General features: G+C 72.2%; 106 protein-coding genes and 1 tRNA gene (2 of these 107 only partly in view). 71 read left to right on the forward strand and 36 right to left on the reverse strand.

All coding sequences use genetic code 11. From position 1 onward, the window contains the following. The 7 genes from FB467_RS09290 to FB467_RS09320 form a co-directional block, all read left to right on the forward strand. Window positions 1–156: the final stretch of a ribonuclease HII gene (locus FB467_RS09290; protein WP_228393369.1), read on the forward strand. Its footprint begins 573 nt before the window's first position; only the last 156 of its 729 coding nucleotides appear in the window; its start codon lies beyond the left edge, outside the window; the stop codon is at window positions 154–156. Then, a complete protein-coding gene (locus tag FB467_RS09295) occupies window positions 153–476 on the forward strand; it encodes a DUF2469 domain-containing protein (RefSeq protein WP_141784847.1) in 324 nt (107 codons plus the stop codon). Before FB467_RS09290 ends, FB467_RS09295 begins: the two co-directional genes overlap by 4 nt. Before the next feature lie 126 nt (window positions 477–602). Then, entirely contained in the window at window positions 603–995 is a 393-nt protein-coding gene (locus FB467_RS09300) for a YraN family protein (RefSeq protein ID WP_425325831.1), read from the forward strand. Beyond that, window positions 995–2,530: a YifB family Mg chelatase-like AAA ATPase gene (locus tag FB467_RS09305; protein ID WP_141784848.1), complete on the forward strand. Its 1,536-nt coding sequence runs from the start codon at window positions 995–997 to the stop codon at window positions 2,528–2,530. Before FB467_RS09300 ends, FB467_RS09305 begins: the two co-directional genes overlap by 1 nt. Further along, on the forward strand, window positions 2,527–3,651 hold the full coding sequence (dprA, locus tag FB467_RS09310) for a DNA-processing protein DprA (protein ID WP_141784849.1): 1,125 nt from the start codon (window positions 2,527–2,529) through the stop codon (window positions 3,649–3,651). Before FB467_RS09305 ends, dprA begins: the two co-directional genes overlap by 4 nt. Continuing rightward, on the forward strand, window positions 3,648–4,283 hold the full coding sequence (locus FB467_RS09315) for a M23 family metallopeptidase (protein ID WP_170230644.1): 636 nt from the start codon (window positions 3,648–3,650) through the stop codon (window positions 4,281–4,283). Before dprA ends, FB467_RS09315 begins: the two co-directional genes overlap by 4 nt. A 111-nt stretch (window positions 4,284–4,394) precedes the next feature. Beyond that, entirely contained in the window at window positions 4,395–5,300 is a 906-nt protein-coding gene (locus tag FB467_RS09320; RefSeq protein WP_141786577.1) for a tyrosine recombinase XerC, read from the forward strand. Window positions 5,301–5,339: 39 nt separating this feature from the next. Here the strand turns inward: FB467_RS09320 and FB467_RS09325 are convergent, their stop codons facing one another. Next, window positions 5,340–8,312, reverse strand: a complete 2,973-nt coding sequence (locus tag FB467_RS09325; RefSeq protein WP_170230646.1) for an ATP-binding protein — start codon at window positions 8,310–8,312, stop codon at window positions 5,340–5,342. A gap of 86 nt (window positions 8,313–8,398) precedes the next feature. Here FB467_RS09325 and FB467_RS09330 point away from each other — a divergent pair, with 86 nt between their 5' ends. Then, window positions 8,399–9,472, forward strand: a complete 1,074-nt coding sequence (locus FB467_RS09330; protein ID WP_211350582.1) for an SAM-dependent methyltransferase — start codon at window positions 8,399–8,401, stop codon at window positions 9,470–9,472. Between the two features lie 25 nt (window positions 9,473–9,497). Here the strand turns inward: FB467_RS09330 and FB467_RS09335 are convergent, their stop codons facing one another. Continuing rightward, entirely contained in the window at window positions 9,498–10,610 is a 1,113-nt protein-coding gene (locus FB467_RS09335; RefSeq protein ID WP_425325849.1) for a pyridoxal phosphate-dependent aminotransferase, read from the reverse strand. Window positions 10,611–10,936: 326 nt separating this feature from the next. Between FB467_RS09335 and rpsB the strand changes: the two genes are divergently transcribed. Next, entirely contained in the window at window positions 10,937–11,884 is a 948-nt protein-coding gene (rpsB, locus tag FB467_RS09340; protein ID WP_141784853.1) for a 30S ribosomal protein S2, read from the forward strand. Window positions 11,885–11,937: 53 nt separating this feature from the next. Continuing rightward, window positions 11,938–12,765, forward strand: a complete 828-nt coding sequence (tsf, locus tag FB467_RS09345; RefSeq protein ID WP_141784854.1) for a translation elongation factor Ts — start codon at window positions 11,938–11,940, stop codon at window positions 12,763–12,765. 80 nt (window positions 12,766–12,845) lie between these two features. Here the strand turns inward: tsf and nadC are convergent, their stop codons facing one another. The 4 genes from nadC to FB467_RS09365 form a co-directional block, all read right to left on the reverse strand. After that, window positions 12,846–13,700 carry a carboxylating nicotinate-nucleotide diphosphorylase gene (gene nadC, locus FB467_RS09350; protein ID WP_141784855.1) on the reverse strand — a complete coding sequence of 285 codons (855 nt, stop codon included), beginning with the start codon at window positions 13,698–13,700 and terminating at the stop codon, window positions 12,846–12,848. Further along, complete coding sequence (locus tag FB467_RS09355) at window positions 13,700–15,274, reverse strand: L-aspartate oxidase (RefSeq protein ID WP_141784856.1); 1,575 nt, start codon at window positions 15,272–15,274, stop codon at window positions 13,700–13,702. Before FB467_RS09355 ends, nadC begins: the two co-directional genes overlap by 1 nt. Continuing rightward, window positions 15,271–16,281 (reverse strand): quinolinate synthase NadA, encoded by a 1,011-nt coding sequence (nadA, locus tag FB467_RS09360; protein WP_228393460.1) that lies wholly within the window; start codon window positions 16,279–16,281, stop codon window positions 15,271–15,273. Before nadA ends, FB467_RS09355 begins: the two co-directional genes overlap by 4 nt. Window positions 16,282–16,402: 121 nt before the next feature. Then, on the reverse strand, window positions 16,403–17,317 hold the full coding sequence (locus FB467_RS09365; RefSeq protein WP_141784857.1) for an NUDIX hydrolase: 915 nt from the start codon (window positions 17,315–17,317) through the stop codon (window positions 16,403–16,405). Between the two features lie 117 nt (window positions 17,318–17,434). On the opposite strand from FB467_RS09365, the gene pyrH reads away from it, so the two are divergent. The 6 genes from pyrH to rlmN all read left to right on the forward strand — a co-directional run bounded on the left by pyrH (window position 17,435) and on the right by rlmN (window position 23,367). Further along, complete coding sequence (gene pyrH / locus FB467_RS09370; RefSeq protein ID WP_228393461.1) at window positions 17,435–18,229, forward strand: UMP kinase; 795 nt, start codon at window positions 17,435–17,437, stop codon at window positions 18,227–18,229. 86 nt (window positions 18,230–18,315) lie between these two features. Beyond that, window positions 18,316–18,882, forward strand: a complete 567-nt coding sequence (gene frr, locus FB467_RS09375; RefSeq protein ID WP_141784858.1) for a ribosome recycling factor — start codon at window positions 18,316–18,318, stop codon at window positions 18,880–18,882. Between the two features lie 26 nt (window positions 18,883–18,908). Next, window positions 18,909–19,805 (forward strand): phosphatidate cytidylyltransferase, encoded by an 897-nt coding sequence (locus FB467_RS09380; RefSeq protein ID WP_141784859.1) that lies wholly within the window; start codon window positions 18,909–18,911, stop codon window positions 19,803–19,805. After that, window positions 19,802–20,752, forward strand: coding sequence for an N-acetyl-1-D-myo-inositol-2-amino-2-deoxy-alpha-D-glucopyranoside deacetylase (gene mshB / locus FB467_RS09385; RefSeq protein ID WP_211350583.1), 951 nt, complete (start codon window positions 19,802–19,804; stop codon window positions 20,750–20,752). The genes FB467_RS09380 and mshB overlap by 4 nt, the downstream gene beginning before the upstream one ends. Window positions 20,753–20,806: 54 nt before the next feature. Beyond that, window positions 20,807–22,180 (forward strand): MFS transporter, encoded by a 1,374-nt coding sequence (locus FB467_RS09390; RefSeq protein ID WP_141784860.1) that lies wholly within the window; start codon window positions 20,807–20,809, stop codon window positions 22,178–22,180. A gap of 14 nt (window positions 22,181–22,194) precedes the next feature. Continuing rightward, on the forward strand, window positions 22,195–23,367 hold the full coding sequence (gene rlmN, locus FB467_RS09395; RefSeq protein ID WP_141784861.1) for a dual-specificity RNA methyltransferase RlmN: 1,173 nt from the start codon (window positions 22,195–22,197) through the stop codon (window positions 23,365–23,367). A 138-nt stretch (window positions 23,368–23,505) separates the two neighbouring features. On the opposite strand, the gene FB467_RS09400 is transcribed toward rlmN, so the two are convergent. Continuing rightward, on the reverse strand, window positions 23,506–24,693 hold the full coding sequence (locus tag FB467_RS09400; RefSeq protein WP_141784862.1) for an LOG family protein: 1,188 nt from the start codon (window positions 24,691–24,693) through the stop codon (window positions 23,506–23,508). Window positions 24,694–24,766: 73 nt separating this feature from the next. Between FB467_RS09400 and FB467_RS09405 the strand changes: the two genes are divergently transcribed. The 8 genes from FB467_RS09405 to FB467_RS09440 all read left to right on the forward strand — a co-directional run bounded on the left by FB467_RS09405 (window position 24,767) and on the right by FB467_RS09440 (window position 33,802). Then, window positions 24,767–26,680: a propionyl-CoA synthetase gene (locus tag FB467_RS09405; RefSeq protein ID WP_141786582.1), complete on the forward strand. Its 1,914-nt coding sequence runs from the start codon at window positions 24,767–24,769 to the stop codon at window positions 26,678–26,680. Between the two features lie 118 nt (window positions 26,681–26,798). Continuing rightward, complete coding sequence (locus FB467_RS09410) at window positions 26,799–27,110, forward strand: hypothetical protein (RefSeq protein ID WP_141784863.1); 312 nt, start codon at window positions 26,799–26,801, stop codon at window positions 27,108–27,110. Next, complete coding sequence (locus tag FB467_RS09415) at window positions 27,107–28,465, forward strand: hypothetical protein (RefSeq protein WP_141784864.1); 1,359 nt, start codon at window positions 27,107–27,109, stop codon at window positions 28,463–28,465. The genes FB467_RS09410 and FB467_RS09415 overlap by 4 nt, the downstream gene beginning before the upstream one ends. A 7-nt stretch (window positions 28,466–28,472) precedes the next feature. Continuing rightward, a complete protein-coding gene (locus FB467_RS09420; RefSeq protein ID WP_141784865.1) occupies window positions 28,473–29,300 on the forward strand; it encodes a hypothetical protein in 828 nt (275 codons plus the stop codon). 10 nt (window positions 29,301–29,310) lie between these two features. Beyond that, complete coding sequence (dxr, locus tag FB467_RS09425; protein ID WP_141784866.1) at window positions 29,311–30,525, forward strand: 1-deoxy-D-xylulose-5-phosphate reductoisomerase; 1,215 nt, start codon at window positions 29,311–29,313, stop codon at window positions 30,523–30,525. Then, window positions 30,522–31,847 carry a M50 family metallopeptidase gene (locus tag FB467_RS09430; protein WP_141784867.1) on the forward strand — a complete coding sequence of 442 codons (1,326 nt, stop codon included), beginning with the start codon at window positions 30,522–30,524 and terminating at the stop codon, window positions 31,845–31,847. The genes dxr and FB467_RS09430 overlap by 4 nt, the downstream gene beginning before the upstream one ends. A 52-nt stretch (window positions 31,848–31,899) precedes the next feature. Then, window positions 31,900–33,072 carry a flavodoxin-dependent (E)-4-hydroxy-3-methylbut-2-enyl-diphosphate synthase gene (ispG, locus tag FB467_RS09435; protein ID WP_141784868.1) on the forward strand — a complete coding sequence of 391 codons (1,173 nt, stop codon included), beginning with the start codon at window positions 31,900–31,902 and terminating at the stop codon, window positions 33,070–33,072. Window positions 33,073–33,103: 31 nt separating this feature from the next. Next, window positions 33,104–33,802, forward strand: a complete 699-nt coding sequence (locus FB467_RS09440) for a nucleoside/nucleotide kinase family protein (RefSeq protein ID WP_141784869.1) — start codon at window positions 33,104–33,106, stop codon at window positions 33,800–33,802. A gap of 43 nt (window positions 33,803–33,845) precedes the next feature. Here the strand turns inward: FB467_RS09440 and glpK are convergent, their stop codons facing one another. From glpK to FB467_RS09455, 3 genes are all read right to left on the reverse strand, one after another. Continuing rightward, window positions 33,846–35,384: a glycerol kinase GlpK gene (gene glpK, locus FB467_RS09445; protein WP_141784870.1), complete on the reverse strand. Its 1,539-nt coding sequence runs from the start codon at window positions 35,382–35,384 to the stop codon at window positions 33,846–33,848. Between the two features lie 39 nt (window positions 35,385–35,423). Beyond that, window positions 35,424–36,152, reverse strand: a complete 729-nt coding sequence (locus FB467_RS09450; RefSeq protein WP_141784871.1) for an MIP/aquaporin family protein — start codon at window positions 36,150–36,152, stop codon at window positions 35,424–35,426. A gap of 76 nt (window positions 36,153–36,228) precedes the next feature. Then, window positions 36,229–37,998 carry a glycerol-3-phosphate dehydrogenase/oxidase gene (locus FB467_RS09455; RefSeq protein WP_141784872.1) on the reverse strand — a complete coding sequence of 590 codons (1,770 nt, stop codon included), beginning with the start codon at window positions 37,996–37,998 and terminating at the stop codon, window positions 36,229–36,231. A gap of 188 nt (window positions 37,999–38,186) precedes the next feature. On the opposite strand from FB467_RS09455, the gene FB467_RS09460 reads away from it, so the two are divergent. Next, the gene (locus tag FB467_RS09460) at window positions 38,187–39,029 is read left to right on the forward strand and encodes a GNAT family N-acetyltransferase (protein WP_141784873.1); all 843 of its coding nucleotides are present in this window, start codon (window positions 38,187–38,189) and stop codon (window positions 39,027–39,029) included. Between the two features lie 13 nt (window positions 39,030–39,042). After that, the gene (locus FB467_RS09465) at window positions 39,043–40,236 is read left to right on the forward strand and encodes an NYN domain-containing protein (RefSeq protein ID WP_141784874.1); all 1,194 of its coding nucleotides are present in this window, start codon (window positions 39,043–39,045) and stop codon (window positions 40,234–40,236) included. Here the strand turns inward: FB467_RS09465 and FB467_RS09470 are convergent. Then, window positions 40,206–42,311 (reverse strand): prolyl oligopeptidase family serine peptidase, encoded by a 2,106-nt coding sequence (locus FB467_RS09470; protein WP_141784875.1) that lies wholly within the window; start codon window positions 42,309–42,311, stop codon window positions 40,206–40,208. The two genes, FB467_RS09465 and FB467_RS09470, sit on opposite strands and share 31 nt — an antisense overlap. A 204-nt stretch (window positions 42,312–42,515) precedes the next feature. On the opposite strand from FB467_RS09470, the gene FB467_RS09475 reads away from it, so the two are divergent. From FB467_RS09475 to FB467_RS09515, 9 genes are read left to right on the forward strand one after another with little or no spacing between them, the layout of a single operon-like run. Then, entirely contained in the window at window positions 42,516–43,730 is a 1,215-nt protein-coding gene (locus FB467_RS09475) for an alpha-hydroxy acid oxidase (protein WP_342354709.1), read from the forward strand. A 24-nt stretch (window positions 43,731–43,754) separates the two neighbouring features. Beyond that, on the forward strand, window positions 43,755–44,954 hold the full coding sequence (locus FB467_RS09480) for an ABC transporter substrate-binding protein (protein ID WP_141784877.1): 1,200 nt from the start codon (window positions 43,755–43,757) through the stop codon (window positions 44,952–44,954). Window positions 44,955–44,962: 8 nt separating this feature from the next. Next, window positions 44,963–45,838, forward strand: a complete 876-nt coding sequence (locus FB467_RS09485; protein ID WP_141784878.1) for a branched-chain amino acid ABC transporter permease — start codon at window positions 44,963–44,965, stop codon at window positions 45,836–45,838. After that, window positions 45,838–47,529, forward strand: a complete 1,692-nt coding sequence (locus tag FB467_RS09490; RefSeq protein WP_141784879.1) for a branched-chain amino acid ABC transporter ATP-binding protein/permease — start codon at window positions 45,838–45,840, stop codon at window positions 47,527–47,529. Before FB467_RS09485 ends, FB467_RS09490 begins: the two co-directional genes overlap by 1 nt. After that, on the forward strand, window positions 47,526–48,233 hold the full coding sequence (locus FB467_RS09495) for an ABC transporter ATP-binding protein (RefSeq protein WP_141784880.1): 708 nt from the start codon (window positions 47,526–47,528) through the stop codon (window positions 48,231–48,233). The genes FB467_RS09490 and FB467_RS09495 overlap by 4 nt, the downstream gene beginning before the upstream one ends. A 46-nt stretch (window positions 48,234–48,279) precedes the next feature. Next, complete coding sequence (locus FB467_RS09500) at window positions 48,280–49,293, forward strand: tellurite resistance/C4-dicarboxylate transporter family protein (RefSeq protein WP_280525455.1); 1,014 nt, start codon at window positions 48,280–48,282, stop codon at window positions 49,291–49,293. Window positions 49,294–49,338: 45 nt separating this feature from the next. Beyond that, window positions 49,339–51,117 (forward strand): proline--tRNA ligase, encoded by a 1,779-nt coding sequence (locus FB467_RS09505; protein WP_141784882.1) that lies wholly within the window; start codon window positions 49,339–49,341, stop codon window positions 51,115–51,117. Further along, window positions 51,114–51,875, forward strand: a complete 762-nt coding sequence (locus tag FB467_RS09510) for an HAD family hydrolase (RefSeq protein WP_141784883.1) — start codon at window positions 51,114–51,116, stop codon at window positions 51,873–51,875. The genes FB467_RS09505 and FB467_RS09510 overlap by 4 nt, the downstream gene beginning before the upstream one ends. A gap of 32 nt (window positions 51,876–51,907) precedes the next feature. After that, window positions 51,908–52,663 carry a TSUP family transporter gene (locus tag FB467_RS09515; protein ID WP_141786583.1) on the forward strand — a complete coding sequence of 252 codons (756 nt, stop codon included), beginning with the start codon at window positions 51,908–51,910 and terminating at the stop codon, window positions 52,661–52,663. Here FB467_RS09515 and FB467_RS09520 read toward each other — a convergent pair. From FB467_RS09520 to FB467_RS09530, 3 genes are all read right to left on the reverse strand, one after another. Beyond that, window positions 52,653–53,294, reverse strand: coding sequence for an RraA family protein (locus FB467_RS09520; RefSeq protein WP_211350584.1), 642 nt, complete (start codon window positions 53,292–53,294; stop codon window positions 52,653–52,655). The two genes, FB467_RS09515 and FB467_RS09520, sit on opposite strands and share 11 nt — an antisense overlap. Window positions 53,295–53,353: 59 nt before the next feature. Then, window positions 53,354–54,634: a CapA family protein gene (locus FB467_RS09525; RefSeq protein ID WP_141784884.1), complete on the reverse strand. Its 1,281-nt coding sequence runs from the start codon at window positions 54,632–54,634 to the stop codon at window positions 53,354–53,356. 98 nt (window positions 54,635–54,732) lie between these two features. Continuing rightward, window positions 54,733–56,733, reverse strand: a complete 2,001-nt coding sequence (locus tag FB467_RS09530) for a thioredoxin domain-containing protein (protein ID WP_141784885.1) — start codon at window positions 56,731–56,733, stop codon at window positions 54,733–54,735. A gap of 255 nt (window positions 56,734–56,988) precedes the next feature. Between FB467_RS09530 and FB467_RS09535 the strand changes: the two genes are divergently transcribed. Beyond that, window positions 56,989–57,399, forward strand: a complete 411-nt coding sequence (locus tag FB467_RS09535) for a helix-turn-helix domain-containing transcriptional regulator (protein ID WP_141784886.1) — start codon at window positions 56,989–56,991, stop codon at window positions 57,397–57,399. Window positions 57,400–57,401: 2 nt separating this feature from the next. Here FB467_RS09535 and FB467_RS09540 read toward each other — a convergent pair whose 3' ends face one another. From FB467_RS09540 to FB467_RS09550, 3 genes are all read right to left on the reverse strand, one after another. After that, window positions 57,402–57,881, reverse strand: coding sequence for a hypothetical protein (locus FB467_RS09540; RefSeq protein WP_211350585.1), 480 nt, complete (start codon window positions 57,879–57,881; stop codon window positions 57,402–57,404). Between the two features lie 265 nt (window positions 57,882–58,146). Beyond that, window positions 58,147–58,305 carry a HepT-like ribonuclease domain-containing protein gene (locus FB467_RS19535; RefSeq protein ID WP_141786586.1) on the reverse strand — a complete coding sequence of 53 codons (159 nt, stop codon included), beginning with the start codon at window positions 58,303–58,305 and terminating at the stop codon, window positions 58,147–58,149. Window positions 58,306–58,341: 36 nt separating this feature from the next. Continuing rightward, window positions 58,342–58,638, reverse strand: a complete 297-nt coding sequence (locus tag FB467_RS09550; RefSeq protein ID WP_141784887.1) for a nucleotidyltransferase family protein — start codon at window positions 58,636–58,638, stop codon at window positions 58,342–58,344. A gap of 164 nt (window positions 58,639–58,802) precedes the next feature. Between FB467_RS09550 and FB467_RS09555 the strand changes: the two genes are divergently transcribed. After that, on the forward strand, window positions 58,803–60,851 hold the full coding sequence (locus FB467_RS09555) for an acyltransferase family protein (RefSeq protein WP_228393363.1): 2,049 nt from the start codon (window positions 58,803–58,805) through the stop codon (window positions 60,849–60,851). A 26-nt stretch (window positions 60,852–60,877) separates the two neighbouring features. Here the strand turns inward: FB467_RS09555 and FB467_RS09560 are convergent, their stop codons facing one another. Then, window positions 60,878–62,008, reverse strand: coding sequence for a hypothetical protein (locus FB467_RS09560; protein WP_141784889.1), 1,131 nt, complete (start codon window positions 62,006–62,008; stop codon window positions 60,878–60,880). 111 nt (window positions 62,009–62,119) lie between these two features. On the opposite strand from FB467_RS09560, the gene FB467_RS09565 reads away from it, so the two are divergent. The 10 genes from FB467_RS09565 to FB467_RS09610 all read left to right on the forward strand — a co-directional run bounded on the left by FB467_RS09565 (window position 62,120) and on the right by FB467_RS09610 (window position 74,643). Further along, the gene (locus FB467_RS09565; protein ID WP_141784890.1) at window positions 62,120–62,632 is read left to right on the forward strand and encodes a ribosome maturation factor RimP; all 513 of its coding nucleotides are present in this window, start codon (window positions 62,120–62,122) and stop codon (window positions 62,630–62,632) included. Window positions 62,633–62,635: 3 nt separating this feature from the next. Next, window positions 62,636–63,691, forward strand: a complete 1,056-nt coding sequence (gene nusA / locus FB467_RS09570) for a transcription termination factor NusA (protein ID WP_141784891.1) — start codon at window positions 62,636–62,638, stop codon at window positions 63,689–63,691. A 63-nt stretch (window positions 63,692–63,754) separates the two neighbouring features. Further along, window positions 63,755–64,021 (forward strand): YlxR family protein, encoded by a 267-nt coding sequence (locus FB467_RS09575; protein WP_211350586.1) that lies wholly within the window; start codon window positions 63,755–63,757, stop codon window positions 64,019–64,021. A 247-nt stretch (window positions 64,022–64,268) separates the two neighbouring features. Continuing rightward, window positions 64,269–67,145 carry a translation initiation factor IF-2 gene (gene infB, locus FB467_RS09580; protein WP_141784893.1) on the forward strand — a complete coding sequence of 959 codons (2,877 nt, stop codon included), beginning with the start codon at window positions 64,269–64,271 and terminating at the stop codon, window positions 67,143–67,145. Between the two features lie 87 nt (window positions 67,146–67,232). Continuing rightward, window positions 67,233–67,691, forward strand: a complete 459-nt coding sequence (gene rbfA, locus FB467_RS09585) for a 30S ribosome-binding factor RbfA (protein ID WP_141784894.1) — start codon at window positions 67,233–67,235, stop codon at window positions 67,689–67,691. Then, entirely contained in the window at window positions 67,675–68,628 is a 954-nt protein-coding gene (gene truB, locus FB467_RS09590) for a tRNA pseudouridine(55) synthase TruB (protein WP_141784895.1), read from the forward strand. The genes rbfA and truB overlap by 17 nt, the downstream gene beginning before the upstream one ends. A 10-nt stretch (window positions 68,629–68,638) precedes the next feature. Continuing rightward, window positions 68,639–69,604, forward strand: a complete 966-nt coding sequence (locus FB467_RS09595; RefSeq protein ID WP_141784896.1) for a bifunctional riboflavin kinase/FAD synthetase — start codon at window positions 68,639–68,641, stop codon at window positions 69,602–69,604. Window position 69,605: 1 nt separating this feature from the next. Continuing rightward, window positions 69,606–70,700 carry a rod shape-determining protein RodA gene (rodA, locus tag FB467_RS09600; RefSeq protein WP_141784897.1) on the forward strand — a complete coding sequence of 365 codons (1,095 nt, stop codon included), beginning with the start codon at window positions 69,606–69,608 and terminating at the stop codon, window positions 70,698–70,700. Between the two features lie 90 nt (window positions 70,701–70,790). Continuing rightward, entirely contained in the window at window positions 70,791–72,635 is a 1,845-nt protein-coding gene (locus tag FB467_RS09605; protein WP_141784898.1) for an AMP-dependent synthetase/ligase, read from the forward strand. A gap of 28 nt (window positions 72,636–72,663) precedes the next feature. Continuing rightward, on the forward strand, window positions 72,664–74,643 hold the full coding sequence (locus tag FB467_RS09610; protein WP_141784899.1) for a TIGR03960 family B12-binding radical SAM protein: 1,980 nt from the start codon (window positions 72,664–72,666) through the stop codon (window positions 74,641–74,643). A 10-nt stretch (window positions 74,644–74,653) separates the two neighbouring features. Here FB467_RS09610 and FB467_RS09615 read toward each other — a convergent pair whose 3' ends face one another. The 3 genes from FB467_RS09615 to serC form a co-directional block, all read right to left on the reverse strand. Next, on the reverse strand, window positions 74,654–74,986 hold the full coding sequence (locus tag FB467_RS09615) for a hypothetical protein (protein ID WP_141784900.1): 333 nt from the start codon (window positions 74,984–74,986) through the stop codon (window positions 74,654–74,656). Window positions 74,987–75,052: 66 nt separating this feature from the next. Next, window positions 75,053–76,231: a phosphoglycerate dehydrogenase gene (locus tag FB467_RS09620; RefSeq protein ID WP_141784901.1), complete on the reverse strand. Its 1,179-nt coding sequence runs from the start codon at window positions 76,229–76,231 to the stop codon at window positions 75,053–75,055. A gap of 20 nt (window positions 76,232–76,251) precedes the next feature. Continuing rightward, window positions 76,252–77,376, reverse strand: coding sequence for a 3-phosphoserine/phosphohydroxythreonine transaminase (serC, locus tag FB467_RS09625; protein WP_342354710.1), 1,125 nt, complete (start codon window positions 77,374–77,376; stop codon window positions 76,252–76,254). 151 nt (window positions 77,377–77,527) lie between these two features. Here serC and FB467_RS09630 point away from each other — a divergent pair, with 151 nt between their 5' ends. The 10 genes from FB467_RS09630 to FB467_RS09675 all read left to right on the forward strand — a co-directional run bounded on the left by FB467_RS09630 (window position 77,528) and on the right by FB467_RS09675 (window position 89,933). Further along, window positions 77,528–78,796: a DUF1015 family protein gene (locus FB467_RS09630; RefSeq protein ID WP_141784903.1), complete on the forward strand. Its 1,269-nt coding sequence runs from the start codon at window positions 77,528–77,530 to the stop codon at window positions 78,794–78,796. Continuing rightward, window positions 78,777–79,493 carry a TIGR03936 family radical SAM-associated protein gene (locus tag FB467_RS09635; RefSeq protein WP_141784904.1) on the forward strand — a complete coding sequence of 239 codons (717 nt, stop codon included), beginning with the start codon at window positions 78,777–78,779 and terminating at the stop codon, window positions 79,491–79,493. Before FB467_RS09630 ends, FB467_RS09635 begins: the two co-directional genes overlap by 20 nt. A gap of 322 nt (window positions 79,494–79,815) precedes the next feature. After that, on the forward strand, window positions 79,816–82,701 hold the full coding sequence (locus FB467_RS09640; RefSeq protein WP_141784905.1) for an Rne/Rng family ribonuclease: 2,886 nt from the start codon (window positions 79,816–79,818) through the stop codon (window positions 82,699–82,701). A gap of 125 nt (window positions 82,702–82,826) precedes the next feature. After that, on the forward strand, window positions 82,827–83,135 hold the full coding sequence (gene rplU / locus FB467_RS09645) for a 50S ribosomal protein L21 (RefSeq protein ID WP_141784906.1): 309 nt from the start codon (window positions 82,827–82,829) through the stop codon (window positions 83,133–83,135). 36 nt (window positions 83,136–83,171) lie between these two features. Next, entirely contained in the window at window positions 83,172–83,429 is a 258-nt protein-coding gene (gene rpmA, locus FB467_RS09650) for a 50S ribosomal protein L27 (RefSeq protein ID WP_141784907.1), read from the forward strand. Between the two features lie 88 nt (window positions 83,430–83,517). Next, complete coding sequence (gene obgE, locus FB467_RS09655) at window positions 83,518–85,023, forward strand: GTPase ObgE (RefSeq protein ID WP_141784908.1); 1,506 nt, start codon at window positions 83,518–83,520, stop codon at window positions 85,021–85,023. A 58-nt stretch (window positions 85,024–85,081) separates the two neighbouring features. Further along, window positions 85,082–86,206 (forward strand): glutamate 5-kinase, encoded by a 1,125-nt coding sequence (gene proB, locus FB467_RS09660; protein ID WP_141784909.1) that lies wholly within the window; start codon window positions 85,082–85,084, stop codon window positions 86,204–86,206. 13 nt (window positions 86,207–86,219) lie between these two features. Next, on the forward strand, window positions 86,220–87,587 hold the full coding sequence (locus tag FB467_RS09665) for a glutamate-5-semialdehyde dehydrogenase (protein ID WP_141784910.1): 1,368 nt from the start codon (window positions 86,220–86,222) through the stop codon (window positions 87,585–87,587). 99 nt (window positions 87,588–87,686) lie between these two features. Next, window positions 87,687–88,775 (forward strand): SGNH/GDSL hydrolase family protein, encoded by a 1,089-nt coding sequence (locus tag FB467_RS09670; protein WP_170230652.1) that lies wholly within the window; start codon window positions 87,687–87,689, stop codon window positions 88,773–88,775. A 96-nt stretch (window positions 88,776–88,871) separates the two neighbouring features. Continuing rightward, the gene (locus FB467_RS09675; RefSeq protein WP_211350588.1) at window positions 88,872–89,933 is read left to right on the forward strand and encodes an SGNH/GDSL hydrolase family protein; all 1,062 of its coding nucleotides are present in this window, start codon (window positions 88,872–88,874) and stop codon (window positions 89,931–89,933) included. Here FB467_RS09675 and FB467_RS09680 read toward each other — a convergent pair. After that, complete coding sequence (locus tag FB467_RS09680) at window positions 89,921–90,748, reverse strand: hypothetical protein (protein WP_141784912.1); 828 nt, start codon at window positions 90,746–90,748, stop codon at window positions 89,921–89,923. The two genes, FB467_RS09675 and FB467_RS09680, sit on opposite strands and share 13 nt — an antisense overlap. A gap of 19 nt (window positions 90,749–90,767) precedes the next feature. Here FB467_RS09680 and FB467_RS09685 point away from each other — a divergent pair, with 19 nt between their 5' ends. Then, window positions 90,768–91,475: a class I SAM-dependent methyltransferase gene (locus tag FB467_RS09685; RefSeq protein ID WP_141784913.1), complete on the forward strand. Its 708-nt coding sequence runs from the start codon at window positions 90,768–90,770 to the stop codon at window positions 91,473–91,475. Here the strand turns inward: FB467_RS09685 and FB467_RS09690 are convergent. Next, on the reverse strand, window positions 91,363–92,406 hold the full coding sequence (locus FB467_RS09690) for a glycosyltransferase family 2 protein (protein WP_141784914.1): 1,044 nt from the start codon (window positions 92,404–92,406) through the stop codon (window positions 91,363–91,365). The genes FB467_RS09685 and FB467_RS09690 overlap by 113 nt on opposite strands. 74 nt (window positions 92,407–92,480) lie before the next feature. Here FB467_RS09690 and FB467_RS09695 point away from each other — a divergent pair, with 74 nt between their 5' ends. From FB467_RS09695 to FB467_RS09720, 6 genes are all read left to right on the forward strand, one after another. Further along, the gene (locus FB467_RS09695) at window positions 92,481–92,690 is read left to right on the forward strand and encodes a hypothetical protein (protein ID WP_141784915.1); all 210 of its coding nucleotides are present in this window, start codon (window positions 92,481–92,483) and stop codon (window positions 92,688–92,690) included. Then, the gene (gene nadD / locus FB467_RS09700) at window positions 92,690–93,307 is read left to right on the forward strand and encodes a nicotinate-nucleotide adenylyltransferase (protein ID WP_141784916.1); all 618 of its coding nucleotides are present in this window, start codon (window positions 92,690–92,692) and stop codon (window positions 93,305–93,307) included. The genes FB467_RS09695 and nadD overlap by 1 nt, the downstream gene beginning before the upstream one ends. Beyond that, on the forward strand, window positions 93,308–93,685 hold the full coding sequence (gene rsfS, locus FB467_RS09705) for a ribosome silencing factor (RefSeq protein ID WP_141784917.1): 378 nt from the start codon (window positions 93,308–93,310) through the stop codon (window positions 93,683–93,685). It abuts the gene before it with no gap. After that, window positions 93,682–94,326: a histidine phosphatase family protein gene (locus FB467_RS09710; RefSeq protein WP_141784918.1), complete on the forward strand. Its 645-nt coding sequence runs from the start codon at window positions 93,682–93,684 to the stop codon at window positions 94,324–94,326. The genes rsfS and FB467_RS09710 overlap by 4 nt, the downstream gene beginning before the upstream one ends. A 9-nt stretch (window positions 94,327–94,335) precedes the next feature. Then, window positions 94,336–95,232, forward strand: a complete 897-nt coding sequence (gene lgt / locus FB467_RS09715) for a prolipoprotein diacylglyceryl transferase (RefSeq protein WP_141784919.1) — start codon at window positions 94,336–94,338, stop codon at window positions 95,230–95,232. 107 nt (window positions 95,233–95,339) lie between these two features. Beyond that, a tRNA-Ala gene (locus FB467_RS09720) sits at window positions 95,340–95,412 on the forward strand. Here FB467_RS09720 and FB467_RS09725 read toward each other — a convergent pair. The 6 genes from FB467_RS09725 to FB467_RS09750 form a co-directional block, all read right to left on the reverse strand. After that, entirely contained in the window at window positions 95,404–96,462 is a 1,059-nt protein-coding gene (locus tag FB467_RS09725; RefSeq protein ID WP_228393231.1) for a nucleotidyl transferase AbiEii/AbiGii toxin family protein, read from the reverse strand. The genes FB467_RS09720 and FB467_RS09725 overlap by 9 nt on opposite strands. Then, complete coding sequence (locus FB467_RS09730) at window positions 96,459–97,016, reverse strand: type IV toxin-antitoxin system AbiEi family antitoxin domain-containing protein (protein WP_141786587.1); 558 nt, start codon at window positions 97,014–97,016, stop codon at window positions 96,459–96,461. Before FB467_RS09730 ends, FB467_RS09725 begins: the two co-directional genes overlap by 4 nt. 124 nt (window positions 97,017–97,140) lie before the next feature. Then, window positions 97,141–97,755, reverse strand: a complete 615-nt coding sequence (locus tag FB467_RS09735; RefSeq protein WP_141784920.1) for a DNA-3-methyladenine glycosylase I — start codon at window positions 97,753–97,755, stop codon at window positions 97,141–97,143. Window positions 97,756–97,780: 25 nt separating this feature from the next. Continuing rightward, entirely contained in the window at window positions 97,781–98,365 is a 585-nt protein-coding gene (locus FB467_RS09740) for a methylated-DNA--[protein]-cysteine S-methyltransferase (RefSeq protein WP_228393244.1), read from the reverse strand. Between the two features lie 74 nt (window positions 98,366–98,439). Beyond that, complete coding sequence (locus FB467_RS09745) at window positions 98,440–98,928, reverse strand: RNA polymerase sigma factor (RefSeq protein ID WP_141786588.1); 489 nt, start codon at window positions 98,926–98,928, stop codon at window positions 98,440–98,442. A gap of 73 nt (window positions 98,929–99,001) precedes the next feature. Then, entirely contained in the window at window positions 99,002–99,214 is a 213-nt protein-coding gene (locus tag FB467_RS09750) for a hypothetical protein (protein ID WP_141784922.1), read from the reverse strand. A gap of 37 nt (window positions 99,215–99,251) precedes the next feature. Between FB467_RS09750 and FB467_RS09755 the strand changes: the two genes are divergently transcribed. Then, window positions 99,252–100,157 (forward strand): hypothetical protein, encoded by a 906-nt coding sequence (locus tag FB467_RS09755; protein WP_141784923.1) that lies wholly within the window; start codon window positions 99,252–99,254, stop codon window positions 100,155–100,157. On the opposite strand, the gene FB467_RS09760 is transcribed toward FB467_RS09755, so the two are convergent. Continuing rightward, window positions 100,154–100,699, reverse strand: coding sequence for a type II toxin-antitoxin system PemK/MazF family toxin (locus FB467_RS09760; protein ID WP_141784924.1), 546 nt, complete (start codon window positions 100,697–100,699; stop codon window positions 100,154–100,156). The genes FB467_RS09755 and FB467_RS09760 overlap by 4 nt on opposite strands. A gap of 12 nt (window positions 100,700–100,711) precedes the next feature. After that, window positions 100,712–101,470 carry an IclR family transcriptional regulator gene (locus FB467_RS09765; protein ID WP_170230655.1) on the reverse strand — a complete coding sequence of 253 codons (759 nt, stop codon included), beginning with the start codon at window positions 101,468–101,470 and terminating at the stop codon, window positions 100,712–100,714. Window positions 101,471–101,603: 133 nt separating this feature from the next. Between FB467_RS09765 and FB467_RS09770 the strand changes: the two genes are divergently transcribed. Beyond that, window positions 101,604–103,400, forward strand: coding sequence for an L-lactate permease (locus FB467_RS09770; RefSeq protein WP_141784926.1), 1,797 nt, complete (start codon window positions 101,604–101,606; stop codon window positions 103,398–103,400). Between the two features lie 27 nt (window positions 103,401–103,427). Then, window positions 103,428–104,003 (forward strand): DUF402 domain-containing protein, encoded by a 576-nt coding sequence (locus tag FB467_RS09775; protein WP_141784927.1) that lies wholly within the window; start codon window positions 103,428–103,430, stop codon window positions 104,001–104,003. Window positions 104,004–104,046: 43 nt separating this feature from the next. Here the strand turns inward: FB467_RS09775 and FB467_RS09780 are convergent, their stop codons facing one another. Genes FB467_RS09780 through FB467_RS09800 form a run of 5 tightly spaced genes read right to left on the reverse strand, consistent with a single transcriptional unit; the run spans window position 104,047 to window position 109,299 of the window. Beyond that, the gene (locus FB467_RS09780; protein WP_170230657.1) at window positions 104,047–104,838 is read right to left on the reverse strand and encodes an alpha/beta fold hydrolase; all 792 of its coding nucleotides are present in this window, start codon (window positions 104,836–104,838) and stop codon (window positions 104,047–104,049) included. 5 nt (window positions 104,839–104,843) lie between these two features. Further along, window positions 104,844–105,251 carry a YjbQ family protein gene (locus FB467_RS09785; protein ID WP_141784928.1) on the reverse strand — a complete coding sequence of 136 codons (408 nt, stop codon included), beginning with the start codon at window positions 105,249–105,251 and terminating at the stop codon, window positions 104,844–104,846. A 3-nt stretch (window positions 105,252–105,254) separates the two neighbouring features. Beyond that, complete coding sequence (locus FB467_RS09790; RefSeq protein ID WP_141784929.1) at window positions 105,255–106,592, reverse strand: (Fe-S)-binding protein; 1,338 nt, start codon at window positions 106,590–106,592, stop codon at window positions 105,255–105,257. Further along, window positions 106,592–107,815, reverse strand: a complete 1,224-nt coding sequence (locus tag FB467_RS09795; protein ID WP_141784930.1) for an FAD-binding oxidoreductase — start codon at window positions 107,813–107,815, stop codon at window positions 106,592–106,594. Before FB467_RS09795 ends, FB467_RS09790 begins: the two co-directional genes overlap by 1 nt. Further along, a complete protein-coding gene (locus tag FB467_RS09800) occupies window positions 107,815–109,299 on the reverse strand; it encodes an FAD-linked oxidase C-terminal domain-containing protein (protein ID WP_141784931.1) in 1,485 nt (494 codons plus the stop codon). The genes FB467_RS09795 and FB467_RS09800 overlap by 1 nt, the downstream gene beginning before the upstream one ends. A gap of 227 nt (window positions 109,300–109,526) precedes the next feature. Between FB467_RS09800 and lepA the strand changes: the two genes are divergently transcribed. The 4 genes from lepA to FB467_RS19315 all read left to right on the forward strand — a co-directional run. Next, a complete protein-coding gene (gene lepA, locus FB467_RS09805; RefSeq protein ID WP_228393232.1) occupies window positions 109,527–111,377 on the forward strand; it encodes a translation elongation factor 4 in 1,851 nt (616 codons plus the stop codon). Then, complete coding sequence (gene trmB / locus FB467_RS09810; RefSeq protein WP_228393233.1) at window positions 111,377–112,087, forward strand: tRNA (guanosine(46)-N7)-methyltransferase TrmB; 711 nt, start codon at window positions 111,377–111,379, stop codon at window positions 112,085–112,087. The genes lepA and trmB overlap by 1 nt, the downstream gene beginning before the upstream one ends. A gap of 166 nt (window positions 112,088–112,253) precedes the next feature. Next, window positions 112,254–112,415 (forward strand): hypothetical protein, encoded by a 162-nt coding sequence (locus FB467_RS18475; protein WP_153390231.1) that lies wholly within the window; start codon window positions 112,254–112,256, stop codon window positions 112,413–112,415. 92 nt (window positions 112,416–112,507) lie between these two features. Then, on the forward strand, window positions 112,508–114,407 hold the 5' portion of the coding sequence (locus tag FB467_RS19315; RefSeq protein WP_170230659.1) for a helix-turn-helix transcriptional regulator. Its footprint extends 1,103 nt past the window's final position; the window shows 1,900 of its 3,003 coding nt (coding positions 1–1,900); the start codon lies at window positions 112,508–112,510; its stop codon lies off the right edge, out of view.

Raw genomic sequence — 114,407 nt, forward strand, 5'->3', positions numbered from 1 at the left:
CCGGAGCATCCGGCATACCGTTGGGAGCTGAACAAGGGGTATGCGGCCCCCGAGCACCAGGAGGCGCTGCGCACCCTGGGGCCGAGCCCGTACCACCGCCGCAGCTGGAACATCACCGGCAACGTCGTCGACCCGAGGGAGCTGAGTCAGGCATGAGTGCCGAGGACCTGGAGAAGTACGAGACCGACATGGAACTCGCGCTCTACCGCGAGTACCGCGACGTGGTGGGCCTGTTCACCCACGTGGTGGAGACCGAGCGCCGGTTCTACCTGGCCAACGAGGTCGACGTGCAGGTGCGGACCGGCAGCGGGGAGACCTGGTTCGAGGTCACCATGAGCGACGCCTGGGTGTGGGACGTCTACCGGCCGGCCCGGTTCGTCAAGAACGTGCGGGTGATCACCTTCAAGGACGTCAACGTGGAGGAACTGGCCAAGAGCGACCTCGAGATCCCCAAGGGCGGCGGTTTCCCCTCCTGATCCGCCTCCCGCGGCGCCGCTGAGGGCGCCGGCCCGGTCGTCCACAACGCCGGGCGTGGGCTCGCACCGTCCACAGGGACCCCGCCGCCGCTTCTCCTCTGCGTGCGCCGGAGGGCAGCCTCGGCGGTGGAGGTGGTCGAGGTGGCCGACGGGGGTATGCCGTACCGCGTGGCGCGGTCGGTGGGTGACTACGGCGAGCAGGTGGCGTGCCGCTACCTGGAGGACCGCGGCTACGTCGTCGTGGACCGCAACTGGCGGTGTGACCAGGGGGAGCTGGACATCGTCGCGCTGCACCGCGACACGCTGGTCTTCTGTGAGGTGAAGACGCGGCGGTCCAACCGCTACGGGTCGCCGGTTGAGGCGGTCGTCCCGGCCAAGGCGGCCCGGTTGCGCCGGCTCGCGCTGCAATGGTTGCGCGAGCACGACCTGCACCGGCGGGAGGTCCGGATCGACGTGCTGGGGGTGCTGGTCCAGCGCTCCGGTGCGGCCGAGGTCGAGCACCTCAGGGGCGTGGCCTGATGGGCCTCGGGGTCACCCGCGCGGTGGCGCTGACCGGGGTGGAGGGACACCCGGTGCGGGTCGAGGCGAACCTGGCCGACGGGCTGCCCACCTTCGTCGTCGGTGGCCTGCCCGACACCGCGTGCGCCCAGGCGCCGGACCGGGTCAAGGCCGCCGCCGGCAACTCGGGCCACCGGATCCCGGCGAGGCGCTGGACGGTGAACCTGTCCCCGGCCTCGCTGCCCAAGCACGGCTCCGGCTTCGACGTCGCCATCGCCACCGCCGTGCTGGCGGCCATGGACGTGCTGCCCACCGACCTCGTCGGCCAGGTCACCCACATCGGGGAGCTGGGGTTGGACGGGTCGGTCCGTCCGGTCCCCGGGGTGCTGCCGATGGTGATCGCCGCCGCCGCGGCCGGGGCCCGCGAGTTCGTCGTGGCGCGGGACAACGCCCGGGAGGCCGCCCTCGTGCCGGGGATCACGGTCCGGCCGGTGGCCACCCTGGGCGAACTGATCGGTCTCTACGGGGCGCTGGCCAGCGGGGCGGAGCCGGGCCTGCGGGCCGTGTCGCCCGAGGCGGAGGCACCGACGGACCTCCCGGACATGCGGGACGTGGTGGGGCAGGCCGAGGCGCGCGCCGCGCTGGAGGTCGCCGCGGCCGGACGCCACCACATGCTCCTGGTCGGCCCTCCGGGCGCGGGCAAGACGATGCTCGCCGAGCGGCTGCCGGGGCTGCTCCCCGCCCTGGACCGGCAGGAGGCGCTCGAGGTCACCTCGGTGCACTCCGTGCTGGGTGAACTGCCCGGGGCCGGTTCCCTGGTCGGCCGGGCCCCCTTCGTCGCGCCGCACCACGGTGCGTCCATGGCGTCCGTGATCGGCGGCGGCAGCGGCCGGGTGCGGCCCGGCGCGGTGTCCCGGGCCCACCGGGGTGTCCTGTTCCTGGACGAGACCCCGGAGTTCCGGCGGGACGTGCTCGACGGGATGCGCCAGCCGTTGGAGTCCGGTGAGGTGGTGATCGCGCGGGCGGACCGGCACGTGCGGCTCCCGGCGCGCTTCCAGCTGATCGCGGCCGCCAACCCCTGCCCCTGTGGCCTGGGCTACGGCAAGGGGCTGGCCTGCACCTGCACGCCCCAGGCCCGGCGCAGCTACTTCGGCAAGCTCTCCGGACCGCTGCTGGACCGGATCGACGTGCGGGTGGGCATGCTGCCGGTGTCCCGCGCCTCGCTGTCCGGGAGCGGGGGCGAGGCCAGCGCCGCGGTCGCGGCCAGGGTGCTCGGAGCCCGGGAGCGGCAGCGCCGCCGGTGGGAGGGCACCCCTTGGTCGGTGAACGCCGAGGTGCCGGGCACCTTCCTGCGCTCGGGCCGGTGGCGGTTGCCCGCCGCCGACACCCGCGACATCGACAGCGCGGTCGACCACGGGCGGCTGACCCTGCGCGGCTACGACCGGTGCCTGCGGATCGCCTGGACCGTGGCCGACCTCGCCGGTGCCGACCGGCCCCACCGGGAGCAGATCGCGCATGCCCTGGCGCTGCGCAACAGCGCGGGGGTGGCGGGATGAGCACCCGTGGGGGCACACCCTCGCCGGCTGCCGCTGAGGCGCTGGACGAGCGGATCGCGCGGGTGGCCTGGTCGCGGTTGGCCGAACCCGGGGACACCACGGCCAGGGATCTCGTGGTCCGCTACGGGATCGTCGACGGCCTGGCCGTGGCGCTGCGGGCCGGGTCGGCGAAGACCGCCAAGTACGCGCCCCGGGCCCGGGAGCTGGATCCCGTGCGGGACCTGGAGATCGCCGCCCGGTGTGACGCCCGGGTGATCACCCCGTCGGACGAGGAGTGGCCGGTCGGTCTGGACGACCTGGAGCTGCCCCCGTTCTGCCTCTATGCGCGCGGGCCGCTCGACGTGGGGGTCGCGACGACCGGAGTCGCGGTGGTCGGGTCGAGGGCGAGCACCGCTTACGGGGAGTACCTGGCCACCGAGCTGGCCGCGGGGCTGTCCGGGGCGGGGTTCGGCATCGTCTCCGGAGCGGCCTTCGGCATCGACGGGGCGGCCCACCGGGCCACCCTGGCAGTCGACGGGTCGACCATCGCGGTGCTGGCCGGTGGGGTCGACCGGCCCTACCCCGCGGCGCACGAACGGCTCCTGGCGCAGATCGCCGAGGTGGGGGCGGTGGTCAGCGAGGTCCCCCCGGGGGCGGCCCCCACCAGGGTCCGGTTCCTGCAGCGCAACCGGCTCATCGCGGCGATGACGGCCGGCACGCTGGTGGTGGAGGCAGGCCTGCGGTCGGGGGCGCGCAGCACCGCCCGGCACGCGCTGCGGCTCGGCCGTCCGCTGGGAGCGGTGCCGGGGCCGGTCACCTCGATGGCATCGGCCGGGTGCCACCAGATGGTGCGGGACGCCGAGGCGGTGCTGGTGACCGACGCGGAGGAGGCTGCCGAGCTGTTCGGCCGGATCGGGGAGCACCTGGCCACGCCGAAGCGCGGCCCGTCGCGTCCCGGCGACGACCTGGACGGCGGGGCCCAGAAGGTCCGTGCGGTGCTGCCGCAGTACCGCTCGGCCACCGTCGAGAAGCTGGCCGGGTTGGCGGGGCTGTCCGCCGCGGAGGTGCTGGCCGGACTGGGACAGCTGGAGGCTGCCGGGCTGGTGGAACGACGCCTGGACGGGTGGGGGAGGGTCCGGTGAGGACCCGCCGGATCCTGGGGACGGCGCTGCTCGTCGCCCTCGTGGTGGGGTCGCAGGGTGCCGCCGCGCCCGCACCGGCCACGGTCGGGGACGGGGCCGAGCCGGTGACCGAACCGGTGGCCGAGCCGTCGCAGAGTGGTGCGCTCATCCTCGGGTGGCTGGTGGGCGACCCCGTCCGTTTCCCGGGCGAGGTCACCGGGTTGCGGGCTCCGGACGCCGCGGTCCGCTGGTCACCCCCGCTGCCCGGACCGGTCGTCGTGGTGGACCCGTTCCGGCCTCCGGCCAAGAAGTGGCTGCCCGGGCACCGCGGGGTCGACCTGCTCGGCGCGGTCGGCAGCCCGGTGACCGCCGTGGATGACGGGGTGGTCTCCTACAGCGGGGTCATCAACGGTGTCGGGATCGTCGCGGTGCGCCACGGGCCGGACCTGCGCAGCACCTACCAGCCGGTGGAGGACCGGGTGGGGACGGGCACGGTCGTCGCCGCCGGCGACCGGGTGGGAGTCCTCGGCAGTGGCGGGCACTGTGTGCTGGTGACGTGCCTGCACCTGGGTGCCATCCGGGGGAAGGAGACGTATGTCGACCCGATGCTCTTCCTGAACGGCTGGGAGCTGTCCCTGTTGCCGACCGGCTGACTCCGGCGTGCCGGGGCGCTCTGGGCGCGCCCGCCGTGTCACGGTGGGTGCGTGAGCACCGCCTCCCGCGAGACCGCGGACGACGCGCCGGCAGGGTCAGTCGGCGAGGGAATCGTGCCGTCCGCCGTCCTGGCGGAGTACGAGCGACACCTGCGGGCCGAGAAGAACCGGTCGGAGCACACGATCCGGGCCTACCTGGGGGATGTGCGCTCGATGTCGGGGGCGTTGGCCGTGGCCGGCGTCGAGGACCTGCCGGATGTGACCCTGTCCGACCTGAGGAGCTGGCTGGGCACACTCGCCGCGTCAGGCGTCGCTGCCTCCACCATCGCCCGGCGCTCCGCGGCCGCCAAGACCTTCCTGCGCTGGGCCCACCGCACCGGACGGGTCCCCAGCGACCCGTCCGTCCGCCTCGGGACCCCGCGCCAGGCGCGTCACCTGCCGGGGGTGCTGAAGGAGTCCGAGGCCGCGGGGCTGCTCGACCTGGCGGAGGTGTCCGCGGACGACGACGACCCCGTCCACCTCAGGGACCGGGCCGCGCTCGAACTGCTCTACGCCAGCGGGATCCGGGTGGGCGAGCTGGTCGGGCTCGACCTGGAAGACCTGGACCTCACCGGGCGGGTGGCCAGGGTCCTCGGCAAGGGCAACAAGGAGCGCACGGTGCCCTTCGGCGTCCCCGCCGGACGGGCGCTCGGCGACTGGTTGAGCCGCGGCCGACCGCTGCTGGTCACGGCGGAGTCCGGACCCGCGCTGTTCCTCGGGCGCCGGGGACGACGGGTCGACCAACGCCAGATCCGCAGTGCCGTCCACGACCTGCTCGCGCACCTGCCGGACGCGCCGGACCTGGGACCCCACGGGTTGCGGCACTCCGCAGCGACCCACCTGCTCGAGGGCGGCGCCGACCTGAGGACGGTCCAGGAGATGCTGGGCCACGCCAGCCTGGCCACCACCCAGATCTACACGCACGTGTCCGTCGAGCGGCTGCGATCGGCATACCGGCAGGCGCACCCTAGGGCTTGAGGTCCCCGGCCAGGGGACGACGGGTCCTGGCGCATCCGTTCACCGGGCGTCGGAGGCAGGAGGTTCCGACCGTCCCGCGCGGTGCCAGCGGGCGAGCAGGTCCTCGGCGCGGCTGAGAACACGGTGGCGCGGGGTGGCCGCGGCGAGGTCCTCTATCCGGCATCGGAATCCGGCCTCGAGATGTGTGGCGAGCAGAGCCTCCAGCTGCGCATAACGTTCGACATCGTCGCCCATCGGTGGCGGCGCCCCGCCAGCGGCAGCCGCGCCCCACAGAAAGGCCGCATCGGACCACCGGCCGTTGGCCGCGAGTAGCTCCGCGAGCAGCCGCAGCAGAGTCCAGATTTGGTTCCACGCTGACAGCCGTCGAAGGTCAGTGATCAGGATCAGTCCGAGGGGGACGGCCTCGTCACTGGCGCCGTCCCGCACCAGTCGGGCAAACAGCGCGATCCGGGCCACCCGGGCGACCTGTTCCGCACTGACCCGCTCGGCCTCCGCGATCGCCTGACGCAGGAGCGACATCCCCGCGTCCGGGTCGGTGCGTGCCCGCACCTCTCCCGCCGCGTATTGGGCGAACGCCAGCGCGTGGTCGCTCCCGGCGGAGCAGGCGGTGAGCGCGATGGCGGCGTGTTCGCGTGCCGCAGTCAGGTCGTCGGCGTAGCAGGCGGTGAGCGCCAACGAGGCGTGGGCTTCTCCGGCCGTCTCGGGATTCCTCGCGACCTCGGTGAAGTGGCGTTGGGCTCCCCGGAGGTCTGCCGCGTACATCGCTGCCACAGCGAGGGCCAGGTATGCGGTCGTGTGGACCTCACCGGCGTCGCTCACGACCAGCGCCTCCTTGGCCAGTTCGGCGGCACGCGCGACCTCGCCGTGTTCAGCGGCGATGAAGGCGCCGGCTGCGAGGCCCGGCGCGGTCGTCGGCCCCGGGTATCGGGTGGCCGTCTCCGCCACCGCGGCCATCAGGTCGCGCACCGGCGGGCTGGGAGTCCAGTGCCAACACCGCACCAAGGTGTGGGAGAGGCCTGCAGCCAGCTCACAATCATCGGCGTCCAGGGCCCACCGCAGGGCCGACCCGATCTCCGGCGCGTGCGCCGTCAGACGGGCGCTCAGCCGGGCGCCGTCCTCGCGCGACCAGTCTTGCTGGACGCCCTCGAGCACCGTGCGCACCCAGTGGGCGTGCGCACGGTGGACGTCCGCTGCCCGCCCCGAATCAGCCAGGCGCTCAGCGGCGTAGGCCCGCACCATCGCCAACAGTCGGTACCGCACCGTTGCCGGACCCGTCGTGCCGCCCTCGACGTCGACACGGACCACGAGTGAGGACTCCACGAGCTCGCCGAGGGCACCGGAGAGGTCCTGCCCGTCCTCCCCGAGGTGCTCGATCAGACCGAGGATCGAGGGTCCATCGAGATCGCCGGCGCAGACGGACAGGCACTGCAACACCAGGCGTTCCGGTGCCCCCAACAGGCGGTAGGACCAGTCCACGACCGCATGGAGGTCGCTCCTTGTCAGGTCCCCGGGCAGGAACTCCACCACGTCGGCCACGCTGGTGGACGCCACCCGGGAGGCGGTGATCTCCAGCGCCAACGGCACACCGTCACACCACCGACACAGGTCCACGACCTGAGCCCTGTTGTCGGGGGTCAGGGTGAAGGTCGGGCGCAGGCGTCGCACGCGGTCGATGAACAGCCGCATCGACGACGTCGCCTCCTGGCGTCCGGCGCTCGTGGCGGGGTCGGGCAGTCGCAGCGGGGTCAGCGGGAGGACGCGTTCGGTCGGGACCCCGAGGCGGTGGCGGCTCGTGGCGAGGACCCTCGTGCCGGGGCACCGACGAGCGATGGTCGAGGCCAGGGTGGCGATCTCGGGGAGGACGTGCTCGCAGTTGTCCAGCACCAGGAGGTGGGGCACCGCCTCCAGGTATGCGACGAGCTCGCCCACCACTGCGGCCGAGGTCAGGTCCGGTCTTGTGCTGTCACAATCGGCAGCCGGGCGGCCGGGGTGGTCACGGTCGTGCTCACTCGTCGAACGGAGCCCAATCCGGTCCGCGACGGCGGCGATGGCCTGGTGTGCCCCCACCTGTGCCAGCTCGACCACAGTTGTCGGCAGTCCGAGCTCTCTGTGTATCCGCGGCAGTGCTTCGGCAGCGAGTCGGGACTTGCCCACGCCACCGGGGCCGGTGATCATGCTCAGCCGGTTGGCCACGACGGAGGCAGCCACGTCCGACAACTCGTCTTCGCGTCCCACGAACGCAGTCGATGTGTCCAGCCAGGCCGGCGGCGCCTCAACCGCGCGGGGCGATTTCATGGTGTGGCCGAGGATGGCCGCCTCCAGGTCCGCCAGGCCGGGTGCAGGGTCGAGCCCGAGCTCGGCGGCCAGTGTCTTCCGGTGGTTCCGGAGCAGGTCCAACGCGTCGGTCTGACGGCCGGCGTGGTACAGCGCGGTGGCCAGCACCTCCAGGGCGTGCTCCCTGAAGGGTTGGTCGACGAGCAGTTCCTGGAGCGCGGTGATGGCCGCCGCCGGGTGACCGAGCTGCAGCAGGGCGTCGGCGCGGGCCTCCACCGCCTCCATCCGCAATTGCTCCAGGGACTGGGCGACGGCGGTCGCGTAGGGGGCGTCGGCATACTCGCCGTAGGCCGGCCCGCGCCACAGGGCTAGGCCACGCTCGAGCAGGTCCGACGCCTCCAGCGGATCCGTCGACCTGGCCCGTCGGACGAGGTCGACGAACTCGTCGCCATCGACCGTCGCGAAACTGAGTCGATATCCGGCCGGCGTGAACTCGATCGACTGAGGTCCCAGCACGGTGCGGAGCCGCGACAGGACGGTGCGCAGCGCCTTGGGCGGGTTGTGCGGAACGTCGTCGCGCCACGCTGCCTCGATGAGGGCATCACGCGACACCGGCTGACCGGCATGTGCGAGCAAGCACGTCAGCACCGCCCGCTGACGGCCCGGAGGAACGACCTGCGGGCGCCCGTCGACGTGAACCTCGAGCGTGCCCAACACGCCCACACGCAGGTCAGGCATGACTCCAGTGTGCCCGACGCCCTGGTGAAACCCTGGTGAAACCCGCCTCGTGCACGGTTGTTTGATCATCAACCGAAGGAGTCATTGTGACTACGCAGACACTGGATCTTGAGAAGGTCGGCGCGTTCGCCGAGCGGGTCGGCGGCATGCTGGCCGGTGGGGCGACCGCCGCCATGATGGTCGTCGGGGACCGGACCGGGCTGTATGCCGCCCTCGCCGCGGGCGGGCCGCTCACCTCGGCCCAGCTCGCTGGGGCGACCGGTACCGCCGAACGGTATGTACGTGAGTGGTTGGCCCAGCAGGCGGCGGTCGGGTTCGTGAGTTACGACCCGGCCGACACGACCTTCACCCTCCCCCCGGAGCACGCCGCGGTGTTGGCTTCGGAGGAGTCACCTGCATCGATGATCGGGGCGGCACCGCAGATCAGCGGGATGCACCGACGCACGGACCAACTCGTCGAGGCGTTCCGCACCGGTGCCGGCATCCCGTGGGGCGAGCAGGACCCCGCCACCTTCGAGGGCACCGAAAGGTTCTTCCGGGTGGGCTACCGCAACAGCCTCGTCGGGGAGTGGATCCCCGCGCTTGGGGGTGTGCAGGCCAAGCTGGAGGCTGGGGCGCGGGTGCTGGATGTCGGCTGCGGACACGGGGCTCCACTGCTGCTGCTGGCCGGGGCGTTTCCTGCGTCGCGCTTCGTCGGATACGACAGGCACCCGGCGTCCGTGGAGACCGCCAGGCAGCGGGCGACGGAAGAGGGTGTGGCCGACCGGGTCCGGTTCGAGGCGAACGACTGCCATGGATACCCGGACCGAGGGGTCGACGTCATTACCTTCTTCGACGCCTTCCACGATCTCGGTGATCCGGTGGGCGCGGCCGCACATGCCCGGCGCTCGCTGGCCCCCGACGGCACGTTGGTGCTCGTCGAGCCTCGGTCCGAGGACGACCTGGCCGCCAACCTGACCTCGGTCCCGATGGCCGCCATTGGGTACGCCGCCTCGACCTTCCTGTGCACGGCCAACTCGCTGTCGCAACCCGTGGGCCGTGCGCTCGGCGCACTGGCCGGCGAGGCGGCCCTGCGCGAGGTGCTCACGGAGGCAGGGTTCGGCGTGGTCCGCCGCGCCACCGAGAACGACTTCCACATGGTCATCGAGGCCCGGCCCTAACGGGGGTGCAGGTCCCGCTCCGGGGTCAGCCGGCTCGTCCGGCGAGGCGGCCCAGGCGCCTGGCGGCCTCCTGGAGGACCTCTTCCTGCTTGCAGAAGGCGAACCGGACCAGGGTCTTCACCGACTCCTTGTCGTCGCAGAAGACTGACACGGGCACCCCCACGACCCCGATCTCCTCGGGCATCCGGCGGCAGAAGTCCACCGCGTCGGTCGCTCCGAGCGGGGCGACGTCGGCGATCGCGAAGTAGGTCCCGTGGCACGGGGCCACCTCCAGGCCCACGCCGGTGAGCGCCTCGACCAGGACGTCCCGCTTGTGCTCCATCGAGTCGGCGAGCCCGGTGAAGAACTCGTCCGGCAGCTCGAGCCCCAGGGCGATGGCGGGCTGGAACGGTCCGCTCGCGACGAAGGTCAGGAACTGCTTGACCCCCTTGATCGCCGTGACCACCTCGGCCGGTCCGTGCAGCCAGCCGACCTTCCACCCGGTGGCCGAGAAGGTCTTGCCGCCCGAGGAGATCGTGATGGTGCGCTCGGCCAACCCCGGCAGCGTCGCCGGCGGGATGTGCTGCAGGCCGTCGAAGGCCATGTGCTCGTAGACCTCGTCGCTGACCAGCCAGGCGCCGTGCTCGGCGGCGAGCCGCCCGACCAGTTCGATCTCCTCGCGAGAGAACACCTTGCCGGTCGGGTTGTGCGGCGAGTTCAGCAGCACCATCCGGGTGCGGTCGGAGAACGCGGCCCGCAGCTCCTCCTCGTCGATGGACAGGTCGGGGAACCGCAGCCGGACGGTGCGACGGGTGGCACCGGCCAGGGCGACGGTCGCGGCGTACGAGTCGAAGTAGGGCTCGAAGGTGACCACCTCGTCACCCGGCTCGCACAGCGCCAGGACGGTCGCCGCGATCGCCTCCGTCGCACCCACGGTGACGAGGACCTCGGTGTCCGGGTCGACCTCCAGACCGTAGAAGCGCCGCTGGTGGTCGGCGATCGCGCGGCGCAGCACCGGCATGCCGGGCGCCGGTGGGTACTGGTTGAGCCCGCCGTCGATGGCGTCCTTGGCCGCCTGGAGCACCTCCGGCGGGGCATCGGTGTCGGGGAAGCCCTGGCCCAGGTTGACGGCGTCGAACTGCAGGGCCCGCTGGGTCATCTCCGAGAAGATGGTCTCGCCGAAGCCGGCGAAGCGGGAGATCAGGTAGGGGTTCTCTGGGGTGGCCACGGGGCGAGCGTAACGGCCGGGGGTGTCCCGCCGTCCGGCAGCCCGTGGCGATTTCGTGCCTGCGCCCGCGAGTCGTAGGATGGGACGCACGTGTGGTGTGTCCGGACCCCGGTCCGGCTCGCCAGACGAATTCGCGCACGAGCCTTCCGTCACCGTGACGGGGCGCGCCCCGCGGTCCCGGACCTGTTCGCAGCCCGGGTGGGGAGCGTCGCCCGTGCCAGGACCAAACCGTCACCCATAGAAAGCGAGACCTCGGCATGGCCGTCGTCACCATGCGCCAGCTCCTGGAGAGCGGCGTCCACTTCGGGCACCAGACCCGTCGCTGGAACCCCAAGATGAAGCGCTTCATCATGACCGAGCGCAACGGCATCTACATCATCGACCTGCAGCAGTCGCTGAACTACCTGAACGAGGCGTACGACTTCGTCAAGCAGACCGTGGCGCACGGCGGCACGATCCTGTTCGTCGGCACCAAGAAGCAGGCGCAGGAGTCCGTCGCCGAGCAGGCGACCCGGGTCGGGATGCCGTATGTGAACCACCGTTGGCTCGGTGGCATGCTCACCAACTTCCAGACCGTGTCCAAGCGGCTGACCCGTCTGAAGGAGCTCGAGGAGATCGACTTCGACGACGTGGCCGGTTCCTCGCACACGAAGAAGGAACTGCTCATGATGCGCCGCGAGATGGAGAAGCTCGAGCGCGCCCTGGGCGGTATCCGCGACATGGCCCGGGTCCCCTCGGCCGTGTGGGTCGTCGACACCAAGAAGGAGCACCTGGCCGTCACCGAGGCCCGCAAGCTCGGCGTCCCGGTCATCGCGATCCTGGACACCAACTGCGACCCGGACGAGGTCGACTACAAGGTCCCCGGCAACGACGACGCGATCCGCTCGGTCGCCCTGCTCACCCGCGTGATCGCGGACGCCGTGGCCGAGGGCCTGATCGCCCGCTCCTCCGGCGGCACCGCCGAGGAGGGCTCGGCCAACGCCGAGCCGATGGCCGAGTGGGAGCGCGAGCTGCTCGCCGGTTCTCAGGAGGCCCCGGCCGCCGAGACCGCCGAGGCTCCGGCCGCTGAGGCTCCGGCTGCGGAGGCCACCGAGGCCCCCGCTGCTGAGACCACCGAGGCCCCGGCCACCGAGGCCCCCGCTGCTGAGACCACCGAGGCCCCGGCCGCGGAGGCCGCCGAGACCCCGGCCGCCGACCAGGCCTGAGCGACCGCAGACTCCCCTTCCCTTCGCAGACCACTAAGGAGCGAACCCGCATAATGGCGAACTACACCGCCGCCGACATCAAGGCCCTGCGCGAGCAGACCGGTGCCGGCATGATGGATGTCAAGAAGGCACTGGACGAGGCCGACGGCGACAGCACCAAGGCCGCCGAGATCCTGCGCGTCAAGGGCCTGAAGGGCGTCACCAAGCGTGAAGGCCGCTCGGCCTCCAACGGCCTGGTGGCCGCCCACGTCGACGGTGGCACCGGCACCCTGCTCGAGATCAACTGCGAGACCGACTTCGTCGCCAAGGGCGAGAAGTTCGGCGCGCTGGCCGACAAGGTCCTGGCCCAGGCCGTGGCCGTCGGCGCCACCGACGCCGAGAGCCTGCTGGCCTCCGAGCTGGACGGCCAGAAGGTCAGCGACGTGATCGACGCGGCCAACGCGGCCATCGGCGAGAAGATCGAGATCCGCCGCGTGGCCCGGCTCGAGGGCGCGAACGTCGTGTCCTACCTGCACAAGACCAGCCCCGACCTGCCGGCGCAGATCGGTGTGCTGATCTCCACCGAGGGCGGCGACGAGCAGCTCGCCCGCGACATCGCCATGCACGTGGCCGCGTTCAGCCCCACGGTGCTGACCCGCGACGAGGTCGACAGCACGACGGTGGAGAACGAGCGCCGCATCGCCGAGGAGACCGCTCGCGAGGAGGGCAAGCCCGAGCAGGCGCTGCCCAAGATCATCGAGGGTCGGGTCAACGGCTTCTTCAAGGAGAACGTGCTGCTCGACCAGCCGTTCGCCAAGGACCCGAAGAAGTCCGTGGCCCAGGTCGCCCAGGACGGCGGCGCGCAGGTGCAGGCCTTCGCCCGCTTCAAGGTCGGCGTCTGAGCAGGCACCACTGCCGTATGCCGTGAGGCCGGGTCCCCGTGTGGGACCCGGCCTCACGCGTACCCGGGGCCGTCCTCGGGTCAGCCGCCCGGGTGGTCCAGCCCGAGGTCCAGGACCGGGGCGCTGTGCGTGATCCAGCCGGCCGACACCAGGTCGACCCCCGCCTCGGCCAGTGCCGGGGCGGTGGCCGCCGTCACCGTGCCGGACGCCTCGGTGACCATCGCCCCACCCACCATGCGGACCGCCCGGGCCGTGGTCGCGGCGTCCATGTTGTCCAGCAGGACGGCGTCCACCGGGTCCTGCAGCAACTCGGCGAGCTGCTCCAGGGAGTCCACCTCGACCTCCACGGACACCAGGTGCCCGACCCGGTCCCGGACCCGTCGGACGGCCTCGGTGACCGAGCCGGCGACGGCGATGTGGTTGTCCTTGACGAGCACCGCGTCGTCCAGGCCGAACCGGTGGTTCACCCCGCCGCCGCAGCGGACGGCATACTTCTCCAGCGCGCGCAGCCCCGGCGTGGTCTTGCGGGTGCAACAGACCCGCGTGCGGGTGTGCGCGATCGCGTCGGCGAGCTGCGCGGTGGCGGTCGCGACGCCGCTGAGGTGTCCCAGGAAGTTCAGGGCGACCCGTTCGCCGGTGAGAATGCCGCGCGCCGGCCCGGCGATCCGGGCGACCGGCATGCTGGGTGCCACCCGCTGCCCGTCGTGGACCAGCGGCTCGAACCCGATCCGGTGATCGGTCAGTGCGAGCGCGATGCGGGCGGTGTCCAGCCCGGCGATCACGCCCTCCTGCCTGGCGGTGAGCACGAACTCGGCCGTCGCGTCGGCGGGGACGACCGACTCGGTGGTCAGGTCCCCGGCGCGACCGAGGTCCTCGGCGAGGGCACCGCGGACCACGGGCTCGAGCAGGGCGTCGGGAAGGGGCGTGTGCAGCATCAGGCGCTCCTGGCGATGTCGGGGCCGACCGGTCCGAGGACGTCGGTCAGCCGGATGTCGGTATGTCGGGGGGTGGCATCCGTGTCCGGGTAGTCGGCCCGGGCGTGGCCACCCCGGCTCTCGGTGCGAGCCAGGGCAGACGCGCTGATCATGAGCGCGGCGACGGCCGCGTCGTGGACCCGTCCCGCGGGGGTGCGGGCCGCGATGTCCCGTAGGCGCTCGCTGGCCGCACCCAGGTCGGGCCCGTCGCGGACCACCCCGACCGCGCGCTCCATCAGGGTCCGGATGGCGGTCAGGTCACCCTGCCCGGTGGCGGGAGTCCACCGGCTCGCCGCCGGGTGAGGCCCGTCCGGGGGTGGGGACGACCGCGGTCGCGGGGGCGCACCGGGGGAGCGTTCGCCCTCGCGCAGGTCGGCCGCGACGGCGCGGCCCAGGACGACGGCCTCGAGCAGCGAGTTGCTGGCCAGGCGGTTGGCCCCGTGCAGCCCGGTGCTGGCGACCTCTCCGCAGGCCCAGAGCCCGGGGACGGTGCTCCGGCCCCGCTCGTCCACGGCCACCCCGCCGCAGTGGTAGTGCGCCGCCGCCCTGACCGGGACCAGGTCCGTCACCGGGTCGATACCGCCGGCGTGACAGGCGCCGCCGAACGCCGGGAACTGCTCGACCAGCCGAAGGGCGAGTTCGCCCCGGGCGTCGAGGAAGACGCCCTGCCCGCGCTGGGTCCTGGCATACACCGCCCGGGCCACGACGTCCCGTGCGGCGAGGCTGTCCGGCAGCAGCGGGGCACCACCGGCGTCGACGAGGACGGCGCCCGCACCCCGCACGGCCTCGCTCAGCAGCGGCATGGGGTCAGTGCCCACGTCGAGTGCCGTGGGGTGGAACTGGACCATCTCCAGGTCGCGGAGGAGGGCACCGGCACGGGCGGCCAGGACGAGCCCGCCACCGAGGGCGCCCGTGGGGTTGGTGGTGTGCTGCCACAGGCCGCCGGCGCCGCCGGTGGCCAGCACCACCCGATCGGTGGCGATCCGGCGCGTCGCCCCGGCGTCCTCCACGACCAGGCCGACCACCGCACCGTCGTGCACGACGACGTCCCGGGCCGTCGTGTGGGGGAGCACCGTGATCGAGAGGGTGTGCCGGACCGCCTCCGCGACGGCGCGGAGGATCTCGGCGCCGCTGCCGTCGCCACCGGCGTGCACGATCCGGCTCCGGCCGTGGGCACCTTCCAGCCCCAGGCGGTAGGCCCCCTCCGGGGTGCGGTCGAACCGGGCGCCCAGTCCGGCGAGCAGATCCACGACGCCCTCGGCGGCGTCGGTGACGCGTCGCACCACCACGGGGTCGCACAGGCCGGCGCCCGCGGCCAGCGTGTCGGCGGCGTGCTGCTCGGGGGAGTCACCCGGACCGAGGGCGGCCGCGAGACCGCCCTGGGCACGGGCGCTGGCCGCCAGGGTCCCGACCTCGCCCGTGGTCACGACGGTGCAGGGCAGCGGTGCGAGCTCCAGGGCCGCGACCAGTCCGGCGAGCCCCGCTCCCACGATGACCGGCCCGGCGTCCAGGGGCAGGTGCGTCCGGGCGGTCATACGGCCAACATCCGTTCTACCGCGCGGCGTGCCCGGTCCGCCACGTCCGGCTCGATCGTGACCTCGTGGGTCAGCGACTCCAGCCCGGCGCGGATCTTGGCCAGGCTGCTGCGCTTCATGTGCGGGCACAGGTTGCACGGCCGGACGAAGTCGATCTCCGGGTGCTGGGCGGCGATGTTGTCGCTCATCGAGCACTCGGTGATCAGTGCCACGGTGCTCGGGCGCCGGGTGACCACGAAGTCGAGCATCTGGGCGGTCGACCCGGAGGTGTCCGCCTCGGCCACGACGTCGGGCGGGCACTCGGGGTGTGCCAGGACCACGGCGTCGGGGTGGTCGACCCGTAGTTGTCGGATGTCCTGCGGGGTGAACCGCTCGTGGACCTCGCAGTGGCCCGCCCAGGTGATCACCTCGACCCCGGTCTGGCGGGCGATGTTCTGGGCCAGGAACTCGTCCGGGATCATGATCACCCGGTCGACCCCGAGGGACTCGATCACCCGCACCGCGTTGCCCGAGGTGCAGCAGATATCGCTCTCGGCCTTCACCGCCGCCGAGGTGTTGACGTAGGTGACCACCGGGACACCCGGGTGCTGGCTGCGCAGGTCCCGCACGTCCTGAGCTGTGATCGACTCCGCCAGGGAGCACCCCGCCCGGAGGTCGGGGACCAGCACTGTCTTGGCCGGGTTCAGGAGCTTGGCGGTCTCGGCCATGAAGTGCACGCCGGCGAGCATGATGACGTCGGCGTCGACCGTCTGGGCCTCCCGCGCCAGGGCCAGCGAGTCGCCCACGATGTCCGAGACGCAGTGGAAGATCTCCGGGGTCTGGTAGTTGTGCGCCAGAATCACCGCGTTGCGTTCCCGCTTGAGGTCGAGGATGGCCTCGACGTCCGCCGCGTGGACGGCCCACTCCACCTCCGGGATCACGTGGCGGACCCGGTCATACAGGGCGGCGGTGCGCTCCATCAGGTCGGGGAGGCCGGTGCCCCCGGCACGGCTCATGGTCTCGGTCATCGGGGTCTCCTCGCTCGAGGCTCTTATGCTATGAATGAGCATATCTAGGTGGGACCACTCTAATGCTGAAACTGAGCATTAATCAATCTGTGAGGGCGTGCGGTGCGTCACACCGCGCGGGTCAGCGGGTGCGCGGTTCGGGCAACTTGGTGCCGGCGACGTGGCGTTCGTCGAGGACCTCGCGCCGGAAGCGGTACAACCTGGCGGGCCGACCGCCGGTGTCGGAGTCGGTCTCGCCGGTCGCCTCGACCAGGTCCTGGTGCGTCACCAGCCGCCGGAAGTTCTGCTTGTGCAGGGGTTGGCCGGCCAGCGCCTCGACCGTGGCCTGGAGGCGGCCGAGGGTGAACGTGTCCGGCATCAGCTCGAAGACCACCGGGTGGTACTGGATCTTGGCGCGCAGCCGCGCGATCCCGGTGGCCAGGATCCGCCGGTGGTCCAGGGGCATCGGCTCCCCGGAGCCGGGCAGGGGCTCGGCCCGGCCGCTCTCGGGGATCAGCCCGGCCTCGTAGAGCAGTTCGTAGCGCTGGAGGGCCAGCTCCGGCCGCCAGGGGCGCCCCTCCAGGCCGAAGCACACCGTGCGGCGCAGCGCCCGGCGCTCCCGCTCGGCACCCGTCACAGCCGTCGACCAGTCCTGCAGCGCCGCCACGAGGGGGGCCGTCGCGTCGGGCTCGGTCCCGGCGGACCCTCCGGCGTCCCGGCGGTCCTCCCAGGGGAAGAAGTCGTACCAACCCCGCCACTCCGGGCCGGGGGCGGCGACGGTGGTCAGGCCGAGGTAGGAGACGGAGATCACCTTGCCCGCGGAGCCGGACCGATCGGGGTCGGCGAAGGTGTAGAGCTGCTCGACGTAGCCCAGGCGGTGACCGGTCTGCTGCTCCACCCACGCGCTCAGCCCCGCCTGCATCGACCGATGGTCCGACCGGAGGGGGCCCGCCGGGAGCCGGTCCCGGCCGCCGTCCGTCGTGAGCACCACGGGTGTGCCGTCGGTGACGGCGGCGATGACGGCCACCAGTTCCGTGCCTACCCGTTCACTGCCCACCGGGTCATCATGCCGGACCCGTCCCGGGCGCACCCACCAGGCACGATCGGCGTGCCCGCGGCCGGTATGGCAGGATCTATCGACCGCCAGTTTCCGCACGAACCGCCGGGAGGCCTCGTGACCGCCAGTATCTCCATGCCCGAGGAGGCCGTCATCACACACCCCGCCGAATCCCCGGTCCGACCCGACGAGGGCAACCACCCCGGCACCCGCCGCGTCCTGCTGAAGCTCTCCGGCGAGGCCTTCGGCGGCGGCAAGGTCGGCCTGGACCCCGACGTGGTCCGCGGGATCGCCCGGCAGATCGCGACCGTGGCCCGGGAGGGTGTCCAGATCGCCGTCGTCGTCGGAGGGGGCAACTTCTTCCGCGGGGCACAGCTGCAGCAGCGCGGGATGGAGCGGTCCCGCGCCGACTACATGGGCATGCTCGGCACCGTCATGAACTGCCTGGCGCTGCAGGACTTCCTGGAGCACGAGGGGGTCGAGACCCGCGTGCAGACCGCGATCACGATGGGCCAGGTGGCCGAGCCCTACATCCCGCGGCGCGCCATCCGGCACATGGAGAAGGGGCGCGTGGTGATCTTCGGGGCTGGCGCCGGGATGCCCTACTTCTCCACCGACACCGTCTCGGCCCAGCGGGCGCTGGAGATCAAGTGCGACGCCGTCCTGATGAGCAAGCACGGCGTCGACGGGGTCTACACGGCCGACCCCCGGACCGACCCCGAGGCCCGCAAGCTCGAGACCCTCACCTACGCCGACGCGCTGTCCCGCAACCTGAAGGTGGTCGACGCGGCCGCGTTCAGCCTGTGCATGGAGAACGACCTGCCGATGCTGGTCTTCGGGATGGACGGCGAGGACAGCATCGCCCGCGCCGTGCGGGGTGAGAAGATCGGCACGTTGGTCACCGCCGAATGACCGACCTGGCCCGCCGCCCCGCGGCACGACGGCCCGACTGACCCGAGCACCGCAAAGCCGAGCACGCAGACGCAAGGAGCATGCGAATGTCCGACACCACTGAGATGGCCCTGCTGGAGGGCGAGGAGAAGATGGCCAAGGCCGTCGAGGTCGCCCGCGAGGACATGGCCAGCATCCGCACCGGCCGAGCCCACCCGAGCATGTTCAGCAAGCTGCTGGTGGACTACTACGGCGCGCCGACCCCGCTGCAGCAGCTGGCCTCCTTCCAGGTGCAGGACGCCCGCACGGTCCTCATCCAGCCGTTCGACCGCGGGGCGATGTCCGAGATCGAGAAGGCGCTGCGCGAGTCCGACCTGGGGGTCAACCCGGGCAACGACGGCAACGTCATCCGGATCGTGATGCCGCAGCTCACCGAGGAGCGTCGCCGCGACTACATCAAGTTGGCCCGCAGCAAGGGCGAGGAGGCCAAGGTCTCCGTCCGGAACGTGCGCCGCCATACCAAGGACGTGGTCGACAAGGCCGTCAAGGACGGCGACATCGGCGAGGACGAGGGCAGCCGCGCCGAGAAGGAGCTCGAGGCGCTCACCAAGAAGCACGTGGACGCGATCGACGAACTGCTCAAGAACAAGGAAGCCGAACTGCTGGAGGTCTGACCGACCACGTCCAGGAGGAAGACAGCGTGACCCCGCCTGCGGCCTCCTCGCGCCGCGCATTCCAGGCCCAGCGAAGGGCCCAAGGGGGCAACCCCTCGCCTTCCCGGGCCGGCCGCAACCTGCCGGCCGCCATCGGGGTCGGGGTCGGGCTGGGAGCGCTGGTCATCGCGACCCTGGTGATCTGGAAGCCGGCCTTCCTCATCCTGGTGACCGCCGCGATCGTCCTCGGTGCCGTCGAGATGATCGGCGCGCTGACCCAGGGGCGGATCCACGTCCCGTACGTGCCGACGCTGCTGGGCACCGCGCTGATCGTGCCGGTCGCCTACTACGCGGGGCCCGAGGGGCTGGTGCTCGGGTTCGTCCTGGCCAGCATCGGCATCCTGCTGTGGCGGGCCGTCGACGGGCTGGAGGGCGCACTCAAGGATGTCGCCGGTGGGGTCTTCGTGCTCACCTACCTGCCGGTGATGGCGGGGATCGCGATGCTGATGCTCGCCGCCGAGGACGGGGTGGGGCGCATCCTGACCTTCGCGATCGTCACCGTGGTCAGCGACATCGGGGGGTATGCCGTGGGCGTGGTCGCGGGGCGCCACCCGATGGCGCCCTCGATCAGCCCGAAGAAGTCCTGGGAGGGCTTCGCCGGGTCGGTTTCCAGCTGCCTGGTCGCCGGGGCCCTGACGGTGCCGCTCCTGCTGGACGGGCCGGTGTGGGCAGGGCTGCTGCTGGGGGCGTGCGTGGCGTGCTTCGCCACCATGGGCGACCTGTCGGAGTCGACCATCAAGCGTGACCTGGGCATCAAGGACATGGGCAACCTGCTGCCCGGCCACGGCGGCGTCATGGACCGGCTGGACTCCCTGCTGGTCACGGCGCCGGTCTGTTGGTTGCTGCTGGGTGTCCTCGTCCCGGTGGTTACGGTGCACGGGTGACCGAGGACCAGCGCCCGCTCCCACCCCCGTCCGCCCCGGACCGCCGGCTGATGCTGGTGCACGCCCACCCCGACGACGAGTCGAGCACCACCGGCGCGACCATGGCGCGGTACGCCTCCGAGGGCGCCGGGGTCACGCTCGTCACCTGCACGCTGGGCGAGCTCGGAGAGGTGGTGAGCCCGGACCTGGTCCACCTGGCCGCCGACCGGGAGGATGCCCTCGCGCCCCGCCGGCTGGAGGAGCTCGGCACGGCGATGGCCGCCCTCGGCGTCACCGACTTCGTGCGGCTCGGCGGCGACGGCCGGTGGCGCGACTCCGGCATGGCATACGACCCGCAACGCGGGGTGGTCCCGGCCCCCGACCCGCACGAGGGCAGCTTCTGGCGCGCCGACCTGCTGGAGGCGGCGAACGAGCTGGTCGCGCTGATCCGGGACCGGCGACCGCACGTGCTCATCACCTATGACGAGAACGGCCACTACGGCCACCCGGACCACATCCAGGCCCACCGGGTCGCCACGTATGCCGTCGCGCTCGCCGCCGTGCCCTCCCACCGCCCGGACCTGGGCGCCGCCTGGGGCGTCCAGCGCACCCTGTGGACCGCCATGGCCGAGACCATGGTCCGCACCATGATCCAGGCGGCGCGCGACGCGGGGGAGACCGATGAGTTCTTCGACTCCTTCGACCTGAGCTCGGACGAGCCGCCGATGTTGAGCGTGCGGGACGAGCACATCGACGTCCGGATCGACGGCTACCCCTACGCGGCCCAACGGTTCGCGGCGCTCCGGGCGCACCAGAGCCAGATCCGCCCGGACGAGTTCTTCTTCAAGCTCGAGGGCGCCCCGCCCGGGCTGCTGTGGGAGGAGAGCTACCGCTACGCCTCCGGCGTGCCGCTCGCCGGCCCGGTCGACGACGTCTTCGCCGGTCTGCCGCTCGACGGGGACGACTGACCCTCCCACCCGGGCCCGTTTGTCTGCTCATTCTTAGATTGCTAGCATCACGGTATGACGGCATCCTCGACGACACGGCAGGGTCTTCGGTCGTCCGCCGCGGTCCTCGCCGTGGCGATGCTGTCCGTCGAGCTGGTCGCGGCGATGCAGACCTACGTCACCGGCACCATCACTCCGCTGATGGCCGCCGACCTGGGGGCACAGCAGCACTACGGCCTGCTGGTGGCCGCGGTGCAGGCGGGGCTCTTCCTCACCATGCCGCTGGGGGCGGCGCTGCTCTCGCGGTGGTCCGCGGCGACCATGCTGTCCTGGCTCACGCCCGTGGTGGTGCTGGGCGGGGTGGTCAGCGCGCTGGCGCCGACCTTCCCGGTCTTCCTCGCCGGTCGGGTCCTGGCGGCGCTGGCCAGCGGGGCGCTGATGACGGTCGGGATGTCGGCGCTGGTCACCGCGTTGCCCGAGTCCTGGCGCCGCGGGGTCCTGGCGGGCTACGCGATGGTCTGGCTGGTCGCCTCCCTGGTCGGGCCGCTGTATGCCGGGTGGACGGCGGCCGTCATCGGGTGGCGGTGGGCGCTGGTCGCCTACCTGCCGCTCCTGCTCGTGGCCCGGGCCGTGGTCATCTCCCGGCTCCGGAGGCTGGACCGCGCCGGGCAGGACGGTGACCGGCCGCTCGGGGTGATCCCTGCGATCGCGTTGGCCGCGGGGATCACCCTGGTCTCCCTCGCCGGTCCGTCCTGGCCCAGCCTGGTAGTCGCGGCGGTCGGCACGGTGGTGGTGATCACCGCGTCGGGGCGCATCCTGCCAGCCGGGGTGCTGACCGCCCGGCGTGGTCGACCGAGCGGGGTCCTGGTGGTGGCCGTGCTGTGCGGCAGCTACTTCGGGGCGCAGGCGATCGTCGCGATCACGGCCCACGACCTGCTGGGTCGGGGAGCGGGGTCGATCGCCGTGCTCCTGGGTGCCGGGGGTGCCGGCTGGTCGGTCATGGGGGCGGTGTGCAGCCGCTGGCCGGCACGGGGGGAGGCCTTCACCCGCCGCGTGGCGGTGGGGACCGGCTGCCTGGCGGTCGGCGCGGCGGTGCTCGCCGTGTCCCTGCTGCCCGGCACGGAGGCGCTAGCCGTCGCGGACGTGCGCTGGTGGCTGCACCTGCTCGGCTGGACGCTGTGCGGGGTCGGCATGGGCACCTGCTACGTGGACACCCTCAACCGGGTGCTGGACGAGCCGGAGGTCCCGGACGGGATCGCCACGAGCGAGGCGGCGCAGGCGCTGGTGATGTCCGAGGTGATCGGCACCGCCCTGATCACCACCGCCACGGCCTCCGCGCTCGCCTGGGTCGCGGTCCTCCCGGCCGAGCGGACGGCATACTCCGCGGTCGTCTACGGCGGGCTCGGGGCCCTCGCCCTGCTGCTGGTCCCGCTGTCCCGCCGCGCCTGAGACAATGGGGTGCGATGACCACCGAGCTCCCCACCCCCAGCACGCAGCGTCCCGTCCCCGGGAAGCTGACCTTCAGCGCGCCCCGGCGGGGCAAGCCACCGGCCCACCTGGCCGACCTGGACATGGGTCAGCGGCGTGCCTGGGTCACCGAGCTGGGTGACAAGGCGTTCCGGGCCGACCAGGTCTCGCGGCACTACTTCGAGCGGTTGGTCACCGACCCCGCCGAGATGACCGACCTGCCCAAGGCCGACCGGGAGCAGCTGGTCTCGACCCTGTTGCCGCCGCTGCTCACCCCCGTGCGGGAGCTGTCGACCGACGACGGGGCCACGGTGAAGCAGGTGCACCGGCTGCACGACGGCGCGATGGTGGAGTCGGTCCTGATGCGCTACACCGGCCGGGTGACGATGTGCATCTCCAGCCAGGCGGGCTGCGGGATGAACTGCCCGTTCTGCGCCACCGGTCAGGCCGGGCTGACCCGCAACCTGTCGACCGCCGAGATCGTCGAGCAGGTGGTGGCCGCGGCCCGGTTCCTCCGGCACGGCGACCTCGCCGGGGGCGACGAGGGCGCGGGCACCACCCAGGACGCCCTGCGGGTCAGCAACGTGGTCTTCATGGGGATGGGGGAGGCCCTGGCCAACTACCGCTCGGCGGTCAACGCGATCCGGCGGCTGGTCGACCCCTCGCCGGACGGGCTGGGCATGTCGGCGCGCGGCATCACGATGTCCACGGTCGGCCTGGTGCCCGCGATCGACAAGCTCGCCGCCGAGGGGATCCCGGTCACCCTCGCGCTGTCCCTTCACGCGCCCGACGACGAGCTGCGCGACGAACTGGTCCCGATCAACACCCGGTGGAAGGTCGACGAGGCCCTGGACGCGGCCCGGCGCTACTTCGACACGACCGGTCGGCGGGTGAGCATCGAGTACGCCCTGATCAGGGACATCAACGACCACGGCTGGCGGGCCGACCTGCTGGGCGAGAAGCTCAACGCCCGCGGCCGCGGGTGGGTGCACGTCAACCCGATCCCGCTCAACCCGACCCCCGGGTCGAAGTGGACCGCCTCCCGCCGCGGCGTCGAGCAGAACTTCGTCGAGCGGCTGCGCGCGCACGGCATCCCGACCACGGTGCGCGACACCCGGGGTTCGGAGATCGACGGTGCCTGCGGCCAGCTGGCGGCGACCACCGCCTGACCGGCCGCCACGCGCCGGGCGACGGGCGTCACCGGGCAGGCGGTGCCCGGGCCGGAGTGCGCCGAATGGACCAGTTATTCGCGGATCTCGCGGAAAAACCGGCAACAACCCGTCCGCTCGGCGCACGGACGGCGCGGGTCAGGCGGTCAGGACCTCGGCGGCCGCCTCCGTCGTGTCCACCAGGTGGATGGCGGCGGACATCGGCCGGTCGGCCGCGAGCGCCTGCAGCAGCGGCCACACCGGGAGCCGGCCGGTCCAGTGCTCCTCACCGACCAGGACCAGCGGCGGGACCGGGTCGTCCACCTCGTAATACAGGCGGGTGGCCATCTGGAAGACCTCCTGCACCGTCCCCGCAGCGCCGGGGAGGACGACCAGACCCGCGGTGCTGTGGTGCAGCAGCAGGTCCTCCCGCAGCGCGTTCGAGAAGAACTTGGCGACGAGGTCGCCGAAGACGTTGGGCGGTTCGTGTCCGTAGTGCCAGGTGGGGATGCCGATGCTGCGCACGGTCCGGGGGTCCGACCGCTCCTCGCGGGCTCCCGCACGCCTGGCCCGGAGCGCGGTCAGCGCCCACGGCCCGATGTCCGGGGCGAAGTCGGGCACTTCCGCGACGGCCGCCAGGGCGGACTCCAGGACCTCCTCGTCGGTGCTCCAGGCCCCGAGGTTGGCGGCCTCCATCGCCCCCGGGCCACCGCCGGTGGCCACCAGGAACCCCTTCCCGGCCAGGGCATGACCCACCCGGGCGGCGCTCGTGAACGCCTCGGTGCCCCGCTGCAGGGCGTGACCGCCCATCACCCCGACCACCCGCCGACCGGCCACCACGGCCGCCAGCGCATCGGCCATGGCGTCGTCGTGGATGGCGCGCAGCACGGTGACGTAGGCGTCGTGACGCAGGGCCGCGTCCTCGGCCCATGCGTAGGCCCGGGCGTCCGGGGTGTGCGCGTAGCCGTGCTGGTCCAGCCCGTCGTACAGCTCCTCGGGGGTGTACAGCGACCCCCGGTAGGGCCGGACGGGCGCCGCCGGGTCGGTCGGGAAGATGATCGCCCCGCGGGTGCGGAGGTGCTCGTCGAGCTCGGGGGTGAGCACCCCGCCGAGCACCACCAGGCCCCGCAGGTCCTCCCGTTCCAGGAGCGCCGGCGCCGCCGCGGTCAGGTCCAGCCCCTGGAAGCGGAGCCCGGCCAGCGGCACCCCGGAGGCCAGCACCCGGTCCAGTTGCGCGAGGTCCTCGACCTCCCGGTCGCCGCCCGGTCCCAGGCCGGGCACGATTCGTCCGAACCGCCGGTGCGGGCCGGGCGCTCTGGTCTGGTCACCGGTCGTGGGGGATGCCATGTGTCCCAACCTAACGGCGGGCGTGAGGGTGGTGGAGCGCAGCCGTCTCTACTTAGATGGGGCCATGACGGCGATGACCGAGGAAGAGTACCGGGACCTGATGGCACGCAGCGTCGCGGACCCGGACGGGTTCTGGGGCGAGGCGGCCGGGCAGATCGACTGGTTCCACCCGCCACGCCAGGTGCTGGACGGCTCGGACCCGCCGTTCTACCGGTGGTATCCCGACGGCACCCTCAACGTCTGCTACAACGCGCTGGACCGGCACGTCATCAAGGGGCGGGCCGACCAGACCGCCCTGGTCTACGACAGCCCCGTCACCGGCACGCAACGCAGCTACACCTATGCCGAACTCCTGGACCAGGTGGCCCGGTTCGCCGGCGTGCTGCGCGACCTCGGCGTGACGAAGGGGGACCGGGTCGTCATCTACCTGCCGATGATCCCCGAGGCCGTCATCGCGATGCTGGCCTGCGCCCGGATCGGGGCGGTCCACTCGGTGGTCTTCGGCGGGTTCGCCCCGGCCGAGCTCGCGGCCCGGATCGAGGACGCCCAGCCGGTCGTCGTGGTCTCGGCCTCGTGCGGGATCGAGCCCACCCGGGTGGTGCCCTACAAGCCGATGCTGGATGAGGCGCTGCGCCGCTCGGGTCACCAGCCGGACCACGTGGTCATCATCCAGCGCGAGCAGGAGCCGGCCGAGCTGGGGGAGCGCGACCTGGACTGGGCCGAGCTGATGCACCCCGACGCGGTCGCGCCCGCCGGTTGCGTCCCCGTCGCGGCCACCGACCCGCTGTACGTCCTCTACACCTCCGGCACCACCGGCAAACCCAAGGGGATCGTCCGCGACAGCGGGGGGTATGCCGTGGCGCTGCGCTGGTCGATGACCAACCTGTATGACGTGCAGCCGGGTGAGGCGTGGTTCTGCGGCTCCGACGTCGGCTGGGTCGTCGGCCACTCCTACATCGTCTACGCCCCGCTGCTCACCGGTGCCACCACGATCCTCTACGAGGGCAAGCCGGTCGGCACCCCCGACGCCGGGGCGTTCTGGAGGTTGCTGTCCGAGCACGGCGCCGTGGCGATGTTCACCGCCCCCACCGCGATCCGGGCCATCAAGAAGCTGGACCCGGCGGGTGACCTCGTCGGGCAGCACGACCTGTCCGCCTTCCGGACCCTGTTCCTGGCCGGGGAGCGGCTCGACCCCGACACCTGGCAGTGGGCGTCCGACGCGCTGGGGGTGCCGGTCATCGACAACTGGTGGCAGACCGAGACCGGGTGGCCGATCGTGATGAACCCGGTCGGCTTGCTCCAGCTGCCGATCAAGCCCGGCTCCGCCTCGTTGCCGGTCCCCGGCTACGACGTCCGGGTGCTCGACGAGCGCGGCGAAGAGGTCGGGGCGGACACCGAGGGGGCCATCTGCATCCGGTTGCCGATGCCGCCCGGCACGCTGCCCACGCTGTGGCAGGACGACGAGCGCTACGTCGCGTCCTACCTGTCGACCTTCGAGGGCTACTACCTGACCGGCGACGGCGGGTATGTCGACGCCGACGGCTATGTGTTCGTGATGGGGCGCACCGACGACGTCCTCAACGTGGCCGGTCACCGGCTCTCGACCGGCTCGCTGGAGGAGGCCCTCGCCGGCCACCCCGCGGTGGCCGAGTGTGCCGTCATCGGCGTCACCGATCCGCTCAAGGGCCAGGTCCCCCGGGCGCTGGTGGTCCTCAAGGCCGGGGCCGCCACCGACGGCGAGGGCGCGACCGAGGCGTTGCGGGACGAGCTCGTCGCCCGGGTCAGGTCGGAGGTCGGGGCGGTCGCCGCGCTGCGCCGGGTCGACATCGTCGAGGCGCTGCCCAAGACCCGGTCCGGCAAGATCCTGCGCAAGACCATGCGGGAACTGGCCGACGGCCGCACGCCCCAGGTGCCCAGCACGATCGAGGACGTGGCGGTCCTGGAGGCGCTGCGCGACGTGCTCAAGGACGGCTCCGGCACCTCCTGAGCCCCACCCCGGGGACCCGTGCCGCCTGTGGACGACCGCCCGGCCTGGGGTGGCGACCGGCCTACGCTGACCGGGACGGCGCGCCGACCCGGGTGCGCCGGGACGCGAGGGGGCGTGGATGAGTTCGCTATCGGTGAATCCGGACCAGGTGTGGGCAGCGGCCCAGGAGTTGCGGGCGATCGTCCTGGAGATCGACGCGGTGGCGCAGGCGGTGTCCCGGGCGCTGCACGGCGCCGCGGCCGGGGCGGGGCAGCATGCGCTGGCCGAGGCCGCCCGGGTGGCCGGCGGGCGGTGGGACCGTGCGGTGCGTGAGACGGGGCAGGCCGGGCAGGCGCTGGCCCGGCTGACCGGGGTCGCCGCCGAGGGCTACCACCTGGCCGAGGAGCTGGCCCGCCGCGGGACGACCCCGACCAGGACCCCGGTCCGGTGAACCCGCTCACCACCTCACCGGAGGACCTGCGGGATGCCGCGCGGATGCTGGGCAGGGCGGTCGACGAGGTCGGCCGGTTCAGCGTCCGGGTGGACCGGTTGGAGTGCGGCACCGCCGGATCCTGGCAGGGGCTCGCCGGCATCGGGCAGCGCAGCAGGATGCAGTCGCTGCGCCGGTCGGTGCACGCGTGGTCCGGCCCGCTCGGGGACCTCGCCGGCACCCTCGCCGTGACGGCCGACCATGTCGAGGGCTCCCGGGAGCGCTACCGGGTCCTGCTCGCCCGCCAGGAGACCGCCCGGCACGAGGTCACCTCGTTGCGGGCGGGTGCGGGCGAGCCGACCGACCCGGTCGCCGAGGCCGAACGGGCCCGTCGGATCGAGGAGCTCGAACGCCTCCTGGGGCGCATCACGGCGTCGCTGCACGACGAGGAGAGCGCGCTGGACCGGCTCCTGGACACCGTGCGGTCCCGGGTGGAACAGGCCTGGCCCGACGACCTCTCCGGCGACCTGCAGACCCTGATCCGGGTCGCCGCGGGCGTGGGCGGCGCGTGGAGCGGGCTGCAGCGGCTGCGCCGCGGCGGGCAGTTGCTCTGGACGGTCGAACGGGCCCGGTGGGTCGACCTCAGCGTCCGGCTGGGCCTGGTCGAGCGGGGCCAACGGCTCGCCCGGGCGCTGGCCCGCGCCCCGTGGTGGTCCCGGTGGGCCGGCGGCCCCGGGATCTGGGCGATCCCGCTCACCATCATCCCGACGGCCGCGCGGGACCTGGTGACCGGCGGCGGGTACGACGGTCCCCGGGGCGCGGTCACCCGGGTGAGTGGTGCCGTGGCGATCCCCGCCTCGATCCTGCTCGTGGTGCCCGTGCCCGAGCCCCGGCTCAAGGCGGTCAGCGCCATCTCGCTGGGCGCCTACGGGCTGTGGAAGGGCGGGAACGCGGTGTGGGACCGACGGGAGGTCATCCCGCCGCTGGCCGGCGCGGTCTGGGAGGAGGCGAGGCGGCGCGCGGAGGACCTGGCCGAGGGCCTGCGCCCGGTGGTGCTGGGGCCGCTGACGCCGTGGGCCCCCGAGCTGGGCGGCGACGTCCTGGACTGGGTCCGGGAGCGGGTCGACGACCTGGCCGGGCGGGTGGACGGGGAGTCCACCGGGTGGCGGGAGTTCCTGAACGAGGTGGTCGAGCACTACGGCGACGTGCCGCTGACCGACCTGCCGGACCTGCCCGACCCGGAGGTGACCTGGGACGACCTGCTGCGCGACGTGGGTCCGTGGATCGGGGTGCCCCACGTGCCGATCGACACCGGACCGCGCCTGCCGGTCATCCCACCCTGGCTGGTGCCGCTGCTCCCCGCACCGGGGCGGTGAGGCGGGGATGACGGCGATGGTCTGCCGGCTGACCGACGAGGAGCTCGACGCCCTGACCGACGGGTCGCCCACGCCCGTGGGCTCGCCCTACCTGGAACAGCTCGACCCGGGCGGCCGCGCGGTGGCCCGGCGGACCGCCCAACGGTCGCTGATGGTCCGGCGGCTCCTGGAACCGGCGGGGGAGCTGCGCCCCGACCTGGTCCACGGCTCCGAACGCGGCGACACCGTCCCCGGTCGCGCCACCGGCCTGGTGCGGGTGGTCCTCGACATGCGGGCGGGAGCCCCGTTGGTCGCCGTCCTGCACCGGTGGACCGGCGCTCCCCGGGACGCGCCCCCCGGTGGCGACGAACCCACCGCGCTGTCCCGCTACGTGCACGTGGTCGAGGACGTCCTGGTCACCGAGGACGTCACCGCGACCGGTGTCCACACCTTCGGGTTGCACGGCTACGCCGACCTGGCGACGGTGTTCCGGGAGTTCCTGGTGCCACCGGACGCCTGCGGCACCGTGCCCGGCCCGCCGGGGCGGGAGTTCACCGACCCCGGGGACGCCGACCGGCTGCTCGGGGCGCTCCGTCGACCCACCGTGCTCGCCGAGTCGGTGGTGCTCCACGCTCTCGGCGGTGGTGCCGCCGGTCCCCCGGAGCCCCGCACGCTGGCGCTGGGGCCGCACGGGTGCTTCGCCGGGACCCCGACCCCTGCCGGGACGAGGTACCGGGAGCTGGACGTCGACGCGCTGCTGACCGACCTGGTGGCCGAGGTCCACGCGGCACGGGAGGCGGTCGACGCGGCCCGGGAGGCGGGTGCGGGTCCGACGCGGGAGGCCGTCGGCGGGTGACAATGGCCGGGTGAACCAGCCCCGATCCCTCACCCTGCTCGGCTCGACCGGGTCCATCGGCACGCAGGCCCTGGAGGTGATCGCCGCCCACCCCGGGCAGTTCGAGGTCCTGGCCGTGAGCGCCGGCGGCGCCGACCTCGACCTGCTGGCCCGGCAGGCGGTGCAGGTGCGGGCGGCCCAGGTGGCCGTGGCCTCCGCCGACCGCGAGGAGCTGACCGACCGACTGACCGCAGCGGCCCGCGGGGCCGGGCTCACGGCATACCGACCCGAGGTCCTGGTCGGGCCGACCGCCGCCGAGGCGGTGGCCGGGAACGGGGCCGACGTCGTGCTCAACGGGATCACCGGCAGCATCGGGCTGCGCCCGACCCTGGCCGCGTTGCGGGCCGGGAGCACGCTCGCGCTGGCCAACAAGGAGTCGCTCATCGTCGGGGGGAGCCTGGTCACCGCGATCGCCGCCCACGGCCAGATCGTCCCCGTGGACTCCGAGCACAGCGCGATCGCCCAGTGCCTGCGCAGCGGGCGTCCCTCCGAGGTCCGCCGGCTGGTGGTCACCGCCAGCGGCGGGCCGTTCCGCGGTCGGTCCAGGGCCGACCTGGCCGACGTGACCCCGGCCGACGCGCTGCGCCACCCGAACTTCTCGATGGGCAGGGTGATCACGACCAACTCCGCGACGCTGGTCAACAAGGGGCTGGAGGTGATCGAGGCCCACCTGCTGTTCGACATCCCCTACGACCGGATCGACGTCGTCGTGCACCCGCAACAGCTGATCCACTCCCTGGTCGAGTTCCACGACGGCTCCACGCTCGCGCAGGTGGGCCCCCCGCGGATGCTGGTGCCGATCGCCCTCGGCCTCTCCTGGCCCGACCGGCTGGCGGACGTCGACGAGCCGGTCGACTGGAGCCGGGCCAGCACCTGGGAGTTCCACCCGCTGGACGACGAGGCGTTCCCGGCGGTGCGGCTGGCCCGACAGGTCGGGTCCGCCGGAGGCACCTTCCCGGCCGTCTACAACGCCGCCAACGAGGAGTGCGTCGAGGCCTTCCACTCCGGGCGGATCGGCTTCCTGGACATCGTCGACACCGTCGCGCGGGTCGTGCAGGAGCACGACGGGAACCCTGCCGGGGCGCTGACGGTTGAACAGGTGTTGCACGCCGACGATTGGGCGCGGCGGCAGGCGAGGAGGATGATGGGCCTCGGCACGAGTTCAACCGAGGAGAACGCACCATGATGTACCTGTTGGGGGTCCTGCTGATGCTGGTCGGCATCAGTGCCTCCATCGCACTCCACGAGCTCGGCCATCTGCTCCCGGCCAAGAAGTTCGGGGTCAAGTGCACCCAGTACATGGTGGGCTTCGGCCCGACCCTGTGGTCCCGCCGCAAGGGGGACACCGAATACGGCGTCAAGGCGATCCCGCTCGGCGGGTACGTCCGGATGATCGGGATGTTCCCGCCGCTGCCCGGCCAGGGGGACCGGTTGCGGCCCTCCTCGACCGGCCGGTTCAGCCAGCTGGCCGACCAGGCCCGGGCGGAGTCCGCCGAGGAGATCCTCCCCGGTGACGAGGACCGCGTCTTCTACAAGCTGCCGGTGTGGAAGCGGGTCGTCATCATGTTGGGCGGGCCGGTCACCAACCTGGTGATCGCCACCGTCCTGCTGACCGGCATCATCACCGTCTACGGCATCCCCGAGTACACCTCCAAGGTCTCGACCGTCTCGGCCTGCGCGCCGGCCGACCCGGCCGCGACCTCGTGCGAGGGCCAGCCCCCGTCGCCGGCGCTCGCCGCCGGCCTCGAGGAGGGCGACGTGATCACCGCCGTCGACGGGCAGGCGGTGCAGGGGTGGGGCGAGACCTCCTACGCCATCCAGAACGCCACGTCACCGGCGACGATCACCGTCGACCGGGACGGCACCACCCGGGAGCTCACGGTCCAGCTGACCACCGTGGACCGGCCGCTGCTGCGCCCCGACGGCACCCCGCAGCTGGACGAGGCGGGTCAACCGGTGCTCGGGCAGGTCTCCTTCCTGGGGGCCAGCGGCTCCGTGGAGTACATCCCGCAGCCGGTGAGCGACGCCCCGACCTACGTGGGCACCGCCCTGGTCGAGACCGGCAAGATCTTCCTGGCGCTGCCGGAGAAGATGGTCGGCGTCTGGCAGGCCGCCTTCGGCGGGGACGACCGCGACGAGACCGGCCCCATCTCGGTGGTCGGCGTCGGCCGCGTGGCCGGCGAGGTCACCGCCGGGGGCCTCGGCGCGCTGACCGGCACCTTCGCCGCCAAGATGGTGCTCCTGCTCAACTTGCTGGCCTCGCTCAACATCGCGCTGTTCGTGTTCAACATGATCCCGCTGCTGCCGCTCGACGGCGGTCACGTGGCCGGCGCCCTGTGGGAGGGCCTCAAACGCACCGTCGCCCGGGTCTTCGGGCGGCCCGACCCCGGCCCGGTGGACATCGCCAAGGCGCTGCCGCTGGCCTACACCGTCGCCATGGTCTTCATCGGGATGACCGTGCTGCTGGTCTATGCCGACCTCGTGAACCCGATCCGGCTCGGCGGCTGACCGCCCGCCCGGTCGCCCCGTGACCCACCAACCCCTGGGAGATACTGAACCTATGACTGCTGGCACCCCCATCGCCCTCGGTATGCCGTCCGCGCCCCCGCCCGTGCTCGCCCCCCGCCGCAAGAGCCGCAAGATCAAGGTCGGCAAGGTCGAGGTCGGGGGTGACGCCCCCGTGTCGGTGCAGTCGATGACCACCACCCCGACGACCGACATCAACGCGACGCTGCAGCAGATCGCCGAGCTCACCGCCACCGGCTGCGACATCGTCCGGGTGGCCTGCCCGTCCGCCGACGACGCCGAGGCACTGCCGGCCATCGCCCGCAAGTCCCAGATCCCGGTGATCGCCGACATCCACTTCCAGCCCAAGTACGTCTTCGCCGCGATCGACGCCGGCTGCGCCGCCGTCCGGGTCAACCCGGGCAACATCCGCAAGTTCGACGACCAGGTCAAGGAGATCGCCCGCGCCGCCAAGGACGCCGGCGTCTCCATCCGGATCGGTGTCAACGCCGGCTCCCTGGACAAGCGGCTGCTGGAAAAGTACGGCAAGCCAACCGCCGAGGCACTGGTGGAGTCCGCCGTCTGGGAGGCCTCGCTGTTCGAGGAGCACGACTTCCACGACTTCAAGATCTCGGTCAAGCACAACGACCCCGTCGTGATGGTGCGCGCCTACGAACTGCTCGCCGAGCGCGGCGACTGGCCGCTGCACCTGGGCGTCACCGAGGCGGGCCCGGCGTTCCAGGGCACCATCAAGTCCTCGGTCGCCTTCGGGGCGCTGCTGTCCAAGGGGATCGGGGACACCATCCGGGTCTCGCTGTCCGCCCCGCCGGTGGAGGAGGTCAAGGTCGGCAACCAGATCCTGCAGAGCCTGAACCTCAAGCCCCGCAAGCTGGAGATCGTCTCCTGCCCCTCCTGCGGCCGGGCCCAGGTGGACGTCTACACCCTGGCCGACGAGGTCACCGCCGGGCTGGAGGGTCTGGAGGTGCCGCTGCGGGTCGCCGTCATGGGCTGCGTGGTGAACGGTCCGGGGGAGGCCCGCGAGGCAGACCTGGGCGTCGCCTCGGGCAACGGCAAGGGACAGATCTTCGTCAAGGGCGAGGTCATCAAGACCGTCCCGGAGAGCCAGATCGTGGAGACCCTGATCGAGGAGGCCATGCGGATCGCCGAGGAGATGGGTGAGCCCGTCGACGGGCAGGCCTCCGGCTCGCCGTCCGTCGTCGTCGGCTGAGCCCTCCCACGACCGACCCCGCGCCTGCCGTATGCCGTTCCCCAGCTTCCTGCCGAACCGTCAGCTGGTCCTGGTGGACCTGCTGGCGATGATGCTGGCGGTCAACCCGGGCCAGCGGGCGGTCATCGCCGTGGACGGGGTGGACGGGGCGGGCAAGACCCACCTGGTGGGGGAGTTGCTCGCGCTGGGGCGCGAGGTGGCCGGCCGGGAGATGGTGGGGATCTCGATCGACGGCTTCCACCGGCCCCGGGCCGATCGGATCGCGGCGGGGACCGGGCCGGACGGGTTCTACCACGGCTCCTTCGACTACGACGCGTTCCGGGCCAAGGTGCTGCGCCCGTTCCGCGCGGGCCGGGAGTTCGTGCCGGCGGTGCACGACGTGACGACCGACGAGGCGGTCTTCCCCGACCCGGTCGAGGCCTCCGAGGACGCGGTGCTGCTGGTCGACGGGATCTTCCTGCGGCGCCCGGAGCTGTATGCCGAGTGGGACGCCTCGGTCTTCCTGCTGGTGCCGTTCGACGTGTCCGTGCCGCGGGGCAACGCGCGGTTCCCGGACCGCGCGGGCACCGGGGACCCGGCGCACGCCGCGAACGAACGCTACGTCGGCGGTCAGCGGCTCTACCTGCAGCAGGCGCGGATCAACCCGCCGACCTGGATCCTGGACAACACCGACCTGCAGCGCCCGCACCTGTTGGAGCCGGACCCGGACGAGCCCCAGTGGTTCGGGTGAACCACCGGGGCCCGTCGCGTCGTGCGGTCGGTCGGAGGAGGTCCTACTCCTCGGCCTCCTCGGCGGCCTTCTCCTCGATCGCCTCGGTGTCCTCGTCCACCCAGTCGAAGGTCTTGGTGACGGCCTTCTTCCAGTTGCGGTAGAGGCGCTCGCGCTCCGCCTCGCCCATCGCCGGGGACCACCGGGCACCCTCGGCCCAGTTGTCGATGACGTCCTGCTCGCCCGACCAGAAGCCGACGGCGATGCCTGCGGCGTAGGCGGCGCCCAGGGCGGTCGTCTCGGCGACCTTGGGCCGGACCACGTCGACCCCGAGGATGTCGGCCTGGAACTGCATCAGGGTCTCGTTGGCGATCATGCCGCCGTCGACCCGCAGCTCGGCCAGGTCCACGCCGGAGTCGGCGTTCATCGCGTCCAGCACCTCACGGGTCTGGAACGCGGTGGACTCCAGTGCGGCCCGGGCGATGTGGTGCTTGTTGACGTAGCGGGTCAGCCCGACGACCGCGCCGCGGGCGTCGTCCTTCCAGTACGGCGCGAACAGGCCGGAGAAGGCCGGGACGATGTAGCACCCGCCGTTGTCGTCGACCTTCTTGGCCAGCGTCTCGACCTCGGGGGCCTCCTTGATCAGCCCCAGGTTGTCCCGCAGCCACTGCACCAGCGACCCGGTGACCGCGATCGAGCCCTCGAGCGCGTAGACGGTGTCCTGGTCACCGATCTTGTAGCAGACCGTGGTGAGCAGGCCGTTCTCGCTCGGGACGATCTCGGTGCCGGTGTTCAGCAGCATGAAGTTGCCGGTGCCGTAGGTGTTCTTGGACATGCCCTTCTCGAAGCACGCCTGACCGAACGTCGCGGCCTGCTGGTCACCGAGGATGCCCGCGATCGGCACGCCGAGCTTGGTGCTCTCGCCGTAGACCTCCGAGGAGGACTTGATCTCGGGCAGCATGGACAGCGGGATGCCCATGTCGGCGGCGATGTTCTCGTCCCAGCTGAGGGTCTTCAGGTCCATCAGCATGGTGCGCGAGGCGTTGGTCACGTCGGTGACGTGCACGCCCCCGTCGGGCCCACCGGTGAGGTTCCACAGGGTCCAGCAGTCGGTGTTGCCGAACAGCAGGTCACCGGCCTCGGCCCGCTCCCGGGCGCCCTCGACGTTGTCCAGGATCCACTTCACCTTGGGACCGGAGAAGTAGGTGGCCAGCGGCAGGCCGCAGATCGCCTTGTACTTGTCGGCGCCCTCGTCGCCGCCGAGCTCGGCCACGATCTTGTCGGTGCGGGTGTCCTGCCACACGATCGCGTTGTAGACCGGCTCACCGGTGTTCTTGTCCCACACCACCGCGGTCTCGCGCTGGTTGGTGATGCCGATGGCGGCGAGCTGGTTGTTGGCCAGGGCACCCTTGCCCATCGCCTGCCCGATCACCTCCCGGGTGTTGTCCCAGATCTCGGTGGGGTTGTGCTCGACCCACCCGGCCTTGGGGAAGATCTGCTCGTGTTCCTTCTGCCCGACGGAGTGGATCTCGCCGGACTTGGTGAACACGATCGCCCGGGTACTGGTCGTGCCCTGGTCGATCGCGAGTACGTAGTCAGCCATCGTTGTGTGTTTCCTTCATCTCGTGGTGAGGGGCGCCGGTCAGGCGACGCCCATGAAGAGGAGTCCGGCGATGAGGCCGCCCAGGATGGGGCCGACGACGGGGATCCAGGAGTAGCCCCAGTCGTTGCTGCCCTTGCCCGGGATCGGCAGCAGCGCGTGCGCGATGCGCGGACCAAGGTCACGGGCCGGGTTGATCGCGTAGCCGGTGGGTCCACCGAGGCTGGCACCGATCCCGACCACGAGCAGCGCGACCGCCAGCGGGCCCAGGCCCGAGGGGGTGCTGCCGAAGTAGAGGATGACGAAGACCAGCACGAAGGTGCCGATCACCTCGGTGACGACGTTCCACACCGGGGTGCGCAGCTCGGGGCCGGTCGAGAAGACGGCCAGCTTGGTGGCGCCGTCGGCGTCCTCGTCGAAGTGCTTCTTGTAGGCGGCCCAGCAGAGCACGGCACCGATGAAGGCACCGATCATCTCCGCGGCCAGGTAGGCGATGGTGTTGCCGACGTTGATCGCCAGGGCGGCCTCGCCGCCGTAGTTCTCGGCACCGCTGGCCATGATGCCGAAGGTGACTGCCGGGTTCAGGTGGGCCCCGGACTTGTAGGCGACGTAGACACCGGCGAAGACCGCCAGGCCCCAGCCGAAGTTGATCAGCAGCCAGCCGCCGTTGTTGCCCTTGGTCTTGGGCAGGATCGCGTTGGCGACCACACCGCAACCGAGCAGGGTCAGCATCGCGGTGCCCATGACTTCCGGGAGGAAGATTTCTCCCATCAGGTACTCCGTTCTCTCCGTTGAGTGATTCAGACTGGAGCAGCGTCCCAGAACGGCAAGCTACTGACGGGGAACTTCAGCTTTCCGGGGTCGGAGTGTCGGCTGGCCCGAGCTTGACCATCGGCGCGATGTCCGGTGCCTGCAGGCGCACCCGCTCGGCCGCCTCGTCGTCGTCCTCCAGGGCCGCCAGTTCCTCGGCGCGGGCCTGGCCCCGGTAGTCCTCCATCTCCCGCTGGGTGCGCTCCTCGTCCCACCCGAGCACGCCCGCGGCGAGCTCGGCGATCTCGGGGAGGGCGGCCAGCCCGCGGTCGGCGGTCTCGTAGTTGAGCCGGGTGCGCTGGTAGAGGATGTCGGACAGGTGGACCACGCCCTCGTGGCTGCAGGCGTAGGCGATCTCGGCCCGCAGGTAGGCGGGGGCGTGCTCCAGCGGCTTCGCCAGGGAGGGGTCGACCTCGATGGAGTCGACCAGTTCGGTCAACAGCGAGCCGTAGCGGTGCAGCAGGTGGTCCACGATCTGGGCGCTCCACCCGTACTGCTCCTGCCAGGTGGTGGCGCTGCGCCGGATGGCCTTCTCCCCGACGGCTCCCACCAGCGGGATCTCGTGGGTGATGCTCGGGGTCTCCACCGCTTGCCCACCCAGCGCGAAGTCCACCGCGTCCTTGGCCATCACCCGGTAGGTGGTCAGCTTGCCGCCCGCGACGATGGTCAGGCCTGGCACGGGGCTGGCCACGGTGTGCTCCCGGCTCACCTTCGCCGAGTCGGTGCCCTCCTTGGTGCCCGGCTGCAGCAGCGGCCGCAACCCGGCATACGACCCGATCACGTCCTCCCGGGTCAGCGTGGTGGAGAGCACCGCGTTGGCGTGCTCCAGCACGTAGTCGATGTCGCGTGCCGTGGGGACCGGGTGCTGCGGGTCCAGCTTCCACGGGGTGTCGGTGGTGCCCAGGATCCAGTAGCGGGACCAGGGGATGAAGAAGAGCACCGACTTCTCGGTCTGCAGGAACAGTCCGGAGGTGCCCTTGATCCGGTCGCGGGGGATGATCAGGTGGATGCCCTTGGAGGCCAGCACCCGCAGCCCGCCCTCGGTGTCGGCCAGCGCCTCGGTGTCCTCGGTCCACACGCCGGTCGCGTTGATCACGTGCTTGGCGCGGGCGGTGATCTCCCGGCCGGTCTCCAGGTCCTTCAGCACGGCACCGTCCACCCGGCCGGCGCTGTCCTTGGTCAACTGGATCACCTGGGTGCGGGTGGCGGCCCGCGCCCCGTAGGTGACCGCGGTGCGCACCAGGGTGGCGACCAGGCGGGCATCGTCGACCGTGGCGTCCCAGTACTTCACGGCGCCGATCGCGGTCTCGTGGCGCAGGTCGGGGAACTGCTTCTGCATCCCCTTGCGGGTGGTGTGCTGGTGGATCGGCAGCGCCCGGCGCCCCGGCATCAGGTTGGCCAGCACGTCGTACAGGCTGACGCCGGCGCCGTAGTAGGCCCGCTGCCAGATCCGGTGCTCCAGCGGGATCAGGAACGACATCGGCTTGACCAGGTGGGGGGCGATCCGGCTGAGCAGCAGCCCGCGCTCGGTCAGCGCCTCGTGGACCAGCTTGAAGTCGAGCATCTGCAGGTAGCGCAGCCCGCCGTGCACCAGCTTGGTGGAGCGCGAGGAGGTGCCCGCGGCCCAGTCCTGCGCCTCCACGATCACGGTGGACAGTCCGCGGGTGGCGGCGTCCAGCGCCACCCCCGCACCGGTCACCCCGCCGCCGATGACCAGGACGTCGAACGCGGGCCCCTCGGACCCGCTGCGTTCCAGGTCTGCCAGGGCATCGTCGCGGGACGTGGGGGTGATCGCCTTGGGGTGCATCCGTGCCTCTCGTCGGTGGCTCGCCCACCCGCCTGCACGTGGACTCTGGCCTCGGTTGATTTTGTCGGTGCGCACCCGGCTTGGCAAGAGGCGGCGGGTGCCGTGACGAGGCTACGCGGCGGCGGGGACGGTCGCCCGCCGGTGGGCCCGCCTCGACACCCGGGGAGGTCGTGGGGCAGGCTGTAGGGATGCTGCGCGCCTCGTCCCCGGTGCGGGCGCTGACCCTGGGCGACTCCCAGGCCGCGCTCGCGGTCTGCGCCGAGGATCCGGTGGCCAACGTCTTCGTCGCGGCCCGCATCATGGACGGCGGGCTCAACGGCAACCGGGGGGCGATGCTGGGCTACGACCACGAGGAGGGCCAGGGGCTGATGTGGACCTCGGCCAACGTGGTCCCGGTCCAGTGCACACCCCGGATGGTGAACGCCTTCGCCGACAAGGTGATCCGGCGCCGCCGCTGGGCGTCCTCGGTGTTCGGCCCGGCCGATCCCGTGCTGCACCTGTGGTCGGTCGTGGAACGCGACTGGGGGACCGCGCGGGAGGTGCGGGCCAACCAGCCGCTGCTGGTGATGCGCGAGCTGCCCTCCAGGCTCGGGGTCCCGGTCGACCCGTTCGTGCGGCCGGCCACCCTCGCCGAGGTCGACCTGGTGCTGCCGGCGGCCGCGGCCATGTTCGCCGAGGAGATCGGCTACCCGCCCTACCGGGGGTCCGACCGGGCCTACCGGCTGGGGCTGGAACACCTGATCCGCACCGGCCGCACCCTGGTCCGGATCGAGGACGGGCAGGTCGTCTTCAAGGCCGACCTGGGATCGGTCGCACTGGGGGTTACCCAGATCCAGGGGGTGTGGGTGCACCCGTCCCGCCGCGGCGAGGGCCTGGCCGTGCCGGCGATGGCCGCGGTGGTCGAGCACGCGATGCGGCACCACGCCCCGACGGCGAGCCTGTACGTCAACGACTTCAACCTGCCGGCGCTCGCGACCTACCGCCGCGTGGGCTTCGTGCAGGCCGGGGTCTTCGCCACCGTCCTGCTCTGACTAGGGTCGAGGGGTGGACCACGAAGAGCGCATCGCCCTGTTCCTCGACTACGAGAACCTCGCCCTCGGTGCCCGGGAGCACCTGGGCGGGATGACCTTCGACGTGCGGCCGATCGCCGACGCGTTGGCCGAACGGGGGCGGGTGGTCGCCCGGCGGGCGTATGCCGACTGGTCCTACTTCGACGAGGACCGGCGGATGCTGACCCGCTCCCACGTGGAGCTGATCGAGATGCCCCAGCGGATGGGGGCCTCCCGCAAGAACGCCGCCGACATCAAGATGGCCGTGGACGCGATCGAGATGGCCTTCGAGCGGGACTACATCTCCACCTTCGCGATGTGCACCGGTGACAGCGACTTCACCCCGCTCGTGCACAAGCTGCGGGAGTTGAACAAGCGGGTCATCGGGATCGGGGTGCGCAACTCGACCTCCAAGATGCTGCCGCCGGCCTGCGACGAGTTCCTCTACTACGACACGCTCGAGGGGGTGGAGCCGCCCGGCGAGGGCGGTGACGCCGCTCCGACCAAGCAGGGCCGCGGGGGCAGCGGCCGGTCCGGCTCCGCTACCGGGTCCAAGACCTCGGGCCGCAAGCGGGCCGGGAGCAAGGCCGACACCTCGCCCGAGCCGGCGACCAGCACGACCGGCGGGTCGGGCACGTCGGGGCCCGGGAAGGGCCCCGAGCCCGACGACGATGACTCGGGCGAGGACACTTCGCGTCCCGCCGAGCCGCTGGCCGTGCTCGTCGCGCAGACCCTGGCCGGCCTCCAGCGCAGCTCCGGGGGCAGTGTCACCGCCTCGGTCCTGAAGCGGACCCTGCTGCGCAAGGACCCGACCTTCAACGAGGCCGACCACGGGTTCCGGGCCTTCGGCGAACTGCTCCGACACCTGGCGGAGCGCAACGTGCTGGAACTGTCCGAGGGGCACGCCAAGGGCGACCCGGAGGTGAGCCTGCCCGAGCTGGGCGACCAGGAGGGCGCCTTCGCGCTGCTGCGCTCGGTCGTCGAGAAAGCCGCCGCGGCGGGGGAGACCGTCGCGCTCTCCGGGCTGAAGGACCAGTTGCGCCGGGCCCGCCCCGACTTCAGCGAGAAGTCGCTGGGCTACGGCAGCTTCCTGCAGTTCTGCAAGGCCGCGGCGACGACCGGTGCGGTGACCGTGGAGTGGAGCGACCAGGACGGCGGCTACGTCCTGGACATCCCCGTCGAGGACTGACTCCCCGGGTCGCCCGTCGCCAGGCGACGGTGCAGGAAGGTCCACGGCAGCGCGTGCCAGACCGACCACTGCGCCGGCGTCGAGGCGCCGCCGTGACCACCCTCGGTGTTCTCCCAGTAGGTGACGTCCTGCCCGAGGCCGCGCAGCAGCTCGGCCATCTTCCGCGCGTGACCCGGGTGGACCCGGTCGTCCCGGGTGGACGTGGCCAGGTAGGTCGGCGGGTAGGTCCGCCCACCGTCGACCCGGTGGTAGGGGGAGAAGGTCAGCAGCGACTCCCGGTCCTCGGGGACGTCCGGGTTGCCGTACTCGGCCATCCAGGACGCGCCCGCCAGCAGGCGGCTGAAGCGGACCATGTCCAGCAACGGCACCTGGCAGACGACCGCGCCGAAGTCGTCCGGGAACCCGGTGAGCATGTTCCCCACCAGCAGGCCACCGTTGGAGCGTCCGGAGCACCCCAGGTGCGGGACGGAGGTGACCCGGCGGGCCACCAGGTCGCGGGCCACGGCCACGAAGTCCTCGTAGGCACGGTGCCGCTCGGACCGCAGCGCGGCCTGGTGCCAGCGCGGCCCGAACTCGCCGCCCCCGCGGATGCCGGCGACCACGTAGACCCCTCCCCGGGACAGCCAGGCACCACCCACGATCGGGTCGTATGCCGGGGTGAGGGCCTGCTCGAACCCGCCGTACCCGTGCAGGACCGTGGGTGCCGTGCCGTCGAGGGCCAGGTCGCGGGGGGCCACCTGGAAGTAGGGCACCCGCGTCCCGTCCGCGGACGTCGCCCAGTGCTGGCTCAGCTCCAGGCCCGCGGCATCGAACCGCTCGGGCGCCGCGCGCACCGGCTGCACGTCGGCCGCGGCCGGGCCGACTCCCATCCGGACCAGGGACAGGCGCATCGGTGACAGCCAGCTGGTGGTGATCAGCCACAGGTCGTCGGACTCGTCGGCGTCGACCGCCGACACCGTGAGGGTGGCCAGGTCCGACGCCCCGGTCTCCAGCGTGCTCGTCGTGGGGGCGTCGCCGGTCGCCGAGGGGGTGCTGACCAGCACCTCGTGCCGGACGTCGCGCAGGACGGTGAGGACCAGGGTGGAGCGGGTCCAGAACCAGTCCGTCAGGGCCGAGTGCTCGTCCGGGGCGAAGACGGTGCGGAAGTCCCGCTCGCCCGCGCGGAACCGGTCCAGCTCGATGACCAGCAGCGAGCCGGCTGCGTGGGTCGTCTCGGCACCGTCCTGGGTCACCGTCCAGCCGTGCCGCAGCTCGACGGTGAGCCACTGCCGGTGCAGGTCGAGCCGGGACGACTCGGGCAGGTCCAACAGCTCGGGGTGCCCGTCGGGGGACAGGAGGTAGCGGTGCTCGGAGTAGAAGCCGTGCGCGCACGCCACCAGCTCCCGCTCGAAGCCTGGGGTCGGGTCGTGCTCGGCGCCGACGACCATGTCGTCGGGGCCGCCCGCGAAGACCTCGGGTGCCTCCGACAACGGCGTGCCCCGGGTCCACCGGCGCACGGTCAGCGGGTAGCCGGAGCTGGACATCGATCCCGGCCCCACGTCGGTCGAGGCGTAGACGGTGTCCCGGTCCACCCAGCTCAGCGATCCCTTCGCCTCCTCGCGGACGAAGCCGTCCGGCACGAACGTCCTCGTCGTCAGGTCGAACTCGCGCGTGACGTCGGCGTCCGAGCCTCCCCGGCTGAGGGCGACCAGGGCCCGGTCGTGGTCGGGGCGCAGGATCCGCGCCCCGTGCCAGACCCACTGCTCGCCCTCCGCGGAGGAGAGCCGGTCCAGGTCGAGGAGCACCTCCCACTCGGTCTCGCCCTCACCGTCCAGGTAGGAGTCCCAGCCGGTGCGGCGCCACAGCCCCCGCTCGTGGCCGGCGTCGGTCCAGAAGTTGTAGAGGTGACCGCCCACCACGGTGACCAACGGGATCCGGTCGTCCGCCTCGAGGGCCTCCTGGATGCCGGCCCGGATGGGCTCGAAGCGTGGATCGGCACGCAGCTCCTCCTCCGCCTCCGCGCTCCGGTCGCGCACCCAGGCCATCGCCCGGTCTCCGTCGACGTCCTCCAACCACCCCAACGTGTCTTCCGTCATGGACCCACCCCACCACGGGGCCCACCCGCATACGAAGCGGTTTTGCGACACGGCTGGTCCATCCTGACCCGTCCTGGGCGGAGGATGTAGGTTTCCGGGGTACCCGGTGGGCCAGGAGGGCCCCGGCGGAGAAGTGAGACGTCCGAGATGACTACGCCACGGCGACGCGTACCGACCTGGTCGGAGCTGCGACCACTGGTGCGCGTGCAACCGCCGACCCTGCGCCGGAACGAGGCCGCGCTCCGGCGGGCGGGCACCATCTGGGACCTGCGGGACCTCGCGCGGCGGCGCACGCCCCGCTCGGTCTTCGACTACGTGGACGGTGCGGCCGGCACCGAGATCAGCCTGGCCCGGGCCCGGGCGGCCTTCGACCGGGTCGAGTTCGCGCCCCGCGTGCTGCGGGACGTCACGCAGGTCCGGGCCTCGACCACCGTGCTGGACACCACCAGCACCCTCCCGCTCCTGCTGGCCCCGACCGGCTTCACCCGGATGATGCACCACGAGGGGGAGCGTGCCGTCGGGGCGGCCGCCGCGGACGCCGGGATCCCCTATGTGCTGAGCACGATGGGGACCGTCTCGGTCGAGGACCTCGCGGCCGCGGTGCCGCACGGGCGGCACTGGTTCCAGCTCTACCTCTGGAAGGACCGCCCCCGGTCCCTGGACCTGATCCGGCGCGCTGGCGCGGCCGGATACTCCACCCTGGTGCTCACCGTGGACACCGCGGTGGCCGGGGACCGGATGCGTGATGTCCGCAACGGGCTCACCATCCCCCCGGCGCTGACCGCCCGCACCCTGGCGGACATGGCCGTGCACCCCCGGTGGTGGGCGAACCTGCTGACCACCGAGCCGCTGGAGTTCGCCTCGCTGCGCGACTCGGGCGGCACCGTCGCGGACATGGTGGACCGGATGTTCGACCCGAGCGTGACCCTCGCCGACCTGGGCTGGCTCCGGGAGAACTGGGAGGGCCGGATCGTGCTCAAGGGGGTGCAGCACCCCGAGGACGCGCGCGACTTCGTGGCCGCCGGGGCCGACGGCATCATCGTGTCCAACCACGGCGGTCGCCAGCTCGACCGGTCGGTCACCCCGTTGGAGGTGCTGCCGGAGATCGTGGCCGCGGTGGAGGGGCGCGCGGCGGTGCTGCTGGACACGGGCATCATGCACGGCGGCGACATCGTCGCCGCGGTCGCCAACGGCGCCGACGCCGTGCTCGTCGGCCGGGCCTACCTGTACGGCCTGATGGCCGGGGGGCGGGCCGGTGTGGCCCGCTCGCTGGAGATCCTGACCAGCCAGTTCACCCGGACCATGCAGCTGCTGGGCCTGACCAGCCCCTCCGAGCTGACTCCCGAACACGCCCGCATCCGTGCCGGCGCAGCCACCCTGACCGCCCCACCCACCACCCCGTCGCCCAGCCACCCCTGACGACCGAACCCCGAGGAGACCCCCATGCGCACATCCCTGATCCGACTCGTGGCCGCGAGTGCGATCGCGACCCTGACCCTGACCGCCTGCGGCTCCGACGACGGCGGCTCGGACGCCGGCGGCGGGGACGGCGGCTCCGACGGCGGTGGTGCGCTGGTCGGCGAGGGCACCGGGGACGACTGCGTCATCGAGGGCACCGTCCCGATCGGCGCGGCGCTGTCCCTGACCGGTGGCGCCGCCAGCTACGGCGCCTCCCAGAAGAACGGGCTCGAGCTGGCCGCCGAGCACCTGGCCGAGAAGGAGGGTGTCACCTACGAGCTCACCATCGAGGACGACGCCACCGACCCCAAGCAGGGCATCAGCGTCTTCGAGGGGTTCGCCGGTGACGGGACCAGCCTGATCATCGGCCCGACCCTGTCCAACGGTGCCTTCCAGGCGCAGCCGATCGCCCAGGAGGAGGGGGTCCCCGTCCTGGCCATCTCGAACACCGCCGACGGCATCACCGCCCAGGGCGACTACATCTTCCGCGACTCGCTGACCGAGGGGCAGGTCATCCCGCAGACGGTCGCCAAGGCCAAGGAGGTCTACGGGCTGGAGAAGGTCGTGGTCATGTACAGCAACGACGACGCCTTCACCGAGTCCGGCTATGACGTCTTCGCCTCCTCCCTCGAGGCGGAGGGGGTCGAGGTGCTCGACACCCTGACCTTCTCCAAGGCGGACACCGACTTCCGTCCGCTGCTGACCGACGCCAAGGCGGCCGGCCCGGACGCGATCGTGGTGTCCGGGCTGATCGAGGCGGCCATCCCGCTGGTCACCCAGGCGCGCGAGCTCGGCATCGACCTGCCGATCATCGGCGGCAACGGCTTCAACAACCCGCTGCTGATGTCCGACGCCGGCGACGCCGCCGAGGGTGTCGTGGTCGGCGCCGCCTGGAACTCCGCCTCCGACAACCCGGAGAACACCGCCTTCCTGGAGGCCTACGAGGCCAAGTACGACGCGCAGCCCGACCAGTTCGCGGCCCAGGCCTACACCGGCCTGATGCTCGTCGACCAGGCGGTCCGGACCAACTGCTCCGGCGAGCGGGACGACATCCGGGACGGACTGGGCCAGCTGCACGAGGTGCCGTCGGTGCTGGGCACCATCAGCATCAACGACGACCGTGACGCCGAGCACGAGGCCGTCGTCCAGGTCGTGAAGGACGGCTCCTTCGCCGTCCTGGACTGAGCGGGCCGGTGCAGCAACTGCTCAACGGCCTGTCCATCGGGTCGATCTACGCACTCTTCGCGATCGGGTTCACCCTGGTCTTCGGGATCCTGGACCGGCTGAACCTGGCCCACCCGGCGGTCTTCGCCGCCGCCGCCTTCGTCGGCATCGAGCTGGTGACGGTGGGGGGCCTGTCGATCTGGCTGGCCCTGCCCGCGGTCTTCGTCTTCGGGGCGGTGCTGGGCCTGGTGATCGAGCGGGTCGCGTTCCGGCCGCTCAAGACGAGACCGGACGCGCACTTCGCGGGTCTGATCTCCTCGATCGCGCTGGGCGGGATCATCATCTCCCTGCTCCTGCAACGCTACGGACCGAACACCCGGCGGTTCCCCGCCGAGACCTTCCCGGACACCCGGTTTGAGGTGGCCGGGGCCCAGGTGACCCTGCTCCAGGTCTCGATCCTGGTGATCAGCATCCTGCTGGTGCTCGGCTTGGGCCTGATGGTGCGGCGCAGCCGCCTGGGCCGGGGGATGCGCGCCGTGGCCGAGAACCCGACGGCCGCCCGGGTGCTGGGGGTGAACGTCGACCGGGTCACCGCGACCACGTTCGCGATCTCCTCGGCGCTCGGGGCGGTCGCCGGGGCACTGTTCGCCCTGAACGTGCAGAGTGCCCAGCTCGGGATGGGCTCGGCGATCGAGCTGAAGGGCCTGGCGGTCATCATCGTGGGCGGGATGGGCTCGCTGCCCGGCGCCCTCGTCGGTGGACTGGCGCTCGGCCTGGCCGAGGTGTTCGCCGTGCAGTACGTCGGGTCCAGCTGGCGTGACCTGATCGCCTTCGGGCTGCTGTTCGTCGTCCTGCTGCTGCGCCCACAGGGCCTGTTCGGCGCCCGCCGCGTCCGGGAGGTGTGATGTTCACCGAGTCGACGCTGGTCTTCATCGCGCTCGGGGCGATCTTCGCCTACTCCTTCTACGCGGTGCTCGTGGCCGGCCAGCTCAGCCTCGGCCAGGCGGGGTTCGCCGCCACCGCGGCCTTCACCGCGGTGACCCTGGCGCCCGACCCCAAGGACGCCGGCGACCTCCCGACCCTGCTCATCGCGATCGTGATCGGGATGGCCGCCGGGGCCGTGGCAGCCGTGATCCTGGGGCTGCCGACGATGCACCTGCGCGGGGTCTTCCTGGCCATCGCCACGCTCGGGTTCGCCGAGGCCGTGCGCATCCTGCTGATCAACATGGAGTGGACAGGTGGCGCCCAGGGGACGTCCGTGCCCAAGATCCTCACGCCGACCGTGGCCTGGGTCTGCCTGGCGCTCGTCGCCTACTGGTTCTGGCGGCAGGGACGGTCCCGCTACGGCCGGGCGCTGGAGGCCATCCGCGAGGACGAGCTGGCCGCCCGGGCGATGGGCATCGACGTGGGCCGACACCGACTGTCCGCCTTCGTCGCCGCGGGCGCGATCGCGGGCCTCTACGGCGTGCTCTGGGCCTACTACGTCCGGCTGCTGGCGCCGGAGGACTTTGGGTTCAGCACGGCGATCGACGGCCTGGTCACCGCCGTCGTCGGCGGGTCGACCGTCTTCGTGGGGCCGCTGCTGGGCAGCGGGTTCCTCACCATGGTGCCCGAGGTGCAGCGCTCCCTGGGCATCGAGGCCGGCTGGATCCGGCCGTTCATCTCCGGGGTGCTGCTCCTGGTCGTCATCCTGTTCCTGCCCGGCGGGTTGGCCAGCCTGATCCCGCGGCGGGTCCGGGCCGCCCGGATCGCGCCGAGCGAGACCGGCGGCGCGGACCTGCAGGGCCTGGCCAGCCGGGTGCACCCCGCGGCCGGCACTCCGATCGTGACGCTGTCCGGTCTCGGCAAGTCCTACGGCGGCGTGCAGGCGGTCAAGGAGGTCGACCTGACCATCGCCGGGGGCGAAGTGCTGGGGCTGATCGGCCCGAACGGCGCGGGCAAGACGACGCTGGTCAACATGATCAGCGGGCTGATCGCCCCGTCCAGCGGGACCGCCGAGGTGCTCGGCACCCGGCCCGGTCGGATGCCCGTCCACCGCGTGGCCGCCGCCGGCGTGAGCCGCACCTTCCAGCACTCCAAGCTCTTCCCGCGGTTGTCCGCCCTGGAGAACGTCATGGTCGGGGGACACCTGGTCACCCGGCCCACCTTCCTGCGGCGGCTGGTCTGGTTGCCCTCGGCACGACGGGACGAGTCCAGGGCGTGGCGGCACGCCAGTGCGTGCCTGGCCCGGGTCGGCCTCGGCGAGAAGGCCGGGGTGACCGCCTCGGCCCTGTCCTACGGCGACCAGCGGAGGCTGGAGATCGCCCGGGCGCTGGCCTCCGACCCCTCCCTGCTCATCCTGGACGAGCCGGCCGCGGGGATGAACCGGGTCGAGGCCGACCAGTTGTCCGACCTGATCGGGTCGCTGTCGCGCGACGGGTTGACCATCCTGCTGATCGAGCACAACGTGGGCATGGTGATGCGCACCTGCCACCGGATCGTGGTGCTCAACTTCGGCCAGGTCATCGCCGCCGGGACACCGGAGGAGATCAGGACCAACCCCGCCGTCGTGGAGGCCTACCTGGGCAGTTCGGAGACCGAGGAGGAGGCACAGTGAGCGAGCCGATCCTGCAGGTCACCGACCTGCACGTCGCCTACGGACGGGTCGAGGCGGTTCGCCAGGTCAGCTTCAGCATCGAGACGGGGTCGCTGGTGACGCTGGTCGGGGCCAACGGCGCCGGCAAGTCCTCGGTCATCAACGCGGTGTCCGGGATCGTGCGGCCCCGCTCGGGCACCGTCCTTTTCGAGGGGCGTGACATCACCCGCACCCCGTCCCACCGGCTGGTCGGGCAGGGCTTGGTCCAGGTGCCGGAGGGCCGGCAGATCCTCGGGACCCTCACCATCGAAGAGAACCTGCAGCTCGGCGGCTGGCACGCCGGCGGCGGGCGGATCGGGGAGATCTACGAGCGCTTCCCGGTGCTGCACGAGCGTCGCGACCTCCCCGCCGGATCCCTCTCGGGAGGGGAGCAGCAGATGCTGGCGATCGGACGGGCGCTGGTGGCCAGACCGAAGCTGATCCTGCTCGACGAGCCGTCGATGGGTCTGGCCCCGAAGGTGGTCGACGAGGTGTTCCGGGTCATCGAGGAGATCCGGGCCGGCGGCACGACCGTGCTGCTGGTGGAGCAGAACGCCCGGCGCGCGCTGCGCGCGGCCGACCACGGCTACGTCCTGAGCAGCGGGGAGATCGTGCACGAGGGGAGTTCGGCGGACCTGCTCGCCGACGACCGGATCGTGCAGGCCTACCTGGGGATGGAGGCCTGAGATCGGGCAGTCCCTGGGAACGCGTTTCGCCGCGGCGGTCGAGGGCCTGACCCCGGGCTACTTCGCGCTGGTCATGGCGACCGGCATCCTATCCGTCGGCCTCCTGCTCGAGGGCTTCGAGGTGTTCTCCCGGGTGCTGCTGATGATCTGCGTGGTCGCCTTCCTGGTCCTGCTCACGCTGACCGGCGTCCGGCTCGTGCGACACCGGGCCGCGCTGGTCGCCGACTTCCTCGACCCGTCGCGGGCTTTCGGCTTCTTCACGTATGTGGCCGGCACCAACGTGCTCGCCGTCCGCCTGGCCATGGACGGGCACCACCGGGTCACCGCGGTGCTGCTGGCGCTGACCACGCTGGCCTGGTTGGTCCTGGGCTACGTCATCCCGTGGACGGCCGTGCTGGGCAAGACCGCCCGCCCGGTGGTGGCCGCGGCCAACGGCACCTGGTTCATCTGGGTGGTCGCCAGCCAGTCCGTCGCGGTGGCCGCCGCGTCCCTGCAACCGGCCATCGGCGGTGCCGGGGACGGCCTGGCAGTGCTCGCCGTGGTCTCCTGGTCGGTCGGGGTCTTCCTGTATGCCGCGGCGGGGGTCTTCGTGGCCCTGCGGATGATGCTCTACGAGCTGCGCCCGGTCGACCTCAACCCGCCCTACTGGGTGGCGATGGGTGCCTGCGCGATCACCGTGCTGGCCGGTGCCCGCATCGTGGAGATGGATGCCGCCCCGATGGTCGACGCGACCCGCGGGCTGGTCGCGGGGTTGTCCGTGGTGTTCTGGGCGTTCGCGAGCTGGCTGATCCCCGTGCTGTTCCTGGTGGGGTGGTGGCGGCACCGGACCCACCGGGTGCCGTTGCGCTACGAGGCGACGCTGTGGAGCATGGTCTTCCCCCTGGGGATGTATGCCGTGGCCGGGATCTACCTGGGCCAGGCCGACTCGCTGCCGCTCGTGGGGTGGATCGGTCGGACCGAGCTGTGGCTCGCCCTCGTCGTGTGGGCCATCGTCCTGGTGGCCATGGTGCGGCACGTGGCGCAGACCGTGCTGCTCCCGCGGGATACCCTGCTCCGGTGACCTGTCCGGCCAGCGGACGGCATACCAACCGAAGGAGGGCCCCAGGTGGCCACGCGCATGTCGACCCTGTTCCTGCGAACCCTGCGCGAGGACCCGGCCGACGCTGAACTGCCGGGCCACCGTCTGCTCGTCCGCGCCGGCTACGTCCGGCGCGCCGCGCCGGGCATCTTCACCTGGCTGCCGTTGGGCCTGCGGGTGCTGCGCAAGGTCGAGGCCATCGTCCGCGAGGAGATGGACGCGATCGGCGGCCAGGAGCTGTCCTTCCCGGCGTTGTTGCCCCGCGAGCCCTACGAGCGCAGCGGACGCTGGGAGGAGTACGGCCCGCTGCTGTTCCGGCTGCAGGACCGCAAGGGCTCGGACATGCTGCTCGGGCCCACCCACGAGGAGATGTTCACCCTCGCGGTCAAGGACATGTTCTCCTCCTACAAGGAACTGCCGCTGACCCTCTACCAGGTCCAGACCAAGTACCGCGACGAGGCACGTCCGCGCGCGGGCCTGCTCCGGGGCCGCGAGTTCATCATGAAGGACTCCTACTCCTTCGACCTCGACGACGCCGGGCTGGAGGCGGCCTACCAGCGGCACCGGGACGCCTACATCCGGATCTTCGACCGGCTCGGCTTCGAGTACGTCGTGGTGTATGCCGACTCCGGCGCGATGGGTGGGTCCGCCAGCGAGGAGTTCCTGGCGGTCAGCAAGCACGGCGAGGACACCTTCGTGCGCTGTGCCGCCAGCGGCTACGCGGCGAACGTCGAGGCGGTCGTGGTGCCCCAGGCGCCGCCGATCGACGCCTCCGGCGTGCCGGCCGCCCACGTGGAGGACACGCCCGACACCCCGACCATCGAGACCCTGGTCGCGGCGGCGAACGCCCACCACCCCCGCGCGGACGGTCGTGCGTGGACGGCCGCCGACACGCTCAAGAACGTCGTCGTGATGTTGCAGCACCCCGACGGCACCCGTGAGCCGCTGGCGATCGGCGTGCCCGGGGACCGGGAGGTCGACGCCAAGCGGCTCGAGGCCCAGGTGAGCCCCGCGGAGTTCGTGCCCTTCGAGGAGAAGGACTTCGCCCAGCACCCGAGCCTGGCCAAGGGCTACATCGGGCCCGGGGTGCTCGGGCTGGAGAAGGCCTCCGGGATCCGCTACCTGCTCGACCCCTCCATCGCCGAGGGGTCGGCCTGGATCACCGGCGCCGACGAGCACGGCAAGCACGTCTTCGACCTGGTCCACGGCCGGGACTTCACCGCCGACGGGACGATCCAGGCGGCGGAGATCCGCGACGGCGACCCTAGCCCGGACGGGGCCGGCCCGCTGACCCTGGACCGCGGGATCGAGATGGGCCACATCTTCCAGCTCGGCCGCAAGTATGCCGAGGCGCTGGACCTGAAGGTGCTGGACGAGCACGGCAAGCAGGTCACCGTCACCATGGGCTCCTACGGGATCGGCGTGAGCCGGGCGGTCGCGGCGGTCGCCGAGGACACCCTCGACGAGGTCGGCCTGTGCTGGCCCCGCGCGCTCGCCCCGTATGACGTGCACGTGGTCGCGACCGGTAAGGACGGGGCGGTCTTCACCGCCGCGGAGGACCTCGTGGGCGACCTCGAGGCGGCCGGTCTGGACGTCATCTACGACGACCGGCCCAAGGTGTCGCCGGGCGTGAAGTTCAAGGACTCCGAGCTGATCGGCGTGCCCACCATCCTGGTGGTCGGCAAGGGGCTGGCCCAGGGCGTCGTGGAGATCAAGGACCGCCGGACCGGGGAGCGGCGCGAGGTCGCCGTCTCCGACGCCGTCCGCGAGGTGCTCGCCGAGGTGGCGCCCGGCACGACCCCGTGACCGGGGCCGGACGGGAGGGCGCGCCGGTCCGGGCGGTCATCTTCGACTGGGGCGGCACGCTGACCCCGTGGCACCCGATCGACCCCACCGCGCAGTGGCTCGGTTTCGCCCGGGCGCTGCACGGTGGGGCGGGGGCGTCGACCACCGCCGAGGAGCTGGCCGCGACGATCCTGGCGGCCGAGGGCGCCGCGTGGGCCCGCGGCCGGGACAGCCACACCAGCGCCCGGCTGGAGGACGTCCTGGTGGAGGCCGGCGTGGACACCGGACACCCGGCATACGCCACGGCCCGGCTGGAGTACGAACGGTTCTGGGAGCCGCACACCTTCACCGACCCGCAGGTCCGGCCGCTCTGGGAGTGGCTGCGTGCCGAGGGGGTCCGGGTCGGGGTGCTGTCCAACACGATGTGGACGCGGGACTACCACCGGGCGGTCTTCGCCCGGGACGGGGTGCTACCGCTGATCGACGGCGACGTGTACAGCAGCGAGATCGACTGGGCCAAGCCGCACCCCGAGGCGTTCCGGTCCGCGGCGGCAGCGGTGGACACCGACCCGGCCGAGTGCGTCTACGTGGGCGACCGGTTGTTCGAGGACGTGCACGGGCCCCAGCAGGTGGGCATGCGCGCGGTCTGGATCCCGCACAGCGAGATCCCCGCCGAGCAGGTGGTGGAGGTCGAGGCCCGTCCGGACGCCGTGGCGCACTCGCTGGCCGAGATCGCGGGGATCGTCCGGGGCTGGACGGACGGGGCCGGCCGGCGGTGACCGGGGACCCCTCGCTCGGGCTCCTGGTGCTGATGGGCCTGGCCGCACTGACGGCCGGGTGGATCGATGCCGTGGTCGGTGGGGGTGGACTGGTCCAGCTGCCCGCCCTGATGGTCGGCTTCCCGGCTGCCGCGCCCGTGCAGATCCTGGCCACCAACAAGCTCAGCTCCGTCTTCGGTACGGCGGTCAGCTCGGTGACCTACTACCGCCGGGTCCGTCCCGACCTGAGGACGGCGCTGCCGATGGCCGGGCTCGCGTTCGTCGGCAGCCTCGGGGGCGCCCTGCTGGCCAGCCGGATCCCCAAGGAGGCGTTCAACCCGATCATCCTGGTGGTGTTGGTCGGGGTCGGTGCCTACACGCTGGCCAAACCGTCGATGGGGACCATGTCGGCGCTGCGCTTCCACGGCAGCAGGCGGCACGTGGTGCTGGCCGGCCTGGTCGGCTTCGTGGTCGGCAGCTACGACGGCCTGCTCGGACCCGGGACCGGCTCGTTCCTGGTCTTCGCCCTCGTCGGACTGCTCGGCTACGGCTTCCTGCAGGCCAGCGCCAAGGCCAAGATCGCCAACCTGGCCACCAACCTGGCGGCGCTGTGCATCTTCATCCCGATGGGCGCGGTGATGTGGAAGGTCGGCCTGCTGATGGGCCTGTGCAACCTGGCCGGCGGCTACCTGGGCGCCCGCACCGCGGTGGCGCGGGGCAGCGGGTTCGTGCGCGCCGTCTTCGTGGTGGTCGTCGGGGCCTTCGTCCTCAAGATCGGGTGGGACACGGTCGTGCAGTTCACCGGCTGACCCCGCCGCGGATCCGGGCGACGGTCCGGGCGTCGTCGGCGACGACCGTCTCGGCCTCGTCCAGGACGGCTCCCAGGCTGGCCGCCGGGACGACCACCCCACCGGCCCGGTCGACATACACGAAGTCACCCGGGGCGACCGTCACCCCGGCCACCTCGACGGCCACGTTCGCGGCATACGGCATGACGCTGTCGCCGCCCCAGCGCACCGCCTCACCCCGGCACCAGGTGGGCAGCCCAAGGGCGGCCAGCTCGGTGAAGTCGCGCAGCAGGCCGTCGCACAAGACCCCGGCGAGCCCGTGCGCCGGGACCCGCGCCAGCTTGGTGCCACCGGCGTGCGAGACCCCGGGGTGCCCGCCGCTGCTGAGCACCAAGACCGCGCCGTCGGGCGCGTCCTGTGCCGCCTCGGCCAGGACCTCGGCGAAGCCGCGGTCCGACCCGGGCAGGTCGTCGCGGGTGGGCAGGAACCCGATGGTGACCGCGGGACCGGCGAGGGGGACGTCCGGCGTCGGGCTCTGCCAGGCGGGCAGGTGCGCCGGGTGCGTGTGCGTGCGGCCCATCGCGTCGACCAGCGGGGCGCAGCCCAGCGCGAGGGCCCGCTCGCGGGCGGCTCTCAGCTCGTCCTGCGCCACGGTGACCTCCTCGGGCTCGGACGCCCCACGATACGCCGGTGGGACGGGGCCCCCGGAGGTCAGCTCATCGGCTCGGCGTCGCAGGCGTCGTCGCCGAGCAGGTGCATGGTGTCGACCACCCGGTCGTAGGTCTCGGCGTGCTGCTCCGGGGTGGCCAGGCGGATGACGTGCCCGTCCAGGTCCACCCTGGTCGGCTGGAACCGCATCGTGGAGGTAACCGTGCCGTCCTCGTCCCGCTCTAGGTCGAACTCGGCGAACATGCCCTCCTGGGTCTCCGGTCGCAGCTGGCCACCGGTCGTGTCCGGGGACTGGTTGGACAGGAAGTTGCCGAGTCCGTAGATGACGTACTTGTCGTTGATCTTCTCGCACGGCTGGATCACGTGGACGTGGGTGCCCAGGATGAGGTCCACCGCGTCGGACTCCAGCAGGTCGGCCGCCAACTGCCGCTGCTCGTCGGTCGGGTCGGTCCAGTACTCGTTGCCCCAGTGCATGCTCAGCACCACGAAGTCGGCCCCGTCGGCCTTGGCCTGCTCGGCGTCCTCCAGGATGCCCTCCGCGCCGATCAGCGGCCACAGGTGGTCACCCAGCCAGGGCGCCTCGGGCGGCACGTCGGTGGTCGGGGCACCGCTGTTGTAGATCGTGTAGCTGTAGGCCAGCTGCGCCACCTTGACGCCGTCGACCTCGTAGTGGGCGATCCCGGGGTCGTCCTCCTCCGCGGTGGGCCCGGCATACTCCAGCCCGACCCCGCGGAGCACCTCCTGGGTCGACTCGAGCCCGGACAGCCCCTGGTCCCAGGTGTGGTTGGAGGCGAAGTCGCACCCGTCGTAACCGGCGTCGACCACCGCGTCCGCCAGCTCGTGCGGGGTGTTGAAGACGAGCACGCGCGGCTGGGTGATGTTGGTGTTGTCCGCCGACAGCGGGGTCTCCATGTGGCAGATGGTCAGGTCCGGCGCGGTGAGCAGGTCGCGCACGTCGTCGAACATCGGCCCGAAGTCGTAGCCGTCGCCGCCCGCGTTGGCTTGGGCGTTCGCGATGACCGGGGCGTGCGAGAGCAGGTCACCGGCCGCGCCGATGGTGATGCTGGCCGGCCCGGAGGCCTCCTCCCCGTCATCGGTCGAGTCCTCGCCGTCGCCACCACCGATGCCGCCGCCGAGCCCGCCGGTGGGCAGACCACCCCCGGAGGTCATCGCCCCGTCGTCGTCCCCGGGGGCCTGCGAGGGGGTGCCCGCATCGGAGCCGGTCGAGCCGGGGGTGTGTGGGGTCTCGTCGGCGCAGCCGGCCGCCAGGACCAGGAACGCCGTCGAGGCCAGGGCCAGGACGGGACGGGTGCGCAGACGCATGACTTCCACTGTATGTCGGCAGCCGGCGACCGGCCGGAGCAACACGGGGGGAGCGCCCATCCGGGGCGACGGTGACCTCCTCGCCGTGCGGGAGGTGTTCAGGTGCCCCCGGGTGCACCGGCCAGGGCGCGGGCGAGGTCCTCGGGGTCGGTGACCGGGAGGTCGCAGACCGTTCCCCGGCAGACGTATGCGGCGGCCCGGCCCTGCACCGGTCCACGGTCCCGCAGCAGGGGGACGTCCTCGTCGTCGCCCCCGCCCAGCACGAGGAACCCGCCGGGCGGCAGCGACCGGCGGGCGCTGCCCGCGAGCTCGGCCTGGCCCTCCCCGGCGCTGATCGCGACCTGGAGGGGTCCGGCCAGGTCCCCCTCCGCCACGGCCAGCGCCCATCCGGCGAACCGGGGGTCGGCGGCCGCGACCCCGGCCATCGGCCCGAGGGCGGTGCGCGCCAGCGCCAGGTGCTCCGCGGACCCGGCCGCGGCACCGTAGGCGAGCAGGGCACCGGCCAGCGCCGACTGGCCGCAGGGCTCGGCGTTGTCGCCGCGGCTGGCGGGCCGCAGCACCAGCGCCTCCGCGTCGTCCGCCGTGTCGTGGAACCCGCCGTCCCCGTCACCGAACCGGGCCAGGGCGGTCTCCAGCAGTCGTCCGGCCTCCTCCAGCCAGCGCCCCTGGCCGGTCGCCGCGTGGAGCACGACGAGTCCCTCGGCCAGGTCCCCGTAGTCCTCCGCGACGGCCTCGGCGGCACCCACCACCCCGGCCCTCGAGCTGCGCCGCAACCGTCCGTCGGTCAGGTGCAGTTGCAGCAGCAGGTCCGCGGCCCGAGCCGCCGCGGCCACCCACTCCGGCTCCTCCAGCAGCGACCCCGCGTCGGCCAGCGCGGCGATGGCCAGCCCGTTCCAGGCGGTGACCACCTTGTCGTCCAGCGCGGGTTGGGGGCGGGCGGCGCGCGCTGTCGCCAGGCGTGCCCGGACCTCTGCCCACCAGGCCGGGTCGTCGGGGTCCTCGAGCAGCTGCAGGGTCGAGGTGCCGTGCTCGAAGGTGCCCCCGGGCGTCACGGACAGGAGGGCGGCGGCGCGCTCGCCGTCGTCCGCACCGAGCACCGTGACGAGCTGGCTCGGGGTCCAGACGTACGTGCTGCCCTCGGTCCCGTCGGTGTCGGCGTCCAGCGAGGAGGCGAAGCCGCCCTCGGCGGTGCCCAACCGCTCGAGGAGGAAGGTGACGCTCTCGCGGACGACCCGGCCGGCCAGGTCCCGCACCGGTCCCTCCGCGCGTTGCCACAGGTGGCCGTAGACCCGGATGAGCTGGGAGTTGTCGTAGAGCATCTTCTCGAAGTGCGGGACCACCCAGGCGCGGTCCACGGCATACCGGGCGAACCCACCGTCGACCTGGTCGTAGAGGCCGCCCCGCGCCATCGCGACCGCCGTCGCCTCCGCCATCTCCAGGGCCGTGCCGTCCCCGGTGCGCGCATGGTGGCGCAGCAGAAACTCCAGGACCATGGACGGCGGGAACTTCGGGGCCGTGCCGAACCCGGCGTGCACCGGGTCGAACCCGGTATGCAGCGCGGCGACGGCGGCGTCGAGCGCGGCGGGGGAGAGCTTCCCGGCGGCCCGCTCCCGGCCCTGCGCCTCGCGGAGCACCGAGACCACGTGGGCGCCCCCGGCGCGCACCTCGTCCTCGCGCTCGGCCCACGCCTGGCCGGCGGCGTCGAGCAACTGGAGGAACTGCGCCCTCGGCAGGTAGGTGCCGCACCAGAACGGCTCACCCTCGGGGGTGAGCAGGCAGGTCATCGGCCACCCGCCGTGGCCGGTCATCGCGGTGGTCGCCGTCATGTAGACGGTGTCGATGTCGGGCCGTTCCTCGCGGTCCACCTTGATACTGACCCAGCCGTCGTTGAGCACCCGGGCCACGGCGTCGTCCTCGAACGACTCGTGCGCCATGACGTGGCACCAGTGGCAGGCGGCGTAGCCGACGCTCAGTAGGACCGGTGCGTTGCGGCGCTTCGCCTCGGCGAACGCCTCGGGTCCCCACTCCCACCAGCCCACCGGGTTGTCCGCGTGCTGACGGAGGTAGGGGCTGGTCGCATTGGCGAGCCGGTTGGTCATTCCTCTGACTCCTGACAGGCGGCATGTGTGGGTGGTCCGGTCCGAAGGACCGCGCGAGCGGCACCCGAACCGACCTTGGGGGAGTCTGGCGCGACCCCGACCCCTCCAGCCTAGGAGGGACGCCGCTACCGGTTCGCAACAAACCCACTGCTGGTGAGCCTTGGGCCCTCCCATCCGGAGGCCTCAAGGTTGTTCACAGTCCTGGTGAGGCGTAACGTGTATGATACGCTTTCTCCCTTGAGAGGAGTGCTCACCATGACCGGTACCAGCGCTTTCTGGAAGGACCTCGCGCGGGACCTTGAGGACCCTGAGTTCCTCCGGGAGTTTGTCGTCGAGTCCATGCGCATCGCCACCACCGACGAGGTGGTGAACGCGCTCGATGAAGCCCGCGAGGCCGCTGGGCTGTCCAAGGCCGAGCTTGCCCGCGCCATTCAGGTCGAGCCGGCGACGATCAGGCGCCTCTTCGCCTCGAACAAGTCAAACCCGACGCTTGGCACGCTGGCCGAGGTCGCGGCAGCTCTCGGGATGCGGATCACTGTCGAGCCGCTCGACGACGACGAGCGGACGAGGGTCACCGAGCCCCTCCTGGCCGGGCGGACCGCTGACCCCGTCGCTCTTGCTCGTCATCTCCACGGGTTGCGTACCCGTTCCAAGGTTCCGGTCTGACGTCACCCGATCGAACGCGGGTTGCGCTTCAGGTACTCCTCGCCCATCGAGCGCACCGCCGCGTAGTCGGCGGCGTTCAACGTGGTGCGGAACGGCTTGTCTCGACCATCGACCACCACTAACAGCGGAGTCTCTTTCTCCTTGGCCTCGTAGTCGAGCAGGCAGAACAAGCGGTAGTGGTGGCGCTTCGGTCCGTCGATACGGACCTCGAACCATCCGGTCATTTCGCCCTGCATAGCTTCCCAGTAGCCACCGCCGGCGAAGCGCTTCGGTGGGGCCGTGGCGACGGCGATGAGGACAGCGTTGGCCTTCGCGCGGACCGATGTCGGCCAGGACCGCAAGGCGTCGCGACCCGGCTCGGCCTGCGCGGGGTCGTCCTTGACGTGCCGCTTGAAGTAGACGATGTCGTGCGGGTCGTCGGGGGACGGCCCCGTGCGCACGGTTGGCGCCGGGGCGTTCTTCCGCTTCTTCGCGTTCGCCATCACCTGCAACGCTATTGGCGACCACCGACATCAGTTGGGAGGCAGGTGCTCGGGTGACGCGACCAAGTGATGCGGACCTCGGGGTCCCAGGACGCGTGTTAACTCTCTCAACTCATATCAACGATGCGTTAAGAATCTTGGGAAAACTCAACGCGTCTCGTGGGCCCTTCGAGGTGACTCGAAAGCGCACGCGACGAGAGATCGGCTGCCGGTGGCCGCCTGTGCAGCCCTGGCACTTGTGACAGGTTGAGTAGCCGACGCTCAGTCAGTCGAGCTGTTCGCGTCGGTGGGCGCTGGCGAGGAGGCGGTCGAAGGTCTCGAGAAGGCCCGGCACCTTCATCGCGGCTGTGTCCCAGACACGATCGTCCTGCACTTCGGCGGAGCCGTGGACCAAGATGTTCCGGAACCCGATGATCTGTCTCAGGTCACGTACCGGCGACGCGACGTATTGGCGGGCGAGTCAGGCCGCATAGAGTTCTTCCTTGCTTGCCTCGATGGACTCCATGACGAACGGATTTCGCAAGGAACCCGCCTCGACCAGGTCTACCGGGCGACCGACGAGGGCTTCCAACGCGTCGCCAAACTCGAAAAAGTGGCTCAGTGTTCGTGGTGTCGTGTCGGCGAACTCCACGAGGAAGTCAACGTCACTGTGGTCTGGGTCAAAGCGCGCAGTCACGGCAGACCCGAAGACGGCGAGACGGCGCACACCGAAAAGGCGGCACAGGTCCGCGATCGCAGCGCGATCCAGGATGACCATCCTCACACCTCGCTTTGCTCTCAAATCCATCGTCCCACGTCGGTGGGCATGTCTGCAGCAGGGACGTCACCACCTACCCGCGAGACCCCCGGTCCGATCCGAGGTTTGGTCGGCCGTACCCACCCGGACGACGTACCCTGCTGGTCGTGTCCGTTGACGTGAAGGTGGGGGGAGCGCCGCCTGCGACCGCGACGCGGTCCACCTTTCGCCCGGAACTTCACGGGGTCAGGGGACTGGCGATCGCGCTGGTCGTAGTGTTCCACGTGTTCGGTCACGGGCGGGTCTCCGGCGGGATCGACGCCTTCCTGGCCGTGTCCGGATTCCTGATGACGCTGTCCCTGGCCCGGCAGGTCGAGGCCGGGACGCTGACCCTGTGGGGCTACCTGGCCCGCCTGGCCCGCAGGCTGCTGCCGGCGGCGCTGATGGTGTTGGCAACGGTCGCGGTCGTCGGCTACTTCTGGACGCCCTCGTCGCAGCGCGCCCAGCTGCTGCGGGAGATCCGGGCGGTGGCGCTCTACCGGGAGAACTGGGAGCTGGTCGACTCCCAGCTGGACTACGCGGCGGCGGGGCCGGGCACCAGCCCGCTGCAGCACTTCTGGTCCCTGTCGGTGCAGGGGCAGTTCTACCTCCTGTGGTTCGTGCTCGTCGTGGTCGCGACCTGGGTCGGGGCGAGGCTGCTGGGCTGGCAGGCCCGCCGCTCGGTCTTCGTGGCCGTGGCGCTGGCCACGGTCGCCTCCTTCGTCTTCCACCAGGGGTGGGCCGCCCAGGACCAGCAGGTCGCCTACTTCCACACCGGCAGCCGGATCTGGGAGCTGGGCCTGGGCGGGCTGGTCGCGCTGCTCCTGCCCGGCCTCCGGCTGTCCACCGCGGTCCGGATCCCGATCGGGTGGTTGGGCGTGGCGCTCCTGGTCAGCTGCGGCTTCTTCCTCGACGGGGGCGCCCTGTTCCCGGGGCCGTGGGCGCTGTGGCCGGTGGGCGGCGTGCTCCTGGTGCTCGCGGCCGGCACCACGGGCCACCGGTGGGCCGCGGACCGGATGTTGCAGGCCGCCCCGCTGAAGTTCCTGGCCGACATCTCCTACGCCTGGTACGTCTGGCACTGGCCGCTGCTCATCTTCACCCTGCTCCGCACCGGCCAGGAGTCCGCGGACCTGCGCATCGCCGCCTTCGTCGTCGTGACCTCCGTGCTCCTAGCCTGGGGCACCACCCGGCTGGTGGAGGAGCCCTTCGTGCGGGGCTTCTCCCGGCGCACCGCCGCGACCCTCGTCGTCGGGGTCACCGGTGTCGCGGTGGTGGCCGGCGGGGCGACCTGGGCGCTCGGGGTGGTGGAGCGGCACCGGCACGAGGCGCTGCTCGAGGCCTCCCGCCCGTCGCCCGACCACCCCGGCGCGGCCGTCCTGGGCGAGGGCTGGACCGGGGAGCTGACGCCGGCCGACGTGGTGCCGGACGTCGCCGTCGCCGGTGGGGACCTGCCGGAGGTGTATGGCGAGGGAGACTGCATCAACACCCACCGGGACGTGCCCTCCTCGGCCGACCCCCGGCTGTGCTACCTGGGCGACCCCGACGGCGACCAGACCATCATGGTGCTCGGCGGGTCCCACGTGACGCAGTGGCTGCCGGCCCTGGAGATCCTCGCCGACCAGCACCACTGGCGGCTGGTGCTGTCCGAGAAGGGCGGGTGCCAGTTCATCGACCGGCCCGAGCCGGGGTCCTCCGACCCGCCCCAGCAGGAGAGTTGCTACCAGTACAACGAGAACCTCTGGCCACTCATCGAGGACGAACAACCCGACTACGTCTTCACCATCGGGACCACCTCCCGTCCCACCACCGGGGAGAGCACCCCGGACGGCTTCGTCGCCCTCTGGGACCGGCTGGACCAGCTGGGGATCCCGGTGCTCGGGATGCGCGACAGCACGCGGCTGGAGGAGTCGGTCCCCGAGTGCCTGGAGCGGACCGACATGGACGCCCGGGCCTGCGGCCAGGAACGGACCTGGCGGATGGCCGAGCAGTCACCGATCCTGAGCGTGCCCGACCTGCCCGGGAACGTCCGGCCGATGGACGTCAGCGAGTCGATCTGCGCGCCGGACTGGTGCCCGGCGGTGGTGGGCAACGTGATGGTCTACCGGGACACCAGCCACATCACCGCGACCTACATGCGCACCCTCGCGCCCGCCGTGGAGGACGAGCTGCGCAGGGTCGCGCCGGAACTCTTCTGACGTCGCGCCCCGCGGTGGGCAGGGGTTTACGCCGGCGCGTCCATCCCGGGGAACCCGGGCAGCTCCACGTCCCACGGCCAGGCGAACGCGGCCACCTCGGCGATCAGGCGCACCGTGCCGGCCGTGGCGTCCGGGTCCCCGGTGTGCTCGCCCGCCGAGCCGATGATCGTGGGCCACATCACCCCGAGCAGCCCCTCGGCCAGGGCGGTGCGACCCTGCGGGGTGTCCAGGTCGTCCGGCAGGCCGTAACCCAGCGGGGCCGGGGTGGCGGCGTCGCCGGCCAGCTCGGTCAGGGACCGGGTCAACCGGCGTAGCGGGCCGAGCGGTCGCTCGTACTTCGTCCGGTAGTCGCCCGAGGAACGGGCGGCCAGCACCTCGAAGCCGTAGATCGCCGGGCGGAAGGCCTCCAGCACCGCTGCCGCCGCCTCCCCGGTCGGCCCCGCCAGCTCGGGCCAGTCGGGACCGGAGCGCAACCGCATGGCCAGCCCGCCCCGCTGCCCGGCGATGGCGGTCAGCAGCGCCAGGTTGGCGGATGAGGCGGTGGACACCTCTGCCAGCGCCTCCGGCGTGACATCCTGCAGCGCCTCGTCGGCCAGCGCCTGCAACTGCGTCTCGACCCGGGCGGCCCGCTCCTGCTCCTCCCGCTCCCGGCGCTCCTTGGCGCTCTCGGTCCGGGTGACCCCGTCGCCGGCCTCCCCGTCCGCACCGCCCGAGGTCGAGGCGGCGTCGTCAGGGGCGGCGGGTGGGGTCTGCGTCGTCGTCGCGCCTGCGTCGTCACCGGGGGTCTCCGCGGGGAGCTCGGGCTCCGGGGGGAGCGGGATCCCCGCGTCCTCCAGGATGCCCTCCAGCACCCGGACCTGCTCGGTGTGGGCGGTCAGCGCCTCACCGGCGATGCCGTCCTGGTCCTCGACGGCCTCGGCGCGCAGCACCATGACCCGGGCCCGGTCGAGGGCGGCCGTCAGGAGCGCCGCGTCCGGAACGTCGGGCAGCGGAGCGGGCGGGTCGGACGGGTTGGCCGTCCGCCCGGTGCCGGATGCACCCCCGTCGGGGTCCTGGGTGGATCCGGTGTCCTCGGTGCAGGCTCCCACGAGGGTCAGGACCCCCACCCCGCACAACCCCAACACGGACCGGCGGCTGATCTGGTTCACAGCGCGCATGGTCGCGATCATGTCACGTGCGGATTGGTTACAGTGGACCCTCACCGGGCGGTGCGCCCGGCGCCGATGGCCACTGTGCCGTCGGTGACAGTAGAAGACGGAGGCACCCGGATGGATGTCAAGGCAGTGGCCGCCACGATCCGCCAGGAGGTGGGCGCCGCGCTACGCGGTTCGGGGGTCGATGTCGAGGATGTCGCCATCCACCCGGCCGGTCGCCGACGCCTGGTCCGGGTCACCGTCGCCCGGGACCTGACGGACCTGGACCCCACCGACCAGGAGAGCCCGGTCGAGCCGGCCACGCTGGACGAGGTCGCCGAGGCCACCCGCACCGTCGGTGACGTGCTCGACGCCTCCGACGTCATGGGGTCCGCCCCCTACACCCTCGAGGTCAGCACGCCCGGCGTGGACCGTCCGTTGACGAGCCCGGCCCAGTTCCGCCGCAACGTGGGACGCCTGCTCGAGGTCCGGCTCACCGACGACACCACGAGCACGGCCCGGTTGGTCGCGGCCGGGCCCGACGGCATACGGCTGGAGTCCGACCCCGACCGCACCATCCCGCTCGACCAGGTCGACCGCGCCCTCGTGCAGGTCGAGTTCACCCGCCCCTCCTCCCGAAAGGACTGACCCGTGGACATCGACATGGCCGTGCTCCGCTCGCTGGAGCGCGAACGGGAGATCCCGCTCGACACCATCATCAACGCGATCGAGCAGGCGCTGTTGAGCGCCTACCAGCGCGTGGACGGACACTTCCCGAACGCCCGCGCCGAGCTGGACCGCAAGTCCGGCCACGTCACGATCTGGGCCCGTGAGGCCGGTGAGGTCGACGAGGAGGGCGTGCGCGGTGAGCCCGGCCCGGAGTTCGACGACACCCCCGAGGGCTTCGGGCGGGTCGCTGCCTCCACCGCCCGTCAGGTCATCGTGCAGCGGATGCGTGACCTGGAGGAGGAGTCCATCCTGGGCGACTTCCGGGCCCGGGAGGGCGACATCGTCTCGGGGATCATCCAGCAGTCCAACGACCCCCGCTTCGTCTCCGTCGACTTCGGCACCGTCGAGGGTGAGTTGCCGACCTCCGAGCAGGTGCCGGGGGAGTCCTACGAGCACGGCCAGCGGCTCAGGTGCTACGTCGTCAGCGTCAAGCGGGGCCACCGCGGCCCGCTGATCACGCTGTCCCGGACCCACCCCAACCTGGTACGCCGCCTGTTCGCGCTGGAAGCACCCGAGATCGCCGACGGGATCGTGCAGATCGAGGCGCTAGCCCGGGAGGCCGGCCACCGCACCAAGATCGCGGTGCGGGCAACGGTCCCCGGCGTCAACGCCAAGGGGTCCTGCATCGGTCCGATGGGTCAGCGGGTGCGTGCGGTGATGACCGAGCTCCAGGGCGAGAAGATCGACATCGTGGACTACTCCGACGACCCGGCCGAGTTCGTCGCCGCGGCGCTCTCGCCGTCGCAGGTGCAGTCGGTCACCATCGTGGACCCGGTCGTCCGGCAGGCGCGCGTCGTGGTCCCGGACTACCAGCTCTCCCTGGCCATCGGCCGGGAGGGACAGAACGCCCGGCTGGCGCACAAACTCACCGGCTGGCGGATCGACATCCGATCCGACACTGCACCCTCCGGCGCACCCACCGCGACGTCGGGGGAGAGCACCGTCCGGGACGGGTCCGGGCAGACCCCGGCCGGCTGACCCTGTAGAGTGGACCCGGCCGTTCGCCCGTTCGGAGGCGATTCCGAAGGTGGTTCCGCCCCCGTGCGGACCTGCGTCGGATGTCGTCGTCGCGACGTGCAGGCGGCCGTGCTGCGAGTCGTCGCCACGACTGCCCCCACCGGACCCGAACCGGGCTGGAGGGTGCAACCGGACCCTGGCCGGCGGCTCCCGGGACGGGGTGCCTACGTGCACCCCACCCCGGACTGCGTGCACCGCGCCATCCAGCGCATGGCCTTCGGGCGGGCCCTCCGGCAGGAGGGGCGCCCGGACACCACCGCGCTGGAGGAGTGGGTGGCACGCCGGGCCTGACGTGGTCACCACGGCGGGACACCGCAGCACAGCAGGAACACCCCGGTGGGAGCCGGGGTGCGACGGTCGGCCCAACCGGGTCGACCGCAGGCACAAGGGCGGAGCCGACGGCTCTGTCATCGAGGAACCGGAAGCGGGTTTGACGCTGATGAGCACCCGATGAGTACTCAGCAATGAGCACCCAGCAGCACTAGCTGCGGTTCGCGTGCCCCCTGGGGCCCGGACCGCGGCGCAACGAAGGAGAAATGTGGCCAAGGTTCGGGTCTATGAGCTCGCCAAAGAGCTCGGAGTCGAGAGCAAGCAACTACTCGCGCACCTGAAGGAGCAGGGCGAGTTCGTCCGGTCGGCGTCGTCGACCATCGAGCCCCCTGTCGTCCGGAAGATCCGCGAGAACCCCCCGGCAGCGGCGAAGACCGCGGCCGACACCAAGAGTGAGAAGTCGCCGGCTTCGGCGACCCCGAAGGCCAAGCCCGGCGCAGCCAAGCCCGGCGCGGCAGCCTCGCCCGCCGCCCCGGCGACCCCGGCCAAGCCGGGTGCCCGTCCGGGTCCGGCCGCGCCCAAGCCCGGCGCGGGGAGCACCGACAAGAGCCCGGCACCCACGCCCGGGCCGGTCGCTACCCCGTCCGAGCAGCCGGCCGCCGCCGCGGCACCCGCCGAGACGCCGGCCCCGGCGTCCGAGCGTCCCGCGGCCGAGCAGAGCACGCCCGCGCCGGAGGCCGCGACCCCGAGTCGCCCCGAGGCCCCGCGTCCCGGTGCCAAGCCGGGCCCGCGCCCGGGCAACAACCCGTTCGCACCCAGCCAGGGCATGCGCAGCGGCCGCGGCAGCGACCGTGGGGACCGGGGTGACCGCGGTGACCGGGGCGGCTCGCCGCGCCCGGGCAACAACCCGTTCGCCTCCAGCCAGGGCATGCCGCGCCCGGGTGGCAGCCGCACCGGCCAGGCCGGTTCCGGTGGCCCCCGTCCCGGCGGTCCGCGCCCGGCTGCCCCGCGTCCCGGCGGCGCCCGCCCCAACCCGGGCATGATGCCGGACCGGGCGGCTGTCCCGCGTCCTGGCGAGCGTCCGGCCCGCGGCGGTGCCGGTGGTCGGGGCCGTGGCGCTCCCGGCGGTGGCCCGGGCGGCGGACCCGGCGGTGGCCCCGGGGGCTACCGCGGTGGCGGCGGCCGTCCCGGTGGTGGCCCCCGCGGGCGTGGCGGCACCCAGGGTGCGTTCGGTCGCGGAGGCGGCCGGGTGCGTGGGCGCAAGTCCAAGCGCGCGAAGCGTCAAGAGTTCGAGCAGATGCAGGCGCCCACCATCGGTGGCGTCAGCGTCCCGCGCGGCAACGGCGCGACCATCACGGTGCGTCGCGGAGCGTCCCTGTCCGACTTCGCCGACAAGATCAATGCCGACCCGGCAGCGCTGGTGACCGTGCTGTTCCACCTCGGTGAGATGGCCACGGCGACCCAGTCGCTGGACGAGGACACCTTCGGGGTGCTCGGGGCCGAGCTGGGTTACGACATCCGCGTGGTGTCCCCGGAGGAGGAGGAGCGCGAGCTCTTCAGCTCCTTCGGGCTGGACCTGGAGGCCGAGGCCGAGGCGGAGACCGACGAGGAGCTGCAGCCGCGGCCGCCGGTCGTGACCGTCATGGGTCACGTCGACCACGGTAAGACGCGGCTGTTGGACGCGATCCGCAAGGCCGACGTCGGCTCCGGCGAGGCCGGTGGCATCACCCAGCACATCGGTGCCTACCAGGTGCGCACCGAGCACGAGGGCGACGAGCGTGCGATCACCTTCATCGACACCCCGGGTCACGAGGCGTTCACCGCCATGCGTGCCCGTGGTGCCAAGGTGACCGACATCGCGATCCTCGTGGTCGCCGCCGACGACGGCGTGATGCCGCAGACCATCGAGGCGTTGAACCACGCCCAGGCGGCCGACGTGCCGGTCGTGGTCGCGGTCAACAAGGTCGACGTCGACGGTGCGAACCCGCAGAAGGTCCGCCAGCAGCTGACCGAGTACAACCTGATCGCCGAGGAGTACGGCGGCGAGACCATGTTCGTGGACGTGTCGGCCAAGCAGGGTCAGAACATCGACAGCCTGCTCGAGGCCGTGCTGCTCACCGCGGACGCGGCCCTGGACCTGCGGGCCAACCCGGACAAGGACGCCCGCGGCGTCGCGATCGAGGCGAACCTGGACCGCGGTCGCGGTGCGGTCGCCACGGTCCTGGTGCAGCAGGGCACGCTGCGCGTCGGCGACGCGATCGTCGCCGGTGCCGCGCACGGCCGTGTCCGGGCGATGCTGGACGAGCACGGCGCCACCGTGGCGGAGGCGGGCCCGTCCCGTCCGGTGCAGGTGCTGGGTCTTGCCTCGGTGCCCCGGGCCGGTGACACCTTCCTGGTGGCCCCGGACGACCGGACCGCCCGGCAGATCGCCGAGAAGCGGGAGGCTGCCGACCGGCAGGCCTCGCTGGCCAAGGCCCGCAAGCGGATCAGCCTGGAGGACCTCAACGAGGCCCTGGCCGCCGGCAAGGTCGAGACGCTGAACCTGATCCTCAAGGGCGACGTCTCCGGCTCGGTCGAGGCGCTGGAGGATGCCCTGCTGCAGATCGACGTCGGCGACGAGGTCGACCTGCGGATCATCGACCGTGGCGTCGGCGCGATCACCCTCAACAACATCAACCTGGCGCTGGCCTCGGATGCCGTCATCCTGGGCTACAACGTCCGGGCCGAGGGCCAGAACGCCGAGGTCGCCGACCGCGAGGGCGTGGAGATCCGCTACTACGGCGTGATCTACCAGGCGATCGAGGACATCGAGAACGCGCTCAAGGGCATGCTGAAGCCGGAGTACGAGGAGGTCGAGACCGGGTCCGCCGAGATCCGCGAGATCTTCCGGTCCTCCAAGTTCGGCAACGTGGCCGGGTCGATCGTGCGCAGCGGCGAGGTCCGTCGCGGCGCCAAGGCCCGGATCACCCGCAACGGCGTGGTCATCACCGAGGGCCTGGAGATCGCCGGTCTGCGGCGCTTCAAGGACGATGTCACCGAGGTCCGCGAGGGCTTCGAGTGCGGTATCAACCTGGGTTCGTTCAACGACATCCAGGTCGACGACCTGATCACCACCTACGAGATGCGGGAGATCCCGCGCTCCTGACCCGTTCGCGGGTGACGTCGTGCCCGGGGCCCCGTGCCCCGGGCACGACGCCCTCCCCACGGACCCCGACTGCTGGAGGAGAACGACATGGCTGACCCCGCCCGCGCCCGCAAGGTCGCCGAACGGATCAAGGTGCTGGTGGCCCAGGGGTTGGAGGTGCTCGTCAAGGACCCGTCGCTCGGGTTCGTCACGATCACCGACGTCCGGGTGACCGGTGACCTGCAGAACGCCACCGTCTTCTACACCGTGATGGGGGACGAGGACCAGCGCAGCACCACGGCGGAGGTGCTCGAGACCTACCGGGGCCGGTTGCGCTCCCACGTCGGCAAGGGCCTGGGGATCCGGTTGACGCCGACCCTGGAGTTCATCCTGGACGCGCTGCCCGAGGACGCCGCCCACCTCGACGACGTGATGCGTCGTGCGCAGGAACGGGACGCCGAGCTCGCCGCGGCCCGGGAGCGCGCGGCCTACGCGGGCGAGGCGGACCCCTACCGCAAGCCCCGCCAGGCGGAGGACGCCGGGGACGTGCGTGGCGACGGGTCCTGACCGCCCCGACACCGGCCGCGCCGCGCCCGCAGAACCGACCGGTGACGGTCTGCTCCTGATCGACAAGCCGGCCGGCTGGACCAGCCACGACGTCGTCGGGCGCTCCCGGCGGCTCTGCGGCACCCGCCGGGTCGGGCACGCGGGGACGCTGGACCCGATGGCGACCGGCTTGCTGGTCCTGGGCGTGAACCGGGCCACCAAGCTGCTGACCTTCCTGGTCGGCGCCGACAAGACCTACACCGCCACCATCCGGCTGGGGCAGCGCACCGTCACTGACGACGCCGAGGGGGAGGTGACCGCCGTCAGCGACACCGGCGCGGTCACCGACGCCCGGGTCGACGACGCCGTCGCGACCCTCACCGGGCCCATCGAGCAGGTGCCCAGCGCGGTCAGCGCGATCAAGGTCGACGGCAAACGCTCGTATGCCCGGGTCCGGGCCGGTGAGGAGGTCGCCCTGGCGGCCCGCCCGGTCACCGTGCACACTTTCACCGTCCACGACCGGCGCCGGGGCGCCGGTGCCGACGGCACGGCATACCTCGACCTCGACGTCACGGTCGGGGTCAGCTCCGGCACCTATGTGCGCGCGCTGGCCCGGGACCTCGGGGAGGCGCTCGGCGTCGGCGGGCACCTGACCGCCCTGCGCCGGACCCGGGTGGGTGGCTACACCCTGGACCGGGCGGTGACGCTGGAGGACCTGGCCCGCGACGGCGCCGGCACCCACCTGATCCCGCTCGCGCGGGCGGCGGCCGACGCCTTCGACACCCGTGAGCTCACCGAGCCGGAGGCGCGGGCGCTCGGCTACGGCCAGCGGATCGACTCCGCCGTCCCCGGCCGCACCGCCCCCGTGGCCGGCCTGGGGCCGGACGGTGACCTGGTGGCCATGCTCGACGAGAGGGCACCCCGGGCGCGTAGCCTCGTGGTGTTCGCCGCCCGTTAGAGTGACCGCCGTGCACCGCTGGAACGCCCTGGAGGACATCCCTGCCGACTTCGGCCCGAGCGTGGTGACCCTGGGGAACTTCGACGGGGTGCACCGCGGGCACCGGGCGGTGCTGTCCCGGGTGGTCGACCTGGCCGCGGCGCGGGACGCGCGGGCCGTCGCGGTCACCTTCGAGCCGCACCCGGTCGCGGTCCTGCACCCCGAGCGGGCCCCCGAGCGGATCACCGGCGCGGAGCACCGACTGGACCTGCTGGCCGAGTCGGGCCTGGACGCGACCCTGGTCCTGGAGTTCACCCGCGAGTTCGCCCTGCTGACCCCGGAGGAGTTCGTCCGGCAGGTCTTCGTCGAGGCGCTGCGGGCCGTGGTGGTCGTGGTGGGCGTGGACACCCGGTTCGGGGTGCACAACTCCGGTGACGTGGACACCATGCGGGACCTCGGCCGGGAGCTCGGCTTCGAGGTGGTCACCCTGGAGCCGGTGGGCGGGCCCGGCCAGGGCGCCACCCGCGCCTGGTCCTCGACCCGGCTGCGCCAGGTCCTCGCCGAGGGTGACGTGCGCGCGGCCGCCGACATCCTGGGGCGGCACCACCGGGTCAGCGGGATGGTCGTGCACGGGCACCACCGGGGCCGGGAGCTGGGCTACCCGACCGCCAATCTGGCCACCGACAGCGAGGGCCTGGTCCCCGCGGACGGCGTGTATGCCGGGTGGGTGGAACGTCTCGGGCTGCCCCCGGGCGACCCGGACCGCCGGATGCCGGCCGCCATCTCGGTCGGCACGAACCCCACCTTCGACGACGTCCTGGTGCGCACCGTCGAGGCCTATGTCCTGGACCGCACCGACCTGGACCTGTACGACGAGGTCGTCGCCGTCGACTTCGTGGCCCACCTCCGGGGCAACCTGAAGTTCGACTCGGTGCAGGAGCTCCTGGAGCAGATGGCCCGCGACGTCGCGGTGAGCCGATCCATGCTCCAGCAGTGACATGCGGTTCCTGCGGGCCGACTGGGGCCTGTATGTCGCGGCGCTGGGCCTGTCGCTGGTCGGCGCCGTCCTGGTCTGGTCCGCCACGCACCACACCGTCGGCCCCGCCCTGGCCGTCCGGCACCTGATCAACACCACGATCGGGCTGGGCCTCGCGCTGGTGCTGGTCCGCACCGACGTGCGGTGGCTGCGGGCGGCGGCGCCGTGGGTCTACCTCGCCGGGCTGGCCGGGTTGCTGCTGGTGCTCAGCCCCCTGGGCGTGACCGTCAACGGCAGCCGGTCCTGGATCCACCTGCCCGGCGGCTTCTCGCTGCAGCCGGCCGAGCTGTCCAAGATCGCGCTGGTGATCGGCCTGGCGATGATCCTCGCCGAGGGACGGGACCGGCAGCGCCCACCCCGCGCGCGCGAGGTGCTCACCGCCTGGGTGCTCGCCGGCATACCGATCGGGCTGATCCTGTTGCAACCCGACCTGGGCACCGCCCTCGTCCTCGGGTTCCTCACCATCGGGGTGGTCGCGGCCTCCGGCGCCGCCCGCGGGTGGACGGTCGCGGCGGTCGCGGGGGTGGTGGCCGCGGTGTGGGCGGCGCTGGCCGTGCCGCTGCTCGAGGACTACCAGGTGGACCGGCTGCTGGCCTTCCTGGACCCGGAGCTGGACCCCGAGGGCATCGGCTACCAGACCCGCCAGGTGCGGCTCGCGATCGGCTCGGGGGGGTGGGAGGGCGCCGGGCTGGGAGAGGGCCTGCAGACCCAGGGCGGCTTCATCCCCTACCAGTACACCGACTTCATCTTCTCGGTCGCAGGGGAGGAGCTCGGGTTCTGGGGCGCCGCCGGCCTGGTCGCGCTCCTGGGCTTCCTCATCGTGCGCGCCCTGTGGGTCGCGCTGCACAGTGAGGACCGGTTCGGGCGGCTGGTGGCCGTCGGGGTGGCCAGCTGGTTCGCCTTCCAGACCTTCCAGAACATCGGGATGAACCTGGGGGTGATGCCGGTGACCGGCCTCCCGCTGCCGTTCCTGAGCTACGGCGGGTCCTCGATGTTCGCCTGCTGGCTGGCCATCGGGCTGCTGGCGTGCGCGCAGAATACCCCTACCCGTCGGTAGCCGACGGGCGCTCCTCCGGCGGGGCGCCCTGTTCAGGCCCGGGCCGATCTGACACCATCAGCGCACAGGACCGGCGACAAAGGAGTGGTTATGGCCCGTGCGGCGAGGGATGAGCAGTTCGACCAGGCGGTGATCGACGACAGGGCCCCGAGCGTGGGCCACCTGTTCCGCGACCGCGTGGCCAAGTCGGCGGGGGAGGTCGCCTTCCAGTACCCCGATGGGGACCAGTGGGCGTCGTTGACCTGGGCGCAGACCGCCGACCGTGCCTACGCGCTCGCGGCCGGGCTGGTGGACCTGGGGGTCGAGCCGGAGGAGCGGGTGGCCCTGGCCAGCTCCACCCGGCTGGAGTGGGTGCTCTCCGACCTCGCCGTGATGTGCGTCGGAGCGGCCACCACCACCATCTACCCCACCACCCTGGCCGGGGACGTGGCCTACATCGTCGCCGACTCCGGCAGCCGCGTGGTGATCGCCGAGGACGACGCCCAGGTGGCCAAGCTGCTGTCCCGCAAGGAGGAGCTGGGGGATCTGCTGGCCATCGTGGTGATCGACGGGGAGGGCGACGGCGACCGGGTGCTGACCTTCGCCGAGCTGGAGGAGCGCGGCAGGGCCCGGCTCGAGCAGGAGCCGGAGCTGATCGACCAGCGCATCGACGGGCTGACCCCCGACCACCTGGCGACCATCATCTACACCTCCGGGACCACCGGGCGCCCCAAGGGGGTCCGGCTGCCGCACTCCGCGTGGACCTACGAGGCCGCCTCGGTGGATGCCATCAAGATCCTGGGCAGCGACGACCTGCAGTACCTGTGGCTGCCGTTGGCGCACGTCTTCGGCAAGGTCCTGCTCGTGCTGCCCCTGCAGATCGGGTTCCCCACGGCGGTCGACGGCCGGGTCGACAAGATCGTGGACAACCTCGCCGTCGTCAAGCCCACCTTCATGGGCGCCGCCCCGCGGATCTTCGAGAAGGCCTACGGCAAGATCACGACCATGATCGCCGAGGAGGGCGGGGTCAAGGCCAAGCTCTTCGACTGGGCCTTCGGCGTCGGCGGTCAGGCCGCCGACGCCCGCGCGGCCGAGAAGCCGGTGGGTGGGCTGCTGGGGCTCCAGCACACGCTCGCCGACAAGCTGGTGCTGAGCAAGATCCGGGAACGCTTCGGCGGCCGGATCCGCTTCTTCATCTCCGGGTCCGCCGCCCTCAACCAGGACGTGGCACGCTGGTTCGACTCCGCCGGCCTGCTGATCCTCGAGGGCTACGGCCTCACCGAGACCAGCGCCGCCAGCTTCGTGAACCGCCCGGTGGAGGGCAGCTACCAGTTCGGCAGCGTCGGCTGGCCGCTGCCCGGCACCGAGGTGCGGATCGCCGACGACGGGGAGATCCTGCTCCGGGGCCCCGGGGTCACCACGGGCTACCACAAGCTCGACGACGTGACCCGCGAGTCGCTGGACGAGGACAACTGGTTCCACACCGGCGACATCGGTGAGCTGGACGACAACGGCTTCCTGCGGATCACCGACCGCAAGAAGGACCTGTTCAAGACCTCCGGCGGCAAGTACGTCGCCCCGTCCGCCATCGAGTCGATGTTCAAGGGCATCTGCCCCTACGCCAGCCAGCTGGTGATCGAGGGCGACGGGCGCAACTTCGTCTCGGCGCTGATCACCCTGGACCCGGACGCGATCCAGGGCTGGGCCGAGCACCGGGGCATGACCGGCCGCTCCTACGCCGAGATCGTCGGCTCCCCGGAGGCCCGGGAGATGGTCCAGGGCTACGTCGACGAGCTGAACACCAAGCTCAACCGGTGGGAGCAGGTCAAGCAGTTCATCATCCTCGACCACGACCTGTCGATCGAGGAGGGCGACCTGACCCCGAGCATGAAGCTGAAGCGACGGGTCGTCACCGCCAAGTACAAGGACCAGCTGGACACGCTCTACGGCGGGTGAGGGCCGCCGGGCGCCTACCCTGGTAGCCATGACAGCCACGACGCAGCGGTCCGCGCGCGCCCCGGGCGCGTCCGTCTACGCCGACCTCGAGCCGCTCCTGGAGCAGGTCAGCAAGCCGGTGCAGTATGTCGGCGGCGAGCTGAACTCGCAGGTCAAGGACTGGCATGTCGGCGGCCACGGGCCCGACGGCGCAGAGCTGACAGCCCGCTGGGCGCTGATGTATCCGGACGCCTACGAGGTCGGCCTGCCCAACCAGGGCGTGATGATCCTCTACGAGGTGCTCAACGAGCAGCCGGACGTCCTGGCCGAGCGCACGTATGCCGTGTGGCCGGACCTGGAGGCCCTGATGCGCGAGCACGGGGTGCCCCAGTTCACCGTCGAGTCGCACCGGGCCGTGGCCGACTTCGACGTGCTCGGGCTCTCCTTCTCGACCGAGCTCTGCTACACCAACATGCTCACCGCCCTGGACCTGGCCGGCATCCCGCTGCACGCGGCGGACCGGACCGACGAGCACCCGATCGTGCTTGCGGGCGGTCACGCCGCCTTCAACCCCGAGCCGATCGCCGACTTCATCGACGCCGCCGTGATCGGCGACGGCGAGGAGGCGGTGCTGGCCGCCAGCCGGATCATCACCGCCTGGAAGGCCGAGGGGCGCCCCGGCGGCCGGACCGGCCTGCTGACCCGCCTCGCCGCGACCGGCGGGGTGTACGTCCCGGCGTTCTACGACGTGGAGTACCTGGCGGACGGCCGGATCAAGCGGGTCGTGCCCAACCGCAGCGGGGTCCCGTGGCGGGTCTCCAAGCACACCGTGATGGACCTTGACGCCTGGCCCTACCCCAAGCAGCCGTTGGTGCCGGTGGCCGAGTCGGTGCACGAGCGGATGAGCGTGGAGATCTTCCGCGGCTGCACCCGTGGCTGCCGCTTCTGCCAGGCCGGCATGATCACCCGTCCGGTGCGCGAGCGCTCGATCACCGGGATCGGGCAGATGGTGCAGCGCGGGCTGGACGCGACCGGGTACGAGGAGGTGGGCCTGCTGTCGCTGAGCTCGGCCGACCACTCCGAGATCGGGGACATCGCCAAGGGCCTCGCGGACCGCTACGAGGGCACCAACACCGGGCTGTCGCTGCCCTCGACCAGGGTCGACGCGTTCAACATCGACCTGGCCAACGAGCTGACCCGCAACGGTCGTCGCTCTGGCCTCACCTTCGCCCCCGAGGGCGGGAGCGAGCGGCTGCGCAAGGTGATCAACAAGATGGTCTCCGAGGAGGACCTGATCCGCACCGTCGCCGCGGCATACGGGGCCGGGTGGCGCCAGGTGAAGCTCTACTTCATGTGCGGCCTGCCCACCGAGACCGACGAGGACGTCCTGCAGATCGCCGAGCTGGCCAAGAAGGTCATCGACACCGGCCGTCAGGTCAGCGGTCGCCGGGACATCCGGTGCACCGTCTCCATCGGCGGCTTCGTGCCCAAGCCGCACACCCCCTTCCAGTGGGCCGCGCAGTTGGGGCCGGAGGAGACCGATGCACGGCTGCTGAAGCTGCGGGAGGCGATCCGTGCCGACCGGCGCTACGGCTCGGCGATCGGGTTCCGCTACCACGACGGGCAGCCGGGGCTGGTCGAGGGCCTGCTGTCCCGGGGCGACCGCCGGATCGGCGCGGTCATCGAGCAGGTATGGCGTGCCGGCTCACGGTTCGACGGGTGGAGCGAGCACTTCTCCTACGAGCGGTGGATGTCCGCAGCCGCGGAGGCGCTGGCGGACCTGCCGGTCGACGTCGCCTGGTACACCACCCGGGAGCGCGACGAGGTCGAGGTGCTGCCGTGGGACCACCTGGACTCCGGGCTGGACAAGGAGTGGCTCTGGGAGGACTGGCTGGACGCCCTCGACGAGAACGAGGTCGAGGACTGCCGGTGGACCCCGTGCTTCGACTGCGGCGTCTGCCCCCAGATGAACACCGAGATCCAGATCGGCCCCACCGGCAAGAAGCTGCTGCCCCTCAGCGTCCTCTGACGACCGGAGCCTAGTCCTCGGGGGAGTCGAAGAGGAGCGCGACCTGGGTGCCGTCGATGGTGACCAGCGAGAGCACCACCTTGTGACCGTCCCGCTCCCAGGTGCGCCCGAGCGAGCGGGTGATCGCGGCATCCTCCACGGTCTCCCAGCCGTCCGCGGTGAACGCCTGGTCGTAGTGCGCGATGACGGTCTCGCGGTCCGTGTCGGTCAGCTCGAGCAGGCGTTGCGGCCCCACCCACGTCCCGGACAGTTCGGCGGCGGAGAGCAGGATCGTGTCCAGCTGGGTCTCGATCGTGGGGGCGTCCAGCGGCTCGGTCCCGGGCGGGTCGGTCGGCAACTCCACGGGCGTGGGACGGGCCGGCTCCGCACCGGAGCAGCCGGCCAGCGCCAGCGACGCCGCCCCACCGGCTCAGATGACGCGCGTGGTGAGGACGCCCTCGATGCCGCGGATCTTGTCCACGATCTCGGTCGGGACCTTCCCCTCGACGTCGATCAGCGTGTAGGCCAGCTCACCGCGGGACTTGTTGAGCAGCTCGACGATGTTCAGGTCCGCGCCCGCGAGCAGGGTGGAGATCTGACCGACCATGTTGGGGACGTTGCTGTTGGCGATGGCCAGCCGGGTCACGGTGTCGCCGTGGCCGTTGCGGGGCAGCCGCGCGTTGGGGAAGTTCACGCTGTTGCGGATCGTGCCGTCCTCCAGGTAGCCGCGCAGCTGGTCGGCGGCCATCACGGCGCAGTTCTCCTCGGCCTCACCCGTGGAGGCGCCGAGGTGGGGCAGCGCGACGACCTTGGGGTGGGCGTTCAGCGAGGCCGAGGGGAAGTCGCACACGTAGGCGCGCAGCCGGCCGTCGTCCAGCGCGGACAGCACCGCGGCCTCGTCGACGATGCCGCCGCGGGCGAAGTTGAGCAGCACGGGCGAGGGCTTCATCATGGCCAGCCGCTCGGCGTTGACCAGGCCCTTGGTGCCCTCGACCAGCGGCACGTGCACGGTGATCGCGTCGGACCGGGTGAACAGGTCGTCCAGCGAGGTCGCCTGCTCCACCTCGGCCGACAGTTGCCAGGCCCGGTCCACGGTGAGCTGCGGGTCGTAGCCGAGCACCTTCATGCCGAGCGCCTGCGCGGCGTTGGCCACCAGGACACCGATCGCGCCGAGGCCGATCACGCCCAGGGTGCGGCCGGGCAGCTCGAAGCCTGCGAACTGCTTCTTGCCGGCCTCGACGGCGGTGTTGATCTCGGCGTCGTCGCCGGCCAGCTCGTGGGCGAACGCCCAGGCCGGGACGATGTTGCGGGCGGCGAGCAGCAGCCCGGCCAGGACCAGCTCCTTGACCGCGTTGGCGTTGGCGCCGGGGGTGTTGAACACCGGGATGCCGCGGGCGCTGAGGTCGGCGATCGGGATGTTGTTGGTGCCCGCCCCGGCGCGCGCCACCGCCAGGACCGAGTCCGGGATGGAGCGGGAGTGCAGGTCCGCCGAGCGCAGCAACAGGGCGTCCGGGTCGGTCAGGTCGTTGCCGACGTCGTACTGGTCCCGGGGGAGCCGGCCGAGGCCGATCGGGCTGATCGCGTTGAGGGTCTGGATGCGGTGCGTCATGGTGTGTGTCGCGCGTCGGCTCAGCCGTTGGCGCGCTCGAACTCCTTCATGAAGTCGATGAGGGCGTCCACGCCCTCCATGGGCATGGCGTTGTAGATGCTGGCGCGCATGCCACCGACGGAGCGGTGGCCGGCGAGGTTGGTCAGACCGGCCTCGGCGGCCTGCGCCAGGAAGGTCTTGTCGAGGGAGTCGTCGGCGAGGATGAACGGGACGTTCATCCAGGAGCGGGCGTCCGGGCTGACCGGGTTGCGGTAGAAGGGAGAGCCGTCGATCGCGGCATACAGCTTCTCGGCCTTGGCCCGGTTGCGCTCGCCCATCGCGGCCAGCCCGCCCTGGCCCTTGAGCCACCGCAGGATCAGCCCGAGCAGGTAGATGCCGAAGGTCGGGGGAGTGTTCAGCATCGAGCCGGCCTCGGCCATCGCCCGGTAGTCCCAGACCGACGGCGTCTGCGGGCGGGCCCTGCCGACCAGGTCGTCGCGCACGACGACCAGGCACAGGCCGGCCGGGCCCATGTTCTTCTGCGCCCCGCCGTAGATCAGGCCGAACTTGGAGACCTCGATGGGCCGGGACAGGATCGTGGAGGACATGTCCGCCACGAGCGGCACGTCACCGGTGTCGGGCACGTAGCCGAACTCGACGCCGCCGATGGTCTCGTTCGGCGTGTAGTGCAGGTATGCCGAGCCCTGGCTCGGGCGGACCGCCGCCGGGTCGGGGGTGGTCGAGTAGTTGCTGGCCGACTCGTCGGCCACGACGTTGACGGTGGCGTACTTCTTGGCCTCGGCGATGGCCTTCTTGGACCAGGCGCCGGTGTTGACGTAGTCGACCGTGTCGCCCTCGGCGGACAGGTTCAGCGGGATGCCGGCGAACTGGCCGGTGGCCCCGCCCTGCAGGAAGAGCACCCGGTAGTCGTCGGGCACCGCGAGCAGCTCGCGCAGCAGCGCCTCGGCCTCCTCGGCCGCGGCGACGAACTCCTTGCTCCGGTGGCTGACCTCCATCACGGACATCCCGGAACTGCCCCAGTCAGACATCTCGGACGCTGCCTGCTCGAGGACATCGAGGGGCATGGCTGCCGGACCTGCGGAGAAGTTGTGAACGCGCACAGTGGACCCACCTGGGATGAGACGTCGGTTGTCTGGACCGGACACCCCGGTCCACCGCCCATCTTCGCACTACCGGAACCGGGGGTCCGACCACGCGGGGCGTGATCCGCGCCTCACTCCCGCTCCGCGCACAGGAAGTGTCCCCGGGTCGGCGGGGAGGCCGGGGGCGCCCGGCCTCGTTGTAGCCTGCGGGTCCATGACTGCCGTGCACCCCCTGTCGCTCGCCTGGATCACCACCGGCGGGACCGGCGCCCGCAACTACGACGAGTTCGCCGACGAGGCCGAGATCAGCCAGATCATCGCCGACGCACCCCACAGTGCGCTCGGGGTGGAGATGCCGCACCGGGCCCCGGACAGCGCCGGCCGGACCTTCGCCGAGGCGCTCCCGCAGGCCGTGGAACGGCTGGCCGCCGCCAAGGAGGCCGGTGGTTACCGGCCCGCACAGGACGTGGTCGTGGCCTACCGGATCACCGACAGTGAGTCCGGGGATACGGCATACGGGCTGTTCGCGATGGTCGACACCGACGAGATCTCCACCAGCGCCGACGAGCCCGGCCGGGTGATCCGCAACGAGGACGTCTTCCTGGAGAAGGTGCGGGAGCGGGTCGCGCTGCTCGAGGCCACCGGCCACCTGCTCTCCCCGGTGCTGCTCATGCAGACCGAGCACGGCGCGGAGCTGGAACGGGCCCTGGCCGAGGCGGTCGAGACCCTGGGTGCGCCGGCCGCGACGGACACCGACCACGTCGGCCGCACGCACGAGGTCTGGCCGATCGGCCCGGGCGACCTCGCGGACCGGCTGACCGAGCTCGCCGGGGGTGGGGAGCTCGTCGTCGCCGACGGCAACCACCGCAGCCTGGCGGCACAGACGGGGGGCCTGGAGCGCTTCCTGGCGGTGGTGACAACCCCGTCGTCGCTGGCCATCCAGCCGTACCACCGGCTGGTGGCCGAGTTCTCCGGCACCCCGGCGGACCTGCGCGCCCGGTTGGAGGCCGCCGGTGCCGAGGTGGAGCCGGTCGTCGACGTGACCGCGGAGCCGCTGACCGCCGGCACGGTGCTGCTGTATGCCGAGGGGCGCGCCGTGCGGGTCCGTCTGCCGGGGGACGAGGACGGCCCGGTCGTGGACCGGCTCGACCACGCCCTGGTCGAGCGGGTGCTGTTCAACGACGCCCTCGGGATGGACGCCGGCGACAAGCGGATCCGCTACATCGGCGGGGACTACCCGGTGCAGTGGCTGGTCGAGCAGGTCGACGCGGGGGTCGCGGCGCTGGCCGTCCTCGTCGCGCCCGTGTCGGTCGAGGACTTCGTCCAGGTCAACCTGGCCCGGCAGAAGATGCCCCGCAAGAGCACCTGGTTCACCCCGAAGGCGCGGGCCGGGCTGGTCCTGGCCGAGCTGGGACCCGTCTCCGGGACGACGGCCGCTGCGGCCACCGCGACAGCGCAGGACGATGTCCCGGCGCGTTCCTGACGGTCCACCGCCGGAGCCGGCCGTCCAGAAGGTCACGGTCGAGTACGCCAAGCGCGGGCGGATGCGGTTCACCTCCACCCGGGACTTCCAGCGGGCCGTGGAGCGTGCGGTCCGGCTGGCTAGCATCCCGATGGCCTACTCGGCCGGGTTCCACCCGCACCCCAAGATCAGCTACGCCAACGCCGCCCCGACGGGCACGGCGAGCGAGGCGGAGTATGTCGAGCTGTCGCTGACCCGCGTGGTGGAGCCGGCCGAGCTGGCCGGCGCCCTGGACGGAGCGCTGCCCGAGGGTCTGGACGTGCTCCGGGTGGTGCAGGCGCCGCCGGGGTCCCTGGCCGACCGGTTGACCGCCAGCCGGTGGCGGCTGGACTTCCCAGGGGTGCCCGGGAGCGACCTGGCCCCACTGGTCACGGCGTTCCTGGACCGCGACGCCGTCGAGGTGACCCGGATGATGAAGCAGGGCCCCCGCCAGGTGGACGTGCGCGGGCCGGTCTTGTGCGCGACAGTGCGCGACGCGGACGGCTCGGCCGTGCTCGAGGTGACCCTGCGGCATACGACTCCCACGATCCGGCCGGCGGAGATCCTGGCCGCGCTGGCCGAGGAGGCCGGTGCGCCACTGCCCCGGTCGGTCAGCACGCGGGTGACCCAGGGCACCCTCGGCCCGGACGGCGAACTGCGCGACCCGCTGGCCGACTGACCACGGGAAACCCGGTCGGGGCCCTCCGGTGTGCGATACTCGGTGACGGTTGCGTGGCAGGACCACACCCGCCCCGCGACCCGACGACATCCCCGTTCCGCGGTGCGGCGCCACAGAGCCCGGCACGCGCAGCGAGACCGACACGGTCTGCCCGGATGCGCCGGCCCCGGTCCGGTGACGCGCGACCCGCGCGAGCCGCCGGGTGCACAGGACGACTTCCGTCCGCTCGCGACAGTCGAGCGGGACGACGACCCGCGGCAAGCGGCGAGACGGGCCAGTGGCCCGGGTGTGGGTTTCGCGGCCTGCCCTGAGAGGACACCCGATGGTCTCCACGGACGACCACAACAACGATTCAGCACCCGCCGACGAACCCGCAGGCACCTTCCCGACGCTGTTCTCCCACGTGGACACGACCACCCCGGTCGCCCCGGTGGTGGCCGAGCCGGAGCAGGACGAGGAGACCGACGAGGCCGATGAGGCCACAGCACCGGCGGTCGCCGCCCCCTCCTTTGGCCTGCTGTTCCAGGCGCCCGACCTGTCGAAGGTCCCCGAGCGGCCGCGGCGCAAGCCGGCCCGCGAGACCGGCTCCGAGGAGGAGGCCGAGGACAACCAGTCGGGGCGTGGTGCCCAGCGGGGGAGCGGCGGGGGGTCCGAGGGCGACTCCGACAACGGCTCGGGCAACGGCCCGGACGGGGGATCGGACGGCGGGTCCGACGGGGAGGACGACGGCCAGGGCGGGCGCCGGCGGCGCCGCCGCGGCGGCAAGGGCCGGCGCGGACGCTCCGACTCCGACGGGGGAGAGGACCAGCAGGGCGGCAGCGAGGACGCCGGGGACGGCGAGGACTCCCGCGGCGGCCGGGACCGCCAGGACGGCGGCGACGGGCGCGGCGGCAAGGGGGGCCAGGGCGACCAGTCCGACAAGGACGGCGGGTCCGGTCAGGACGACCAGTCCGGCGGGGACGACGACGGTGACGGCTCGGGCAGCAGCCGGCGCCGCCGCCGGCGTCGCCGCGGCGAGGAGTCCGAGTCCGGCAACCGGGCCCGGGGTGGCCGCGCCCGCAGCGCCCAGGACGAGGTGTCCGGGGTCCGCGGCTCGACCCGGCTGGAGGCCAAGCGCCAGCGGCGCCGGGAGGGCCGCGAGGCCGGTCGGCGGCGCACCATCATCACCGAGGCCGAGTTCCTGGCCCGCCGGGAGAGCGTCGAGCGGGTGATGGTGGTCCGGGGGCTGGAGGACCGCACCCAGATCGGCGTCCTCGAGGACGGGGTGCTCGTCGAGCACTACGTGTCCCGCGAGACGCAGACCACGATGGTCGGCAACGTCTACCTCGGCCGGGTGCAGAACGTCCTGCCCAGCATGGAGGCCGCGTTCGTCGACATCGGCAAGGGCCGCAACGCGGTGCTGTATGCCGGGGAGGTCAACTGGGACGCCGCGGGCCTGGACTCGGGGGAGCCCAAGCGCATCGAGAACGCGTTGAAGTCCGGGGAGTCCGTGCTGGTCCAGGTCACCAAGGACCCGATCGGGCACAAGGGCGCGCGGCTGACCTCGCAGGTCTCCCTACCGGGGCGCTACCTGGTCTACGTCCCGGGCAACTCGATGACCGGCATCTCCCGCAAGCTGCCGGACACCGAGCGGGCCCGGCTGAAGCAGATCCTGAAGGAGGTCGTCCCGCAGGGCGCCGGCGTCATCGTGCGCACCGCCGCCGAGGGAGCCAGCGAGGAGGAGCTGCGCGCCGACGTGGAGCGCCTCACCAGCATGTGGGAGCGGATCCAGGCCAAGGAGAAGACCGGCAACGCCCCGGTGCTGCTGCACGGGGAGCCGGACATGACCGTCCGGGTCATCCGGGACGTCTTCAACGAGGACTTCACCAAGCTGGTCGTCTCCGGCGAGCAGGCCTGGACCGAGGTCAGCGACTACATCGCCGACGTCGCGCCGGACCTGGCCGACCGCCTCGAGAAGTGGGACGGCGAGGGCGACATCTTCACCGCCCACCGGGTCCACGAGGCGCTCGCCAAGGCGATGGACCGCAAGGTCTGGCTGCCGTCCGGCGGCTCGCTGGTCATCGACCGCACCGAGGCGATGACCGTCGTCGACGTCAATACCGGCAAGTTCGTCGGCTCCGGCGGCAACCTGGAGGAGACGGTCACCAAGAACAACATCGAGGCGGCCGAGGAGATCGTGCGCCAGCTGCGGCTGCGCGACATCGGCGGCATCATCGTCATCGACTTCATCGACATGGTGCTGGAGAGCAACCGGGACCTCGTGGTCCGGCGGTTGCTGGAGTGCCTGGGCCGGGACCGCACCAAGCACCAGGTGGCCGAGGTCACCTCCCTCGGTCTGGTCCAGATGACCCGCAAGCGGGTCGGGGCCGGGCTGATCGAGGTGTTCTCCGAGACCTGCACCCACTGCGCCGGGCGCGGCATCGTCGTGCACCCGGAGCCGATCGAGAAGTCCGGTGGCGGCTCGGACCACGGCGGTGGCCGGGGCCGGGGCAACGGGGGCGGCCGCGGCCGCTCCGGCGGCTCCGGGAACAACGGCGGCAACGCTGCCGTCGCCTCGCGCCCGCAGCCCAACCCCTCCGGTCCCACCCCCGCCCAGATCGCCGCAGCGGCCCACGCCGCGGCCCAGCAGGCCGGCAGCAAGGCCGACGCCGGCGCCGTGGCCGGTGCGACCGAGGCCGCCGTCGAGGCCCTGGTGGGTCCGGCGGCCACGGCGGCGGACACCGACGCCACCGCCCCGTCCGGTGAGGACCGGACCGGCCCGGCACCCACCGGGGCCGCGGCGCAGCCCGAGTCGTCGGAGCAGGCCGCGGCCCCCGTCGCCGTCGAGCCGGTGGCCCCAGTCGTCGCCGAGCCGGTGGCCCCCGCCCCGCGCAAGCGGGCCCGGCGGGGGCGGGTCACCGCACCGGTGACCGCGCCGGCCGAGTCCGTCGTGGTCGACACCACGGTCGGGGAGCCGGCTCCCGTGACCCCGTCCGGGACGGACGCCGACCCCTCGGGCGAGGCGCCGACCCCGGCCACGCAGGCCCCGGAGAGCACCGGGACCGGCGACTGGGCGACCCCGTCGGAGCCGGAGGCACCGGGCGAGGCGGAGACCCCCTCCGCCGCGGCCGCGCCGAAGGCCCCCGCCCGTCGCTCCCGGGCCAAGCGGGCCCGGGTCGTGGCACCGGCGGGTCCGCCCACGGGCGGTCCGGCCGAGCCAACCGAGTGAGTTTGGCAGGGGCGTCGTCCGCACGGTATTGTGGTGCGTCGGCGCGCCCTGTGGCGCCGTTCCGGGACCTCAGGTCCCCGGCCCGGGGCCGAGTCCCACAACAGTCGTAGGAAAGTGAGTTCAACGTGTACGCGATCGTCCGCGCTGGCGGCCGTCAGGAGAAGGTTTCCGTCGGTGACGTCCTCCTGGTCGACAAGGTGAATGCGCAGGCGGGCGAGTCGGTTGACCTCGCGGCGCTGCTGCTGGTCGACGGTGAGTCCATCACCTCCGACGCCGACTCCCTGGCCAAGGTCAAGGTGACCGCCGAGGTGGTCAAGGCCGCCAAGGGCCCCAAGATCGTCATCCAGAAGTACAAGAACAAGACCGGTTACAAGAAGCGGCAGGGCCACCGCCAGCCGCTGACCCAGGTCAAGATCACCGCGATCGACGCCTGAGACCGACCGAATAAGACCAGAAGGTAGGCACTAGGAATGGCACACAAGAAGGGTGCGTCCTCGACCCGCAACGGTCGGGACTCCAACTCCCAGCGTCTCGGTGTGAAGCGGTTCGGCGGCCAGGTCGTCGGGGCCGGCGAGATCATCGTCCGGCAGCGCGGCACCCACTTCCACCCCGGTGTCGGGGTCGGCCGGGGCAAGGACGACACGCTGTTCGCCCTCGTTCCGGGCACCGTCGAGTTCGGCGCGAAGGGCGGCCGCAAGACCGTCAACGTCGTCGACGCCGCTGTCTGAGACAGCCCACAGCACCACATACCCCGGACGCCGGTGCGTTGCCCGTGAGGCAACGCCCGGCGTCCGTCGTTGTTGAGAGGATCCACCCATGGCCACTTTCGTCGACCGGGCAGTCCTGCACCTGACCGCCGGCAACGGCGGGCACGGTTGTGCCTCGGTGCACCGGGAGAAGTTCAAGCCGCTCGGCGGCCCCGACGGAGGCAACGGCGGCCGGGGCGGGGACATCGTGCTCCGCGTCGACCCGCAGGTCACCACGCTGCTGGAGTACCACCACGGACCGCACCGCACCGCGACCAACGGGCGTCCGGGCGAGGGCGGGGAGCGCAACGGGGCCCAGGGGGAGGACCTCGTGCTCGGCGTGCCGGACGGCACCGTCATCAGCACCCGGGACGGTGAGGTGCTGGCCGACCTGGTCGGGACCGGCGCCGAGTACGTCGCGGCCCGTGGCGGACGCGGCGGCCTCGGCAACAAGGCACTGGCCTCCCCGCGGCGCAAGGCGCCGGGGTTCGCCCTCCTGGGAGAGCCGGGGGAGACCGCCGAGGTGGTGCTGGAGCTGAAGACCCTGGCGGACGTGGCCCTGGTCGGCTTCCCCTCCGCGGGCAAGTCCAGCCTGGTCTCGGTCGTCTCGGCGGCCAAGCCGAAGATCGCCGACTACCCGTTCACCACGCTCGTGCCCAACCTCGGCGTGGTCACCGCCGGCGGCAACCGGTTCACGATCGCCGACGTCCCCGGCCTGATCCCCGGCGCGAGCCAGGGCAAGGGGCTGGGCCTGGAGTTCCTGCGCCACGTCGAGCGCTGCCACGTCCTGGTGCACGTCATCGACTGCGCCACGCTCGAGCCGGGCCGCGACCCGCTCACCGACCTCGACGTGATCGAGCACGAGCTGGCCGAGTACGTCCCGGACGCCTCCCTGGGGGGCATCCCGCTGGCCGACCGGGTGCGGGTCGTCGTGCTCAACAAGGCCGACGTCCCCGAGGCGCGGGAGCTGGCCGAGATGGTCCGGCCCGACCTGGAGGAGCGCGGGCTGGAGGTGCACATCGTGTCGGCGGTGGCGCACCTGGGCCTGAAGGAACTGACGTATGCGCTGGCTGGCCACGTGCAGCGGGCCCGCGACGAGCAGATCGAGATCGAGCCGCCCCGCGTGGTGCTGCGCCCGAAGGCGGTCGACGACGCCGGCTTCCACGTCCGGCGGGAGAACACGCCGGACGGCGAGGTCTTCCGCGTGCTGGGGGACCGGCCCACCCGGTGGGTGCGGCAGACCGACTTCGGCAACGACGAGGCGGTCGGCTACCTCGCCGACCGGCTGAACCGTCTTGGGGTGGAGGACGGGCTGCTCAAGGCCGGCGCGGTGGCCGGGTCGACGGTGCTGATCGGGCCGGAGGAGGACGCGGTCGTCTTCGACTGGGAGCCGACGGTCGCCTCGGGTGCCGAGCTGCTCGGGCAGCGCGGCACCGACCTGCGCCTGGAGGACCGGCACCGGCCGACCCGCGAGGAGAAGCGGGCCGCCTTCAAGGACAAGATGGACGCCAAGACCGCCGCCCGGGAGGAGCTGGCCGCCGACCGTCGGGCCGGGCTCTGGACCGACCAGGACTGAGCATCGACCGGACCCTCCGGTGCATTTTTATGCAGGGGAGTGGTTTAGTATGCTTTCCATGGCAAGTCCCCGTTCCGCGATCCGTGACGCCCACCGGGTGGTCGTCAAGATCGGCTCCTCCTCGATCACGGCCCCGCAGGGCGGCATCGACTCCTACCGGTTGCAGGCGCTGTCCACCGTGCTGGCCAAGCGCTGCCTCGCCGGGGGCCAGATGCTCCTGGTCTCCTCGGGGGCGATCGCGGCGGGGATGACCCCGCTGGGACTCACCCGCAGGCCCAAGGACCTGGCCACCCAGCAGGCCGCGGCCAGCGCCGGCCAGGGCAACCTGATGGCCGCCTACACGACCGCCTTCCACCTGCACGGACTCACCGTCGGTCAGGTGCTGCTGACCGCGGACGACACGCACCGGCGGTCCCACTACGTCAACGCCAGCCGCACCCTGGAGCGCCTCCTGGAGCTGGAGGTCGTGCCGATCATCAACGAGAACGACACGGTGGCCACCGAGGAGATCCGGTTCGGCGACAACGACCGGCTGGCGGCGCTGGTCGCCCAGCTGATCAAGGCCGACGCGCTGGTGCTGCTCTCGGACGTCGACGGGCTCTACACCGGGCACCCGAGGGAGCCGGACAGCGAGCGGATCGGGGTGGTCTCCAGCCCGGAGCAGATCGCCGACGTGCACATCACCGCGCCCGGCTCCAAGGTCGGCAGCGGCGGGATGGTCACCAAGGTGGCCGCCGCCCAGATGTGTGCCACCGAGGGGATCCCGGTCGTCCTGACGTCCGCGGACCAGGCGGCGCAGGCGCTGGCCGGCGAGGACGTCGGCACCCTCTTCGAGCCCACCGGCAGCCCGAAGAACGCCCGCCGGCGCTGGCTGGCCCACGCCACCCACGTCAACGGGCGGCTCATCCTGGACCGGGGCGCCGTGGAGGCGGTCGTGAAGCGGCAGACCTCGCTGCTGCCGGTCGGGGTGACCCGCATCGAGGGCGTCTTCCACGCCGGGGACACCGTCGACCTGTGCGACCCGCAGGGGGAGGTGGTCGCCCGCGGTTTGGTGGGCTACGACTCCGACGAGCTGGGTGGCCTGGTCGGACGGCGGCTCGATACCGACAGAATGAACCATGCCCGGGCCCGCGGCTCGGGCGTCCGCACCGTGATCCGTCGCGACGACCTCGTCGTCCTGTGAGGAGAAGATCCCGATGACCGTCACCGACCAGGCCGGCGCCGCCGCCCGCCAGTCCGCGTCACCCACCGGCGGCACGCCGGCGCCCGCCCAGCCCGCCGCGGTGGACCCCGCGGCGGTGGACTACGTGCACGGCGTCGCCCGCCGGGCCCGGGTGGCCTCGCGGAGGCTGGCGCTGCTGTCCCGGGCGGACAAGGACGCGGCCCTGCTGGCGATGGCCGACGCCGTCGACGCCGCCACCGGGCAGATCGTCGCCGCCAACGCCGAGGACCTACAGCGCGGGCGCGACGCCGGGATGGCGACCGGTCTGCTGGACCGGCTCACCCTCGACGACGACCGGGTGCACGCGGTCGCGGACGCGCTGCGCCAGGTCGCCTCTCTGCCCGACCCCGTCGGGGAGGTGGTGCGCGGGTCGACCCTGGCGAACGGGCTGCAGATCCGTCAGGTCCGGGTGCCGATGGGCGTGGTCGGGATGATCTACGAGGCTCGGCCCAACGTCACCGTCGACGCCGCGGGCCTGGCGCTCAAGAGCGGCAACGCGGTCCTGCTCCGGGGCGGGTCGGCGGCGGCCTCCAGCAACGCCGCGCTGGTCGCCGCGCTCCGCTCCGCCCTGGCCGAGCGCGGGCTGCCCGAGGACGCGGTCAACCTGCTGTCCGAGGGTGGCCGCGACGCCGCCCGGGCGCTGATGACGGCGCGCGGGCTGGTCGACCTGGTCATCCCGCGCGGGGGCGCCGACCTGATCCAGACCGTGGTGCGCGAGTCCACCGTGCCGGTCATCGAGACCGGGGTCGGGAACTGCCACGTGTATGTCGATTCCTCCGCCGACGTGCAGTCCGCCGTCGACATCGTGGTGAACTCCAAGGTGCACCGCCCCTCGGTCTGCAACGCGGCCGAGTCGCTGCTGGTGCACGCCGACGTGGCCGACCGGGTGCTGCCTGCCCTGTTGGCGGCGCTGGCCGCCGAGGGAGTCACCGTGCACGGGGACGACGCCATCGGGGACGCGGCCCGTGCGGCGGGCGCCGACCGGGCATACCAGCCGATCGCCGACGGGGACGACGACACGGAGTTCCTGTCACTGGACCTGAGCGCCCGAGTCGTGGGCAGCCTCGACGAGGCGCTGGCGCACGTGCAGGAGCACACCTCCGGACACACCGAGGCCATCGTGACCGCCGACCGGGCCGCGGCCCGGCGCTGGGTCGCCGAGGTCGACGCCGCCGCGGTCATGGTCAACGCCTCGACCCGGTTCACCGACGGCGGGGAGTTCGGCTTCGGCGCCGAGATCGGCATCTCCACGCAGAAGTTGCACGCCCGTGGCCCGATGGCGCTGCCCGAGCTGACGACCACCAAGTGGGTCGTCGAGGGCGACGGCCAGACCCGGGCCTGACCCCGCTCGGTCAAGCGGGGGCCAAGTCAGGCCCAAGACTCGCCCAGGAAGTCACGGGACGCGTTGTCGGGCCCGCGCGGCGGCGGGATGCTTCGGTCCGTGGAGACTCGACGACGCATCCCGCTGACCGCATCCCTGGCTGTCCCCGCCGGGCTGGCCCTCGCGCTGACCGGAGCGCTGCCGGCCTCGCCGGTGACCACGGCGCCGACCGTCGACCAGGCCGACGAGACGGCATACGTGGCGCTGGGCGACTCCTTTTCGGCGGGGACCGGCACCCGTGCCCGGACCGACAACTGCTACCGCTCGCCCTACGGGTACCCGGCGTTGATCGCCGGGGCGCAGGGGCTGACCCTGGACTACCAGGCGTGCAGCGGGGCGACGACCGCGGACGTGCTGGCCAACCAGGTGGGGGCGCTGGGGCCGGAGACGGGTCTGGTGACGATGACCATCGGCGGCAACGACCTCGGCTTCGCCTCGGTGATCACCGAGTGCGCCCTGCCCGGGTGGCTCTCGGACTGCCACGGCGCGATCAACGACGGCCGCCAGATCCTGCAGACCCAACTGCCCGGGCGCTACGACGCGGTGCTCGGGGCGATCGCAGCCGGAGCACCCTCCGCCGACGTGCGGGTCGGCGGCTACCCGCACCTGTTCAACGGCCGGGACTGCCACCTGCTCACCTTCTTCACCCGGTCCGAGATGGACGCGCTGAACGCGGCGACCGACGAGCTGGACGCGCTGGTCGAGCAGAAGACGACCGGTGCCGGCTACACCTACGTCGAGCCGCGGGACGCGTTCGGCGGGCACGCCGTCTGCGACCGGACCGAGTGGATCAACGGGTTGAGCTGGCCGATCGTGGAGTCCTTCCACCCCAACCGGGCGGGCAACATCGCCTATGCCGACCTCTTCGCCCCGGGCTCGGGGACCGCGGAGGCCTCCGCCGTGCCCGCCGAGCGGACCGCGCAGAGCGAGTCGACCCTCGTCCGCAGGCAGGCCGAGACCGTGCTGGGGATGGACCTGACCAGCCCCGCGAACCTCCGGGCGGCACGGGCGGCGGGCATCCCGACCGGCACCCTCCAGTCGGTCGTGCGCGACCTGGAATCCGGCGACACGGCCCGGGCAGCCGCCGCGCTCGAGCGGCTCAGCGAGCTGGACGCCCGGCACGAGGCACGCCTCGGCGCACACCGCTGACGCGCCTCAAGCGCGGGCCAACGGCCGGCCAAGAGTTGCTCACGTCTTGACCGGAGCGGTTGTGGCAGGGCCGAACCGGCCGTAATGCTCGAAGGCGTGGATATTCGACGACGCACCTCGCTGACCGCACTCACCTCGATCCCCGCCGGGCTCGCGCTCGCGCTGACCGGGGTCGTCCCCGCGCAGGCCGACGACACGGCATACGTGGCGCTGGGCGACTCCTTCTCGGCCGGCACCGGGACCCGGAACTCGACGGACGACTGCTACCGCTCGCCCTACGGCTATCCGGCGCTGATCGCAGGGGCGCAGGGGCTGACGCTGGACTACCAGGCGTGCAGCGGGGCGACGACCGCGGACGTGCTGGCCAACCAGGTGGGCTCGCTCGGCCCGGACACCGGGCTGGTGACGATGACCATCGGCGGCAACGACCTCGGCTTCGCCGACGTGATCACCGAGTGTGCCCAACCCGGGTGGCTGTCCGACTGCGCCGGGGCGATCGCCGGAGGGCGCGCCATCCTGCAGAACGAGCTCCCCGGCCGCTACGACGCCGTGCTCGGGGCGATCGCCGCCGCGGCGCCCGCCGCCGACGTGCGGATCGGGGGCTACCCGCACCTGTTCAACGGGGAGGACTGTAACGCCGCCACGTTCTTCTCACCCGAGGAGATGGCCGACCTCAACGCGGCGACCGACGAGCTGGACGCGCTGGTGGAGCAGAAGACGCTCGGGGCCGGCTACACCTTCGTCGACCCGCGGGACGCCTTCGACGGGCACGCCGTCTGCGACGACGTGGAGTGGGTCAACGGGTTGAGCTGGCCGATCGTGGAGTCCTTCCACCCCAACCGGGACGGCAACATCGGGTATGCCGACGAGTTCTGGCCGGGGTCCGGCTCCGCGGCGGCGGCCACGGTGCCCGCCGACCGGACCGCGCAGGGCGTGGAGGCCTCGGTACGCCAGGAGGCCGACGCCGTCCTGGCGATGGACCTGGCCAGCCCGGCCAACCTGCGGGCCGCGCAGGCGGCGGGGATCTCGCCGGACCGGATCACCGGGCTCGTGGAGCAGCTGCGGTCGGCGGACACCGACGTCGTCGCCGGTGCGCTCGCGGAGCTGTCGGCGCTGGACGAGCAGCACGACCAGCGGGTGGTCGCCTACCGCGGCTGACGGCGCAGGGCGCGGCGGGTCAACCGGGTGCCCGGATAGCGCCACGACCGGATCAGCTCCTCGACGGCCCACACCATGGTCGGGCTGGACCACGACTGGGAGGGTTTGTGCAGCGCCCAGCCGTCTCCGACGGTGACGGCGGCGTGGGCGAGCTCGCCGTGCTCGTGCCACAACAGGACCTGTCCGGCGGCGTGGTCGTTGTCGGCGCCGTCGGACGGGTCCGTGTGGGTCTCCACCCAGCGGGTGAAGGTGTCCTGCCGCACCCAGTCGATGGCCACCGGTTCGCCGGCGGCGGCCATGACCGCGCCGAAGCAGTTCGGACCCGACCCGGGAGGGAAGCTGCCGGCCAGCTCGGCGGCACCGGGGAGGGGCCCGTCCGACGCGGCGCGGAGTTGCTCCCGGGCGAGCGCGTGCTGGCTGGGCCTGGTCCCGGCCTCGACCCACCGCAGCAGCTTCGCCCGGACCATCGGGTCCGTCGGCCAGGCCGGCGCCGGCTTGGGGTGCACCCGGTGCCGGCGTTCCGCGGTGAGCGCGGCCCGGGTCCGGGCGGGCAGCGCGGCGAACTCCTCCGCGGTCAGGCCCACCCACGACCCGCCGCCGTACATGAAGAAGGTGTCCCGCAACTCGTCGGTGACCTCGAACGACGGCGCTTCCGGCAGGTCGGCGAGCAGCCCGGGGTCGAGGGCGTCCACCCGGAAGGGCTGCCGGACGGGGGCGAACCAGGCGAGCCACCGGTCCACCAGGGCCGGCGACACCCCGATGCCGAGCACGCTGAGCCCGGGCACGCCGGTGCCGGGAACGCTCACGGGGGACACGGCACTAGTGTGCCCTGTCATGGAGGGCACCGAGATCCGCAAGCTGGTCGCGCTGGAGGACCGCCACTGGTGGTACCGCGAACGGCGCGAGCTGCTCGCCGCACGGGTCCGCGGTCTCGCGCCGGGGGCGGCCCTGGACATCGGCGCCGCCGGTGGCGGCAACACGCGCGTGCTGCGCGGCCTCGGGTGGCAGGTCCTCGCCCTGGAGTTCACCGCCGAGGGCTCGGAAGTCGCGGCGGAGCGCGGCCTCGACGTCGTGCGCGCGGACGCCCAGCAGCTGCCGGTCGCCGACCAGAGCCTGGACCTGGTCACTGCCCTGGACGTGCTCGAGCACATCCCGGACGACCGCCGGGCCGCCGCCGAGATCCACCGGGTGCTGCGGCCCGGCGGTCGGCTGGTCGCGGCCGTGCCGGTCGACCCGCGGCTGTGGTCGGCGCACGACGAGGCCGTGGGGCACGTGCGGCGCTACACCCGCGACCAGTTCGTCCGGCTGCTCGAGGGTGCGGGGCTGCAGGTGCTGGACACCCGGTCCTGGATGGTGCTGCTGCGCCCGGCGGTGGCGCTGCGGCGCAAGGTGTCCACCGGTAGCGACCTGGACGACCCGCACCCGGTGGTCAACGGCGTGCTGGGGGCGGCGGTGCGCTTGGAACGGCACCTTCCGGTGGGATCGCTGCCCGGGGTGTCGCTGCTGGTGACGGGGCGGCGTCCCGGTCCGGGGGACCGGTGAGGGAGTCGTAGGCCACGAAGTAGGTGGGGCGCCCCTGCATCGTCGAGTAGATCCGGCCGACGTACTCGCCGAGGACCCCCAGGCACAGCAGCTGCACCGCCCCGACCCCGGCCACGATGGCCACGGTCGAGGTCCAGCCCGCGACGGTGCCGCCCACGAGCTTGGACACCACGGCATACCCGAGCAGGACGACGGCGGCCACGAAGCCGCCCAGGCCGAACCAGGTAGCGAGCCGCAGCGGGGCCAACGAGAATCCGGTCAGGCTGTCGACGGAGAGCCGGACCATCTTGGCCAGCGGGTACTTGGACCGGCCCGCGGCCCGCGGCTTGCGCGAGTAGCCGACCGTCGCCGACGGGAACCCCAGGGAGGGCACCACGAGACGCAGCACCCGGTGGGTCTCCGGGAGCGCGTTGACCGCGTCCACGGTGGCCCGCGACATCAACCGGTAGTCACCGGCCCCCGACGGGATGTCGGTGGCCCCCGCGGCGCGCATCACGCCGTAGAACGCCTTGGCGCTGGTCCGCTTGAAGACCGAGTCCGAACGGCGGTCGGTGCGCACCCCGTAGACCACGTCGACGTCCTGCTCCCGCGTCACGGCCAGCATCTGCGCGATGGTCTCCGGCGGGTCCTGCAGGTCGGCGTCCAGGGTGACCACCCAGTCCCCGCGTGCCGCGGCCAGCCCCGCCGAGATCGCCGCCTGGTGCCCGGAGTTGGCCCGCAGCCGGACCACCCGCAGCTGCGGCCACTCCCGGTGGAACCGCTGCAACAGCACGGGGGTCGCGTCCGAGGACCCGTCGTCGACCGCGACCACCTCGTAGGCGCCGTCGACCTCCGCCACACCGTCCAGCACCGGGCGCAGCTGCTCGACGAACAGCGGGAGGACGTCCGCCTCGTCATACATCGGCACGACGACGGACAGGCGGGGGTGCATGACTCCACTGTATGTCGACGGCCGGCCGCGACACCTACGCGCGCGGCCGCGGCGGGCTGGGTAGGATGGGCGCCATGACGTCTGTCTTTGCCTCCGGTGAGGCTGGCCACCACGTGGTGAACGAGTTGCCGCTGGAGCCGGTCATGTTCGGCGTGATCGCGATCATCGTGTTCCTCGCCCTGTTGGGGCTGCTGTGGTCCTTCCGCAACACCCTGGCGCTGGACCCGGTCGAGCACCACTCGGACGCGCCCGGTCAGGACGGGTCGGCGGGCAGCCAGCACTGATGCGGCTCGGAGTGATGGGTGGGACCTTCGACCCCATCCACCACGGACACCTCGTCGCCGCCAGCGAGGCGGCGGCCCTCCTCGACCTCGACGAGGTCGTCTTCGTGCCCACCGGGCAGCCCTACCGCAAGGACGCGCAGCAGGTCAGCCCGGCCGAGCACCGCTACCTGATGACGGTCATCGCCACGGCCTCCAACCCGCGCTTCACGGTGTCCCGCGTCGACATCGAGCGGGACGGGCCGACCTACACCCTGGACACGCTGAAGGACCTGCACGCCGAGCGGCCGGACGACCAGCTGTTCTTCATCACCGGCGCCGACGCGCTGGCCGAGATCCTGTCCTGGCACGGGGTGGAGCAGCTCTGGGACCTGGCGCACTTCGTCGGCGTCACCCGGCCCGGCCACGAGCTCACCGACAAGGGGCTCCCGGCCGACCGGGTCACCCTGCTGGAGGTCCCCGCCATGGCGATCTCCTCCACCGACTGCCGCAACCGCACCGAGCGGGGGGAGCCGGTCTGGTACCTGGTGCCCGACGGTGTCGTGCAGTACATCGGCAAGTACCACCTCTACCGGCCGGAGTCCGAGGACCCGGCACCGACGACCCCGCAGGAGCAGTGAGTGAGCGCGTCACAACGTGCCATCGACCTGGCCAGGGCAGCCGCCGTGGCCGCGCAGGACAAGCTCGCCGAGGAGGTCGTCGGTCTCGACGTCAGCGGGCAGCTGGCGCTGACCGACGTCTTCGTCATCGCGTCCGCACCGGGGGAGCGGCAGGTCGGCGCGATCGTCGACGCCGTGGAGGAGCGGCTGCTGCAGCTGGGGGCCAAGCCGATCCGCCGCGAGGGCCAGCGCGAGGGCCGGTGGGTGCTGCTGGACTTCGGCGACATCGTGGTGCACATCATGCACTCGGACGAGCGGGTCTTCTACGACCTCGAGCGGCTCTGGAAGGACTGCCCGGAGGTCACCCTGCCCGACGCCGAGCCCCGGTCCGAGCAGTGACCACCGGTCGCCGGCTGATCGTCTGGCGGCACGGTCAGACCGAGCACAACGCCGGGGGGATCTGGCAGGGCCAGCTGGACACCGACCTGTCCGAGACCGGGGTCCTGCAGGCCAAGGCGGCCGCCGAGGGCCTGGCCCGGCTCGGGCCGCACCGGATCGTCTCCAGCGACCTGCGCCGCGCCGCGCGCACCGCCGACGAGCTCGCCGCCGTGGTGGGCCTGCCGGTCACCCGCGACGAGCGGTTCCGCGAGATCGACGTGGGCACCTGGCAGGGGATGAGCCAGGGCGACGTCGCGGAGCGGTATCCCGACGAGCACGCGGCCCTCGGTCGCGGCGAGGACATCCGTCGCGGGGAGCACGGCGAGGCAGTCGAACACGTCCGGGAGCGGGTGTATGCCGGGGCGCAGGACCTGCTGGCCGGCCTGGCCGAGGGGGAGACCGCGGTCGTGGCGACCCACGGGGTCGCCGGCCGCGCGCTGGCCGCCGCGATGGTCGGGCTCGGGCAGCGCGAGGCCTGGCTGATGCTCGGCGGCCTGCACAACTGTCACTGGGCCGAGCTGGCCGAGCACCGGACCGGCTGGCGCATCGTCGGCTGGAACGTCGGGGCCGGACCGGTCGCCTCCGGCACGAGCGATCACTGAGGTCCCGGCATGCTCACCTCCATCCCCAGCCCCGGCATCAACCTGATCGAGATCGGGCCGCTCACCATCCGCTTCTACGCGCTGTGCCTGGTGGCCGGGATGATCCTGGCCTGGATCATCGGCCGCCGGCGCTGGGTCGCCCGCGGTGGCCTGCCCGAGACCTTCGAGTCGATGGCGGTGGTGGCGATCCCCTCCGGCATCGTGGGCGCCCGGATCTACCACGTGCTCACCCACTGGGACGCCTACTTCGGCCCTGGGCGCGACCTGATCAAGGTGCTCTACATCTGGGAGGGCGGGATCGCCATCTTCGGGGCGGTCCTCGGCGGTGGGCTGGGCGCGGCCTTCGTCGCCTGGAGGCGCGGTGCCCGGATCAGCGCGTTCGCCGACGCGCTGGCGCCCGGGCTGATCCTGGCCCAGGCGGTCGGCCGGTTGGGCAACTGGTTCAACCAGGAGCTGTACGGCGGCCCGGACGACGGCCCGCTCGGCCTGGAGATCGACCCGGAGCACCGCCCCGCGGAGTACCCGGACGTCGCGACCTTCCAACCGACCTTCCTGTACGAGCTGTCCTGGAACGCCCTGGGCTGCCTCCTGCTCCTCTGGCTGGACCGCACCTTCAAGCTCGGCTGGGGCAAGCTGTTCTCGCTCTACCTGGTGGTTTACGGGACCGGACGGTTCTGGATCGAGGGCATCCGCACCGACGTCAGCTACCTGGTGGGGCCGTTGCGCACCAACCAGGTCACTGCGCTGCTCTTCGTGGTCGCCGGCATCACCCTGTTCCTGGTGCTGCACGCCCGGCACCAGGGCCGCGAACCGTGGGTCGAACGCGCCGGGGTCGGGGGACCGGACGAGGCGACTGACGAGGGAGCGGACGCGGCCGGGCCGGAGGCCGAGAAGGACGCGTCCTGAGCCGGGCCAGGTCGTCCCGCGCGAAGGCGTGAGGCGCCGGTCACAGGTGGCGCCGCCGATTTGGTGATTGGCCCGTGGTTGTGGGTAAACTCGGGCGTCCCAAACAAGGGGCTGTGGCGCAGCTGGTAGCGCACCTCCATGGCATGGAGGGGGTCAGGGGTTCGAGTCCCCTCAGCTCCACCCTTGTGGTCTGACCGACAGTGCACACGACGCTTGCTGAGGCCGCCCGAGAGGGCGGCCTCTGTCGTTGTTCTGCCTGGCGATGCTGGCCCAGGGTTCGTTGAGTTCGGCTCGGTCACGGCCGATGGCGTCGGGGGTAGTAAGCCTCGAGCAGCGTGGCCCGGTTCGCCTCGCCGGCGGACGCGCGCTATATGCGAGGCTGCGTGTCACCGTGGTTGAACACGGGATCCAGGTAGGAGGCGACCAGCGCCATCTGCTGATCGAGGTCCACTTCGCAGACCGCCTCCAGTCGCTCCTTGCGACGCCAGGCAGCCCACTTGGCCTGGCCGATCTGTCCGTAGCCGACGACGTGCGGTGTGATGGGTTCGAGGCTAACGCCGCGGTAGCGGGCCACGGCTCGCGCAGAGCGGAGCAGCTCGGCAGCGTTGATGCCCTGCCGGGCGAGTTGGACGATGTCGACGTAGTCGCGCCACCTCGTGCCGGTGATCCCCGTTCCAGGATGGTGACGCCCTTCTCGGCGATCGTGGTCTCCGATGCGTAGCCCAGCAGCACGATCGGGTCACCCACGACGCGATCGATGCACACCTTGCGGGGAGCGGGCACGATCGGATCTCCGCTGGAGACATCCCACGCGGCGGTGCCCTTCCACGGCCCGATCGACGCGCCGACTCGCACCCGGAACCCTGGGTAGTCGGCGTGCTCGCGGATCTCCTGAACGCTGACCGAGTCGAGATCGAACGCGACCCCGTCATCGGCCTCGATCGCGACGATGTCATGGACCACCGCGATGAGGTGGTCGGCGGTGATGTCTGCTCCGATGGCGTTCACGTCGGCGTCCTTCGTCGGGCGCCGCACCCCGTAGGCCGCCAGCAGAATCCCGCCCTTGAGCACGAAGTCATCGGCATGGGCCGTGCGCGTGAGGCGATCCAGGAACGACTCCAGCGTGTGCCGGATCAGATACTCCTGCGTCGGCGGACCCACCCGGGTCTTCGCCGCTGCCGACCGTGCCGCGGACTGGATGCGGCGGAACACCTCATCGCCTGGGCTCATGCCAACGCCTCTAGAGCCTGGAGGACGGGAGACTGCGCCCGGGGGAGGCGAGAGGCCATCTCCATCAGTCGAGCAGGTTTTCCGCCGCGGCGCAGCCACTCCTTCAATGCCTCCCGCGCCAGTTCGTACCCGACCTCGCCACGCAGGCGGAATGCGTCCGCGATCGACCGCTCGGGCGAGTAGATCCAGACCGTCTGATCCGTGCCCGGAATCGGGATTTCCTTCCGGCCGATGTCAAACGTGGCACGGTCGAACTGATGCCAAGCGATAGCGCCATCGCTCGCCGGTGTGCGCGACCCGCGTGGGATCGCAATATCCAACGCGGCGGGGATCTCATCGGTCAACTCATGATGAGCGAGCGCCGACGCCAAACAGATCGTCGCGTTCGGGCGACGAGTCGCGGCCTCGATCCAGTCCCAGTCCGCCACATCCGCATCCGCCGGTAGGTAGATGCCGCGAGCGACCCGCGTCAACCGTCCCTCGCGCACCGCACGGTACAGACCGCTGCGCGACAGGCCGGCCTCCTCGGCCGAGCCCGGCCTTAATGTCGCCATCGCCGCCACCCTCCACCTGGTACAAAACGTATACACGTAAGCATACCTGATAACGAATTGTGTCAAACCGGGTGCCCGAGGCCTCTGGCCGTTGCCTGCACCCGCTGCTTCTTGGCGCAGCAGTTCAGCTCGGCCAGACCCCCGACGTGCCGCGCCGGTGCGAGCCGACCAGGTGGGTGTCGACGATGCCGACCGCTTCCATCAGGGCGAACATCGTGGTGGGCCCGACGAAGACGAAGCCCTCGCGGCGCAGCGCCTTGGACAGGGCCACGCTCTCCGGTGAGGTCGTCGGGATCTCTTCCACGGTCCGCGGGCGGGGCGTCTGGGCCGGCTGGAAGGACCAGACGAAGTCGACCAGCCCGCCCTTGTCCCGCAGGCGGAGCGTGGCGGCCGCGTTGGTGACGGTGGCCCGGATCTTGGCCCGGTTGCGCACGATGCCGGCGTCGGCCAGCAGCCGCGCCTCGTCCTCCTCGGTGTAGCCGGCCACGACCTCGGGGTCGAACCCGTCGAAGGCGGCACGGAAGGCCGGTCGCTTGCGCAGGATCGTGGCCCAGGACAACCCGGCCTGGAAGGCCTCCAGGCTGATCCGCTCAAACAGTCCCTGCTCGTCACGCACCGGCATCCCCCACTCGGTGTCGTAGTAGGCGCGCAGCAGGGGGTCGGTCGCCGCCCACGCGGGGCGGGCCAGTCCGTCGTCACCGACGACCACTGCGGCATCGGCGGGAGCGTCGGGGTCCATGCTGCGATTGTGCCTCGCGGCACAGTCAGGCCGCTCGCTCCAGCCCCAGCAGGGTGCGCTTGGCCTCGGGCCCGCCGAGGTAGCCCCCGAGCGAGCCGTCGCCGCGCAGCACCCGGTGGCAGGGGACGACCACGGGCAGCGGGTTCGTGGCGCACGCGGTGCCGACGGCGCGGCTGGCCCGCGGGTTGCCCACGTCCCTGGCGACCTGTCCGTAGGTCGCGGTGTGGCCGTAGGCGATCTGCGGCAGGTAGCGCTGCACCACCTGCCGGAACCCCGAGGACAGGCTCAGGTCCAGCGGCAGGTCGAAGGTGGTGCGCCGCCGGTCGAAGTACTCCTCGAGCTCGCGGGCCGCCGCGTCGAGCCGCCGGGAGGACCGCAGGACCCGGGGGCTGATGCGGGCCGCCAGCGTGGTGAGGACCGCGTCGAATCCCTCGACCTCGTAGGCGACCCGGACCAGGCCGGTCGGGGTCGCGGCCAGTAGGAGGGGGCCGACGGGGGAGTCGACCGTGCGGTAGGCCACGTCGAGCAGCCCCTCCGCCTCGGCCGCGGCCCCGAGCCGCTCGTGCAGCCGGGAGACGTCGTATGCCGTGGGCTCGAGCCGTCCGCCCAGGTCGGCCCCGTCGTGGGTCCCGTCGTGGGCTCCGTCGCGCGATCCGTGGGTGGTCTGGGCGTGGTTCACCGGGGTCATCCTTCCTCGTCGTGATCGGTCGGGTAGCTGCTCCGCAGCCGGCGGATGCCGTCCGCGGCGGCGCGGCGCACGGCGGCGGGTGTCCCGCCGATCAGCGCGGCGGTCTCGGTGTGCGGCAGCCCGCCGAGGTAGTGGTAGGCCAGGGCCAGGCGCTGCCGCTCGGGCAGGCCTGCGACCGCGGCCCACAGGTCGTGGTGGTCCGTGTCCGGGTTGCCGAGGCTGCTGACCCCCTGGGGCAGGTCGTCGGTCGGCACCGGCTGCCGCTGCCGGGCCCGCAGGACATCGATCGTGCGCCGCTGCGCGACGCGCACGAGCCAGGCCTGGACATTGGTGTCGGCCGGCAGGTCGGGCCAGGCCCGCAGGGCCGCCACGAAGGTCTCGGACCAGGCGTCGTCGGCATCGGGTCCGGGCCCCAGGGCGGCCCGGCAGACCCGGAGCACGGTCGGTCCGTGCTCGGTCACTGCCTGCTCGAAGGGGGTCTGCATGCTCATCACCGGGTAGTCGCCGGGTCCGGGCCAAGTGTGAGGTCCGCTCCGGACACCGGGGCCCAGCGGCCGGTCAGGACGTCGACCCGGCGGACTCGCTCGAGGGGTGGGTCGCCAGGTGGGCCAGCGCCCGCGGGTCCCGCACGACCAGCCGCTCGACCTCCTCGCCGCCGTCGCACCGGCACAGCGAGACCGTGGCGACGTCCCCGTCCGAGGCGAGCACACGCCATACGCCCCCGAAGGCGCTCCACCGGTCCAGGGCGGCGAGCGGGTCTGCTTCGTCCATCCACCCATCATGCACCCGGGCGTGTGAGGATGCTCCGGTGACCGACCCCCGCGCCCGTACCGGCCCCACCGCGCTCGGACTGCTCGCAGCGCTCGGGGCGATCGGCGGTGTGCTGCTGTGGCTCGCCTGGCGGCCGACCACCGATGACTGCGACACCATCGGGGAGTGCCTCGGCGCGCCCTTCGTCGCAATGATCGCGACTACGCTCGCGGCGGCCGCGTCGCTGGTGGTGCTCCGGCTGCTGCACCTGCGCCCCGTCTTCCTCACCACCCTGTTCGGCTTCGTGGGGGCCGGCGGCCTGGTGCTCTCGGGACAGGAGGTCCTCGCCGTGCGCGGGCACGAGGGGCTGGCGCCCTGGTGGGCGTGGACGCTGGTCGGGGCGGTCCTGGCACCGCTGGCCCACTGGGTGCTGCAGCCGGGCCGCGGCTGGGTGGCCCGCGTGTTGCCGGTCGTGCTCGTGATCGGGCTGGTGGCGGGCGGGCAGCAGTGGGCGACCCGGGAGCGCGCGCAGCAACGGCTGGACTCACTCGCCTCCGTGGGTGTCGACCCCGTGCTGGTGGTCGACCTGCCCGGCTACCTGCTCCGCTCGTCGTGGGCGTTCACCGACCCGGACAACGGGACCGACTACATCTCGCTGTCGATCACCCCGGAGGAGGGGGCATCGGGCTTTCCCGACGGATTCCTGCTGCCGGCGGCCGGGCAGGACCCGTGCGACCTGGTCCGCGACGTGGCGCGCCTGGTGCAGGACGGTGACTGTCAGGCCTCGGGCGACACCGCGACGGTCCAGGGGAGGTACGCCGTGGGCTACGGCGCGGTCCGCGACGGGACCTTCCTGCTGTTGACCGGTGATCCGGGGGTGTTCACCGTCGAGCAGTTCCGGACCGCCGTCGACGGCGCCCGCACCGGCACGCTGGAGGAGCTGCGGGACGGGTTCGACGGCTAACCTGTCCGCTCCCGGACGGCGGAGGCGACCTCCTCGAACCGGTCCCGGTCCAGGACCGCGCCGATACGGCGGACCGCGCCGGGGTCGATGCGCAGGATCCGGTCGACGCGGGCCTCGCTTGGACGGCGCTCGCGGTCCCATCCGCCGGCGCCGACATCGACCCAATAGCGGCCCCACCGGGCCTCGTCGGCCGCGTCCCGGTCGTGGTCCTTGCTGGTCATCTGCAGGGCCAGCAGCCACCGGTCGTCGCGGCCGATCACCAGGACGGGCCGGTCCTTGCCCTGGGAGTGGTCCTCCTCGAACGGGACCCAGGTCCACACCACCTCACCGGGGTCGGGCTCCCCGTCCTCGACCGGGGTGTAGCTGATCTGCGGCGCCCCCGTGAAGTCACCGGGGTACCCGGCCGACGACCCGGGACCCCCGGTGGGGCGACGGCCGTCCCGGCCGCCGCGGCGGCCCTTCTGCGTGGCTGCACGTGCGGCGGACCGGGCCGCGGCGACGGCGTGTTGCAGGAATCTGCGGAGACCGGCGGGTGCGCTCATGGGGTCGGGAGGCTACCGGTCGCCCAGGACCGCGGCCAGGTCCGACACGGTCTGCGGCAGCTTGGCCCCGACCTCGCGCGCCAGGGCCAGGGTGAACCGGTCGCTCGGGCCGCTGACCGAGGCGGCGGCGAACAGGCCCCCGACCGGGGGCAGCGGCACGCCGACGCACCGCACCCCGAGCTCCTGCTCCTCGTCGTCGAGGGCGAAGCCCTCCTCGCGGGCCTGGGCGACCCGGGCCAGGAGCTCCTCGGTCGTGGCGGCGGTGTGCGGGGTCCGTGGCTCCAGGGTGAGTTTGCGGACCAGGGAGGAGACCCGGTCGGGCTCCATCACCGACAGCACCGCCTTGCCGACCGACGTGGAGTGGATGGGGACGCGCCGGCCGACCTCGGCGAAGATGCGCAGGGTGTGCGGGGAGGGGGACTGGGCGATGTAGACCATCCGGTCGCCCTCCAGCAGGGCCAGGTTGGCGGTCTCGCCGGACAGGTCGACGAGGGCGCGCAGGTGCTCGGTCGCGAGGGCCGCGAGCTCGCGGTAGCCGGCGTCCCCCAGCCGCAGCGCGGCGACCCCCACGGCATACTTGCGGTCCGCCTCCCGCCGGGCGTACCCGCGGTCGGCGAGGGTGAGCAGCAGCCGGTGCACCGTGCCCTGCGGCAAACCCACCCTGCGCGCGATGTCGGTGACGCCGAGGGCGCCCTCGTGGCCGACCAGCGCCTCCAGGACGTCCAGCGCGCGGTCCACGGACTGCACGCCCCTGCCGCGCTCGGTGCTCATCGGAAGGTCTCGATCCGGCCACGGTCCGGCAGGTCGCTTGACGGGCGGTGAGCCGGCGGACAGGATTCCGAGCCAGAACGGTGAAATGCCATACCCATGATGTGGAATATAGCCCCTCGAAAGGACTGCCGTCGTGGATAACCTCGCAGTACTGAGCCTGTTGGCCCTCACACCCATCCTCGTGGTGGGTGTCCTGCTGGCCGGATTCAGGTGGCCCGCGAAGTACGCCATGCCCGTCGGCTACGTGGTCGCCCTGGTCATCGCCTGGCTGGCCTGGGAGATGGAGCCGAAGGCGCTGGCCGCGGCGAGCCTGGAGGGCCTCATCGTGGCCGCCACCCTGCTGTACATCGTGTTCGGCGCGTTGCTCCTGCTCGCCACGGTGATCGCCTCCGGCGCGATGAGCCGCATCCGGGCGGGCTTCGACAACATCTCCCCGGACCGTCGCGTCCAGGCGATCATCATCGGGTGGCTGTTCGGTTCCTTCATCGAGGGCGCGTCCGGCTTCGGTACCCCGGCGGCCGTGGTCGCACCGTTGATGCTCGCGCTGGGCTTCCCGGCCATGGCGGCGGTCATGGTCGGCCTGATCATCCAGTCGACGCCGGTGAGCTTCGGGGCGGTCGGCACGCCGATCCTGGTGGGTGTGGCCAACGGCATGGGGGAGAACTCCCCGGGCATGTCCGAGCGACTCTCCGAGCTGGGGGTCAGCTACTCCGAGTATGTCGCCGAGATCGGTTTCCACGTCGCGCTGATCCACGCGATGGTCGGCCTGCTCATCCCGCTGATCCTCGCCGTGATGCTCACCGGCTTCTTCGGGGAGCGGCGCAGCTTCGCCGAGGGGTTGAAGGTGGCCCCGTTCGCGCTGTACGCGTCCCTGGCGATGACCGTGCCCTACGTGCTCGTGGCCCTCGTCCTCGGCCCGGAGTTCCCCTCCTTGCTGGGCGGCCTGATCGGGTTGGCGCTGGTGATGTTCACCTCCAGCAAGGGCTTCCTGATGCCGAAGGACACCTTCGAGTTCGCTCCGCGGGACACCTGGGACTCCCGGTGGATGGGCAAGATCGACACCGACCACCTGGACAACGACAGCCGGCACCGGGAGATGAACCTGGTGACCGCGTGGGCGCCCTACATCGCGCTGGCCGTCATCCTGGTCCTGACCCGGATCATCGACCCGCTGACCCAGTTCCTGACCACCGCCGGGACCACCCGGATCGAGATCAAGAACATCCTCGGGGTGGAGGGGATCAGCACGAACGTCGACCTGTTCTACTCGCCCGGCTTCATCCTCATCGTGGTCTCCGTCCTCAGCTACCTGCTCTACCGGATGAACGGCCAGCAGATCGCCGAGACCTGGAAGGTGTCCGGTCTGCAGCTGGCCGGGACCGCGGTCGCGCTGCTGTTCGCGGTGCCGCTGGTGCGGATCCTGATCCAGTCCGGCATCAACGACTCCGGGCTGGACAGCATGCCCGTCGTGCTGGCCCAGGGTGTGGCGAGCATCGCTGGCGACAGCTGGCCGGTGTTCAGCCCGTGGATCGGCGCGCTGGGTGCCTTCGTGGCCGGGTCCAACACGGTGTCCAACCTGACCTTCTCCCAGTTCCAGTGGTCGACGGGTAACGAGATCGGGGTCCCGCCGGAGCAGGTCGTCGCGACCCAGGCGGTCGGTGGTGCGGGTGGTAACCCGGTCGCGATCCACAACATCGTGGCCGCGTCGGCGACCGTCGGACTGCTGGGCCGGGAGGGTGACCTGATCCGCAAGACGGTCCTGGTCACCAGCTACTACTGCCTCGCGGCCGGCTCCATCGGCTTCATGATGATCCACGGCATCGGCTTCAACGTCGGCACCATCCTGTTCGTGCTGCTGCTGGTCGCGCTGGCCGCGATCGCCCGCTGGATGTTCGCCCACGACGCCAAGATCTCGGCCAAGGTGGCCTGACCCCGGCAGGAGTGGCAGGGTGTTCCCGTGGATGCGGGGACACCGGTGCGGATGGCCTTCACCAAGTGGGGGGAGCACCCGCACTGGGCGGCCCAGACACCGTTGACCCACCTCGGAGCAGACGAACACGGGCACTGGGTCGGGGTACCCGAGGGGACTCGGTTCTCCCGACCCGGTGCCGGGTTCAGCACCGACGGCACCCAGGTGATGCTGCTGCCCGCCGGTAGCCGGTGGTTCGTCGCGACCTTCTACGAGCAGGTCGCGGGGTTCCGGTGGCGCTGCTACGTCGACATCAGCACGCCGCCGGAGATCGGTCCGCCGCGGACGGACCCCGGGGGTGACGTCCCGTCCCCGCCGGTGGTGCGCGCCGTCGACCTGGACCTCGACGTCGTGCAGACCTTCGCCGGCGCGGTGGACGTGGAGGACGAGGACGAGTTCGCCGAGCACCGCCTGCAGTTCGGTTATCCCGACGACGTCGTGGCGGCGGCCGAGCGGGAGTGCGCCCGGGTGGTCGAGGAGCTGCGCGCGGGCGTGGCCTGGTCCCTGGAGCAGACTGTCGGGCCGTGGCGCGAGCTCACCCGGGAGCTGCCGGCCCCGACATAGCGCGACGCCCCGGTGGCGTCATCGGCTGGCCCACCGGCCGGTGTCACGGCCGGAGCGCGTCCCGGAGAGCGGCGATCCAGTCCTCGAAGGCGTCCAGGTGGGCGTCGTGGCTCCCGTGGGGCAGGTCGACCCGGGTGGTTGCGGGGCGGCGGCGGATCAGTTCGTCGCGTTGCTCCGGCTCGAACATGCCATGGGCGGCGAACACCGCGACGGTCGGGACGGCCAGGCTCTCCCACTCCCGCCAGCGCGGGACCTGCACGGCGGCGATGGTGGCCTCCATGATGTCGGCATCGAAGGGCGGCCGCAGGCCCTCCGGCGTGCGCTCGAGGTCCTCCACCCAGGCGCGGGCGATGGGGGAGTCGCCGAGAGCCTCCCTGGCCGCGGGCAGGTCCGCGAACGGGAGCGGCCAGGACCGGAAGAAGTCGCCCAGTGCGCGGGCCTCGTGGGGGTCGTCGCTGCCGGCCGCGTGGCCCTCGAGCATCACCAGCCGGTCGACCAGGTCGGGCCGTGCCGCGGCGACGAGGAAGGCCGTGTGGGCACCCATCGACTGGCCGACGAGTCGGACCCGCTCGCCGGGCAGCAGGCGCTCGACCACGGTGATCACGTCGTCGACGAATGCCTCCCGGGAGCAGTCGTCGGGTCGGCGGGTGCTCTGTCCGTGGCCCCGCTGGTCGACCAGGACCACGCGGTGGTCCGGGGTCAGGGCGTCGGCGGTCGGTAGTAGCTCCCGGGAACTCCCGGCGAGCCCGTGCAGCAGGACGACCGCGGGGCCGTCGCCACCGCGGTCGGTGACCGCGATCCGGACGCCGTCGCGCAGCACGAACTGTGGGGACACCCGGATCAGCGGCCGCCCAGGAACGAGTAGCGGACCTGGCGGTCGCTGTTGTCGATGTTGAGGTCGACCAGGCACAGGCTCTGCCAGGTCCCGAGGGCCAGGCGTCCGTCGAGGACGGGGACCGTGGCGTAGGGCGGGATCAGCGCCGGCATGACGTGGGAGCGACCGTGCCCCCTGCTGCCGTGCCGGTGGATCCACCGGTCGTCCGCCGGCAGGAGGTCGCGCAGCGCCGCGAGCAGGTCATCGTCGCTGCCGGCCCCCGTCTCCAGGATGGCCAGGCCGGCCGTGGCGTGCGGGACGAACACGTGCAGCAGCCCGTCGCCGCGGTCGCCGACGAAGCCCGCGGCGTCGGCGGTGATGTCGAGCACCACTTCCTCGCCACCGGTCCGGTAGGTGCGCACCTGGCTGTCCACGGTTCAGGCCTCCAGCGGAACCCCGCGGATCGAGGCGTCGAGGACGACCGCGGTATGCGCCATGCCGATGCTCTTGCCCGCCCGCTCCAGGGAGTTGGCCACCTGCATCAGGCACCCGGGGTTGGCGGTGATCAGCAGCTCGGCCCCGGTGGAGGCGATGTTGGCGGCCTTGCGGTCGCCCAGCTCCTTGGCCGGCTCGGGGTTGAGGATGTTGTAGACCCCGGCGCTGCCGCAGCAGATCTCGGCGTCCGGGATCTCCCGCACCTCCAGCCCTGGGATGGCGCGCAGCAGCTCGCGGGGCTGGTTCCGGATGCCCTGGGCGTGCCCCAGGTGGCAGGCGTCGTGATAGGCGGCCACGGCGTTGATCGGGTGACGGGGGGCGACCGGGCCGAGCTCGGCGATGATCTCGGCGAAGTCGCGCACCCGGGAGGAGAACTCGCGGGCGCGGTCGGCATACGCCGGGTCGTCGGAGAGGAGGTGGACGTACTCCTTCATCGAGGACCCGCAGCCGGCCGAGTTCACCACGACGTAGTCGACCGCCGCCTCGGAGAAGGTGTCGATCAGGGCGCGGGCGAACCGCTGGCCCTCCTCCTCGCGTCCGACGTGGGTGCTCAGCGCACCGCAGCACCCCTGCCGGGCGGGCGCGATGACCTCGCACCCCTCGGCGGCCAGGACCCGCGCGGTGGCGGCGTTGACCCCAGGGAAGAACTCCCGCTGCACGCACCCGGTCAGCATGCCGACCACGGCGCGGCGCTCGCCGATCGCCGGGGTCCGCTCCGGCACCTTCTCGGCCTTGCCCAGCTGGGGGGCCAGCGACTGCATGCTGGCCAACTCGGGGCTGATCCGTTCCAGCAGCCCGGTCTTGGCCAGCGCCCGGTCGGCACCGACCTTCTGCGCGAGCCGCAGCGGGCCGCGGAGCAGGCGCAGCCGCTTGGGGTAGGGGAACAGCGAGAAGATCGCCGCGCGCAGCGCCTTCTCCTTGGGGGTGCGGTCGTGGCGTCGCTCCACCTGCGCCCGGGTCTGCTCGATGAGCCGGTCGTACTGGACCCCGGAGGGGCAGGCGGTGACGCAGGCCATGCAGCCCAGGCAGGCGTCGAAGTGCCCGACCATCGAGTCGGTGAGCGGGGAGCCCTCCAGCCCGGCCTGCATCAGGTGGATCCGGCCGCGGGGGCTGTCCATCTCCTCGCCCCAGAGGTTGTAGGTGGGGCAGGTGGTCAGGCAGAACCCGCAGTGGACGCAGTCGTCGATGAGTTCCTTGCTGGGCGGGCGGTGGGCGTCGAACGCCGGCTGGCCCTCCCCGCGCACGCCCGGGATGCCGAGCTGGACCTGGTCGTGACCCATCAGATTCCTCCTACGAAGCGCCCGACCGACAGCACGCCGGTCGGGTCGAACTCGTGCTTGACCCGGCGCATGATCTCCAGGCCGCCGACCGAGTCGGAGCCCCACACGTCGAGGGTGGTCTTGTCGGTGCCGGGGGCGTCCAGCACCACCAGGCTGCCGCCGTGGCGCAGGCACCACCCACGCAACCCGGCCACGGTGTCCGCGAGGTCGGTCATCGGTGCCGCGGCGTAGAGGACCCCGGCGCCGGCGGAGCCGCGGACCGCGACCCCGCGCCGCGCGGTCTCCTGCACTAGGGCCGGGACGCTGCTGAGCTGGCAGGTGAGCTTGAGCGCCGCGACGTCGGTGCTCGGCTCGTCATCGCCGAGCCACGGGAACCGCCCCGTCCACGTCGCGTCGGTCTCCCCGGCGCCGGCGCCGAGGAGTTCCTTGGCCGCGGTGACCCGCGAGGCCACGCCCTCCTCGGTGCCGGTGAAGAGCGCGGCCACCCTGACCGGTCCGGTCCCGCCGGCGTGGTCGACCTCGAGGGCCGTCGGCACCAGCTGGGAGTGCAGCACCCGCTCGACGGGGCCGGCCAACTCGCCCGGGTCGACGTCGACGGAGACCCACTGGCTGGCCGCGGTCACCGGGTGCAGCCGGAAGGTGACCTCGGTCAGCACGCCCAGGGTCCCGAACGAGCCGGTGAGCAGCTTGCACAGGTCGTAGCCGGCGACGTTCTTGACGACCTTGCCCCCGGACTTGGCGACCGTGCCGTCGGCCCGCACCACGGTGACCCCGATGAGCAGGTCCCGCGCGGCGCCGACCGCCATCCGGCGCGGGCCGGACTGGTTGGTCGCGACCGCCCCGCCGATGGTGGAGCCGCCGACGAGGTCGTCGATGATCAGTTGCTGACCGTTCTCCCGCAGCACGCGGTCGAGGTCGGCCAGCCGCAGCCCGGTGCCGACCGTGGCGATCAGGTCACCGTGCGCGTGCTCGACCACCTGGTCCATCCGCAGGGTCTCCACGATGACGTCCAGGCGGGCGGGCGGCATACCCCAGGTCTGTTTGGTGCCGCCGCCGCGGACGGTCACCGCCAGGCCCCGCTCGTGACAGAACCGCATCACCTCCGAGGTCTCCGCGGTGGAGGCCGGGCGGGCCACGACCTGGGGCCGCAGGCCGTCGACCAGGTCGCCTGGCCAGGGCTCACGGACCTCGCAGAGCGCGCCGAGTTCGTCCAGCAGACTCATCAGAAGATCTCCGCCAATCCTTGTGCCTGCAACGGGTGGGGGCCGGTATGCCGACCCGGACGTTCCCCGCACAGCCGGGGGGTGGGATAGACCTTGCCCGGGTTGGCGATGCCGTCGGGGTCGAACGCGCAGCGCACCATCTGCTGGGTGTCCAGGTCGTCGGCGGTGAACATCTTGGGCATGTGCTTGGCCTTGTCGGCACCCACCCCGTGCTCGCCGGTGATCGACCCGCCGTGCTCCAGGCAAAGGTCCAGGATGGCCCCGGACACCTCCTCGGCCCGCTCGGTCTCGCCCTCGACGGACCCGTCGAACAGCACCAGCGGGTGCAGGTTGCCGTCGCCGGCGTGGAACACGTTGGCCACCCGCACGCCCTTCTCGGCCGAGATCTCGGTCATCCGGCGCAGCACCTGCGGCAGCGCGGTCCGGGGCACCACGCCGTCCTGCACGATGTAGTCGGGGCTGATCCGTCCGACGGCGGCGAAGGCGGACTTGCGGCCCTTCCAGATCGCGGCCCGGTCGGCGGCGTCGGTGGCCACCCGCAGCTCGAAGCAGCCCTCGGTGTGGCAGATCTGCTCCACGGCGTCGAACTCGTGGGCGACCTCCTGGGCGGGGCCGTCGAGCTCCACCACGAGCACCGCCCCGGCGCCCTCGGGGTAGCCGCAGCTCACGGCCGCCTCGGCGGCCTCGATGGCCAGGGCGTCCATGATCTCGATGGCCGCGGGGACGATGCCGCTGGCGATGATGGCGCTGGTAGCCGCGCCGGCCTGGTCGGTGTCCTCGAAACCGGCCAGGATGGTGCGGACCTCCTGCGGCAGACGGACCAGGCGGACGGTCACCCCGGTCGCGACCCCGAGCGTGCCCTCGGACCCGACGAACGCACCCACCAGGTCGTAGCCGGGGGCGTCGGGGGCCCGGGTGCCGAGGGTGACCTCCTCACCCTCGGGGGTGACCACGTCCAGGGCCAGCACGTGGTTGGCGGTGAAGCCGTACTTGAGGCAGTGCGCACCGCCGGAGTTCTCGGCGACGTTGCCGCCGATCGAGCAGATCTGCTGGCTGGAGGGGTCGGGGGCGAAGTAGTAGCCCTCCGGGTTGGCGGCCTTGGAGACCTGCAGGTTGATCACGCCCGGGTCCACGACCGCCCGCTGGTCGGCCGCGCTGATCTCGTGCAGCGTGCGCAGCCGGCTGGTGACCAGCAGCACCCCGTCGGCGTGGGGGAGCGCCCCACCCGACAGGCCGGTGCCGGAGCCGCGGGCGACGAACGGCACCCGGTGCGCGGCGCAGGCCTGCACGGCGCGCCGGACGTACTCCGGGGTGTCGGTCAGCACGACGAGCGCGGGCTGGACCCGGTAGGCGGCGAGACCGTCGCAGTCGTATGCCGCCAGACGGGTGGGATCGGTGATGAGGCACTCCTCGGGCAGGTGCCCCCGTAGGTCCTCGAGAACGTCGGCGGCCGTGCCTGCGGTGTCGCCCTGTGGCTGGCTCATCTGGTCACCTCCGGTTGGGTCAGACCATCTTGTCGTGGTGTCGTGACGGACGGTAGTCCGGGCCCGGCGCCATCACAACATTCCACTCAATGGAATCGAATCGCTACCATACGAAACGTACCGTACAGGCACCCGGGGGCGTGGCGCTGATTGGGGTCGGGACGCGCTGCATGGGAGACTGGCGGGGCCGCTGTACTCCCGCTCCACGATCCCGAGGTTCCTGTCGCGTGTCCCCGTTGGCCCCCTCCGTGCCGAAGCCGGCTGCCACCCCGGCGGAGGTGATCCGCAACTTCTGCATCATCGCGCACATCGACCACGGCAAGTCCACCCTGGCCGACCGGATGCTGCAGATCACCGGTGTCGTCGAGCAGCGCCAGATGCGCGCGCAGTACCTGGACCGGATGGACATCGAGCGCGAGCGCGGCATCACGATCAAGTCGCAGGCCGTGCGGATGCCGTGGGACGTGGGGACCACGGCGCACGTGCTCAACATGATCGACACCCCGGGGCACGTCGACTTCACCTACGAGGTGAGCCGGTCGCTGGCCGCCTGCGAGGGCGCAGTCCTGCTCGTGGACGCGGCGCAAGGCATCGAGGCCCAGACCCTGGCCAACCTCTACCTGGCGATGGAGAACGACCTCACCATCATCCCGGTGCTCAACAAGATCGACCTGCCCGCCGCGCAGCCGGAGAAGTATGCCGAGGAACTGGCCGGGCTGATCGGCTGTGAGCCGGAGGACGTCATGCGGGTGTCCGGCAAGACCGGCGAGGGCGTGGAGGAGCTGCTGGACCGGATCGTGGCCGAGGTCCCGGCCCCGGTCGGGGAGGCCGCCGCGCCCGCCCGGGCGATGATCTTCGACTCGGTCTACGACACCTACCGCGGCGTGGTCACCTACGTCCGGGTCGTGGACGGCAGCCTGTCGCCGCGCGAGAAGATCTCGATGATGTCCACCAAGGCCACCCACGAGCTCCTGGAGATCGGGGTGATCTCCCCGGAGCCGGTGCCCAGCCAGGGGTTGGGCGTCGGGGAGGTGGGATACCTGATCACCGGGGTCAAGGACGTGCGCCAGTCGCGGGTCGGTGACACCGTCACCGGTGCCGGGCGGATGGCAGAGCAGGCCCTGGGTGGCTACAAGGACCCGCGCCCGATGGTGTTCTCCGGGCTGTACCCGATCGACGGCTCGGACTACCCGATCCTGCGCGACGCCCTCGACAAGCTGAAGCTCAACGACGCGGCGCTGGTCTACGAGCCGGAGACCTCGGCCGCTCTGGGCTTCGGGTTCCGCGTCGGGTTCCTGGGGATGCTGCACCTGGAGATCGTCCGGGAGCGGCTGGAGCGCGAGTTCGACCTCGACCTGATCTCGACCCTGCCCAACGTGGTCTACCAGGTGCAGCTGGACGACGGCACCGAGGTGGAGGTCACCAACCCCAGCGAGTTCCCGGGCGGGAAGGTCGCCTCCATCACCGAGCCCGTCGTGCGCGCCACGATCCTGGCGCCGAGCGAGTTCATCGGCAGCATCATGGAACTGTGCCAGTCGCGCCGCGGCACCCTGAAGGGGATGGACTACCTGTCCCCGGAACGGGTCGAGATGCGCTACACCCTGCCGCTGGCCGAGATCGTCTTCGACTTCTTCGACGCGTTGAAGTCCCGCACCAAGGGCTACGCCTCGCTCGACTACGAGAACGACGGGGAGCAGGTGGCCGACCTGGTCAAGGTCGACATCCTGCTGCAGGGCGACACGGTCGACGCGTTCAGCTCGATCGTGCACCGGGACAAGGCCTACGCCTACGGCGTGATGATGGCCGGCAAGCTCAAGGACCTGATCCCCCGGCAGCAGTTCGAGGTGCCGATCCAGGCCGCCATCGGCTCCCGGGTGATCGCCCGCGAGACCATCCGGGCGATCCGCAAGGACGTGCTCGCCAAATGCTACGGCGGTGACATCAGCCGCAAGCGCAAGCTGCTGGAGAAGCAGAAGGAGGGCAAGAAGCGGATGAAGATGGTCGGCTCCGTCGAGGTGCCGCAGGAAGCCTTCATCGCCGCCCTCTCCCAGGACAGCGGGGAAAAGGCGAAGAAGTAGTGAGCACCGGACCGCGGCTCGCCCGTACCCGCTCGTTCACCCGCAGGGGCGACCGGATGCCGCCCCGGCACCATGCGGCATACGACCGGTTGTCCCCGCGGTATGTCGTGCAGGTGCCCCCCGACGGGGACGCCGGGGTGACCACCGTCGACCCGGCCTACCGGCTGGACCGGGAGCGCGAGTTCGGCCGGCTGGCGCCCCTGGTGGTCGAGATCGGCTCGGGCTCAGGTGACGCCCTGCGCCACGGGGCCGCCGAGCGCCCCGACTGGGACTTCCTGGCGCTGGAGGTGTGGCGTCCAGGCATCGCCCAGACGATGGCCCGGATGGGCGAGGACCCGCTGCCGAACATCCGGTTCGTGGAGGTCGACGCGGGACAGGCGCTGGGCACCCTGCTCGGGCCCGGCGAGGTGCACGAGGTGTGGACCTTCTTCCCCGACCCGTGGCCCAAGAACCGGCACCACAAGCGCCGGCTGGTGGCCCCGCCGTTCGCCGACGCCGTGCACCGCGTGCTGGCCCCCGGTGGTCTGTGGCGGCTCGCGACCGACTGGGCGGACTACGCCGACCACATGCGCGGGGTGCTCGACGCCGACGACCGGTTCGAGCTGGTGTCGACCGAGCGGGCGCCGTTGCGTCCGGTCACCCGGTTCGAGCGCAAGGGCATCGCGGCGGGACGCAGCATCACCGACCTGGCCTACCAGCGGCTCGGCTAGGACCCGTCCGGCGCTCCTGAGGTAGCCGCCGCGCGGGCGAGGGGGACTCTGAGGTACGGCCGGTCCGGAAACTAGGGACGACGTCCGATGTGCCGGTCTACCTCAGCAACCGAGTCTTGAGGCATCGGGTCAACCGTGACCCGGTGGTCGAGATCGGAGAAACACCATGGAGTTCGTGGATCCCTACCTGCGGGCCGAGCTGAACTACCGGCGCGAGGCGCTGTCGAAGGCGTGGCGGTCGCCGATGCACCTGCCGTTCAGCAAGGGGCGCAGCCCGCAGCCGTCCGGCCCCATCTCGGGTGACCGGCGGCCGTCCCAGGGACGGTGAGCGCCGTCGCCGCCGACGTGCCGTGTCCCGGTGGTCCCCTGCGAGTGTCGGTGGGACCGACGATGATGGAGGACGTGGTTGTCCTTGGCGCAATGAAGACCCCGCTGGTCGGGCGCGGCGACGAGCTCGCCCAGCTGATGGCCTTGGCCGGTGTCGGATCCGATCCGACACCGGCTGCCGTCGTCCTCGGCGGGGAGGCGGGCGTCGGGAAGACCCGCCTGTTGCACGAGCTCGGCCACCGTGCCGAGGAGGCCGGCTGGCAGGTGCTGATCGGCCACTGCCTGGACTTCGGCGAGAGCGCATTGTCCTACCTGCCGTTCTCGGAGATGTTCGGGCGGCTGGGGGCGGCCCGGCCGGAGGTGTTGGCCGCGCTCACCCGGTCGACACCGGCCATCACCCGGTTGCAGCCGGGACAACGCCTGCTCGGTGCCCAGGGGGATGAGGGCGAGCCGGCGAGCGGCACGCTGGAGCAGCAGGTGATCGGGGGCCGGGGGAGTGACCAGGACGGGGTGGGCCTGGGCCGCGGGGACATCTTCGAGGGGACCCATGCCGCGCTGGAGCAACTGGCCGAGCGGGCGCCGGTCCTGGTCATCGTCGAGGACGCGCACTGGGCCGACCGGTCCACCTGCGACATCCTGTCCTCGTTGTTCGCCCGGGGTTTCCAGCACCCGGTGAGCATCGTGGTCTCCTACCGCAGCGACGACCTGCACCGACGCCACCCGCTGCGGGCCCGGGTCACCGAGTGGGCCCGGATGTCCCGGGTGTCCCGGGTCAATCTGTCCCACCTGCCCGACCGCGACGTCCGCACCCTGGTCCGGGCCGCCCACGGTGCCTCGCGACCGGGGCAGGCCCTCAGCGAGCGGGAGGTGCAGGAGATCGTGCGGCGGGCCGAGGGCAACGCCTTCTTCGCCGAGGAGCTGCTCGGCGCCCACGAGCTGGACCACGGCGACCTGCCGGCCGACCTGGCCGACCTGCTCCTGGTGCGGTTGGACCGGCTCGACGAGCAGGCCCGGGGCGTGGTGCGGGCGGCGGCCGCGGCGGGGCGCCGGGTCGCCCACGACCTGCTGGCCTCCGTGGGCGGGCTCTCCGACGGGGCGCTGAACGACGCCCTCCGCGCGGCCGTGGAGGCCAACATCCTGGTCCCCTGGGGCGACAGCTCCTATGCCTTCCGCCACGCGCTGCTGGCGGAGGCGGTCTACGACGACCTGCTGCCGGGTGAGCGCACCCGGCTGCACGCCGCCTACGTCTCGGCCCTGGTCGGGGGTCGGGGCAACGGGTCGGCGGCCGAGCTGGCCCGGCACGCCCGCGCTGCCCAGGACCGGGAGACCGCCCTGGTAGCCAGCATCGAGGCGGGCGACGACGCGATGAAGGTCGGCGGGCCCGAGGAGGCCGCCCGCCACTACCAGACGGCCCTCGAGCTGCTCGCCGACCCGGCCCTGGCCGACCACGCCGACACCAGCGTGGTCCACCTCACCCGCCGAGCATCCGAGGCGCTGATCGATGCCGGCCACCCGCAGCGTGCCGCGGCGTTGCTCCGGGACTCCCTGGCCGCCCACGGACCAGACCTCGCGGACGACGACCGGGCCAAGCTGCTGCTGGTGCTCGCGCGGGCGGCCATGTTCGGCGACGACCCGTCGGTGAACCCGTTGGACCTGACCACGACCGCGCTCGACCTCGTCGGCCCGGACGCGCGGCCGCTGCGGGCACACACCCTGGCCGTGCACGCCCGGGCCAACGTCGACCGATCCCGGTTCGCCGAGGGGGTGACCTTTGCCCAGCAGGCGCTGACCCTGGCCGAGGAGCTGGGACTGGAACGGACCGCGGTCGACGCCGCCACCACGCTGGGCCGGCTCAACGAGGTCCTCGGGGACCCGGAGGAATCGCTCCGGGTGCTCAGCGACGTGCTGGAGCAGGCGCGCGCCGCCGGGGACACGGCCGCCGAGACGCGGGCGCTGCACCAGCTCGGCGGCACCCTGATGGAGATGGGCCGGA

The organism is Ornithinicoccus hortensis (genome assembly GCF_006716185.1).
Classification (GTDB): domain Bacteria; phylum Actinomycetota; class Actinomycetes; order Actinomycetales; family Dermatophilaceae; genus Ornithinicoccus; species Ornithinicoccus hortensis.

What these genes read in the sequence shown, in the direction of transcription:
- FB467_RS09295 (WP_141784847.1), top strand. Translation starts at nt 153, where the DNA reads ATGAGTGCCGAGGACCTGGAGAAGTACGAGACCGACATGGAACTCGCG.
- FB467_RS09305 (WP_141784848.1), top strand. Translation starts at nt 995, where the DNA reads ATGGGCCTCGGGGTCACCCGCGCGGTGGCGCTGACCGGGGTGGAGGGA.
- dprA (WP_141784849.1), top strand. Translation starts at nt 2,527, where the DNA reads ATGAGCACCCGTGGGGGCACACCCTCGCCGGCTGCCGCTGAGGCGCTG.
- FB467_RS09325 (WP_170230646.1), bottom strand. Translation starts at nt 8,312, where the DNA reads ATGCCTGACCTGCGTGTGGGCGTGTTGGGCACGCTCGAGGTTCACGTC.
- FB467_RS09335 (WP_425325849.1), bottom strand. Translation starts at nt 10,610, where the DNA reads ATGACCCAGCGGGCCCTGCAGTTCGACGCCGTCAACCTGGGCCAGGGC.
- rpsB (WP_141784853.1), top strand. Translation starts at nt 10,937, where the DNA reads ATGGCCGTCGTCACCATGCGCCAGCTCCTGGAGAGCGGCGTCCACTTC.
- tsf (WP_141784854.1), top strand. Translation starts at nt 11,938, where the DNA reads ATGGCGAACTACACCGCCGCCGACATCAAGGCCCTGCGCGAGCAGACC.
- nadC (WP_141784855.1), bottom strand. Translation starts at nt 13,700, where the DNA reads ATGCTGCACACGCCCCTTCCCGACGCCCTGCTCGAGCCCGTGGTCCGC.
- FB467_RS09355 (WP_141784856.1), bottom strand. Translation starts at nt 15,274, where the DNA reads ATGACCGCCCGGACGCACCTGCCCCTGGACGCCGGGCCGGTCATCGTG.
- nadA (WP_228393460.1), bottom strand. Translation starts at nt 16,281, where the DNA reads ATGACCGAGACCATGAGCCGTGCCGGGGGCACCGGCCTCCCCGACCTG.
- frr (WP_141784858.1), top strand. Translation starts at nt 18,316, where the DNA reads ATGTCCGACACCACTGAGATGGCCCTGCTGGAGGGCGAGGAGAAGATG.
- FB467_RS09390 (WP_141784860.1), top strand. Translation starts at nt 20,807, where the DNA reads ATGACGGCATCCTCGACGACACGGCAGGGTCTTCGGTCGTCCGCCGCG.
- rlmN (WP_141784861.1), top strand. Translation starts at nt 22,195, where the DNA reads ATGACCACCGAGCTCCCCACCCCCAGCACGCAGCGTCCCGTCCCCGGG.
- FB467_RS09400 (WP_141784862.1), bottom strand. Translation starts at nt 24,693, where the DNA reads ATGGCATCCCCCACGACCGGTGACCAGACCAGAGCGCCCGGCCCGCAC.
- FB467_RS09405 (WP_141786582.1), top strand. Translation starts at nt 24,767, where the DNA reads ATGACCGAGGAAGAGTACCGGGACCTGATGGCACGCAGCGTCGCGGAC.
- FB467_RS09410 (WP_141784863.1), top strand. Translation starts at nt 26,799, where the DNA reads ATGAGTTCGCTATCGGTGAATCCGGACCAGGTGTGGGCAGCGGCCCAG.
- FB467_RS09420 (WP_141784865.1), top strand. Translation starts at nt 28,473, where the DNA reads ATGACGGCGATGGTCTGCCGGCTGACCGACGAGGAGCTCGACGCCCTG.
- FB467_RS09430 (WP_141784867.1), top strand. Translation starts at nt 30,522, where the DNA reads ATGATGTACCTGTTGGGGGTCCTGCTGATGCTGGTCGGCATCAGTGCC.
- ispG (WP_141784868.1), top strand. Translation starts at nt 31,900, where the DNA reads ATGACTGCTGGCACCCCCATCGCCCTCGGTATGCCGTCCGCGCCCCCG.
- FB467_RS09440 (WP_141784869.1), top strand. Translation starts at nt 33,104, where the DNA reads ATGCCGTTCCCCAGCTTCCTGCCGAACCGTCAGCTGGTCCTGGTGGAC.
- glpK (WP_141784870.1), bottom strand. Translation starts at nt 35,384, where the DNA reads ATGGCTGACTACGTACTCGCGATCGACCAGGGCACGACCAGTACCCGG.
- FB467_RS09450 (WP_141784871.1), bottom strand. Translation starts at nt 36,152, where the DNA reads ATGGGAGAAATCTTCCTCCCGGAAGTCATGGGCACCGCGATGCTGACC.
- FB467_RS09455 (WP_141784872.1), bottom strand. Translation starts at nt 37,998, where the DNA reads ATGCACCCCAAGGCGATCACCCCCACGTCCCGCGACGATGCCCTGGCA.
- FB467_RS09460 (WP_141784873.1), top strand. Translation starts at nt 38,187, where the DNA reads ATGCTGCGCGCCTCGTCCCCGGTGCGGGCGCTGACCCTGGGCGACTCC.
- FB467_RS09470 (WP_141784875.1), bottom strand. Translation starts at nt 42,311, where the DNA reads ATGACGGAAGACACGTTGGGGTGGTTGGAGGACGTCGACGGAGACCGG.
- FB467_RS09480 (WP_141784877.1), top strand. Translation starts at nt 43,755, where the DNA reads ATGCGCACATCCCTGATCCGACTCGTGGCCGCGAGTGCGATCGCGACC.
- FB467_RS09490 (WP_141784879.1), top strand. Translation starts at nt 45,838, where the DNA reads ATGTTCACCGAGTCGACGCTGGTCTTCATCGCGCTCGGGGCGATCTTC.
- FB467_RS09515 (WP_141786583.1), top strand. Translation starts at nt 51,908, where the DNA reads ATGGGCCTGGCCGCACTGACGGCCGGGTGGATCGATGCCGTGGTCGGT.
- FB467_RS09525 (WP_141784884.1), bottom strand. Translation starts at nt 54,634, where the DNA reads ATGCGTCTGCGCACCCGTCCCGTCCTGGCCCTGGCCTCGACGGCGTTC.
- FB467_RS09530 (WP_141784885.1), bottom strand. Translation starts at nt 56,733, where the DNA reads ATGACCAACCGGCTCGCCAATGCGACCAGCCCCTACCTCCGTCAGCAC.
- FB467_RS09535 (WP_141784886.1), top strand. Translation starts at nt 56,989, where the DNA reads ATGACCGGTACCAGCGCTTTCTGGAAGGACCTCGCGCGGGACCTTGAG.
- FB467_RS09540 (WP_211350585.1), bottom strand. Translation starts at nt 57,881, where the DNA reads ATGGCGAACGCGAAGAAGCGGAAGAACGCCCCGGCGCCAACCGTGCGC.
- FB467_RS09550 (WP_141784887.1), bottom strand. Translation starts at nt 58,638, where the DNA reads ATGGTCATCCTGGATCGCGCTGCGATCGCGGACCTGTGCCGCCTTTTC.
- FB467_RS09560 (WP_141784889.1), bottom strand. Translation starts at nt 62,008, where the DNA reads ATGCGCGCTGTGAACCAGATCAGCCGCCGGTCCGTGTTGGGGTTGTGC.
- FB467_RS09565 (WP_141784890.1), top strand. Translation starts at nt 62,120, where the DNA reads ATGGATGTCAAGGCAGTGGCCGCCACGATCCGCCAGGAGGTGGGCGCC.
- rbfA (WP_141784894.1), top strand. Translation starts at nt 67,233, where the DNA reads ATGGCTGACCCCGCCCGCGCCCGCAAGGTCGCCGAACGGATCAAGGTG.
- rodA (WP_141784897.1), top strand. Translation starts at nt 69,606, where the DNA reads ATGCGGTTCCTGCGGGCCGACTGGGGCCTGTATGTCGCGGCGCTGGGC.
- FB467_RS09605 (WP_141784898.1), top strand. Translation starts at nt 70,791, where the DNA reads ATGGCCCGTGCGGCGAGGGATGAGCAGTTCGACCAGGCGGTGATCGAC.
- FB467_RS09610 (WP_141784899.1), top strand. Translation starts at nt 72,664, where the DNA reads ATGACAGCCACGACGCAGCGGTCCGCGCGCGCCCCGGGCGCGTCCGTC.
- FB467_RS09620 (WP_141784901.1), bottom strand. Translation starts at nt 76,231, where the DNA reads ATGACGCACCGCATCCAGACCCTCAACGCGATCAGCCCGATCGGCCTC.
- FB467_RS09630 (WP_141784903.1), top strand. Translation starts at nt 77,528, where the DNA reads ATGACTGCCGTGCACCCCCTGTCGCTCGCCTGGATCACCACCGGCGGG.
- FB467_RS09635 (WP_141784904.1), top strand. Translation starts at nt 78,777, where the DNA reads ATGTCCCGGCGCGTTCCTGACGGTCCACCGCCGGAGCCGGCCGTCCAG.
- FB467_RS09640 (WP_141784905.1), top strand. Translation starts at nt 79,816, where the DNA reads ATGGTCTCCACGGACGACCACAACAACGATTCAGCACCCGCCGACGAA.
- rpmA (WP_141784907.1), top strand. Translation starts at nt 83,172, where the DNA reads ATGGCACACAAGAAGGGTGCGTCCTCGACCCGCAACGGTCGGGACTCC.
- obgE (WP_141784908.1), top strand. Translation starts at nt 83,518, where the DNA reads ATGGCCACTTTCGTCGACCGGGCAGTCCTGCACCTGACCGCCGGCAAC.
- proB (WP_141784909.1), top strand. Translation starts at nt 85,082, where the DNA reads ATGGCAAGTCCCCGTTCCGCGATCCGTGACGCCCACCGGGTGGTCGTC.
- FB467_RS09665 (WP_141784910.1), top strand. Translation starts at nt 86,220, where the DNA reads ATGACCGTCACCGACCAGGCCGGCGCCGCCGCCCGCCAGTCCGCGTCA.
- FB467_RS09685 (WP_141784913.1), top strand. Translation starts at nt 90,768, where the DNA reads ATGGAGGGCACCGAGATCCGCAAGCTGGTCGCGCTGGAGGACCGCCAC.
- FB467_RS09690 (WP_141784914.1), bottom strand. Translation starts at nt 92,406, where the DNA reads ATGCACCCCCGCCTGTCCGTCGTCGTGCCGATGTATGACGAGGCGGAC.
- FB467_RS09695 (WP_141784915.1), top strand. Translation starts at nt 92,481, where the DNA reads ATGACGTCTGTCTTTGCCTCCGGTGAGGCTGGCCACCACGTGGTGAAC.
- nadD (WP_141784916.1), top strand. Translation starts at nt 92,690, where the DNA reads ATGCGGCTCGGAGTGATGGGTGGGACCTTCGACCCCATCCACCACGGA.
- lgt (WP_141784919.1), top strand. Translation starts at nt 94,336, where the DNA reads ATGCTCACCTCCATCCCCAGCCCCGGCATCAACCTGATCGAGATCGGG.
- FB467_RS09725 (WP_228393231.1), bottom strand. Translation starts at nt 96,462, where the DNA reads ATGAGCCCAGGCGATGAGGTGTTCCGCCGCATCCAGTCCGCGGCACGG.
- FB467_RS09730 (WP_141786587.1), bottom strand. Translation starts at nt 97,016, where the DNA reads ATGGCGACATTAAGGCCGGGCTCGGCCGAGGAGGCCGGCCTGTCGCGC.
- FB467_RS09735 (WP_141784920.1), bottom strand. Translation starts at nt 97,755, where the DNA reads ATGGACCCCGACGCTCCCGCCGATGCCGCAGTGGTCGTCGGTGACGAC.
- FB467_RS09745 (WP_141786588.1), bottom strand. Translation starts at nt 98,928, where the DNA reads ATGCAGACCCCCTTCGAGCAGGCAGTGACCGAGCACGGACCGACCGTG.
- FB467_RS09750 (WP_141784922.1), bottom strand. Translation starts at nt 99,214, where the DNA reads ATGGACGAAGCAGACCCGCTCGCCGCCCTGGACCGGTGGAGCGCCTTC.
- FB467_RS09760 (WP_141784924.1), bottom strand. Translation starts at nt 100,699, where the DNA reads ATGAGCGCACCCGCCGGTCTCCGCAGATTCCTGCAACACGCCGTCGCC.
- FB467_RS09765 (WP_170230655.1), bottom strand. Translation starts at nt 101,470, where the DNA reads ATGAGCACCGAGCGCGGCAGGGGCGTGCAGTCCGTGGACCGCGCGCTG.
- FB467_RS09790 (WP_141784929.1), bottom strand. Translation starts at nt 106,592, where the DNA reads ATGGGTCACGACCAGGTCCAGCTCGGCATCCCGGGCGTGCGCGGGGAG.
- FB467_RS09795 (WP_141784930.1), bottom strand. Translation starts at nt 107,815, where the DNA reads ATGAGTCTGCTGGACGAACTCGGCGCGCTCTGCGAGGTCCGTGAGCCC.
- FB467_RS09800 (WP_141784931.1), bottom strand. Translation starts at nt 109,299, where the DNA reads ATGAGCCAGCCACAGGGCGACACCGCAGGCACGGCCGCCGACGTTCTC.
- FB467_RS18475 (WP_153390231.1), top strand. Translation starts at nt 112,254, where the DNA reads ATGGAGTTCGTGGATCCCTACCTGCGGGCCGAGCTGAACTACCGGCGC.